The 115,343-nt window shown below is 41.1% G+C and carries 75 protein-coding genes and 1 pseudogene (1 of these 76 running past the window's edge); 28 read left to right on the forward strand and 48 right to left on the reverse strand.

All coding sequences use genetic code 11. The features are described 5' to 3' along the window. The 18 genes from BGP78_RS17250 to BGP78_RS17330 all read right to left on the reverse strand — a co-directional run. The coding region (locus BGP78_RS17250; RefSeq protein ID WP_259386365.1) for a condensation domain-containing protein at positions 1 to 1,149 on the reverse strand (1,149 nt) is incomplete at its 3' end. Continuing rightward, complete coding sequence (locus BGP78_RS22970; protein ID WP_259386366.1) at positions 1,142 to 1,576, reverse strand: condensation domain-containing protein; 435 nt, start codon at positions 1,574 to 1,576, stop codon at positions 1,142 to 1,144. The genes BGP78_RS17250 and BGP78_RS22970, both read right to left, overlap by 8 nt. A 403-nt stretch (positions 1,577 to 1,979) precedes the next feature. Then, positions 1,980 to 2,978 (reverse strand): TauD/TfdA family dioxygenase, encoded by a 999-nt coding sequence (locus BGP78_RS17255; RefSeq protein WP_119862547.1) that lies wholly within the window; start codon positions 2,976 to 2,978, stop codon positions 1,980 to 1,982. 201 nt (positions 2,979 to 3,179) lie between these two features. Then, the gene (locus BGP78_RS17260; RefSeq protein ID WP_119862548.1) at positions 3,180 to 6,683 is read right to left on the reverse strand and encodes a non-ribosomal peptide synthetase; all 3,504 of its coding nucleotides are present in this window, start codon (positions 6,681 to 6,683) and stop codon (positions 3,180 to 3,182) included. Further along, entirely contained in the window at positions 6,680 to 9,712 is a 3,033-nt protein-coding gene (locus tag BGP78_RS17265) for an amino acid adenylation domain-containing protein (protein ID WP_119862549.1), read from the reverse strand. The genes BGP78_RS17260 and BGP78_RS17265 overlap by 4 nt, the downstream gene beginning before the upstream one ends. Positions 9,713 to 9,945: 233 nt before the next feature. Beyond that, complete coding sequence (locus BGP78_RS17270) at positions 9,946 to 10,980, reverse strand: hypothetical protein (RefSeq protein WP_119862550.1); 1,035 nt, start codon at positions 10,978 to 10,980, stop codon at positions 9,946 to 9,948. A gap of 322 nt (positions 10,981 to 11,302) precedes the next feature. Beyond that, a complete protein-coding gene (locus BGP78_RS17275) occupies positions 11,303 to 12,304 on the reverse strand; it encodes a TauD/TfdA family dioxygenase (protein WP_119862551.1) in 1,002 nt (333 codons plus the stop codon). Continuing rightward, positions 12,301 to 15,966 (reverse strand): condensation domain-containing protein, encoded by a 3,666-nt coding sequence (locus BGP78_RS17280; RefSeq protein WP_119862552.1) that lies wholly within the window; start codon positions 15,964 to 15,966, stop codon positions 12,301 to 12,303. Before BGP78_RS17280 ends, BGP78_RS17275 begins: the two co-directional genes overlap by 4 nt. Continuing rightward, entirely contained in the window at positions 15,966 to 24,032 is an 8,067-nt protein-coding gene (locus tag BGP78_RS17285; RefSeq protein WP_119862553.1) for a non-ribosomal peptide synthetase/type I polyketide synthase, read from the reverse strand. Before BGP78_RS17285 ends, BGP78_RS17280 begins: the two co-directional genes overlap by 1 nt. A 1-nt stretch (position 24,033) precedes the next feature. Beyond that, complete coding sequence (locus tag BGP78_RS17290) at positions 24,034 to 30,738, reverse strand: non-ribosomal peptide synthetase (RefSeq protein WP_119862554.1); 6,705 nt, start codon at positions 30,736 to 30,738, stop codon at positions 24,034 to 24,036. Between the two features lie 19 nt (positions 30,739 to 30,757). Next, entirely contained in the window at positions 30,758 to 32,461 is a 1,704-nt protein-coding gene (locus BGP78_RS17295) for a cyclic peptide export ABC transporter (RefSeq protein WP_119862555.1), read from the reverse strand. Positions 32,462 to 32,475: 14 nt separating this feature from the next. Next, a complete protein-coding gene (locus BGP78_RS17300; RefSeq protein WP_119862556.1) occupies positions 32,476 to 35,805 on the reverse strand; it encodes a non-ribosomal peptide synthetase in 3,330 nt (1,109 codons plus the stop codon). After that, a complete protein-coding gene (locus BGP78_RS17305) occupies positions 35,802 to 37,847 on the reverse strand; it encodes an AMP-binding protein (RefSeq protein ID WP_119862557.1) in 2,046 nt (681 codons plus the stop codon). The genes BGP78_RS17300 and BGP78_RS17305 overlap by 4 nt, the downstream gene beginning before the upstream one ends. Positions 37,848 to 37,855: 8 nt before the next feature. Next, entirely contained in the window at positions 37,856 to 38,347 is a 492-nt protein-coding gene (locus BGP78_RS17310; protein WP_119862558.1) for a VOC family protein, read from the reverse strand. A gap of 218 nt (positions 38,348 to 38,565) precedes the next feature. Next, positions 38,566 to 40,224 (reverse strand): hypothetical protein, encoded by a 1,659-nt coding sequence (locus BGP78_RS17315; protein ID WP_119862559.1) that lies wholly within the window; start codon positions 40,222 to 40,224, stop codon positions 38,566 to 38,568. Positions 40,225 to 40,281: 57 nt separating this feature from the next. Next, positions 40,282 to 41,625, reverse strand: coding sequence for a TolC family protein (locus BGP78_RS17320; protein WP_259386367.1), 1,344 nt, complete (start codon positions 41,623 to 41,625; stop codon positions 40,282 to 40,284). Between the two features lie 157 nt (positions 41,626 to 41,782). Beyond that, on the reverse strand, positions 41,783 to 42,562 hold the full coding sequence (locus BGP78_RS17325; protein WP_259386368.1) for a thioesterase II family protein: 780 nt from the start codon (positions 42,560 to 42,562) through the stop codon (positions 41,783 to 41,785). A gap of 14 nt (positions 42,563 to 42,576) precedes the next feature. Beyond that, positions 42,577 to 42,750, reverse strand: a complete 174-nt coding sequence (locus BGP78_RS17330) for a hypothetical protein (RefSeq protein WP_259386369.1) — start codon at positions 42,748 to 42,750, stop codon at positions 42,577 to 42,579. A gap of 921 nt (positions 42,751 to 43,671) precedes the next feature. On the opposite strand from BGP78_RS17330, the gene BGP78_RS17335 reads away from it, so the two are divergent. The 6 genes from BGP78_RS17335 to BGP78_RS17365 all read left to right on the forward strand — a co-directional run bounded on the left by BGP78_RS17335 (position 43,672) and on the right by BGP78_RS17365 (position 52,909). Then, on the forward strand, positions 43,672 to 44,754 hold the full coding sequence (locus BGP78_RS17335) for a ParB N-terminal domain-containing protein (RefSeq protein ID WP_119862561.1): 1,083 nt from the start codon (positions 43,672 to 43,674) through the stop codon (positions 44,752 to 44,754). A gap of 386 nt (positions 44,755 to 45,140) precedes the next feature. Further along, complete coding sequence (locus tag BGP78_RS17340) at positions 45,141 to 45,839, forward strand: LytTR family DNA-binding domain-containing protein (RefSeq protein WP_119862562.1); 699 nt, start codon at positions 45,141 to 45,143, stop codon at positions 45,837 to 45,839. Between the two features lie 170 nt (positions 45,840 to 46,009). Then, entirely contained in the window at positions 46,010 to 48,016 is a 2,007-nt protein-coding gene (locus tag BGP78_RS17345; RefSeq protein ID WP_119862563.1) for a hypothetical protein, read from the forward strand. A 245-nt stretch (positions 48,017 to 48,261) separates the two neighbouring features. Continuing rightward, complete coding sequence (locus BGP78_RS17350; protein WP_119862564.1) at positions 48,262 to 50,625, forward strand: TonB-dependent receptor; 2,364 nt, start codon at positions 48,262 to 48,264, stop codon at positions 50,623 to 50,625. Positions 50,626 to 51,065: 440 nt separating this feature from the next. After that, positions 51,066 to 51,335, forward strand: coding sequence for a hypothetical protein (locus BGP78_RS17360; RefSeq protein ID WP_119862566.1), 270 nt, complete (start codon positions 51,066 to 51,068; stop codon positions 51,333 to 51,335). Then, on the forward strand, positions 51,332 to 52,909 hold the full coding sequence (locus tag BGP78_RS17365; protein ID WP_119862567.1) for a PepSY domain-containing protein: 1,578 nt from the start codon (positions 51,332 to 51,334) through the stop codon (positions 52,907 to 52,909). The genes BGP78_RS17360 and BGP78_RS17365 overlap by 4 nt, the downstream gene beginning before the upstream one ends. A 62-nt stretch (positions 52,910 to 52,971) precedes the next feature. Here the strand turns inward: BGP78_RS17365 and BGP78_RS17370 are convergent, their stop codons facing one another. Next, positions 52,972 to 54,759 carry a choice-of-anchor I family protein gene (locus BGP78_RS17370; RefSeq protein WP_119862568.1) on the reverse strand — a complete coding sequence of 596 codons (1,788 nt, stop codon included), beginning with the start codon at positions 54,757 to 54,759 and terminating at the stop codon, positions 52,972 to 52,974. A 209-nt stretch (positions 54,760 to 54,968) separates the two neighbouring features. On the opposite strand from BGP78_RS17370, the gene BGP78_RS17375 reads away from it, so the two are divergent. From BGP78_RS17375 to BGP78_RS17385, 3 genes are read left to right on the forward strand one after another with little or no spacing between them, the layout of a single operon-like run. Further along, positions 54,969 to 56,252 carry a LysM peptidoglycan-binding domain-containing protein gene (locus BGP78_RS17375; protein WP_119862569.1) on the forward strand — a complete coding sequence of 428 codons (1,284 nt, stop codon included), beginning with the start codon at positions 54,969 to 54,971 and terminating at the stop codon, positions 56,250 to 56,252. 18 nt (positions 56,253 to 56,270) lie between these two features. Then, the gene (locus tag BGP78_RS17380) at positions 56,271 to 57,005 is read left to right on the forward strand and encodes a hypothetical protein (protein ID WP_119862570.1); all 735 of its coding nucleotides are present in this window, start codon (positions 56,271 to 56,273) and stop codon (positions 57,003 to 57,005) included. Further along, entirely contained in the window at positions 56,986 to 57,618 is a 633-nt protein-coding gene (locus BGP78_RS17385) for a hypothetical protein (RefSeq protein ID WP_119862571.1), read from the forward strand. The genes BGP78_RS17380 and BGP78_RS17385 overlap by 20 nt, the downstream gene beginning before the upstream one ends. A 223-nt stretch (positions 57,619 to 57,841) precedes the next feature. On the opposite strand, the gene BGP78_RS17390 is transcribed toward BGP78_RS17385, so the two are convergent. Both BGP78_RS17390 and BGP78_RS17395 read right to left on the reverse strand, forming a co-directional pair. Then, positions 57,842 to 61,033, reverse strand: a complete 3,192-nt coding sequence (locus tag BGP78_RS17390) for a lantibiotic dehydratase (RefSeq protein WP_119862572.1) — start codon at positions 61,031 to 61,033, stop codon at positions 57,842 to 57,844. 9 nt (positions 61,034 to 61,042) lie between these two features. Further along, positions 61,043 to 62,278, reverse strand: coding sequence for a lanthionine synthetase C family protein (locus BGP78_RS17395; protein WP_119862573.1), 1,236 nt, complete (start codon positions 62,276 to 62,278; stop codon positions 61,043 to 61,045). Between the two features lie 177 nt (positions 62,279 to 62,455). Here BGP78_RS17395 and BGP78_RS17400 point away from each other — a divergent pair, with 177 nt between their 5' ends. Next, positions 62,456 to 62,653: a hypothetical protein gene (locus BGP78_RS17400; RefSeq protein ID WP_119862574.1), complete on the forward strand. Its 198-nt coding sequence runs from the start codon at positions 62,456 to 62,458 to the stop codon at positions 62,651 to 62,653. Between the two features lie 123 nt (positions 62,654 to 62,776). Here the strand turns inward: BGP78_RS17400 and BGP78_RS17405 are convergent, their stop codons facing one another. From BGP78_RS17405 to BGP78_RS17420, 4 genes are all read right to left on the reverse strand, one after another. Then, positions 62,777 to 64,900 (reverse strand): peptidase domain-containing ABC transporter, encoded by a 2,124-nt coding sequence (locus tag BGP78_RS17405; RefSeq protein WP_119862575.1) that lies wholly within the window; start codon positions 64,898 to 64,900, stop codon positions 62,777 to 62,779. Positions 64,901 to 64,935: 35 nt separating this feature from the next. Continuing rightward, positions 64,936 to 66,180 (reverse strand): HlyD family efflux transporter periplasmic adaptor subunit, encoded by a 1,245-nt coding sequence (locus BGP78_RS17410; protein WP_119862576.1) that lies wholly within the window; start codon positions 66,178 to 66,180, stop codon positions 64,936 to 64,938. 146 nt (positions 66,181 to 66,326) lie between these two features. Then, the gene (gene glmU, locus BGP78_RS17415; RefSeq protein WP_119862577.1) at positions 66,327 to 67,688 is read right to left on the reverse strand and encodes a bifunctional UDP-N-acetylglucosamine diphosphorylase/glucosamine-1-phosphate N-acetyltransferase GlmU; all 1,362 of its coding nucleotides are present in this window, start codon (positions 67,686 to 67,688) and stop codon (positions 66,327 to 66,329) included. 250 nt (positions 67,689 to 67,938) lie between these two features. Continuing rightward, positions 67,939 to 68,487 (reverse strand): hypothetical protein, encoded by a 549-nt coding sequence (locus BGP78_RS17420; protein WP_147386089.1) that lies wholly within the window; start codon positions 68,485 to 68,487, stop codon positions 67,939 to 67,941. Positions 68,488 to 69,497: 1,010 nt separating this feature from the next. Between BGP78_RS17420 and BGP78_RS17425 the strand changes: the two are divergent. Further along, a pseudogene (locus BGP78_RS17425) lies at positions 69,498 to 70,568 on the forward strand (IS481 family transposase). 77 nt (positions 70,569 to 70,645) lie between these two features. Here BGP78_RS17425 and BGP78_RS17430 read toward each other — a convergent pair. The 16 genes from BGP78_RS17430 to mnmE form a co-directional block, all read right to left on the reverse strand. Continuing rightward, complete coding sequence (locus BGP78_RS17430) at positions 70,646 to 72,769, reverse strand: winged helix-turn-helix domain-containing protein (protein ID WP_119862579.1); 2,124 nt, start codon at positions 72,767 to 72,769, stop codon at positions 70,646 to 70,648. 226 nt (positions 72,770 to 72,995) lie between these two features. Continuing rightward, complete coding sequence (locus BGP78_RS17435) at positions 72,996 to 73,415, reverse strand: F0F1 ATP synthase subunit epsilon (protein ID WP_040698348.1); 420 nt, start codon at positions 73,413 to 73,415, stop codon at positions 72,996 to 72,998. An 11-nt stretch (positions 73,416 to 73,426) separates the two neighbouring features. After that, positions 73,427 to 74,812 carry a F0F1 ATP synthase subunit beta gene (gene atpD / locus BGP78_RS17440; RefSeq protein ID WP_119862580.1) on the reverse strand — a complete coding sequence of 462 codons (1,386 nt, stop codon included), beginning with the start codon at positions 74,810 to 74,812 and terminating at the stop codon, positions 73,427 to 73,429. Positions 74,813 to 74,844: 32 nt separating this feature from the next. Continuing rightward, a complete protein-coding gene (atpG, locus tag BGP78_RS17445; RefSeq protein ID WP_010366183.1) occupies positions 74,845 to 75,705 on the reverse strand; it encodes a F0F1 ATP synthase subunit gamma in 861 nt (286 codons plus the stop codon). A gap of 58 nt (positions 75,706 to 75,763) precedes the next feature. Then, a complete protein-coding gene (gene atpA, locus BGP78_RS17450) occupies positions 75,764 to 77,305 on the reverse strand; it encodes a F0F1 ATP synthase subunit alpha (RefSeq protein ID WP_010366186.1) in 1,542 nt (513 codons plus the stop codon). Positions 77,306 to 77,319: 14 nt separating this feature from the next. After that, positions 77,320 to 77,853, reverse strand: coding sequence for a F0F1 ATP synthase subunit delta (gene atpH, locus BGP78_RS17455; RefSeq protein WP_010366188.1), 534 nt, complete (start codon positions 77,851 to 77,853; stop codon positions 77,320 to 77,322). A 14-nt stretch (positions 77,854 to 77,867) separates the two neighbouring features. After that, positions 77,868 to 78,338 (reverse strand): F0F1 ATP synthase subunit B, encoded by a 471-nt coding sequence (gene atpF / locus BGP78_RS17460; protein WP_010366190.1) that lies wholly within the window; start codon positions 78,336 to 78,338, stop codon positions 77,868 to 77,870. 41 nt (positions 78,339 to 78,379) lie between these two features. Continuing rightward, positions 78,380 to 78,613, reverse strand: coding sequence for a F0F1 ATP synthase subunit C (gene atpE, locus BGP78_RS17465; protein ID WP_004335261.1), 234 nt, complete (start codon positions 78,611 to 78,613; stop codon positions 78,380 to 78,382). A 52-nt stretch (positions 78,614 to 78,665) separates the two neighbouring features. Continuing rightward, positions 78,666 to 79,523, reverse strand: coding sequence for a F0F1 ATP synthase subunit A (gene atpB, locus BGP78_RS17470; RefSeq protein WP_010366212.1), 858 nt, complete (start codon positions 79,521 to 79,523; stop codon positions 78,666 to 78,668). Between the two features lie 15 nt (positions 79,524 to 79,538). Beyond that, a complete protein-coding gene (locus BGP78_RS17475) occupies positions 79,539 to 79,919 on the reverse strand; it encodes an ATP synthase subunit I (RefSeq protein WP_010366214.1) in 381 nt (126 codons plus the stop codon). 135 nt (positions 79,920 to 80,054) lie between these two features. Next, positions 80,055 to 81,005: a ParB/RepB/Spo0J family partition protein gene (locus BGP78_RS17480; protein WP_119862581.1), complete on the reverse strand. Its 951-nt coding sequence runs from the start codon at positions 81,003 to 81,005 to the stop codon at positions 80,055 to 80,057. A gap of 15 nt (positions 81,006 to 81,020) precedes the next feature. Then, positions 81,021 to 81,806: a ParA family protein gene (locus tag BGP78_RS17485; RefSeq protein WP_119862582.1), complete on the reverse strand. Its 786-nt coding sequence runs from the start codon at positions 81,804 to 81,806 to the stop codon at positions 81,021 to 81,023. A 16-nt stretch (positions 81,807 to 81,822) separates the two neighbouring features. Then, positions 81,823 to 82,443, reverse strand: a complete 621-nt coding sequence (gene rsmG / locus BGP78_RS17490; protein ID WP_119862583.1) for a 16S rRNA (guanine(527)-N(7))-methyltransferase RsmG — start codon at positions 82,441 to 82,443, stop codon at positions 81,823 to 81,825. Positions 82,444 to 82,458: 15 nt separating this feature from the next. Further along, on the reverse strand, positions 82,459 to 84,348 hold the full coding sequence (mnmG, locus tag BGP78_RS17495) for a tRNA uridine-5-carboxymethylaminomethyl(34) synthesis enzyme MnmG (RefSeq protein WP_119862584.1): 1,890 nt from the start codon (positions 84,346 to 84,348) through the stop codon (positions 82,459 to 82,461). 432 nt (positions 84,349 to 84,780) lie between these two features. Then, complete coding sequence (gene mioC / locus BGP78_RS17500; RefSeq protein WP_119862585.1) at positions 84,781 to 85,227, reverse strand: FMN-binding protein MioC; 447 nt, start codon at positions 85,225 to 85,227, stop codon at positions 84,781 to 84,783. 789 nt (positions 85,228 to 86,016) lie between these two features. Then, positions 86,017 to 87,381 (reverse strand): tRNA uridine-5-carboxymethylaminomethyl(34) synthesis GTPase MnmE, encoded by a 1,365-nt coding sequence (gene mnmE, locus BGP78_RS17505; protein ID WP_119862586.1) that lies wholly within the window; start codon positions 87,379 to 87,381, stop codon positions 86,017 to 86,019. 583 nt (positions 87,382 to 87,964) lie between these two features. Between mnmE and BGP78_RS17510 the strand changes: the two genes are divergently transcribed. From BGP78_RS17510 to BGP78_RS17565, 12 genes are all read left to right on the forward strand, one after another. Next, positions 87,965 to 90,334, forward strand: coding sequence for a winged helix-turn-helix domain-containing protein (locus BGP78_RS17510; RefSeq protein ID WP_119862587.1), 2,370 nt, complete (start codon positions 87,965 to 87,967; stop codon positions 90,332 to 90,334). A gap of 701 nt (positions 90,335 to 91,035) precedes the next feature. Further along, positions 91,036 to 92,532, forward strand: coding sequence for an AMP-binding protein (locus BGP78_RS17515; protein ID WP_119862588.1), 1,497 nt, complete (start codon positions 91,036 to 91,038; stop codon positions 92,530 to 92,532). Continuing rightward, entirely contained in the window at positions 92,532 to 93,956 is a 1,425-nt protein-coding gene (locus BGP78_RS17520) for an anthranilate synthase component I family protein (protein WP_119862589.1), read from the forward strand. The genes BGP78_RS17515 and BGP78_RS17520 overlap by 1 nt, the downstream gene beginning before the upstream one ends. Further along, positions 93,947 to 94,567 carry an aminodeoxychorismate/anthranilate synthase component II gene (locus BGP78_RS17525; protein WP_119862590.1) on the forward strand — a complete coding sequence of 207 codons (621 nt, stop codon included), beginning with the start codon at positions 93,947 to 93,949 and terminating at the stop codon, positions 94,565 to 94,567. The genes BGP78_RS17520 and BGP78_RS17525 overlap by 10 nt, the downstream gene beginning before the upstream one ends. A 12-nt stretch (positions 94,568 to 94,579) precedes the next feature. Further along, positions 94,580 to 96,181, forward strand: a complete 1,602-nt coding sequence (locus BGP78_RS17530; RefSeq protein WP_119862591.1) for a class I adenylate-forming enzyme family protein — start codon at positions 94,580 to 94,582, stop codon at positions 96,179 to 96,181. Continuing rightward, a complete protein-coding gene (locus tag BGP78_RS17535; RefSeq protein WP_119862592.1) occupies positions 96,178 to 96,894 on the forward strand; it encodes a glutathione S-transferase family protein in 717 nt (238 codons plus the stop codon). Before BGP78_RS17530 ends, BGP78_RS17535 begins: the two co-directional genes overlap by 4 nt. After that, on the forward strand, positions 96,891 to 97,688 hold the full coding sequence (locus BGP78_RS17540) for a hypothetical protein (RefSeq protein WP_119862593.1): 798 nt from the start codon (positions 96,891 to 96,893) through the stop codon (positions 97,686 to 97,688). The genes BGP78_RS17535 and BGP78_RS17540 overlap by 4 nt, the downstream gene beginning before the upstream one ends. Next, positions 97,685 to 98,785, forward strand: coding sequence for a 3-oxoacyl-ACP synthase III family protein (locus BGP78_RS17545; RefSeq protein WP_182912315.1), 1,101 nt, complete (start codon positions 97,685 to 97,687; stop codon positions 98,783 to 98,785). Before BGP78_RS17540 ends, BGP78_RS17545 begins: the two co-directional genes overlap by 4 nt. Further along, on the forward strand, positions 98,782 to 99,786 hold the full coding sequence (locus BGP78_RS17550; RefSeq protein ID WP_119862595.1) for a 3-oxoacyl-ACP synthase III family protein: 1,005 nt from the start codon (positions 98,782 to 98,784) through the stop codon (positions 99,784 to 99,786). The genes BGP78_RS17545 and BGP78_RS17550 overlap by 4 nt, the downstream gene beginning before the upstream one ends. 8 nt (positions 99,787 to 99,794) lie before the next feature. Continuing rightward, positions 99,795 to 100,739: an MBL fold metallo-hydrolase gene (locus BGP78_RS17555; RefSeq protein WP_119862596.1), complete on the forward strand. Its 945-nt coding sequence runs from the start codon at positions 99,795 to 99,797 to the stop codon at positions 100,737 to 100,739. 10 nt (positions 100,740 to 100,749) lie between these two features. Then, the gene (locus BGP78_RS17560) at positions 100,750 to 101,487 is read left to right on the forward strand and encodes an SDR family oxidoreductase (RefSeq protein WP_119862597.1); all 738 of its coding nucleotides are present in this window, start codon (positions 100,750 to 100,752) and stop codon (positions 101,485 to 101,487) included. 30 nt (positions 101,488 to 101,517) lie between these two features. Beyond that, positions 101,518 to 102,693 (forward strand): cupin domain-containing protein, encoded by a 1,176-nt coding sequence (locus BGP78_RS17565; RefSeq protein WP_182912316.1) that lies wholly within the window; start codon positions 101,518 to 101,520, stop codon positions 102,691 to 102,693. Between the two features lie 59 nt (positions 102,694 to 102,752). Here the strand turns inward: BGP78_RS17565 and BGP78_RS17570 are convergent, their stop codons facing one another. From BGP78_RS17570 to rpmH, 7 genes are all read right to left on the reverse strand, one after another. After that, entirely contained in the window at positions 102,753 to 103,544 is a 792-nt protein-coding gene (locus BGP78_RS17570; protein ID WP_119862599.1) for a hypothetical protein, read from the reverse strand. A 10-nt stretch (positions 103,545 to 103,554) separates the two neighbouring features. Beyond that, positions 103,555 to 104,019, reverse strand: a complete 465-nt coding sequence (locus BGP78_RS17575; protein WP_119862600.1) for a TlpA disulfide reductase family protein — start codon at positions 104,017 to 104,019, stop codon at positions 103,555 to 103,557. Between the two features lie 11 nt (positions 104,020 to 104,030). Then, positions 104,031 to 104,765, reverse strand: a complete 735-nt coding sequence (locus tag BGP78_RS17580; protein WP_147386090.1) for a cytochrome c biogenesis protein CcdA — start codon at positions 104,763 to 104,765, stop codon at positions 104,031 to 104,033. A gap of 316 nt (positions 104,766 to 105,081) precedes the next feature. Beyond that, on the reverse strand, positions 105,082 to 106,722 hold the full coding sequence (yidC, locus tag BGP78_RS17585) for a membrane protein insertase YidC (protein ID WP_119862602.1): 1,641 nt from the start codon (positions 106,720 to 106,722) through the stop codon (positions 105,082 to 105,084). Positions 106,723 to 106,730: 8 nt separating this feature from the next. Further along, on the reverse strand, positions 106,731 to 107,018 hold the full coding sequence (gene yidD / locus BGP78_RS17590; protein ID WP_119862633.1) for a membrane protein insertion efficiency factor YidD: 288 nt from the start codon (positions 107,016 to 107,018) through the stop codon (positions 106,731 to 106,733). Positions 107,019 to 107,082: 64 nt separating this feature from the next. Next, the gene (rnpA, locus tag BGP78_RS17595) at positions 107,083 to 107,532 is read right to left on the reverse strand and encodes a ribonuclease P protein component (RefSeq protein ID WP_119862603.1); all 450 of its coding nucleotides are present in this window, start codon (positions 107,530 to 107,532) and stop codon (positions 107,083 to 107,085) included. A 5-nt stretch (positions 107,533 to 107,537) separates the two neighbouring features. Further along, on the reverse strand, positions 107,538 to 107,672 hold the full coding sequence (gene rpmH / locus BGP78_RS17600; RefSeq protein ID WP_004335215.1) for a 50S ribosomal protein L34: 135 nt from the start codon (positions 107,670 to 107,672) through the stop codon (positions 107,538 to 107,540). A 580-nt stretch (positions 107,673 to 108,252) separates the two neighbouring features. Between rpmH and dnaA the strand changes: the two genes are divergently transcribed. From dnaA to glyQ, 5 genes are all read left to right on the forward strand, one after another. Beyond that, the gene (dnaA, locus tag BGP78_RS17605) at positions 108,253 to 109,647 is read left to right on the forward strand and encodes a chromosomal replication initiator protein DnaA (protein WP_119862604.1); all 1,395 of its coding nucleotides are present in this window, start codon (positions 108,253 to 108,255) and stop codon (positions 109,645 to 109,647) included. Positions 109,648 to 109,662: 15 nt separating this feature from the next. After that, positions 109,663 to 110,766 (forward strand): DNA polymerase III subunit beta, encoded by a 1,104-nt coding sequence (gene dnaN / locus BGP78_RS17610; RefSeq protein ID WP_119862605.1) that lies wholly within the window; start codon positions 109,663 to 109,665, stop codon positions 110,764 to 110,766. A 1-nt stretch (position 110,767) separates the two neighbouring features. Then, positions 110,768 to 111,856: a DNA replication/repair protein RecF gene (gene recF / locus BGP78_RS17615; protein WP_119862606.1), complete on the forward strand. Its 1,089-nt coding sequence runs from the start codon at positions 110,768 to 110,770 to the stop codon at positions 111,854 to 111,856. Between the two features lie 12 nt (positions 111,857 to 111,868). Next, positions 111,869 to 114,292 carry a DNA topoisomerase (ATP-hydrolyzing) subunit B gene (gyrB, locus tag BGP78_RS17620; RefSeq protein WP_119862607.1) on the forward strand — a complete coding sequence of 808 codons (2,424 nt, stop codon included), beginning with the start codon at positions 111,869 to 111,871 and terminating at the stop codon, positions 114,290 to 114,292. Positions 114,293 to 114,479: 187 nt separating this feature from the next. Further along, on the forward strand, positions 114,480 to 115,343 hold the 5' portion of the coding sequence (gene glyQ / locus BGP78_RS17625) for a glycine--tRNA ligase subunit alpha (RefSeq protein ID WP_119862608.1). It continues 36 nt past the right edge of the window; the window shows 864 of its 900 coding nt (coding positions 1-864); the start codon lies at positions 114,480 to 114,482; the stop codon falls past the right edge of the window.

Raw genomic sequence — 115,343 nt, forward strand, 5'->3', positions numbered from 1 at the left:
GTGGTGAACTTCCTCTTGCGCCAACATAGGTAAAGAATGAATGGCATACTCAGGCTGTGCTTGCAATGTGCTTAATGCAGATAACAGTGTACATAAATGCTGATTTAGCTGGGTAATATGGGCATGCGTAAACAAACTAGTATCATATTCCCATGTTAAGCCCAGTCCCATATCACTGAGACTCATATCAATGTCTAAATCATATTTAGCGCGAATAAAGTCACTCTGGTAGGTTTGTAACTCGACATGAGGCAATTGAAATGACTGTGTGCTGCTGTCATCGTGAATACCATAATCACTATTGGTGGTCATGACTATCTGGAATAAAGGGCCGTGCAATGAACTACGAGGGATATTTAAACGTTCGACGAGCTTCTCAAAAGGCACATCCTGATTTGATTGCGCATCTAAGTGTACTTGCCTGATATGCGACAAGTATGCGCTCAGTGTATCATGATTGGTATTCGTTCTGAGCACCAATGTATTGGCAAAAAACCCAATCAAAGGGTTTGTCTCTGACTGTAACCGGTTTGCAACTGGGGTACCAATAACAATATCAGCGCTGTTACTGTGCCGAGCCAATAGTAATGAAAGCGCACCATGTAATAACATAAAAGGGGTCAATTGATGCGCTTTTGCTACCGCTTGTAATTGGGTTGCAATATGCGCTGATAATTGCCCGTGCACAATCGCTACTTTACGCTCTTTTTCATTTGAGCGGGCTTTATCTAATGGCAGAGAATGCTCTGCGGGTACATCCGCTAATTGTTGCTCCCAATAATTGAGCTGCTTTTCAAGTACCCCCCCTGCTAAATAGGTTCTTTGCCACTGTGCATAATCACTATATTGAATATCTAACGGAGCCAACCCACTTTCTAGACCTTCGCTATAAGCATGGTAGAGTGTAAAAAACTCTTTCAGGAGTACTTCCATTGACCAACCATCGGAAGCGATGTGGTGCATATTCAGTAGTAGTACACCTGATTCTGAGGTCTGTTTGATATACCCGACACGAAGCATCACGTCTTGTGTTAAGTTAAATACCTGACGGGTCAATCGGGTCGCTTGTTCTGCCACTTCTGACGTTAACGTCTCACCTGTGAGATGGGTTAAATCTATCTGTGTAATATTGAAATCAACATCAGACATCGCACGAAACGACCTGATATGTCTCTCCTTGCACTTCCCGATATACCGTACGCAGTACTTCATGACGCTCAATGATGGTGCTAAATACTCGGGTTAATAAGGGGAGGTCCAACTTTCCCGACACCTCAAAAGCGATGGGCATATTATATTCTGTTGTGCCCTCTTGAAGGTTGTCAATGAACCATAATCGCTGCTGTGAATACGATAACGGGATGTTCACTTTGTGAGTGGGATGCTTAATTATCTTTTTATATCCGTTGGTATTTATATAGTAAACAATGTGTTCTTTGTGCTGCTTTATCCGTTGGATCAGTGCTGGGTCTGGCTGCTCACTGTCAAAGCCTACCTTTAATTGATCATTATCAACTACTTCAAATGAGAATAGCGCCTCTGAACACTCCGCTATCAAGTCTTTAATATTTTCCACTGAAACTCTATCCTTAGTCTCTAAAATAACCTTATTTTTAATGGAGATTACCTGTGTAGTGTAATGTACTGCCATAACAGGTAACCTTTTGTGTAAAGCAAACTATGACATGTATGCCACTGTCATGATTAATTGCTTAAATAGCAGGTAACACAACACTGCGAACAGCCCAGTTCACCGCTCACTTTACTCATACTAAATAACCTCAGCTCTGGATAAGCGAATTTGCCCAATAAAGCTATTTTTCTCACTCTCGGCGTTGCTTTCATTTGTAATAGCCTGCTATTACCGCATAAAAGCGCATTGATATTGAACAAAATATCATCATTGGATTGTACGTAAGTTTGTTTTCAAAACATTTCCTATTCCAAAACCCTTATCCAAACCTGAGGTTAAATAAGACTTAATTTACAAACAATGTTGAGCTTACTTTTTTATTTTTCGCTTTCCACCAGCTCTCAACAATTAAGGTTCGTAAAAGCCATCGATCTTCACCATTAAATTTCGGCTCATAAGCATTACGAGAATGTACAACTCTGCGATTATCAAAAATGAGTAAGTCTCCCTCAGCCAAAGATAACGAGATGCAATTTTTAACAATCGACTCTTTGACAGCAGCCATTGCATCTTTAGACTCATTGCTACATGCCTCCATGTAGGCTGGATCGTAAATTATCTCAGGATCAGAGGTGCCATCCAACACTTGAACTTTACTGCTTTGCAATTCGCCATCATTAATAAACGTCAAATCTTCCCAAATTAAATAGTCAAATTTGCTCAATTGCCGCTCGTCACTATCAGATAAGTTAAGATGACGTGCAGGCATCAAGTACGTCTGTACCTTGTGATCTTCTCTTAAACAAAACAACGACACATAGTCTGCTTTCATCTCATGAAAACCATCTTCTACATGCCATTCTAGAAAAACACTATTCGTCCCAACTTGTTTATTAGAATCTTGTTTTATAGGAAAAACATCATCCACTAAACCACTGGTTATTTTATCTTTAAAGTTATACAAGTAGCCTAGAGAGACCGATATAACCGATTGTAGTAGCGCAGCAAAATCACGTTCTCGGCTAATGACATCATGTTTTTTAGGTGGGGTAGGACACAGACCAGCTTGTAGAGGCAAGTTTTTTAACAGCAAATAACTATTCGTATTCCCTTTGAACTTAAACTCCAGTAATTTCTTTTTAATTCTCTCTGGAAATTTAGTCCATGTCTCTAAATAGCTATACATAATCTCTGCACCATCGTCTGATTCAACAGACTGATGTTCACCAATAATCTTTTCTATTTTCTTTTTTTCAAGCTCTGATAAAACCAAAACGACACTGGTGCTTAACGTGTCACTGTCTCTCATATTAATTATAGAGCTACACTCTTTTCTCAATTCCATATTTCCCTCCTAAGACAAATACATGTCCCGTTAAAAGTTATCTGTGCCTGAAATCAAATAGCGCATGCTACACATCTACCAACAACCTCAAGGCCTCGTTGGTTTTTTCTTTGGTAGCCTAAAACCGTATTGCTCACTCAAAGCAATACGGTTAAAGACAATATTTTTTAACCTGCGATTAGAGGCACCTATACATTATTTTTATATCACTATTGAATTCTTGCTTTCAGACACCGCAGGTACGACTGCGGGTTCAGTTAACGCTTGCAACTCAATAACCTTCTCAGCAATATGCTGAATTGTCGGGTTACCAAATACGTCTTTAATAGACACACTCACACCATATTCACTATCAATAGAGGCGATTAATCGACTAATTAACAAAGAATGGCCGCCCAACTCGAAAAAGTTTGCTGTGATACTGATCGTAGTGGCATCTAGGTTAAGTAATTCCGCCCAAGTATCGGCTAAATTACGTTCCACATCCGTTGTGGGGGCACTATATTCATCCTGCGACAGATCTGGATCTGGGAGTGCTTTCTTATCTATTTTTCCATTTGACGTCAGTGGCCAAGTATCCACCACAATAATCGCACCAGGCACCATGTAATCTGGCAAGTTGGCTTTTAGTGATGCTTTAGTGCGTGTAACAATATCTAACTGCGTACTGTGTTCAAATTCACCATCTAGTTTAATATAGCCTACCAGCTGTTTACCCGTTGATGACTCTTTGGCCATCACCAGTGCAGTATCAATATCAGTCAATCCAATTAACTGTGACTCCACCTCGCCCAACTCTATTCTAAAACCCCGAATTTTAACTTGGTCATCTGCACGGCCAATAAACTCTAAATTACCATCAGGCAAATAACGGACGAGATCTCCCGTGCAATATAAGACATTTCCAGTGAGATCTTGGCTCTGATTGTGTACGAACTTTTCATTCGTCAGTGCCGTGTTATTATAATACCCCATCGCTAACCCATCACCTGCCACATATAGCGTCCCAGATACTCCTTGCGGTGCTAACTGCAAATTATCATCTAATATATAAAGTGACGTATTTGGAAACGGTGTACCCAATGGCATTGAGTGCATGTTAGTTTTTGCCATATCCTGATAATTCGCTTTATAGTAACTCGTATCGATGACAGTTTCCGTTTGTCCATATAAATTGTAAACGTCTGTTTTTTCATCAATAACTTGCGTGAGTAATGCTAAATCCTCTTTTTTCCATGCTTCACACCCAATCGATATATGCTGAAAGCTCGTTAATCGGGCTTTATTCTCCAATAAGTGACTAGTCAGTACTCTAATAACACTCGGTACAAAATCACCGTAGCTCACTTGATGATGCTCTATCAGTCTATGAAGATCACTTGGAGATATCAGCGTTTGGTACGAACAAATAACAAGCTTGCCACCATTACTACAAAGCGCCTTAACAATATCGCCCAACAAAATATCGACCGACAAGCCAGCCATTTGTAACACTGTGAGCGGCTGCTTATCAATTTCGAATATCTCATCCCAACCTACTTTTCGCGCAATTAAGGCTTTATGCTGAACCATAATCCCTTTTGGTTTACCAGTTGTTCCTGACGTATAAATTACATACACCAAGTTTTCAGAAGTTAAGCTTATTGATGCCTTATCAATGTTATCAATTGAATACTCGGTAAAAATTGACTCGCCATCGGCCTCCTGATCCAGTATGAGCAGTTTACCCTCAACGCTAGACAATTTATCCGTCAAATGAGCCTGAGTTAATACAACCTCTGGTGTTGTATCCTCTAGAATATCATTAATTCGCGACTGAGGGTGTGTCGGATCAAGTGGTACATAAGCCCCCCCAGCTTTTAAAATACCCAGTATACTGATCACCATCTCCAATGAGCGCTCCACACATAACCCTACCAATGTATCAGGCTTTACACCATGATTTATCTGTAAGAAGTGAGCAATTTGGTTGGCTTTTTCATTGAGCTGTTTATAAGTGAGTGACTCATTCTCAAAGGTCAGTGCAACACTCTCAGGGGTTTTTGCGACTTGTTCTTCAAATAACTCATGAATACACTGTTCATTAGGGTACTCTAATTGCGTACTATTAAGCGTATGGACAAGGTGGTGAACTTCTTCTTGAGGTAAAATTGGCACAGCATGAGGCGCTTGATCTGCCTGAACGTCCGTGTGGCTGAGGTTACTTAACAATTCACACAAATGCGTGTTCAACTGAGCTATGTGAGACTCTGAGAACAAACTCACATCGTAGATCCAATTTAAGCTCACACCTTGCTCATTAATACTCACGTTCAGCTCTAAATCGAACTTAGATTGAATAAGGTCTGATTGATGCGCCTGTAATTCGACATTTGGTAATTGAAAACACTGGGCATTGCTATCACTATTAACACCAAAATCACTGTTCGTCGTGAGCATAATTTGAAATAACGGACTGTGCTCTGTGCTTCTTGGTACCTTTAAGCGCTCTACCAATTGTTCAAATGGCACATCCTGATTTGACTGAGCATCTAAGTTCACCAATCGAATATGTTCAAAAAAACGAGAGAGTGTCTCATGATGCGTGTTAGTGCGCAGCACAAGTGTATTAACAAATAAGCCAATCATAGGCTCTAGTTCAGCTTGAAGGCGATTTGCTATTGGTGTACCAATCACAATATCATCGCTATTACTGTGTCTGGCTAATAGCAATGACAAGGCGCTATGCACAAGCATGAAAGGTGTTAAATTATGACTTTTAGCCAATTCGAGCAAACCTTGCGCAAGGTTACTTGAAAGCTCATGTGTAACAATGGCACCGATATGTTGCTTTGTTTTAGGTCGCGGATAATCACACGGTAATGAGTGTATCATCGGCGCGTCATGAAGTTGCTTTTCCCAATAATTTAACTGTTTATCTAACACCTCCCCCTCTAAATATTCTTTTTGCCAATAAGTATAATCTGCGTACTGAATATCCAGCGGTGGTAATGGGTTTTCCTGCCCTTCACTATACACATGATATAAGGTAAGAAATTCTTTGATCAATACTTCAGTAGACCATCCATCCGATGCAATATGATGCATATTGAACAATAGTACACCTGAATCAGATGCTTTTTTCACATAGCTGACACGCAACATTAAATCTTCTTTTAGATTAAATGGCTGGTCCATGTCATGACTTATCATGGCGTTCACTGCGACAGTAAGCGCATCACCGCTCAAATGAGTGCAGTCTTCTACTTTTATCTCAAAGTCAATGTCAGATACATCTCGAATATATTGATGTGCACGCCCAGCTTCAGCAACGTATACGGTACGTAGCACTTCATGGCGTTCTAAAATGGTGGTAAATACACGCGACAATATCGATAGATCCAGCTGACCTTTTACTTCAAAAGCGACCGGCATATTGTACTCTGCCGATCCCCCTTGCAAGCTATCTATGAACCAAAGTCTTTGTTGTGCATAGGACGTGATTATTGAATCTCCAACTTGTGCCGGCCTTGCTCTTAACTGTGGTGCGCCCGACGTAGCGTATTCTTCTAACAATTCAACAATGTCACTTTTCATGGCCACTATTTGTGCTTTAATCGTATTATCCATCGCGCCGGGAGGCGCTTTAAAAGCTAACTTACCTTTTTCTAAATAAAGTATAATGCCCTTACCATTGGCCTCTTTCAATAACTCTACAACATTCATAATAATCCTCCCTCCATCTCACTTACTTCGCTATCGTGTGTTGCATTTAGTAAGATCATTGGTTCTAAATACGCTGCCAATTCGGCAATTGTTTTATTTTGAAATAACACTCTGACGCTAATATTGACCTCAAATTGCTCTTGGATACGATTAAGTACCTTCATCGCCAACAGTGAGTGCCCCCCAATATTGAAAAAGTCATGAGATGTACCTATCGTCATCGACGTATCCAGTAGCTCTTGCCAAATAGCAACCAACTTAGTTTCCACATCCGTTGACGGCATCACATAATCCGCACTTGTGTAATTTAAAGCCAATGCCACCAACGCTTTCGAATCCAGCTTACCATTTGATAAATAGCTAAACTCTTCAAGTTCGATCAATTGGGTCGGTACCATATATTCAGGTAGCGCTCCTTTCAATTTCAGGATGATCTCTTGCTCAGACACCTTGGCACCAATGTAAAACAGAGACAAACTATTACCGACCACCTTACATTGTGCTTGTTCCGACAAACCATTATTTATGACAAACATGGATACTTCCTCAGGTTCAATCCTAAATCCATTCAGTTTCACCTGATCATCAAGTCGCTCCAGATACATTAAATTGCCATCGGCTAAAATTTGTACATGGTCACCGGTTTTATAGAACTTGGTAGACGCTAAATCACAGTACTCAAGCGCAGCAGCAGTGAGTTCATCTTGTCCATAATAGCCAGAAAATACCGAGTCTCCACTAATTTGCAGCTCACCCGATTCACCAACCTCTGCAATCCGACCCCCTTCCGTTATTACTCGGCAGCTCAGGTTATTAATTGGATATCCAATTGGCACAAAGTCAGTCTGTAAACGCTCATCAAAACGCCAAAATAGCGCATCAATACAGCACTCTGAAGGCCCATATAAATTTACAACGTCACAATTGAATGCATTCTTTGTATTGAGTGCTGTTATGGTTCTTAACGCTTCCCCTCCGCAGAAGATCGTGTCTAAGTGATATGTCTGTGATTCAGCTCTTGATTCTATTAACAAGTCTAACAATGAAGGGACAATCTGCATGCGCGTAATACGTTGTTCAGTCAAAGTCTGTTTAAATAATGCCTGATCATAATTGATTGCCTGCGGTGCTATTACCATGGTTGCACCAACCATTAACGGACTCCAAAACTCCCAAACAGAGGCATCAAAGCTTGCTGACGTTCTTTGTAAAAAACGGTCTTGAGGGTTAAACTTGAACTCTGTGTTTATCCAAGTCATATGGTTAAGTAGCGCTTTGTGGCTAATGCTAACCCCTTTCGCTTTTCCCGTCGAACCAGATGTAAATAAAATATAGGCTAAGTCATCTGATGCAATCTTAATCGCAGGCGCAGTAGTATCGTATTCATGCAAATCCAACTCAGCATAATTAATCGAATGACACCCCTCAACCATCAACTCCCCTTGACAGATCAGAGAGCTGGCCTGTGCATCTTGTATCATAGCGCTAATACGCTGTGCAGGAAGATCAATATCAATCGGGACATAGGCAGCCCCTGTTTTCATAATGCCCAGCATCGCAATAACAAATTCAATAGATCGAGTAAGGCATAGCGCAATGACATCGCCATGACCAGTACCTGCGGCGATCAAACAGTTCGCCAATCGATTTGCATCGTCATTAATCTCAGCAAACGTATGCTTTTTACCATCAATTTGTATTACAGAACCTCCCGTTGTGTCTGCAATGTTAGTAAACTGATCTAATACTGAATGACAACTCGCTGTGACGATGTCACCACGGCCTTGATAAGCAGGCTGCTTCTGAGTACATGCCTCACCAATGTGCTTTATTAAATCAGCTTTACAGCTTGCTACAAAATAAGCCATTGCCTGTTCATCCATATAACCGGTGTCATATGTAAACTGTAATCGGCTGTTTTTCCCCTGGTTAATAAAGAGAAATTGTATTTTTAACGCTTCCGATAGACTCATAATTTGCTCAACATCACTGTGCGACGCTGACGATCTGTCAATACTATCGAAAATGAAACTAAACCCTGAAATTTCATGGTCATGGCTTTTAATAAAGCATTCACCATAATCAACACCCTGCTCACTTAATGCTTGCTCTTGTTTGATTGCAGTATCAAACACTCCATCCATGTCGGAGAATAAAGGCACTGCTCGACTTAACGGTCCGATAGCATCGGCAAGATCACTGTCTGCACGACTATCAAATACTCTTGATAGCACCGCGTCTGATGAGTACCTTTTTAGCGTGTGTCTCAAACTAGTGCAAATCACTTCTGCAATACTCACTTGATGTGTAAATGCATAACTCGCAATGGGATCATACAGGTCATCTAGCGCCATCGTAGAAAACGCATACACACTTTCTGTCGCCTGAACATAACGTTGTAACGACAGCTTTTGATCTAACGCTCGCTCACTTTTATCTCGAGTCCAAAATTTACGGGCATCTAATAATTCTTCATCTAGTAGGAAATCACCTAACCAAGGTGCCAAATCTTCATATTGAATGATCTCGTCATGTAACCGCCCTTGTGCATCCTGAAGGCGGCCGTTACCTGCATCAACTAAAGATTCAAGCAAATAATTCAGTGAGAAAACATCTGTGTTCAATCCCATAACTTCAAGATGAAGCCAACATGAGTCGACCATTTCTGCCACGACAACTCGTACCCACGGTTCAGTCACACTGCTAATTGACTGTGTTTGTGACTCCTTTTTCTTTTGCTCAGTGACCTCATCTTCATTCAATCCGTGCCAATTCAAAGTAGAAAACTGAATTGGTATATCAGTGGAAACGTGCTGCCATAACGCACCCAATTCATCGGTTTCATAATATGTGCGGAGGATATCGAAACACCCGACCAATTGATGTAAGTACGCTTCAATACCCTGAGCATTGAGCATACCAGGGTAGACAGCACTAATAGCAGCCGTATTTAATTGTTCTTTATTCGTATTATTTAGCTGATTCCAATGCGCTCGTTGGATCGGAGACGCCAGCACTTTATTATTCATTGGTTATTCCTTGTTTTTCCGGTTGATGAACAACCAAAAAATATTCATGTGTGTTTATCTAATTATCAACAAAGAACTCTAGACACTTGTAAAAGCATCAATTTAATTTTAGGAAAAGTGATATTTACTGTAAAAATATGCCTAGCTATATTTAACTTTAATATTATTAAATAATAAATTTATAAGAAGCTAGCTCTCTCTTAGTAACATCTTTGTTGCTCTAATTTATCTTGCTACAAAAAGCCCATTTCCATTTCTTCTTGCTGGGCATTATCTGATTCAGGAGCATAGGCACCTGTATCCGCAAAGTGCTGCATTTCCTGGGCAATTTCACTTAATACAATATTGATATTATCTAACTTTTCTTGGTTCTTTCGTAATTCAACTTGTTCACCTACAATGCTAAAATCAAGATACTTTTTAAAAGAGGTAAAATCCTTGTATTGTGCATAACAACCTGCAAATAAACCTTCCCACCCAGCAAAAGGAGGTGGGTACCTGAATTTATCATGTTCCTTAAAACCAAATTTAGGATTCGTAATAATCACTTTAACCGCAATGCCTATTCGTTCAAATTGAGATGGTCCTGACGAATGAAATTGATTGGCCCTGAAAATATAAGCATCACCCAATGAAGGTTTAACAACACAGCTTGTTTTCATGTCACTTTTAGATAGTGTCGAGATTTTTCCTTTTGCATCATAATATAAAAAGCTCTCTTTTAACGTACGCATGTCCAGCGACGTAAATTCTTGAGCAACACTTAAGTAATCTGGCGATTGTGTTTCGCCATCAATTAAAAAGTTACTTTTCGGAAATGAATCTTCATCGTACAAACTCGGTACATCTTCCGCTGTCATTACTTCAAATAAAGGCTTTTCATCTAACTTCCCTAAGGCTTTTTGACGATACAATGGTATCCATAAGTTATAACAAGGCCCCATCCATTGATCGATTGAATCAATATGCCACTGGTACTTGTTCTCTTTGTTTAACTCTGAAACCGGTCTAACCGCTGAGTTTTCTAAGTTTACTGGTGCAACAAAATCATTTACATAAGCAATATCACTGCGACTTAAACCAGGATGAAGATCCTTTAAACCATCGATCACAATATCCAAAAACTCATCAGAATTCGACTCAATAAACTTCCTATTTACATAGTGGAGTTGATCATAAAAACAGTCTTTTTTTTCAATACCTGTAATTGTAGAGTGTACTAGTCCCAGTAAAAGCCTATTAGGAATAGGTTTATCTAATTTCAACATAAATACTGCACCTTTAAATACCGTAAGTTTAAATCAATAATTACATAATAAAAAATCGAGAAGTGAAAGCCACCCTCAAATAAATCCGTAATAGAAATCAGAAAACAATACAAAAAAACCAAGATAATTTGAATTGTCTTTTCTTAAAGTATATTCATCGAATTTATTTTATATCATCTTACATAATCAATTGTAAAATTGATTTCAATTAAAAACCCAAGTCAATTAATACTTATTAGAATATAAATCAATTAGAAAAACTTAAGTTTCAATAAAAAATGCGTCAACCTCTCATGCGTGAGATATTAACGCATCATCACTGTTACCCCATCGCAACCAACACTTTACGGTCCCCTTTAAACGGTTTCCTGCCGTGTGCGACCAGCCAGTTATCAAGTAGTAGTACGTCTCCCGCAACCCAGTCAAATTTAACTTCCTCTTTGAGATATGCCAGACGGATCGCTTCCACTGTATCATCATCAATTGCACTCCCATCACCATAACTCGTAGAGTATGGAAATTCAGCAAGCGATAAATCTTCTTGCATTCTCGCTTTAACATCTGGGCACAACGTATTTGTATGCCAAAACGAAATATGATTAAACCAAACATTTTCACCGCTTACAGGGTGAGCATGCACGGCCTTTCTCACTTGTTCGGTTACCACTTTATCTGCTGCTAATTGAGTAACTTTAAGATCTACTTTTTCTCCATAGGCCTTAATCTCTTCAATGTCATCCATCCCGAATGCTTTCTCAACGCTTGGGCCATATCCATTGCCATAGTTTCTGCGTAACAACCAGCCATCGCGTTTTTCGAATTTGGATGCAATCTCACTACCAATGCGATTAAGTACTTTACGAACATCAACTAACTGGGTTTGCCCCCCTTCATCAGGGGCATCTAAGCAACAAAATGCTAATTTGTTAGGTGGTTCAGTAACATATGACAACTCATTGTGTAAGGAGATCTCTTGGTCTGCTGGGAATTCTGTTGCAGTATACACACCTTTAGCGAGCTTAGTTCTCGGTGTTGCCCCCTCCACATATTTTGCTGTCTCTTTAATACCTTGGGCAACAAATGCCTGAAAGTCTTCTTCACTATGAATATTAAAACCTCTGAACAGTACAGCACCAAAATCAGCTAAATCCTTTAATACCTGCTGCTCATTCTGATTGTACCATGTTGGTAAATCAACGTTAGGTACATGACATTTATATACGATTGGCAAAGTCGGCGACTCATCTAAAAAGACCCTAGAAACCACCGAACTCTTTGATGTTTTCGTTTCCGAGCTTTTGTTTCGCCACTTGTTAAAACTCATGCTACGTTTCCTTCAATTGGGAATTGTTTTTTATTTTTCACAGGCTTAAATTTACGCTTAGCCGAACGTAACTTACTACGAGCATGTTGATCTAGTTGTGCTTTAACCATAGTTAACGTTAAACTTGACTGCTCACCCAATATCAACAGCTCAATCACTTTTTCTAATTTTGTAAGCTCTGTTTGATTAAATGTACTGCCGTTTAACGACCAAACACCACTCACTAATTGCGAATTTATATTCGTAATTAACAAACTGACTGGACATTTATTTACTGTCAAATCGCCTTGTGACTCTTTTATTAAGTTGTTCAAATTGAAATCTAATCGGTAGTCAAATATGTTTTTCAATGTCACTCGATGGAATTTATTATATTCCTGAGTGATCCATTTTTGATCTACAAAACCATTTTCCAAATCATGATGTAACTTATCCAATGTTTCAATCATATTAGTTTGCACAGTGCCACTGTTATCAAACTGATTAAAAATAAAACCAGACGATGAACCAGCTATTGGCAAGCCGGAAACGGTGTTTAACACACATGTACTTTCTAAATGAATTGCTAAGGCCATATTAAAAATAACTGAAAAAGCTGAGGCCGTAGAAACATTATACTGACATGCTAATGTCTCTAATGCAATAGATACTTGTTTGTCTAATAAAAAATCACGCGTGAGCATTCCCTCTCCAATATGCTGACTTTTGCTCATAATATGTTCGGGAGTTGGAAAACCTTTAATCTCTTTTTGCCAAAAAGCAGATTGCTCACTCAGTCTCTTTTTATCAATTTTTCCATTGCTAAGCAATGGCATACGATCGACAACAACACAATTTTTAGGCCGTAAATAAGTAGGCGAAGCATCTTTAACCAATTTTTCGAGTCGACTAAGTTGCCCTTGCATATCGTCATGATTATTAATGAAACTTGCATACACAGTACCTTCATACACAACAACTTGACGAACCGCTTTGTTTGATGACACTGCCGCTTCTAACTCTAAACTTTCACGAGTCACACTGCGATCTTTATAATCGATAATCGATAATGTGCCATTGTTCAGCTGCCGAACCTGTAATTCACTATCATACAAGCCTTTACCTGATACCCCCGAAGTATAAAGATGCCCAACAGCGCCCTGTGGTACAGGTGCTGCATTTTTGTATAGAACTTTAGTCTGATCATTGTCGCAAATATGGCCTAAATTTATGGGCTCTCCAGTAACGACTTGTCCAGCACTAATGTAAGTCACCATGTCAACATTGAGTACCGTATTAACGGGGTAAAGTGCGCTCCACTGCCACACTAAGTTTTGGCACCCATGCTCAGCTACCACAGATACCTGTTCAAGACTATAATCATTGCGACAGGGCAACTCTGCCAATAGAGAGGGTGTTAACGTCACATGACTGATTTCTTTAGAGATTAATACATCTCTCAATGCATATTGATTATCATGTAGTACTAATTTGGCACCTGCCGTTAGACCACTGAGCCACTCTGTGACACACAGACTTGAGGAAGTGGGTAAAATCAACAAAGAAGACTCATCAGTCAGGGCCATACTTTTTTGTTGTCTCAATATTTGCGCACATACCGAGCCATGACTAACCTGAGTACCATTGCCACAGCCACTTTCAATAGCAGGATCTCCCTCACTCAAAATCACTTCACTAAAGTCTAAATCATCGTCGTCATATTCAACATAAAGAGACTCATCTATAATTAAACTCGTTTTATTGCATGCCTTAGCAAGCTTATTTGCATGAATCAACATATTACCAGAGCGTAAACACTTATGCTGCTCTGACAGTGTTTCATACTGTTTTAGTTCATGATAAGCATATACCCCACCGGCCTTTAACACAGCTAATAATACCACATAGCATTGAATATTCTGCTCTAAACAGACATCAACCGTTTGACCGCTAATTAAGCCTTGGGCGATTAAGTATCTTGCTAATCGATTGGCTTTGCCGTTGAGCTGCTGATAACTGATCAATTCATCGTTATCTTGAATTGCAATTGCTTCCTGCTTCGAGTGCGCCACTTGCTCAAACAGTTCATTCACTGAATCTAAGCCACTATTTAAATTCTGCTTATTTAAAGCTTTAACGTTAGGAGACAGTGCAATATGTTCTATATCCATATCCACGCTTTTTGATAACTGCTTTAAAACCAAATCAAAGCTTTCAGACAACCCTTTGATTGTCTGTATATCAAATAAGTCCGTCGAATAGGTTAAGTTAAGCCACATCCCCGCGTCATCTTCCTCCGCGACCATTTGAAGATCATATTTCGTTAGCGAGTTTTCACCCATGACCGGATAGGTATCCAAGTCAGCAAGCTTAAATTCTGATTGTTCTGTATTTTGCAATGTGAACATTATTTGAAATAACGGACTATGGCTAAGTTCTCTAGGGATTTTTAATTTATCAACTAATGAATCAAACGGAATATCCTGATTATCAAAGGCCGATAAGGTGTTTTGTCGATTTCTCGATAATAAAGAAGAGAAACTCTCACCTTCTTCCCACTGACTACGGTACATCATGCTATTGATAAAATAGCCAATCATTGGCGCAACTTGAGGATGAGCCCGACCTGCAATTGGACTCCCGATGACCACATCTCGAGTCTGACTCCAACGCCCAATCAACACAGAAAAAGCACTATACAACAACATAAACAAAGTTGACTGATTGGCTTTGGCTATCGACTTCAAATCATTCATCGTCTCATTACCAATAAACCATGAGTATGTGTCACCGGCAAATTTTTGATGCTGCTCTCTAGGCCGGTCAAATGGTAGGGAATGACAATACGGCGCACCTGCTAACATCTCCTTCCAAAAAACCAACTGCTCGGAGATCTTTTCATCTGTATAATGGTTCCGTTGCCAATGTGCGTAGTCACAATATTGAATATCAATCGGTGGCAACGTGTTTGGCAGCTTTTTACAATAGCTATCATACAAGGTAATAAATTCACCAATCATAACCGCCTGAGACCATGCATCTGACGCTATATGATGAAGCGTAAACAACAACACATGGTCGTGATCAGAGCGTTTCAGTACTTTTGCCTTCAACATTAAATCAGATTGTAAATTGAAGACTTGGTTCATCTCTTTGGCAGACCACTGCTGTACTTGGGCTCTCTGATCCATTTCTGAGTATTCACTCAAGTCAATAAGTGGCAACTCCATATGCTGCAATGACTGCACCAATTGACGCACTTCACCTTCTTTCTCAATATACACTGTTCGCAGCACTTCATGCCGTTCGATTAATACATTCAATGCCCATTGTACTGCCGCTAAGTTAATGTCGCCTTTTAAGCCAAACGCAGCATGAATATTATATTGGCTACTACCCCCTTCTAGCTGATCTATGAACCAGAGTCCTTGCTGCGCAAAAGACAAAGGCAGTACCGCTTTTTTATCAACCGGCATAATGCGTGTTTTATCGTGTGCTTGCTGCTTCTCCTGCTCTTGTTTTTGTAAATAGGAGCTAATTTCATTTTTATTGTTTCTTATCAATGACTTTAAACTTTCTGGAAACTCGCCTTCCTCGCTAATATAAGCCAGCTGCGAACCTTTGAGATAAAGTACAATATTACAAGCTTCTGCATGTGCGATAATTTGTTGTGGTGAATTCATTAAAATGTTCCTTCTTCTACAGCTTTACCCGCTTCTAATAATTGCGCTTTCTTACTCTCAACTTGAGTATCTTCCAGCTCTATTGCCACTTTTTTAGCTAACTGTTTAATCACTGGTTGTTCAAAAAATTCCGAGATAGATACAACAGACTCTCCGACTGAAAAAGTTTTCCTCACTTCACTAATTACGCGTGTCACAACTAAAGAGTCGCCTCCGAGGTCAAAAAAGTTATCTTCGATGCCTATTTGTTCAATACCCAAAACATCTTGCCAGATAGCGACCAACTTTTGCTCTATCTCATTGCTTGGTTCAACATAATCACTGTCAAGTTCAGGTCGTTCATACAACGTTTGTTGTGACTCGCTAGGTGCTTTGTCAACCCACTGTTTTAAGCGACTATCCAACGCGCCGGTTGAGTGAACTAATTGCGGATAGTACGACATAGAAAGCAACTGGCTAAAAGCTGTCTCACCTTCTTCGGGGGTCATTGAAAAGCCGATATTATGCGCGGCTTCACCTGAAAAGTCCCAGCCATCCCAGTTAACACTAATCCATCGCTCATCTTCTTGAATATGTTTGTTTTGTACAAACGCATCCATATAAATATTTGCTGCTGCATACGCACTGAAACCCAATCCACCGAGCACTGATGACAACGAAGACATCAGTAGGCAAAAGTCGACGCTTCGATTACGCAATAACTTGTCCAGTACCATAACACCCGCGACCTTTGAACTATATTGTTGTTCAAAGTCCTGCACCGTTGTTTCAACTAAAGCAGTCATTGACCCATGTAGCTGACCTGCAGCATGAATAATACCGCTGACCTCGCCAAAATCACGTTCAATCGTATTGAATACGGCTTCCATTTGTGCCAATTCCGCTGAATCCGCAGCCATTACTGAAACTTGAGCCCCTCTCGATTCTATCTGTTGAATCTGATTTATACGCTCACAGACCTTTGACTCTGGTTGACTTTGTATTAAGCCCCTCCACTCACTCCGTTGCGGAAACTCCGAACGACCCACGAGCACTAATTTAGGGTTGCTTACCGTTTTACTAATATACCCCGCGAGCAGTAAACCTATGTTACCCAACCCACCAGTGATCAAATAGACGCCATTATCTTTAAGCGTATGTGCCGCTGGCGCATCAGCTGCAATGTGAGTTTGTTCATATTGCTTCTCCCAATACTGTGAGCCTCTCAATGCAGCCGTTGTACTGCGCTGTATTGACATAAGTTCAGTAGATAGCCTCTTACCTAAACGAGTCAGATACGTATCACCCCGATGTGGTTGCAGTTGAATATCAATATGACGACATGATAGATCAGGGTATTCTTGCGGCGCCACCTTACATAAACTGGTAATGGTTGCTTGCCCCGGGTTTATCAACTCCTCCCCAGTTACACTTTCAATCTCATTGGTAATACAATCCACCGCAATATCAGTACTCAGGTCGGCTTTAACTATTGCCTTCATAAAATACAAAGCACTTAAGGCCCCGTTTTTCTGCGTACTCCAAAAACTATCCATATCATCTGAAGGGTTCTGCGCACCAGACGATATGCTCGTTAGGTGTACTAAACGAGTCAGCGGAGTACGCGTATTCACGGCATCAAGTAATGTGTAATGCTCCGCCTCTTGGCTCATATCAAAAGTGTAATTGTTCTCACCAAGGTAACTGAATTTATCACTCGGATACGCGCATACCACCGTATGACCGAGTGCATGTAAATGTGCCGATAGCTGCTCTGCAACGCCTTCAGCATCCATGATGAGTAGCCAAGATTTTAATGCTGTATCGAGCTGCATTTTCCCCTGTTTAACCGCCGCTTTTTGTTTCCATGTCGGCACTGACCACCACGTATCTGAAGGTAGTTTGGCATTCGGATTGCTAACTCGGGTAGTTGGTAATACGCTTCCCGCCTCTATCCAATAACGTGTTTTTTCAAATGGGTAGGTAGGTAAAGGGACTCGACGTCCGCGCTGACCCAAATTGAATGCATCCCAATTAACATTAATACCATTACTCCACAGTTTGCCTATCGTATCTTGTAGGTTAACGACATCACAAGTCGACTCATTCGGATGTCGTGTCGTGTTTACGATGACATGTTCCCGCGCCTGTGCGCTCTTGCGCGCTAATGTAGATAAACTTCTACCAGGTCCAACTTCAATCATGACCTTCGCAGAACATAAATCTTCATCGTCAGACAAAATCGTCTCAATTCCATCCGCAAATAGTACTGTGCCTCTTAAGTGATTTGCCCAATAATGCGGATCCTGAGCTTGGTCGGCCGTAATAAACTGACCCGTAAGGTTTGACACATAACGCATGACGGGTGCGTGCAACGCTACACCTTTAATCACTTGTAAGAACTCATCTAAAATGACATCCATCATTTTTGAATGAAATGCGTGCGAAGTATGTAATGGGCGATAGCTAATATCGCGCTCATCCAGTAGTTTCTCTAAATGTGTCAAATCTTCTTTGCTACCCGATGCAACACAGTTATTAGCAGAATTTACTCCGGCCATACATGTGCCAGTCATAACCAGCAGCGGACGTAAATGCTCTGCAGCCATCGATATGGATAACATGCTGCCTGGCGCAGCTTGTTGCATGAGCTGCCCTCTTGCACTCACCAACTTCAACGCATCATCAAGTGAAAATACACCCGCCAAGCACGCTGCAACATATTCCCCGATACTATGTCCTATCATCGCATCGGGTTCGATACCCCAAGACTGTAGTAGCTTCGCCAAGCTATACTCGATTGTAAATAACGCGGGTTGAGTGATATGCGTTTGATTTAATAAAGTCTGCGCCATATCCGTGGCCACTGAACCATTCTCACTCGGATAAATAATCGCTTCTAAAGATTCTCCTGATAATAATGCTAAGCGCTGTGCACATTGGTCAAATTGTGCTTTAAACGTTGGCTCATTGATATAAAGTTGCTTCGCCATATCTACATATTGCGACCCTTGTCCAGGAAACATGAATATAATTGAGCGGTTGTCACCTTCATTTCTCACAACCTTTGGATTGTCTTTTAATTGACTAATTGCATCCTCTATCGACTGACAAGACACATGAGTACTGTATTCATACTGTGTTCTGCCAACCTGCAATGTGTATGCAATGTCGTGCATACTCACACTACGCTCTGCTTGCTGCTCTAAATGATGGACTAAATTGTGACATGCCGTTTTGACTGCCGTAGGAGATTTTGCCGAAATAGGTATCAGCCAGGTATCTCGTGGTGAGGTACTCGGTGCAACCTCTGGGGCCTGCTCCATAATCACATGCGCATTTGTGCCTCCAATTCCAAAAGAGCTAATACCAGCGCGTCTTACTGCATTCTCTTCACATTCCCACGTTTTCAAGTCCTTGTTAATATAAAAAGGTGTCTTCTCAAAATTTATCTGAGTATTACTTTGTGTAAAGTTAATGCTAGGTGGGATCAGCTTATTTTTCATTGCTTCAACCACTTTAATCATGCCAGCAGTACCTGCAGCAACATCTAAGTGACCAATATTCGCCTTTACTGACCCCAATGCACAATAACTTTTCTGTTGTGTTTTATAGGCTTTTTGCAAAGCCTTAACTTCAATAGGGTCACCTATTTTAGTCCCTGTTCCATGCGCTTCAAGATACTGAATTGACTCTGCATCAACATTGGCATTGTCCATCGCCTTTTTAATTACCGCCGTTTGTCCCGAAATGCTCGGCGCCATATAGCCAACTTTCTGAGCCGCATCATTATTTACTGCGGTCCCTTTGATCACAGCATGAATCGTATCTTGATCTGCCAGTGCTTTATCTAAGCGTTTCAGTAAAAGTACGCACCCACCACTGCCACCGCGAGTACCCGATGCATTCACATCAAAAGGTCGACAATGCCCATCAGATGAATTTACGCCCCCTTCAACATAAGAGTAACCATCTGGTTTTAATGACGCTAAGCGCGCACCACCAGCCAATGCCATATCACACTCATTAAGCAGTAAGCTATTACATGCTTGATGTACATTAACCAGTGAAGAGGAGCAAGCTGATAATACATTTAAACTCGGCCCCGTTAAGTTCAATTTATATGACAATTTTGTGGCTAAGAAGCCTGCACTCGTGCTAGAAACCAGGCTCTGCGCTGCTCCACCAACTACATCTGGGTTGGAAATTAGATTCTCGATTAAATAGGCACTGTCCGTCACACCAACAAAGACACCCACATCCTTCGGCTGTGACCTGTCTCCATACCCTGAGTGTTCTAACGCATCAGAAGCAACTTCCAGCATAAGTCGGTGCTGCGGATCTAATAACTCAGCCTCTCGTGGTGTAAAGTCAAAATGTTTCGCATCAAAATCGGCAATATTATCTAACACGTCCATCGATTTCACGTAATGTGGATCTTGAAGTACGAGAGGATCAACGCCCGCAGCCTTTAATTCTTCATCACTGAAAAACTGTATTGATTCTTCTCCTGAGCGAATATTTTCCCAAAATTTATCGACATTATCAGCCCCTGGGAATCGCCCTGCCATACCAATGACAGCTATATCGGTATTGCCTAACTCAGCTGTTCTTGCTGATTTAGACAGTAACGCTTCCTCTTCTGCTGCGCCATCATCTGATAAGAATTGCGATAAACTGTGTATCGTTGGATATTCAAATATATCAGTGAGCTCAACTTCTAAGTCCAAACGTTCCTGTATGACTTTTTGCAAAGTAATACTCAATAAAGAGTTGCCACCAATTTCAAAGAAATTACTATTCGTTGACACTTTTTCTAGCTCTAGTAACTCACACCAAATAGCCATTAGTGTTTTTTCTATATCATTTTTAGCGCTAACAAAAACCTCATTACGCACAACATCCCCTGGATATGGCAATGCACTTTTATCCATTTTACCATTGGCAGTTAAAGGCCATTCATCCACCAAGATAAGGAAGCTCGGTACCATATAGTCTGGGAGCTGTTTTCCTAATGCCACTTTAATGTCAGCAACCAATATATCCCGCTGATCTGTTTTTGTATCGTGCTGTGCTTTAACATAGCCCACTAATTGCTGTGAACCTGCCACTTTATGTGTTGTGACAAGTGCTGAATTCACCAGTGCTAACTTTTCTAATTGTGCTTCAACCTCGCCAAGCTCGATTCTAAAGCCCCGGACTTTCACCTGATCGTCAGAACGGCCTATAAATTCAAGGTTGCCGTCTGGCAAATAGCGTACTAAATCCCCCGTTTTATATAAATGAGTTGAGCTATTTGTGGTGTTTTCATCGTAAAACGGGTTAGTAATGAAGCGTTCGGCTGTCAAATCAGGGCGATTTAGATAACCACGTGCTAATCCATTTCCGCCAATATGAAGTTCGCCGATACCACCATATGGCACCAGCATATTATTGTGCATGACAAATAATGATTTACCTGGCAGAGCTTTACCAATACTGACATCATCACGGCAGTTGAGCGATGCAACCGTACTCCACACCGTCGCTTCCGTTGGACCATATTCGTTAAATAACACAACTTGTTGATTAGCAAACTTTTGGTAATGCTTTTCAACCACATTCTTTGAACAACTTTCCCCGGCAACAATTGCCCCTTTCAATGCTGGTAGTGTGGTACTGTCGACTTCATTAAGTATCAAGTCGTAGAAGCTCGGCACCATCAATAGATGACTGATTTCATGTGTTTTTAGTTGGTTTACAATATATGAGGTATCACCCTTGCTATGTGTGCTCAGTAAACATAGCTTTGCACCGCCACATAAAGTGGAAAAAATACCTGCAACTGAACTATCAAATGACATCGAGGAAATCAGCAAAAAGCTCGTGAACTCAGGGTATGTTTCATATCGGCATTCAGTCGAATAGACCAGTGATTCATGTTCAATCATGACCCCTTTAGGCTGACCTGTTGAACCTGACGTGTAAATAACATATGCCAAATTAGATGCGGTTAAATTTATCGTGCTTGGTAACATGTTTTCTTTCGGGTATTGCGTGAATACATGCGTAACATGAGCAGCTTCAACTTCTCCCAAATTATCCAATGATACAATCGTCCCTTGAAAATCGGATAACACATCCTGCACTTGAGATTGACACAATACTAAGTTTAATTGGGCATCTTCCAGCATGTAATTCAAACGTGATTGAGGATAGTCAGGATCTAACGGCACATAAGCACCACCAGCTTTTAAAACTCCCAGAATACCAATGACCATTTCAACCGAGCGTTCAGCACATAAACCAATGAAAGTGTCAGGTGTTATACTATGATTAGCGTGGATATAATGCGCCAATTGATTCGCTTTTTCGTTCAATTGTTTATACGTTAATTGCTGGTCCTCAAACACAACAGCAATATTCTCTGGGTTCTCTTGCGCCTGGTGTTCAAACAATTCATGAATACATTTACCTGTTGAGTAGTTCATTTCATTGTCATTTAAATCATGTATCAAATGGCGCGTTTGCGCTGCTGATAGCATAGGCACTGTCTGTGGTGATTGAGTTGATGGAGTTTGGCTCAACCCTGTTAATAACGTGCACAGATGCTCATTCAACTCTTTAATATGTTGCTCTGTAAATAAGCTAACATCATATGTCCATCGCAGCCCAACGCCCTCATCACTGATATTTAAGTCAATATCGAGGTCAAATTTGACCTGAATAAGATCAGACGCATTGGCGCTTAACTCCACATTAGGCAATTGAAATGAATCAATGCCATTTTCACCATCGATACCATAGCTGGTACTCGTGGTCATCATTATCTGAAACAGCGGATTATATGCTTTACTCCTTGGGACTTTAATATGATCGATCAACTGTTCAAAAGGCACGTCCTGATTTGATTGTGCATCTAGGTGCACCTGCTTAATGTGTGAAAAGAAGTCAGTCAGTGAATTATGTTCAGTACTAGCCCTGAGTACTAACGTATTAACAAAGAAGCCAATCAAAGGCTCCAATTGTGTTTGCAACCTATTGGCGACTGGTGTGCCGATCACAATATCATGGGTATTACTATGGCGAGACAGTAATAAAGAAAGTGCGCCATGCAATAGCATGAATGGCGTCAACTGATAGTCTTGAGCGACAGACATAAGCTGCTTTGCAATATGACTCGGTAATGCGCCTCTTACCACCGATGCCGCTTGCTGTTTATTAACTGGACGAGCGTGATCAAGCGGTAATGAATGAACCGCAGGAACCTCATCTAGCTGCTTTTCCCAATACCCTAACTGCTTTTCTAACACCTCTCCTTCTAGGTATTCACGCTGCCACTGAGCATAATCGGCATATTGAATATCAAGCGCTGGTAATGGGTTATCTTGATTTAAATAGTAAGCATGATACAGAGTCAAAAACTCTTTTGTTAACACCTCTACTGACCAGCCATCTGAAGCAATATGGTGCATATTAAATAGTAATACCCCGGATTGCTCTGTTTTCTTCAAATAACAGACTCGTAGCATTAAGTCACTTTCAAGATTGAATGGTGTCGTAATATCTGCATCAATAAGTGCTTGTATCGCGTGATCTTGAGTCTCACCCGTGAGATGGGTTAAATCTTCTTGCTGAATACTAAAACTCGCCTCAGCCATATTCTGAACTTGCTGTAATATTTGTCCGTCTTCTTTAAGGTAGACAGTACGTAGCACTTCATGTCGTTCGATAATGGTACTGAACACAGCATTTAGCAGCGTGTTATCAAGCGTTCCTTTGACATCGAAAGCCATTGGCATATTATATTCTGGCGATCCACTTTGAAGGTTATCAATAAACCACAAGCGTTGCTGAGCAAATGACACCTTTGCTTTGCCCGTCGGTCGGTCAAACGCCTTGATCTGGTCAACCTCAGTTTGTTCACTGTACATCTCAGCCAATTGTATAAGGTAATCAACCAAAACTGCCTTGTTATTTTTGATTAAATCACGCAGCTCACTGGTGATAGCCCCTTTTGGCGCTTTTGCTTTAAGTTGATTATTATCGTCTAAATAAAGATCAATATCCGACATCGCTAATGTATTAATTATATTTTTTGCATTCATTTTAAAACTCGACCTCTTCCATTTCACTTTCAACACGTTGCGTTAAACGTTCTTTTAATTGTTGTTTTGTTATTATCACATCACACAGCTGTGCCAATTCTTTTATATAAGGCGTGTCATACAGTACTTTTAAATCTAACGACAAGCCGAATTCGCTTTGAATATGACTAAATAGTCGAACCATCAACAATGAATGGCCTCCTAAGTCAAAAAAGCTTGCTGTTGTGCTAATTTTACTCGTCTCTAAGTTAAGTAACTCTGCCCAAATCGCGACAAGCGCTTTCTCAGTGTCTGTTTCTGGTGCCGTATATATACCTTCGTGTGGACTCCCTTGTGGTTCGGGTAGCGCTTTTTTATCTACTTTACCATTGGGTGTTAATGGCCACTCATCCACAATCACAATTGCGTTCGGCACCATATAATCTGGTAAACGTTGCATCAACGCAGACTTAATCTGGGAGGCATAATCATCAGTTAACACATCCCCCTGCATATGGCTATGCAGTTTTACATACCCACTCAATAGCGGTTGCCCATCCACGTATTGCATCATTGCGAAAGCTGAATCAACCCACTCTAATTGCGCAAGCTGTGCTTCAACTTCACCGATTTCAATTCTAAAACCACGTATTTTCACTTGGTCATCTGCTCGACAAATAAATTCTAAATTGCCATCTGATATATACCGAACCATATCCCCACTTCGATAAATACGTTCCGATTTACCAGATTCAGTTGTAAAAGTGGTGAACTTTTCTTCTGTCAAATCTGAGCGATTCAGATAACCTCGTGTCACCCCGTCACCCGCAATGCATAATTCACCTATAACACCGATAGGTGCTTGAATACCGTTATTAAGCACGTAGAGCTGAGTATTTTTTATTGGTCGACCTATTAATACACTCGCACTACACTGTGCCAAATCACGTACATCACTGACGGAATAAGTTGTACAACCAACCACCGTTTCCGTTGGTCCATATTCATTAATATATGTCGTATTTGGTAGGCATTCACCTTGCCATTTGTTTACTATGGCTGTTGTTAGCTGTTCACCACCAATCACAATGCTATGTGCATGCAGACATGGTGTCTCATTGGTGAAAAATGGGAATAAACCATCTAAATGCGTTGGCGTTATTTTAAACATCCAACTATCGCCTTGCTCAAATAGGTACCAAGATAACAACTCGAAGGTGCGCAGCATGTCCTCAGGCAAAACCACCAGCTCTTTACCCGATACTAACGGTGTTAATAAACTTGTCACCGTTGCATCAAAGCTCAGTGGAGAGCTCACTACAGCCCCTTTATGGCCCGGCTGCCAATATTTCTTCGCATGACATAAATAATTAACAACACCTCGATGCTCAACTAATACACCTTTTGGTTTGCCAGTTGATCCTGATGTATAAATAACATATGCCAAGTGGTTTGACGTTAACGCTTGGGCTTTGCGATTCAAATTGTTTACTGGTAAATGGCCAAACATTGAATTTTCGCTAGCCTGTGTAGTACACAAGTCATCAATTTCAATCACTTGTGCGCTAAACTCTCGGTGAAGCGCGCTAAAAGCCGATTGAGTCAATATCAAATGGACATCAGCATCCTCAACCATAAACTTTAAGCGTTCTAACGGGTAACTTGGATCAAGCGGCACATACGCCCCACCCGCTTTTAAAATAGCCAACACCCCAACCACCATTTCCAATGATCGTTCAACACTCAACCCAATTAGAGTGTCGGGTGTAACTTGATGATCAGTGACTAAAGCATGTGCTAATTGATTGGCTTTTTCATTCAACTCATTATAAGTAAATTTAATGCCCTCAAACACCACTGCAATATGGCTAGGGTTGGCTCTCACTTGTTCTTCAAACAATTCATGGATACACATATCTTTTGCGTAATCACTGTGCGTCTCGTTCAGCGTATGCGTTAGGTGTTCCACTTCATTTTTCGGTAAAATCGATATTGCAGTCAGAGGCACATTTTGCTCAGCTTCTAAGCTTAGTAATAGACCGGTCAGTGCATGTATAAAATAGTCATGCAACATTTCAGCACTGGTACCATTGGCTGTTTGAATTGAAATATTAAAGCCACCAGATGCATCATAGTCATCAATATTAATGAATACAGCATAGTTATTTCTTTCTTGTGCCCCTAATATGTTGCATCCACTAATGATCTCATTCTCGCCTTGCATCTCATGAGAATGACGATAGTTTAAGACTGAGTTAAATAACCCTGAACCTAAAGGCGTTAGGTTAAGTACAGACGATAATGGCGTTTGCTCAACTTCAATCAGTTCCTGCAGGTTGACCGAAACTTGTTCTACAACGTCTTTAACATTTTGTCCGGCAACGGATACTCGAAGTGGCAGAGTATTAATGGCCATGCCCATTGTTCTTTGGCTGCTGGCATAATTGTTTAGCCTACCGGACAATACCGTACCAAACGCAATATCAGTGTTATTCGTACATTGCGATGCCACTAAAGACCAAGCCGTATGCAAAATCGATGAAACATTTTGCCCAATACGCTTTGATACATTACGCAGCATGGTTGCTGTAGAAGGTTTTACATTTTTACTAAACGTTTGTTCGTCACCCTCTATTTTTGAACTAAATAACTCTGTCTTATCTTCTAAACCTGCCAGTTTATCTTGGAAATATGTCACCCCTTGGTTTTCACTGTTTTTCATCTTTGCATAGGCAACAACGTTCCGATATGGGGTGGGCGAAAGCAGCAGTTCACTTTGTTGCCCCATAATCGCGGTTAACTCTTCAACTAAAATATCTAAACCGATATGATCAATGATTAAATGATGGTGCTCAACCAATACGATATATTCCGCTTTTTCCTCACATTTACCCACTTTCAGTTTAAGCAGTGATCCTTCTTGCAAGCACATTCTGGATTCGAGGTAACTTTCTAATTGTGCACGACCAGCTTCAATAGAGTCATATTCATCCAGCGTTAAATGTCTGATTTCAAGCTCACATTCTTTCAACACAACTTGAGTTGGTTCTGGTAAGTCTTCCCAGAAAAAAGTAGTTCTCAATGTATCATGTCGGTTTACCAGCGCCCTCATTGCATCAATAAACCGCTCGAGTACCGCTTTATCATGCAATTGTAAGGTAAACGATGAAAGGTATAAGTCTTCTTCTTTATCCATAATATGGTGGAAAAGCATACCCTCTTGTAACGGACTAAGTGAATAAATATCACTAACGTTACCCATCCCCCCAGGTACCTTACTAATCAATTGAGAAAGCTGAGATTCTGAAAGTTCGACCATGTTCAACTGCTCTACCGTTATAGCATTTCCCGATGAATCGATTGTATTTTTTGGTGGAACGAAGCACTCAACTTGATCATCATACCTTCGCATTTTATTCGCTAACGCTTGCAAAGAAATCGGCAACAAAATATCGCTTATATTTAAGAAGTACCCCGCCCGCTTAAGTTTTGATTGAACTTTTAATGCCAATAACGAATGCCCGCCTAATTCATAAAAACCACTTGTCACACTGACATTATTGGCCTCTAATTTTAGCTCATTAGCAATGGTATCCACCAATGCATGCTCAACATCGCTCTCAGGAGCTTGATACGTCGTTAATAAGAAGTGGCTGTCTATTGATGGCAGTGCTTTTTTGTCTATTTTGCCATTGAGTGTCAATGGCCACTCACCAACCACCATGATCACCGTAGGTATCATATAATCCGGTAATTGCGTTAATAGGCTTTGTTTTAACTGTGTGACTAACTCTAAGCGCTCGGTATCATCAAGCTCAGCACTTGACTTAATATACCCAACTAGCTGCTGACTGCCCGCCAACGCCTTCGCCATTACCAACGCTGAATCTACCCCAGAATGCGCCGATAACAGAGTTTCAACTTCTCCCAACTCTACTCTAAAGCCTCGTATCTTCACCTGATCATCAACACGGCCTATAAACTCCAAATTATCGTCAGATAAGTAACGTACTAAATCTCCAGTTCGGTATAATCGTTCCGAGCTATTCGGTTTACCCTGATCGTAATACGGATTGTCGATAAAGCTCTTTGATGTCAACTCTGGACGATTAAGGTACCCTCGGGCTAGCCCATCTCCTCCTATATATAACTCACCCACAATCCCCTTGGGAGTCAACTCTTTCTCATGATCCAGTACAAACAAACTGACATTACGTAAATTATTACCAATGTGAATATGAGATCCCTTTAGCTCCCCTACTGTCGCGCATACTGAGGCTTCAGAGGGGCCATAGGCATTAAATAGCCGATAGCTTTTACCCCAAGTATTAATGATATCATCAGCACATTGCTCTCCGGCGACAATCAGTGCTTTTAATGATAGATCACGTCGAAATTGGCTCGACATCAAAAATGCAGGGGGTAACGTAGCATGCGTAATTTTCTGCTCAAATATAAATTCAAGCAGGAGCTCACTGTTTAGTCGCATCTCTTGATTTGCTATCACGAGCGCCGCACCAAAATTCAGTGCCATCAACCACTCCCAAGTCGCAGCGTCAAAACTAATCGACGCAAAATGCAGCACCCTACTGTTGGAAGATACACCGAACAACATCGCTTGATTCAAGGATAAATTAACCGCACCTTGATGCTGTAGTAACACCCCTTTAGGTCGACCTGTCGAGCCTGAAGTATATATCACATATGCTAAATGAGATGACGTCAGCGCGAGTGATGATTTCGCTATATTTTTGATACTCTGGTCTTTATAAGAAGATTTATCATCAAGATGAATAACTTGAGTTGCGTAACCGCTTAATACTTCACTCACTTGTGCATGACTCACTATTATTGTCAGTCCCGCATCTTCTACCATATAGTCTAACCGCTCTTTCGGATAGCTAGGGTCTAATGGTACATACGCACCACCAGCTTTAAGTATTCCCAGTATCCCTATTATCATCTCTAGTGAACGCTCAACACATAACCCAATCAATGTATCAGGGGTCACTCCCTGCTGCTCAACTAAGTAGTGTGCCAATTGATTTGCCCGTTCATTAAGCTCCCTGTAAGTCAAAGTCTCATTGTCAAATATCGCCGCAATATTATCCGGATTATCCTGTGCATGCTGCTCAAATAATTCATGAATACACTTGTCCTTCGGATAATCCATTTCAGTATCGTTGTGTGCATATATTAGATGATTCATTTCATCATCAGACAGTAATGCTATCTGTGATAACGGCTGTTCGCTCGATTCAATATCTACAATCCCTTGTAACATAGTGACAAAGTGCGCAGACATACCCTGTATGAAACAAGGTTCAAATAGCGTGTTTGCATAATGCCACTGGCAAATAACTTCACCACGATTTTCAATACAATTTAAATGTAGTTCTATATCTGTCTTTTTATAATTCGGCTCTAAAATATCGATGTTCATACGACCTAGAGTCGTTATACTCGACTCAAATGCTGAGTAAGTAAACAAAGTTTGCGACACTAAATCTCCTGATATGGACGCAGTATTTACAATATCATTAAGAGGCAGGTCTTTATGTTCCATAACCTCACTCAGCATATCTTGATAACGCTGCATATTATTTGAAAAAGATACGTGACCATCCACTTGAAACCTAATTGGCAGCGTATTAACAAAGTAACCAACCAATGACTGTAGTTGTGCATCATCACGATTCGCCACTGGCGTCCCAATAACCACATCTTGCTGCTGACTATACCTTGATAGCAACACCGTAAAAGCAAACTGAAACAACGTATACATAGTCATATTGTACTTACTACACATTTTTTTCAATTTGCAAATTAACTGCTCATCTAATGTAGTACTCATTGTCTCGGCAATCAGGGAAGCATTAGCCTCTTTAGTCATACAACTCAAATTTAACGGCCCAGACACATCATTCAAGTAAGTAGACCAAAATGCTCGATCTGCATCAGCAGACGGGTGGTTAAGGTAATAATTTTGCCATTGACTAAAATGCCCATACTCATGCTGTAAGCTTGGTAAACTGTATGTTTTTCCAGACTCCAGCGCACTATAAATAACATTCAGTTCTTGGTTAATAAGTTCTAATGACCACCCATCTGTTGCAATATGATGGCATTTAATGAATAGGTAATGCTCCGTATCGCCTTTACTGGCAACATGCGCTTTAAGCATCACATCTGATGCCAGATCAAATTCATGAGCTTGGAAGTTAGCAATCAGCGTATCTAACGCTGCTTGGCTATTGTTATTTATATGAATCACACTAGATTCAACAGCAAATGAATAATCGTCCAAACATACTGACGCTATCACGCCATCTTTTTCTTGGTAAGTCGTTCGCAATTGTTTATGACGTTGAATAAGCACCGCAAAAGCCTCATTTAATGCTTTAAAATCCAACCGACCGTCCAGGCGCAAAATACGGAAAAAGCAATAAGGTTGACCAGGTGTGACCTGATCTAACAGCCACATCTGACGCTGACCTTTTGAAATAATAGTGCCATCATCAACGGGCTGAGAGAACATTACAGATTTTTCATTTTGTAATTCTAGTCCCGACAATATTTCTATGATCTTTGACTTATTTTCCTTAATGAAATTTACTTGCTCTAGTTGCAAGACATCTTTTGGTGCATTGACTTTCAACTGGTTGTTATCAACGCTCAACATCACTTGATTATTCAGACAATAATCTAAAAAGGTACTAATATTCATAACTAAATTGCTCTTTTTTTTAGGCGGTAGCTAAGCTAGGTAAATGCGTCGGCTCACTTTGGCGTATCGCGAATTGCTCAACTTCTTTCACCGCGCCCGATTCCATTTTTATGACCTTATCGGCACAATCGAAGTACCTATCATCATGTGTGATGGCAACAACCAGCTTTCCTGCTGATCTCAGCTCTGGCAGCACTTCGGTATAAAAGAAATCTTTAAACTCAGGGTCTTGATCCGCAGCCCATTCATCAAAAATATAAATATCTTTGTCTTCCATCAAAGCCACAAGTAAAGCTAAGCGACGTCTTTGACCATCAGACAGTTTAGTGGTTGTGAATATATTACCAATGAGCTCAGTTTTTCCGGTCAGTTTAAACATATCCAAGTAGCGTTTTACTTTATCTTGGTCAATATCATCTGTGGGTATATAGAGCTTCTTAAATAAATGATAATTCGAAAAAATAACCCCAACACGCTCTCTTACTGCCATCAAATTCGTTTCTGTTATCGCGGTGTCATCAAATTGCACACTGCCTTGTGTTGGACGATAATGGAATGAAATAAGCTTACTTAATGTTGATTTCCCAGAACCATTACCACCGACAATAAAGTAAATATGACCTTTTTCGAACTCCAAACTAATGGGTTTAATCGCAAATGTTTCTTCTAATTCATCTGACTTATATTGATATTGCACATTTAAAAGAGATAGCGTTTGCCATTCATCTTTAACCGCATCAGCCTTGTTTAAACTATAAACCTCTGGCTCAAGCGTTTGTAATTGATGAATTCGCTCTAATGACACCTGTGCAATTTTTAGTGTTTGCATCATTGATAATATGCCTGCAATTGGCCCTGTAATATACAGCAATGCCATTACCACTCCGAAAGCGCTTGTACCTGAACTTAATAAATCACTTGGTAAAAGAAATACCACTCCCCCAATGACAAAAAAACAAATCATTTCACTGGCATTGCCTGCTAAATGGATAACCGCATCACCTTTCTTTTCTTTATTAGTCGAACTACTCAATGGTGCTGCAATCTCTTCCGCCAGAAACTTTCTGCCTTTGCTATGACTTAATTTCATTTCATAAGCACCAAAAATAAGTCCTCGGATACCTTCTTGTAAGATGTCTTTATCTTCACGAGAGCGAGTGTAGAGCCCTTTTGCAAATAACACTGGTAATTGAAATAACAACACACCAAATACTATCGCCACGCAAATAAAAGCAAACACCTGCAAATTTAGATAGGCTAAATAAGTGAGCATACCTAACACTGTCACAAAGGAGACGATCATCATAGGTATAGCAACGGCTGCATCTGTAATACGATTGACATCGTCAACTACGATCGTCAGTATTTTTGAAAAACCGATACGCTCAACGGTATCAACACCAAGCGCTTGTATTCGCTCTGCAACTTTTAACTTTAAATCGGCAGACGCAGACTTTGCAATATTATTCACAAATATTACCGATGTCACTTTCGTCAATAATATCGCAGCAACAAATGCAAAAAAGCCAGTGGAACCATCTTCCAAAATAACATATCCAGACACTTCCAGTTGTCCGTTTTCTAGTCCACTCAAAATAAAAGGAATAATCAAACTATAGAGTGCGCCCGATAACATCCCAAGGACCACGGCAAATATCAGTTGTCGCGGAGAAAAGTTATATAGCAACCTACTAAGTGAAGTTAGCTCTTTATTTTTATTCATTGTTTTGTGCCTTATTAAAATATCAGCTCTTCGCTATTTGAATCATTTACAATTGTCGCTTGGAGTAATTGCAGCTTGTTTTTATCGCGCTCAGAATCTATTTTCATCGCACACAATCGAATGGTTGGTGCGGTAAAAAATGCTGAAATTGATAAACTCACTTGAAAAACGTCATTCGCTTTGGCAACTAACTTACTCGCCAACAAAGAGTGCCCGCCTAATTCAAAGAAATTATCTTCCACTGAAATAGAATCAAGCTCAAACAAGTCACACCATAGATTTTGCATCGTTTTCTCTGTCGGCGTTGCCGGTGCAATATAAACACTTTTCAACTGCGGAATAGGTAACGATTTACGATCAATTTTCCCGTTGGCATTAAGCGGTAATGCATCCAGTTGGCTAAACAATGTCGGCCTCATTGAGACTGGTAAATGCTCAGTTAACTGCGCTTTGATTTGTGCCAAAGCGTCTTCACCGTCTACTCCGTGCTTAATACTGTAATACAGTACCAATAAAACATCGGTGTCATTCATCAATTGAGGATGCACAACACAGTGGGTTACTACACTTATGTCATTAACGCAGTTTTCGATTTCACCTAATTCGATTCTCACGCCTCTTAAACTGATCTGATTATCTAACCGGCCTAAGAACTCATAGTGACCATCCAAATGGCATTTTACTCGGTCACCCGTTTTGTATACGCGTTGCGCTGTGCTTTCATCATAAGTGAAGTGTTTATCCGTTTGCTGCTTGTTGCCAACATAGGCGGCTGCTAATGACAGTCCTGCCACATACAACTCACCACTTAACCCTTTAGGTTGTATCGCACCAAACTGGTTCATTACCAAGTAATTCACATTGGGATGAGGCTGACCAATACAGTAATTTAATGCTGGGACCGACGTTGGATCATAGCTACTGCTCACCACCGATGACTCCGTCATACCATATAAAACCCGAACTTCGACACCTTCACGCCAAGCGTGTATTTTTTTCAAAAGAGTGTCTGGTACGGGCTCACCGCCAACCAATAACAACCTCAAATCAGGGTAACAGTTATCACCATAGGCTTTCACTTCATCGATCCAAGGCCCCATTAGGCTCGGCACAGCATGCAATACTGACACCTGCTGTGTTTTTTCAATCAGTTGAGGCAATAAAGATACGTCATCTCGAGTAATAATCTCAATTTTCCCGCCACTTAATAATGGCACCAAAATTTCAAGCAATGACACACCAAAAGCTTGTGAGCCAATCGTTGGCATCGTGTCATTTTGATTAAAGTTAAATACTTGTTTATTTGCATGTAGTGAATAATAGATACTGCTATGCGGTACAGCGACTCCTTTAGGCACTCCAGTTGAGCCTGATGTATATAGCACGTAAGCAATGTCTTCTTCAGTCAATACCGGGTAAGCGACTTTAACTTCACTTTTTTGTAATTGCGCCACCGTCACAACCTCAAAAGGCGACTGCGACTTATTAATTGGAAAATGCCCATCTTGCGTCACTACACATGCCAATTCCGCATTTTGACAGATCTGCGCTACGCGTGCCTGCGGATAACTTGGATCAAGCGGTACATAGGTATAACCAGCACGCATAATAGCCAACATAGCGACCACCATATCGATGGATTTTTCCATGTAAACACCAATTCTGCTTTTGGGGGCATAATGAGTGTCCAGAAAATGGCTTGCAGCTCGAGAAATTCGATCCACCAACTGTCCATAAGTTAACTGCTCCGAATAATGGCTAATCGCTACTCTGTTTGCATAATCGCTTGCTTGTTCTGTGATCAACTCCGGTAAACTCTTAAAAACGGGGAACCGATTCGGTTCAATGATCTCAGCTGTTGCATCATGCTTAAAGTGAATACTTGAGAAAGCCATAGTCGGAGACGCAATGAGCTGCGCAATAAAATGCTCTAGATAACGCGCTAAATGCTGAACCCAATCATCACTAAATAAGTGCGTATTGTATTCCCATACAAACTCCAGCTGTTCGCCTTTTGTATAAATATGAATCGAGAAGTCGAACTTAGACACGTCCTGGTCATTATCCATGAGTTCTACTTGGCAGCCATCAAGACCAAATTGCTCTAATGCATTGTCTTGTGCAACTAACATAATTTGCACCAAAGGCAGATGGTTGGCTTGACGCTCTACATTGGCAAGTTCAACGATTTGCTCAAAAGGAACATATTGATACTGCTTAGCATTTCTCACTAACTTTTGACACTGAGTCACTGCGGTGGATAAGCTATCTTCCGCACTGAATTGGAATCTAAAAGGCAGCGTATTCGCAAACATACCCACCGTATTAGCAACATTCTCGCTACTACGATTCCCATAAACAGAGCCAAATACAATATCTTGGCTATCACTCATTCTTGATAAGTAACACGCAAATACCGATTGTAATAGAGAAAAACTAGACACGCCTTGTTCTTTCGCACATTGCTTCAACTGACTCGATAGGTCTGTATTTATCGTTTGCTTCCATCGCTTCCCTTGCACACTCAGTGTGGTAGGTCTAGGGTACTGTATTGGAAAGTTATGACAGCTTGACACGCCTTCCAATAGCGCCTGCCAATATGTAACACCTTCTTTTGCATGATCAGACGTTAAGTACGCCTGTTGCCAATCGCTGAAATCTGCATACTGCGCAACTCGATTAACCGTGCTACATGTTTGTGCATATTCAGCTGCGAGGGTCTGTAAAATCACCTTTGCAGAGAAGCCATCAGCGGCAATATGGTGAATATTAATGCTCAATACATAATAAGTGTCTAGTTCATAAACATGCACGCGAATCGGCCACTCTTTTGATAAATCAAAGCGATAATTTGCTTCACATTTCAGCGCCTCTACCAAAGATGCTTCATCACACAGTTTGGAGTGGGGTAAAACAAAATCATGCTGCGACTGAATATGCTGCGTCTCTTCTGGCTTGCTATATACCGTTCTTAATACGTCATTGTTCGCAATTAATCGATTAAATGCATGTTGCAGCTTTTCCAATTGCAGTGAGCCCGTAATTTTATACGCCACGGGTAAGTTATAATATGGCTGTTCTGCAAGTGACTCTAATAGATACATACTTTTTTGATGGCTTGTCATTTGTGCACTATAGGCGTGTGCTCGGGTGCATATTGCGACATCAAACACATTGCTTTTTTCACCACTTAAACCGATAATTTCATGCTTATACGTTTTAAGCGCTTGTATCTCTGAACTCGATAAAGCATCAACATGGCCTTCTAACACAAGCTGCCCATCTTGGCATTGCAAAGTAACGCCTTTTAGTGCCAATATTTCCAATAATTCCGCTAGTCTCATAATACTAACTGCCCCGCACTCGCAGTACTTTGTTGCTTACCCGCATGCAAGTTAGCCATACTTTGCTTAAGTGATACATGATCAGCCATAGCGCGAATACTATGATGCTCTAACAAATCTCGTTCAACCAAATCTAGGGCGTCAAAAATGCGACCAACCTCTGCCGCAATCTCTATTGCATTGATTGAGTCGCCACCCAATTGATAAAATGCCGCAGTAACAGAAGCCTGCTCTAATGCTAAGTGTTTACACCATACTTGATGTATGGTTTCCTCAATTACAGTGGCTGGTTGTACTATTTCAGCCATTTCAATGGTCGCATCTACACTAAACAAAGCTGGCATCGTATCATTTTGCCAATTTTCCTTAGCTTGCTTGCGCTGAATTTTCCCACTTGACGTCATTGGAATTGAATACGGTTTCAATAAAACCACTTCAGTTACTTGCACTTCACATTGCTGATAGACATGAGTACGAATACTGTCTGTCACTGCTTTATAATCCGCTTTTCTAAAGGCTTCTCGAGTTAACTCTGTCACTAGCACCAACTCTTCTTCACCCGCTTTCTCGACAGAAAATGCAGCACTATAACCGCTGCGTACAGCGTCATGCGCTTCACTTGCTGCATGTTCAATATCCTGGGGGTAATAGTTTTTCCCTTGGAAAATAACCAAGTCCTTATGGCGACCCGTTATATATAGCTGCTGATCTTGTAGTACTCCCAAATCACCCGTTCTCAGGTAAACAGGCTTACTTTGTTCACCATTGAGTTGGGTATAACTTTGTGCAAATACCTGCGCGGAAATATCCTCCAGTTTCCAATACCCTGACGCAACACTTGGACCTGCGAACCATACCTCACCGACCTCACCTTCTGGCAATTGCATTTTTGTATTGGGGTCAACCACACACACATGATGATCTTGCTCAGCATAACCACAGCTCACTAACTCACTTGTCAACACGGTGTGATTTTCATCAACTAAGTCTAATTTAAACGAACCAAGTGATGCTTTATCGCATACCAACATAGGGGGCTGATGATCTCGTGTCACACCAGTTATGAATACCGTTGCCTCCGCCATCCCATAACCTGGGTAAAAACCTTGGCCATCAAAACCACACTGTTCAAAACGTACTGAAAAGTCTCGTAATGTATCAGCATTCACTGGCTCGGCCGCATTATAAGCCACTTTCCATGATGACAAATCTAAATTATCTAGCGCTGAGTCTGATATTTTTTTAGTACAGAGGTTATAAGCAAAGTTAGGCGCACCACACATGGTGCCTTTGTAATCATGGATGGCTTGTAACCAGTTGATCGGTTCTCTTACAAACGTCGCTGGAGACATTAAAGTTGAGCTTGTTCCCAAGTATACAGGCCACAAAATGGCGGTCACTAAACCTAGATCATGAAACAGCGGTAACCAATTTACAAATATATCTTCATGTGTCGCACTGGCAGTATTCGTTAGGTGCGTCACATTTCCAATAATATTCTTATGGGAAATCATAACCCCTTTTGGTGCTCCTGTAGAACCAGACGTATACTGTAAAAAGGCAACTTGCTCTAACTCAAGTTCACTACTTTTATACCGTTCACCTAATGGTAAGATGTCTACTGCTATTGGCTGTACTTGCGCTTGTAATGCACTATCATGTGCAAAACATTCATTAATTTTATCCATTTCACTTGAGATAGTCAGTGCGACTTTTGCATCACAGCTTTGTGCTACCTTCGTAATTCTATCTACTTTATTGCTCTTGCTGGGCGGGTATAGAGGAACCGCTATAATACCCGCGGCTAAACATGCATAGAAAGTAACGACATAATCTAACCCTGACGGAAACAAAAGTAATACACACTCGCCAGGTTGTGCTCTTAGTCTAATTTGCTCGGCTCTTAACTGCACAGCCTCCCACAACTGGCTATGACTTAAACTGACTGGTGTTAAATCTTTATCACTTAAAAAACGAAAAGCAATGTCATGTGGCTTATCGAGACTGTTTTTTTCAAGAAAATCTATAATCGTGTACTTCATGTTAACCCCTAATATGCGCCAGCTAGTTCTAATTGCTCAAATAAATTTTGGATACTTGTTTTTTCAAATTGTGAAGTACGCTTTTTCTTCTCGATAAATTCAAACATCGTGCCGGAGTTTTTATCTCTGAGTGTGAAAATCTGCTTCAACTGATCGCCATGAATAATATTGGTCGAAAACTGTAAACCAGTCTGCATTAAACGGGATTTTGCCTCTTCAACATCATCAACTTCAATGGCCACATGTTGTACACCAGGACCATACTCTGCAACAAACCTAGAAACTTGAGATTCTTTATTCGTACCTTGCACCAATACGATGGTAAAACCATTACCACATAATTCGGCTGCTAACATACCTGAGAACTGACCTTTTACTTCTCGTTGCTTTAGTAGTTCAAACCCTAAAATACCGCAGTAAAAATCAATGGCTGATTCTAGATCTAAAACCGCAATGGCCAAGTGATCGATACGTGTTGCATGATTTAATATCTGTTTCATTTTATTCTTCCTTACTTGCACATATAACAGCCGACTTATTGATCATGAGTTTTAATTTCTATTTTTATTCATAATCTTGGTTTAAGTGGCAATTAGTTAATTTCAATATTTAAAAATTGCTCTCTCCAGCTGCTGGCTGTTTGGCTATATACAGTCAGCAGGTTTATGACTAATCTAAAAAGACAATTCCTGAACAGTGTTACGACTTGCGTTACTGACTAATCTCCAACGCGTTGCCAACGATAAACCCAATTAAAATGCACTGGTACAGGGCCCGTCGTAAGCGGTTCACCCCAAGCAGTCGCGTTGTATGTTGAAACCAATTTATTACCGTTGCTATGTAAAAACTTAAATTTACGTATATGACCAAACTTTAAAGTACTCTCGTCAGTCCCAATCAGTTGCAGTTGGCTTTTACAAAGTTCTAGCTCTGTTACTAATACACCATCATGTTGCTCACATTCAAAGCTCACAATTTCTCGCTCATCTGTGACAGCCCAAAAACCACTAAAGCTAATTGGTCCAGCTTGAATAAGTATTTCACCATTCTCTTTGAAATCAACATCAACCGTTGATAACCCATCCGTATTCTCAAGCGTAAAGCGACCAGGTACTAATGTGTTAGGATCAACGTATCCTTGCGTTAAGAAGTCATGTCCGTATATATCATTACTTTCATTTTGATAAATCGCACTGTAGCCACCGAGTACAGTTCCTGTAAACCCTAAGTCCCAGCTTATGCCATTAGCTAAAGCAACATGCACTTGTTGATCATTCTTATATTCCCAAGTGAATGTCTGAGTATTCTCTGCATTGTCACTACTTGGATCTATAAACGAAATCACGCCTGTATTTCCTTCATGAAAAACAATCTGGTGACCTGCACCATCCGCCGATGCACTAAAGCCTGCAGGTATTTTAGAATAGTAAGTCTCATTTAAGTTAATGCTAAGATCGCTTAGCAGCGCAACTGACTCTTTTGTCACTATGGTATGGCGCTCTGTAACCTTAAACTGTGACAAATCTAATTGAGATGCGGTTAAATTATCCGGCATAACTATCTTACGTGTGATCAAATAGTCAATAACGACACTATCACCGAGTCCACTTCTCAATACAACATCACTTATTTGACTTTCCACATCTAATAACACATCAGCTTCATTCGCCACTTTAAAGTGCTGTGGTTCACTTAATGTGGTACCTTCATGTTTATCAAATATGATGCTGTGCCCCGATTGCTGAGCAGCCCCAGACAAACGCACATATTTGTGTGTTGATGCAGTACTAATTGGAAGCAATAAATTAACCACATCATCATTTAAGACCACTTCCAAAGGGCGATCAAAATTATCTGATAACTTCAAAAACTGTTTACCCGCATGCAGCTGTGTATCACTAAATTCATTTCTAACAACCTGATCTGAAGTCGTACTTTCGTAAACTCCATCTAAGTCCCCGTCTGTTTTGATTTCCCAAGTTGCAGCAGTGATATCTGAGCCGCTTAATGTAATTTGTTTTTTTGCACTCACACTACAATAATCTAACGGGACGATACCACATGTTCCGTCAACGATATTTAGCGTCACGATCCCTGTAGAATCTAAACTCCAATGAAACTTTTGAACGATGCCATCATGACTATACCGCCCTGTCTGTAATTGAGATTGTTGCACAAACGAGTTAGAGAAAACTTGATTAAAGTGACTCCCATGAAACTCTATCTGTGCCGTATCTCCCTTCCAGCTACCCAATAGCGCATATTCACTTTCAACTTTAAATGCTTTTTTCTCACTTGCGACTTGTGTTTCATAATATTGTTGGCTGCCGCACCCTGCAACTAATGCTAAAGCGCCTAATATAACCATGTATTTCATGTAAACTATCTCCTATTCATATTTATCGGTCAGCGACAGCAAAGTCACTATGTGCACCTATTTATCGACAGTCACTCGCTGTGCTAATACGCCACTAAATAAACGATTTAAAAAACCAACTTCAGTGTTCGATAACTCACCCATTACCTCTTTTAGCGAAATATATAATTTCACATACTGGTATTTCTCTTGGATCAGCTGAATCTTCTCTGACATTAACCGAGCGCGGTTATCTAACACTCGACTAAATGGCCCTAGACCACTGAAGTATTCATCTTCTGAATTTTTCAATGCTAATTCTACCGCCTCAACAGCCAGACCATTCGCAGCTAATGAGTGTGAAATTGCACGCAAAGTTCTATGGTTTTTCAATATTTGCTGCTTAACCTCCAACTGTTTAAGCTTTTTCATGTATTTCGCGCGTTCCATAGAAAGCTTTGCTTCGCTGCTCGCAGAGCTTACACCTCCACCATTATAAATTGGCATTTCCAAATACACGCCAATATTCCAACCATGCCGATTTAATGTATCAGGGTGCTGAAAGTTGTACGTCGAATCGGTATTACTATCGGTGTAACTCAGCCGACTCGTCACAGTAGGCAAGTGCTTCGCCTTTTTTGCTTTCCAATTCTCATTGGCAACCGTCAAATCTAAACTCGCAAGTTTAAACCCCCAGTTATTCTTAAACTTTTTTTGTAAATGTGTGATTGACTCAGTGGGATTATGCAGTACAGGTATTTCACCAGATACAGCATGAATAGCATCTACATCAACTTGCGTAATTAAAGATAACTGCTCAAAAGCCAAAGCGAGATCATTTTTTGCAAGTATTTCATCAGATTCAACTTTGAGCTGCTGTGATTCTGACTCTTTCAATTCACTGATTTTGACTAAGCCCACCGCATAGCGATTAGTAATAATACTATTTTGCTTTTCATACGCATCTAGCGTCTCTTGAATAAAGAGTAACTTCTCTTGCGCTTCTACTACATCTAAGTATGCTGATAAAAAATCACTGGTATAGGAAGACAATGCTTGTTGAAATTTGACTTTGGCCTGAGTCGAGCCGTACTGACTACCTTTATAATCATAGTAGGCTGGCAAATCAAATAATCGCTGACTCAACCCTAATTCATATTCCGCAGCATCCGATGCTGATTTTTGCGCCCCTTTATATTGCAATAGATTATGAGTATCTAACGCTTGTGTTTGAGCATCATAACGCACATGTGCTGATAACTTTAACTGAGGTAATAGCTGCGCAAAAGACTGCTTCTCACCCTCTAACCCCGCCAAATATGCAACACGCTCAGCATTGACAGACAAGTTATTTTTAACCCCGTTACTGTATAGCTCGATAAGCGTACTGCCATGAGCAGCGCTCATGTATGTCAGTGACATGCAAAGACAAATTAGATTAAACTTCAACGAAACCCCCTACCTCTAACGATAAATCGATCTATCTCACGAGTGAGATATTGAAATAATAAAGACACGCCATAATTACTTGAAATTCTAACGCTGTCTGCCAAATAAAAATAAATTAAACCCGCTCTGTTTACGCCGCATTTGTCGCAAGCTGAGTTTCAAAGTAAAGATTTAACTGAGCTATAACTTGATGAGGGTGCGTATCAATAAAAAAGTGCCCGCCTGAACATTCAACCCTAGAAAAATCAGAAAAATACATACCCCACATATCAATTTCTTCATCAGAAATAGCATCATCTTTACCAAATAACACGGTGACCGGCGAAGGTATATTCACGTTTCCTTTATAGCTATATTCCCCTGCGACTTTAAAGTCAGACCTTAGCATTGGTAAATGCAACTCTATTAATTCTTTGTTTTCAAGAATTTCCGCAGGTGTTCCTTTCATGTCTTTTAATTCTTGAATAAAATCAACATCAGGTAGCTCGTAAACCTTCCGATCAAAACATTTTCTTTGAGGACCCGCACTCCCTGATGCAAAGAAATGCAACGGAGGCTTTAAACCAGCTCGAATAGCGCGGATGATTAATTCAAAACCAATCCGGCTTCCTAAACTATGACCAAAAAGAATATAATCAGAGTGTAATATCGGTGCCAGTTCACTAAATAATGATTCAACCAATGATGTCATATCAGCAATCGGCTCTGCGGAAAAATGAGATCCTCTTCCTGGTAGTTGAATAATATTAAGTTCAACATTGTCGGGAAGCAAATCTACCCACGGATAGAAGACAGATACGCCACCGCCAGCATAAGGGAAACAAATTAATTTAACATCTGCATTCGGTCGAGGTTTTGGCGTGACGCACCATTTGCTCATTGTGCTCTGTTTCTTATTGAGAGTATACATGTCAGATTGCTCCATTAGTTTAGCGGTTGGATTAAATTCTCAAGGTCCATTTCCAACTGAGAATTGACTGCTTGTGAATGTAAAAATACACCGTCGGCACCATCCAGCTTTCCGCGAGAGTAACCTTGTTCATATGCCCATTTAACTAACTCAAGCTCTTTTCTAGATAGTGATTTTGCTACTGGCATGCTGCGATCCTTTGTCTTGTTATATAGTTTTACGTATCTTTTTTCATCAGACTCATTGAACATTGCTATTACACCTTTATAAGTAAGCACTATATAAAATGAACATACATGGGCTTTTTAAATACGGCATACACATACTTCATTTTTCATATTTGTTTAAGATTAGAGAGAAGTTATTTACGTATTGTCTTCATCTCGTCAACAGCACCTAGATTACACAGGAAACCTAAAAAGTTGAAATTATGAAATGTTATCTAACCTCTAAAAAAAAATAAAATAAAAGAACGCAAACGATTGTTTTTAATGCTTAAAATAAAAAATATAACGAAACCGAATATATAACAATTACAAAAACAAAAAATATTAGTGCAATCCTTCATACTTTTTGATGCAACTAAAAAACAAATAATACTGCTTGTCAGACGATATGTGGCCGGGCGAAGACTTTAAGTATTAAAAGTCATATTATCAATCATTAAATAAAAAAACAAAAACAATAAAAACAATAGCTAATGACAAAAAAAGCAAAAACCAGATAATAAAAAGCATCAGTCAGGCCTTTGCCATCTGCATTTTAATTTTTTTAAGCATGATTTAAATAAATCCTTAATTGTCAGACCAGCCATCACCTCGTTCAAAATCTCCCTATCTATTAATATCGTAAAATGAACGGCCAACTTTCATCATCTGTACCTATAAGCACTTGGAATAAAAAAGGTAACAGCAATTCCTGAGTGGCCGAACAATCTTGATTCTGATATAATCCAGCTATTCAAAAATAATAATTAACGACATGCATCGTAGACTGATGATACAACAAGTCATGTTATGTCGAACATTTATCATGCAAGTGTTCCGTGTTTCATGACCTAAACATGTCACACACTTGGCAAAACCACAATTTACTTGAGCAACAGAACTATGGTAGAAAAACTAGATCAATTACTATTGGCCAGCGTTAACAATAAAGAACTGTTTCATATTGAATCATTTGAGTATAAATCACTTTTTCTTAGCTCAGTTCAACCAGACGATTCAAATGCTAGGTTTATGCCGTGTATTTTTATTGAAGACGAGCATGCAAAGCAATTTATTACACGCAATATCACCAAAAGACAACTCAGTGAGATTTACCAAGCTGAAAATCATGTAATGATCGGTAAGTCTTGTATTATAAATTGTCTAAAATATGGATCTAATGAATGGAAGAAAGCCAATACAACTATCGAGTCCATCGTTGAGCTTGGCGAAAACATCTCCGTTTCAGAAATGATTCAAGCACCGACCGTCTATCCAACAAATGATGGTCATTATCAAATACTCACTGGGCACCGTCGATTTTTCGCATTAGTGTTTGCATATGGTTTCTCTCATGTTGCACAATTTAAAGTATATGAAAACAAACCACTGCTATCGAAAGTAAAGCAGTTCCAGGAAAATGCGAGTCGCGAAGACCTGCCTCAATACGGTAAATTACAAGCATTCTTGTCTGCCATGAGAGAAATCGATTCTCTAGACCAAGCACGTCTAAAGCTGGGAGATAAAAAGCTAACCGTTAAGGATAAAGCGAAGAATTTAGGGATTTCCATGGGTGCCTTTGATAATTATAATGTTTTGACTCGATACCCAGAAGTCATCGAAGCCTATGAAAAAGGCCTAACAAACTCATTTGTCGGTACAAAAAAAATCGTCTTAAAAATTGAAAACGATTACAAAGTACAACACGATAAAAAGCTACTCAATTTATCTGACAGAAAGTATATTGGCGATCTCATTGAGCAGCAATTAGCAGGGAAGAAAGCCGCCAAAAAAGTCACCACGACTTATAACTTAAAAAATATTCACTCTGTCGATATATTAAAAACATTACTTTTTAGCAATGTTGCAGATCTAAACCTTGAATTAGACTGGGATAATTTAGATTGGAATAATGCTCAAAGTGTTAACAATGCACTGTCTGAACTTATTGCTACACTATCAAATCAAAAAGACATCGACCTCTAACGAGACAATCATTACTATGCGAAAGCTTGACGGTCTTTTCGTCCAGCTTTCGCATAGTTGATGTATCCTTTTATAAAGCCGCCGCAAGCAACCTGTTAGCAGGTCTCCACTCGACACACCTACACCCTCGAGCAAGAAGCTTTAATCAACTTGATTTTATCAAAGTCGTAATGTTAAATTTGCGATGACCTCACAAAAACCGAACCTTTTTCAGGTTCAATTGTTACATTTTATATAGGTTAAAGCATTGAAATACGCTGCTATTGCTATAAAATTGTAAGTGGCTAGGTAAGTAAAAGGACGATATCATTAAATTCAAGCTTCTCTCGACGTCACAGTTCAAGAATGAGTGGATATTGTCAACGCTTGTATGGACGATAATTATTATGTTGTTATCGATACTTACAATCATCCATGATGCGCTCGTGCTCACTCAGCATCAATTTGACAATCACCCTTTATGGGCGCCGCAAGAGTGGGGATTATGGTACTTACTGACCCCCATAACATTTCGTTTACTCAATCATTTATACGATCCAACTCAGGCAACTAAAAAACGACCCTATATTCTCGTTGGCTTAGTGATTTTTTGTTGTTCAATGACCTACCAAGCTATTTTTGATTTTTACTTTTACCATGATGAAATCTCAAGAACTTTGGTCTACTTCGCGCCATCTCACCCTGTTGTGATTGGTATTATTATGGCGATATGGTATCACTTCCTAAAAGAACAGCCAGCAACAGAGCATCATGCTCAAACACTGTTAGTTGATAGCGGTAAAGATAAAGTAGTTTTACCGCTCGAAGACATCATAAATATTAACTCAGCCAGTAACTATGTCGAAATTTTTACCCATGAGAAAATGTATTTAAAGCGCACGACATTAAAGGAAATTGAACAACGCTTGCCAGCCAAGTACTTTATACGAACCCACCGTTGCCACCTTATTAATATAAACTATATGGCGCGCATACAAACTTCCCTAACAGGCAGTCTCAGTATCGTGATGAAAAATGGCCAACCAGTCAACCTGAGCAAAACCTATAAGCATCAAGTCAAACAACTCTGGCATGATGCTGCGTAATTGTCGTTCTCAATAGCACACTTATTCACTCCTCCCAATATGGTAGGGGTGAATAGCCCTATTATATAACTCCCCCCAAAACTCGTCCCAATCATCCCTAAGACTTTGAAGTAGTTAGTTTGTTTATATTTAATAACTAGAGAAATCATACCGAGAGAAAGGAGCCGGTTTTGTATACTCGTTTCAAGCACCTATGTAGCTACTTATTTATAGGTTTGGCTACATGTACCACCCATAACGCCATAGCTAACACCACAAGTATGAGCACACCCAAAGTCCTCAATGCCAACCATTGGGGTCAATTCAGTGCCCAAAACGCGCTAGACATTATTGAAAATGTCCCAGAGTTTACCCTGGTAGAAAAACCCAGTGAACGGGGCTTATCAAACGCCACTGTCAATATTCTTATCAATGGGGTTCCTTCAATCCCAGAACATAACTCTCCTCAAGCGTATCTCAAGCAAATACCCATTGATCAAATTAAGCGTGTTGATTTCTATAACACCAATCATCCTTTCTCTGTTGCAAGCCAATTCTCACAATTGTTCAACATCATTACCCATAAAAATAATAGTCAAACCTCCCTATACACTGAATTTGCGCAACAAGCGGATAGAGTCACGTTAGATAATATCGCACTCAAAATAGCCATGCCTTGGCATGGCTGGAATCATCAGTTTAGTGCCAATAGACAAAACACATTCTATATATCAACAGCTGATATCTATGAACAGACTCCAGATAATATAACCAATCAGATCGGGGATGAATCATATAAAGAAAAAGATAAAAGTCACTCGCTCAGCTTGACTAGCCGCTTAGAAAATCAAAAAAACTTGCTGCAACTTACGGTTAATAATGAAAAAAACAACTATCATGAAAATACGCTCAATCTATTTTCTACAAAATCAACACAGCTACTTCTGGAAAACACTCAAAAGTCGCAGCTAAACGTTGGCGTCGACTGGCACTATAAAGGCCTGAGTACATGGCAATTACACAGTGTGGCTTTGCTTAGAAATATACAGGATACAACCCATACCCACGCTACATTCTTCAACTCAACAGCACACAGTCGTCCGCAGGATTCGAGTGTGTTTATGCAAACTCAAAATTGGCGTGAACTGGCGGCAAAAGTCATACTGTCCCAAGCCAACCATGCCTTATCACCCGAGCTGGGTATTGCCTATAGTCGTAATGAGCTCATAGCGAGTACATTGCCATCCAACGCACAATCGCCACACTATATACCCAGCGATATACAAGAAATTCGCTATGAACCGTATGTCAAATTACAGTATGCATTAAATCAAAATTGGCAAGTGTACGCGCGGATCAATACTGAAAGCGCCAAGTTAACAACCCAAGGGAATGACAGTTTCGAATTTAGCAAAGTGTATATTAAGCCGTTTATAAGAGTCAGTTTTAATAATAAAAGTACCGTATCTATTTCTGCAACAGTGAAACAACAAGTTAAACAACTTGATTTTGAACCATTTATAGCCAGTGAAGAATCAAACTATAGCAGGGCATTCATCGGTAACCTTCGCTTAAAGCCGATGAAATATGATGAGTTTGAAATGCAAGCCAATTACGCACCAAACACACTCGTAAATATTAATCTAAACACCTTTTATCAATGGCAACGTGATATCCACGAGTACACTTTATTGTCTGACACTGAAGTTGGCATTGGTAACGCAGGATCCGCCCAATATTTTGGGACTGATTTACAAATAACACTTCAAACCGATAAAATTGTACCCAATAGTCGTTTAGAAATGACGCATACTTATCGACATGCCATATTTAACGACTTTATTACGGGAGAACGGCCAATCACAGGCCTAACACCTCACCAATTTGAAGTCGACTTTGTACATGAAACCAATCGTCTATCCTGGGGAGTGAACTATCAAACGCGCAACCTTTACACCGAGTTTTATTATGACGAAATTTACACTGAGCAAACAGGGCCTACATTAAACGTATTTACGGAATTTAACCTAAATAAAGATACCCATATCAAGCTTGCCGTAACGGCGCTTAGTGACGAAAAAACAATATTCCAACAACAATGGTTTAATGTTAATCGCGCAGGGACGCTGAGCGATAGCCGTACTTTGTATGATGTCGCCAAGCCAAAAATCACCTTATCGATAACACACTCTATTTAATTGCCCTCAGGCTAAAATATATCATATTCCCTTTGGTTAATAAAAAGGCCAAAGGGAATATTATCCACAATAAATCAACATTCTTAAGTTCAATAATTTAGATAAAAAAGACCAAGTCACAAGATTGCATTACCTAAGCACAAAAAAGTATAAAAATCACGCTAAACAGTAATGATTTGCAATACTATCCGTGTTAGCATAATCCTATAAATGCAAATAAAAATAGTTATTAATTAAAGGAAACCATGAAGCTCTCTACTCTCTCTATTGCACTGCACGCTACTTTTTTATTCCCAGCAATCGCACTATCGAATACCACATTAGCAGTGGAAGCTAAGACACAAAACGATGAAAAAATTGAAAACATCGTCGTTACAGGTCACAAAATAGCTCGTAGTTTACAAGAAACTACCACCAGCGTTGCCGTGTTAACTGCAGAAACGATTGAGCATCAACAAATCAATACCTTTACAGATGCCTTAGTTAATACAGCTAATGCACATGCAACCGATTATGGTTTTAGTATTCGTGGTATTGATGGCTCGAACGTATCAGGTGATGGACACAGCGCTCTTGCCAGCGTCTATATTGACGGCGCCCCCATCCCTCAAGGACTCATTCGAAATGGTACTTTTTCTACATGGGATGCAACGCAAATAGAGATACTTCGAGGCCCACAATCGACCTTGCAAGGGCGTAACTCTTTGGCCGGCGCCGTGATCTTAAATACCCAACAACCAAGCTATGATAAAGAAGGGCATTTTAAACTGACGCTCGGTGAAAATAATAAGCAAGAAGCCGGTATTGCATTTGGTGGTGGCTTAATAGACGATGAGCTTGCTTTTAGGTTTAGTGGCGAAGAGAAACGTTACGATGGTTCTATCACCAACCTATACGATAACAGCCACTCTGATACTGACAACGAACATACATATCGTCTTAAACTCCGTTATGAACCAGCTGGTATGGAAAACCTATCTACTATGCTCAGTGTTATGAACGCTGAACGCAAATATGGAGATGCCAACCTGACGAAAGACGCCGGTGCAGATTCCTTTAGCAATCGTTCAACCTCTTATAACGACACGCGACAAAGGCAAGTCAAAACAGATCTAGTATCTCTCTCTGTCAATTATGATATCAATAGCCTCATCTCACTGGCATCTTACACCACCTATTCAGATGTTGTTGAAATCTACTCATGGGATTCAGATTACCCGCAAGGTTATGGTAACGCACCAGTCGTTGATACAGGTAGTGCGACCTTCTACAACAATGAAGAAAAAACACTAACACAAGAATTCAGAATAAACTTTGACCATGAGAATTTTAGTGGTGTTGCAGGTGCCTATTATTTCAAAAGTGAGCAGGAAGAAGTAAGTACCGGTTTTAACAATTATTCATTGGCTCGATTAGGCCTATCTAGTAGCGCTCTTCAATCACAATATAAGCTCAGCCCACAAATTGCTGATTTAGTCTTAGGGCAATATGCTGACTTTAACCCAGCAAAAACAAAAGTTTACTCATTAGCAACCAGCAATATCACCAGCTATGCTCTTTTCGCTGATGGCGTTTGGCATTTGAACGAGCAATGGGACTTACTTGCAGGTATTCGCTTTGATAGAGAAAAACAAGAAAATACCAGTGAGGCACAATACGATATCCTTAACAAAAACGCCTTACCTAACCCCAGTAGTTATATCGGCACGCCATATGAAGGGGTAGTACCACTGATCAGTGGTATAAACGCGTTGGTTGTTGGCCTTGCAGATAGTGCATCGCAAATCGCGCCATTAAGTGATGCTTCATTCAGTACCGTGTTACCAAAGGTGGGGGTGAGTTATCATGTAAATGATGATATCTCCACCACATTCACTTTTCAAAAAGGCTATCGTTCTGGCGGCGTAGGTGTAAACCAAGCCCGTGCGAATGTATTTGAGTATGAACCTGAATCAACGGATAACTACGAACTCTCAGTGCGCTCTACTTGGTTAGATGGTAAGCTCACAGCCAATGCCAACCTGTTTTACCTAGATTGGAAAGATCAACAAGTATCGGTCCAGCTTTCCCCTAATAACTTTGATACACAAACGGTTAATGCGGGTACTTCTGACGTAAAAGGGTTCGAATTAGAGCTCAATTATACGATCAATGATAATTTAAAAACCTATGCCGCAATTGGTTATGCTGGTACGGAATTTACTGATTTTACCATTAAGATCCCCAACCAAGATGGCAGCAACACCAATTTTGATCTATCGGGTCGTCAGTTTCCTGCTCCACAAAGAACGCAAAATATTGGACTCACTTACCAAGACTCAATTGGATTCTTTGCCAATCTAAATATTAGCTATGCCAGTGAATCTCCAAACAGAGCAAACCCATACCGAGATGGTCTAGAACCAGGTGATCTGTATTTTGATCTCAATAACGATGCAAGAACAATCGTTGATATGCAATTAGGATATGAGTGGAATAACTATGGGATTTATCTTGTAGGCAAAAATATCACTGATGAAGAGTATTACGTCGCACATAGAGCACGGAACCCTCGCATTGGTAAACCAAGCGAATTGTCGCTTACATTCCGCGGTAATTTTGATTGGTAATATAAAACCGCTCGTAAGTAGCGACTTTACAACCGACAAAGAGATGCTCAATTAAGTGACATCTTTTTGTCGTTTTAACTGAGTCATAAATATAATAAAATTTGAGGGAATAACCATGAGCTACTTTTTTTTCTTGCCGGCCTATTGGTTGTGCGGGGTCTTGCTATACAGAGCAAGTCCTAGACAATCGTTTACACAAACAAAGTCAACGGCACGAAAACTCAGTCTAACATGTACTGGAGCCGTCATAGTGCTCACTGTTTTAATGCTACTGAATAGTAAGGCTGGTCTGGCTACAGCTTTACTTACTCCTGTAATTTTATTTATGTTTTTTGTCCCTGCGCCTGTTTTTTTATTATCTCACCGACCAACATGGGCATGGCCAAGCCTGATATTTGTCACCCTACTGAGTTTACTTTTTCAATTACTTGGAGCTGACCATGTGGCATAAAACAATTGCAGGCTTGCTGAGTGGCTTAATCGTGATGATATTAGTCCCGAGCAGCATCAGTTTACTCTTTCCAAATTATATCGGGGTAGTACTGGCATTAGGGCTCATATTTGCGCTCAGTGCCTGGGCGGGTGTTATGACTTGGTGCTATGCAGCAGATAACAGCAAGCAAGCGTGGTTGAGGGCTGCTAAAGCATCAGTACCTACCGTCATTATTTTCATTGGTATCTTTTTCACTGCAGCGGGGCCAACAGTATGAATAAAAGTACATTAAAAAACCTAACGCATGCACATGCTTGGTTAGGACTTATTATCTCTGGCGTATTGATGATCGTGTTCGTCTGCGGTTCATTATCATTTTTCAGATATAATATTGTGCAATGGGATAGCCAATATCATGCCCCCGCCCCACTGGCTGGAGAAGTGGCATCTGTTGCCACCATCCTAGATAATATTAGCGCCAAAAATTACAATATCCCAACGCATCACAATCTACTTATCTCTTTGCCTACGGATGAACAGCCCTATTATTACACTGCCTTTGAAACAGAAACAGACGATGGCCACCATCAAGATCACCAACTTAACTTCGATGCTAATACTGGCGAACAGCTGGCTGTAAATACAGAGCAGTTCTATCTGAGTGATATGCTTTATATGCTGCATATCAGTCTCTTGCTGCCATATGGTACAGAAATTGTCGGGGTGATCACTTTACTGTTTTTTGTCATGGTGCTATCTGGTATTTGTATGGTGTTAAAGAAGCTAGTTAGCCACTTCTACCAATACCGTCTCAAAAGAAATAAAGATACCTACCTTGATGGACATACCTTAATTGGCATTTCTTCTTTACCATTCACATTCATTTTTGCACTCACTGGGGTGATGTTTAATTTGAGTATTTTATTACAAGCAGGATTTGGCTTTGCAGTGTTTAAAGGGGACATTCCAGCCTTAATTAAAACTGCTGGCTTTTTCGATTTACCGCATGTTGAAGCCTCTGGAAATTCCATTAGTCACAACTCGGTGGATATAATCGTGCAAAAGGTTCGCGCCGACTACCCAGAGCATAAAATAGTCGTAGTAAATTTGTATGGCGCGGGGGATGAAAATGGCGTGGCTGAAATTAGATTACAAAAACACCACGATTTAATACCGACGACCCATGTCACCTATGCCTTAAAAGATGCGGCTAAATTGGCAGACTATAACGCGATTGAAGCGCCCACAGCAGCCACATACACAACGCTTAGCAGCTTGCACTTTGGTGAGTTTGGTGGGATCACGTTAAAGTTTGTTTATTTCATCCTAGGGTTAGGTTGTTGTTACCTCATTTTATCGGGTAACTTGATCTGGCTTGAAAAACGGGAAAATAATCGTCAGCAAAGTAAAAGGGGATTGGCCTTTGTGAAAGCCATGACCTTAGCGCTCTCAACTGGCACTTTAATTGCCGTGGCGTGTAGCTTTGTTGGAACTCGGTTTGCGCCATTGAGCTGGCCTCGCACCGAACTGCTACCAACCTTGTTTTTTTGCGCGATCGGGATCAGCCTCATACACGCCCTGTTTAATAGCATTAAGCATCAAGCCATTCGCCGAGCAATGGTACAACAGCTCGTGTGTGCCGCAATTCTATTTGCTATATGCCCACTGTATGATTTCATTCAGATTGTGTCTGGTTATACACCGTATGCCTACCTGCAGCTCGACGTATTTCTCGTTAATGCCGCACTTTTATTAACTGCATTATTTTGTTTTTCTCTTGGAAAATATCAACATGCAACAAGACCTAACGCCACAGAAGAATCGCTAACAATGAGCCGCTCTGTCAGTTAATTTAAGCAAAAAAATAGGGCTGAATACCAGCCCTATTTTTTTTCTTTAAATTGCTAAACTACTTATTGCACTGGTGCAATTTCCCACACCGCAATTGACCCTGATATTTCGTTACCAACAATCAATAATGGATTACCTGTGGCGCTCTGCTCTGCCGGAACAAAAGCCATACCTTCAGGCGCTAAGTCGCCAGTGATATCTTCCCCTTCTAGTGTGCCTCTATTATAAAAATAATCGACAAACTGCACATCATACGGGTTAGTGATGTCATACATCATAATGCCGCCCATACGCTCTAAGCCAACAAACGCCAACTGCCGGTCACCCACTTTACCCAGTGCTAGTGCTTCTGGTTCAGCGCCTTTGGCATCTGAGCGAGTATCGCCTTCATTCTCATCTTCATCATTATTAAATGCTGCACCATGCACCGAGGCAGTAATGCGGGCTATTTGGTCGCCCGAATCAAATACCACCAGCCCATTCTCATCCCAAATCGTAAATGAACGTGCGCCGTAAGTATAAAGTTGTTCATACACACCATCATTATCGGCATCCCCTTTCACCGTGCTCACTTTTAGGCGGCCAATGTCATTATTATCGTTATTTAAATAAGAAAAATTGTTGCCCAGTGTTAAGTCTTTTGCCCTAATTTCATCCGTGTAAGACAAGCAGCCATCACCTTCATCAAACTCTAAGCCACCCTGATTTAAACAGGTCGCTTCATCGCTGGTGTTAAAAAAGTATTCTCGACCATCGCCTTCGTTCGCAGTCACAATGAAGTTTGCACCTTTCCAAGTGAAGGATGATAAGGTATCTGGTTGGTACATCCCCATTAAACCGGGGTATTTATTAAAGTTTACCCCGCCATCTTTGTCCGAAGCATCGAGCATCAACTCTGACCAATCTTTAAAACCGAGTCCCATTAACGTTAGGCTGTTATCAGTCAGATCCACCACCGCGATGGCGTTATTTTCTTGAAGTGATACATATGCATAGCGATTATCTTTAGAAATACTGACATATTCAGGCTCTAAATCCATGGCCACGGATGTCTGTATAAGCTTGCCATTGATAATCCGTCCAGTCGGGTTGGCAAATACCACCCCTTTTGACTCTAATTCAACTTGTTTATCATTGTACGCTGTAAAATTGAGCGACACTGCCGCATCAGCGATAACGCCCTCAGTGACGTCAATAATGCTTATGCTTCCTTCAGGATCAACACTGTAATCTCCGGCAGGCTCTCCCTCATTGGCCACAACAACCTTTTTCCCATCATGGCTGAATGTCACCATATCGGGCAGTGCGCCCACTACCACGTTTTTAATAAAGCTGGGGGCATCTCCTGAAATATCATAAAAAGCAATATGACCTTTATCGCCTGTCCCCTTCGCCGCCATAGCCACAGCGAGTAACTGAGCATTTTCGTCGATCGCGATACTATTCGCATCCCCAGCCGTATGTTCGTTTAGCCTCAGCGTCATAACACTTGCCAAATTCGTGGTCGTCACCACACCTTGCGCATTAGGCGTTAAACCTTCACTTGCAAAGTCTGTCGCTGGCAGAATATCAATCACCGCCTGCTCACCCGAGCTATTAATGGCATATATCCATTGCTTCTGTGCATGATATGCCACTATTTCTGCCGCACCTTCCGGGCTTTGTGCATTAAGTACGCCCCGTCCTATCAAGCTTACTGTAAGCGCCGATTGCGCATTTTGACCCGCTTCTCCTGCACTTCCTTGCTCGCCCGTTTCACCTTGCACGCCTGCTATACCATCATCACCATCGAGCACACAGCCCGATAAGCCAGCTATTAAAGAAATTGTGAGTAGTGAACGTTTGAACATAAAAAAGCCTTCGTGAAAATTAAAATGAGTTAGATGTATAGTTCACCACAATACTATGACTGAACCGTGACGAAGGCATGCTGACTCTCCGTATTTTTATGGTAGCTGATAAATAAAAAGTCGCGATTCTTCGTTGTTTCCTATTTCTAAACACATAAATTTAGATACAATCATCGTTCACCTAATAATTATAAAGGCCCACGCCACTTATGCCGGTTAACTATTTATTCATTCTATTCGTCGCATTAATTTTAACCGGGTGTGCCAAAACGGTGCCTGACGCATCGCACACCGCAGAACCTGAACTCAATCACACCGCTCATGCGAAAGTGAATAAAACTCCGAACGAGGCCATACCGAGCAAAGCAAGTGTTATTGATCCAACTAAAGTGGATGATGTGTGGCAACGCATCGCATTGCAACTGAGCTTTGCTCCGTCACAACACCCCAGTGTTCAAAAACGGGTTGCGTGGTATTTACAACACCCAAATTACATGGATGAAATAAGTAAACGTGCCGGTCCTTTTTTACATTATATCGTTGACGAAGTTGAACGAAGAGGATTACCTATTGAACTCGCCTTGATGCCGCTGATAGAAAGTGACTTTGATACCAGTGCTTACTCGCATAAACATGCGTCAGGTTTGTGGCAACTTACACCGTTAATCGCTAAGCACTATGGTATTAAAATTGGGCCTTGGTATGATGGCCGACAAGACGTGATAGATGCAACAAGCGCGGCTTTGGATTTTCTGAGTTACTTACATAAACGCTTTGATGGCAATTGGTACCATGCAATTGCGGCCTATAACACCGGCGAAGGGCGTGTTGCCAGAGCCATTAACAACAATATCAAACACGGTAAATCCAGTGATTTTTTTCATCTAAAACTGCCCAAACAAACCCGTCATTACGTCCCTAAACTACTTGCTGCGGCGACGCTGTTACGACAGAAAAAAATGAAGTTCCCCCCCATTAAAAATCAGGCCGTTATTGATATTCTACCATTAGAAAATGGTGTGATTTTAAACGATTTACTGACGTGGCAATCACTAGAAAAGCTCAACCCTGGCTATACTCGATTCCCAGCTTTACTCGATGGGCCGACTCATATTGTCATCGAGAAAAAGCATACATCACAGTGGCACAGTTATATTGCGCAACAACCGAAGATGCCATCAAACCAATGGCAACAATACACAATTCAACCTGGCGATAGTCTAAGTGTTATTGCTCAACGTCATTCATTAACTGTGGCGCAGCTGACAACATTTAATCAATTAAAGAGCACACGTATTCGCGCGGGTAAAACGCTGTTGTTACCTATTTTAGCTGACAAGAAAATCGACTATTCGGTTAAATCAGGAGACAGTTTGTGGCGTATTGCTCGCACCTTTAATGTCACCGTCAGTAAATTAAAGCAGTGGAATAATTTGTCTAAAGAAACCTTACAAATCGGCAAGCAACTCACTGTGTTTTTAGCACCATTATAAAGGCAGCAGGCATATAAAATGACAATAAACACCCAGCCACCAGCCACATCAACACCTCATACGAATAAAGCCGTTAAAGTGAAGCATAAACCCTTTTTGACGCGTTCAAAGCTCAATACCATGTTGGCTTTGTGTGCCATTGCCATTTCGGCTGCCTCATTTTATGCCACCTACTTACAGGCCAAAGCATCTCAACAACAAGTCGCCGCTGCAAATCGACAGCTCAAAGCTGAAACATGGCCATGGTTGAAAATGGGGTACTCAAATTTTGATGTAAATGAAGAACAACAAACCATCAATATGAATATTCAGAACTCGGGGACCGGCCCTGCTATGATCCACTATATTGAATATGAATACGACGGCACACCGCACTACGATATATTGGAGTTACTCAACGACTGCTGCAATCTGAACGCCTACCAACAAGCGCTCGCGGATATAGAGCATAAAAACACAGACATTAACTATCGAAATGCGTTTGGTTGGTTAGTATCGAGTACGACAAACAATGTTTTATTAGCCGATGGTGAAATCTATAGTGTCTTTACCATGCAAAAAACGAATTTTAATAGCAGTCTATGGATGCAAATCGACAATAATATCAACAAAGTGAACGCCAAAGCATGTTATTGCTCCGTGCTTAAAGAGTGTTATACCGTAAATCAAACCTCTCATATCGAAGAAGTCCCCCATTGTGACTTGCCCGCTTTATCAACCCAAATGAGTAACTATGGCACCAAAAAACTCTGACTTTATTGCGACTCTAAAACAGTTTGAAGGACAAATTAACCACCTGTATTTAGACAGTCGCGGGAACCCTACCATTGGCATTGGGTTTATGATGGCAAATGTCGATCAGTTTTGTGCGTTACTAATGCATACCAAACAGCATCAGCCAGCAACCAATAAGCAAAAGCGCGATGAATACCTCCGTTTGTCTCAGCTGCCTTCAGGCTACAAGGCTCAATGGTATAAAGCGCATTGCCTGCTCTATTTGCCAGAGCAACAATGCGATATCGTTTTGCATCACCATCTCGGCCAATTTGAGCGAGAGCTTGCTGTCATATTTAATCGTAAAAATGGCTTTAAGCAAGAGTTTCACTCACTACCCAACCCAGTTAAAAGTGCCCTACTCGACATGGTGTTTAATTTAGGTAGCCATCACCTTGCTAACCATTGGCCTAAATTACATCACGCCATTAAACAACAAGATTGGCAACGAGCTGCCAAAGAATGCCATCGAAAACACATACAAACCGAGCGTAACAAACAAACCGCTCAGTGGTTTAAATCTGCTGCCAGTGATACACGCAGTTATTCTTGGGTAAAATGGCTAGTGCGTAAAATATTGAATCGCAAATAATTTAATCACAAGTAATTAAGTTCGCGCTTTTTGGTAAGTAAATAAGGCCTAAAACGGGTTGAGCACGACCTCTGGTCGTACTGCGTATTTATAAGCAATCATGCTGTTTCTGGGCCACGAGCAAAGTACCCATGCTAACGACTGTGCCTGTATAGCAAAAACGCCAAGTAAGCTTATGCTACTTGGCGTTTTTATTTTTTACGCAAGGTTTTAATATATTAAATTAACTGCTTTTTCCATTCTTATCAGCGGAAAAGTACTTCCTGCGCAATAAATCATGAACAACGAGTTCTTGTTCTCGCCCGTACGCTTTAAACATACGGTTATTATGCATGTGTAAAATAGAGCTTAATAGTGAGTCTCGGGTGCAATTAAGCGCATCACTTGCGATCAATTCATTAAGCTTTGCAATTATAGGCGCCGCTTGAGTTTGCCATTGCTCAAGTAAACCCAATAACGACCGCTGTAATTCATCACACTCACCCTCAGATGCAACATGTAACTTCACAAAGTCATCATGGAGCTGTGTTTCATATTCACGATATCGATTACCGAGCTGCTTTCGTAATATACTGCTTTCATTGAACTCACGACCAAAACCATCGCGTAAGCCGCTAATTAAGGTTAATCGTTCCTCAGCTGAGTATTCAAACAAAGTTAACAGCCGATCAGTACAATTGAGTGCAATACGCCAGCGTACACCTTCTCCGTGTTCATCAACCAGTGCACATGTTCTGGCTATTAACGCACTATCTAGCATAAACAATGACTCAACCAACGCCATTGATTCAGGACCACCGTAGCGTTCAACTTCACGCTCATAGGTCATGAGTTCTACTTTATGTAATTCTCCAGACTCAATCATTGGATCTAGTAGGGCGTTTAATTTTGGTAAAAGGTCACCGCACAATTGACTTGGCTCACCATAAAAACGCAAACGTAAATGCCAATCCGGATCACCATAACGAATGAAGAACCATTTATCATATAACTCAGCATTTTCTTCAATTAATGGCAGTAGCTGCTCACTTAATAATTGCTCGACTAATGAGTTACCTGAGTATATTTTTAAGCTGAGCCAATTTGAACCGGCGCTAAAACGGCGTTTAATTGGCGTCGCTATAATATTAGCGAGCGGACTATCCGCATAGTGACTTAATGGCGTCGCTGAGTGATTAAAAAACGGTACAATGATCTCATTGTTGTAATGCTGCCCTTGCGCGTCAACAAAGCGAGACTTAAATTGCTCATGTAATACTTCTTTTAATTCTACACGAGGTTGACCTTTGGTTTCCGCAAGTAAAATTTCAAACATCTCTACACTGCGTAAGTCTAAATTTAAGACGTTGTCCGCCATCGCATAGCTGACTTGTGGGTCAAGCTGATATTTTGCCAGCAGCGCATTGAGCCTCTCGCGATCAAATTGACCTTTTTTGCACACATCTTCTAATTGCTTTCTATCTATGCGCCACACCTTTTCACTCAAAATGAGATTATCTAGCATAATACGCGGTACAAACGCAGCGCGTGCTGTACTACTAGGCATGCTAAAATTAGGAACTTGCCCGTCTTGATGTTGCATCATACATAAGAACTTATAGGCACTTAAACTACGATTTGAATAATTATGTGCACATGATAAGCGCGGAATGACCTGTTTATTTAAACGTTTACTCCACAGTTTTACCCTTTGCCCTTCCACCCAGACATGTAAATCACTTAACGGGATCTGATAGTCAGAGTCTAAACTGCTATCTGCCATAAAAACAATTTCATACTGACGTAAATGTGGTCGTGCAATCACGTTACCCGGTCGCCCTTCTGGCATATGTACAACTTCAGCAAAAATAACCTCAGGTGAATGAGCTTGCTCTTGCTCTAGCTCTTTAATCACGTCAAGCTTGAGTGATTCATCTAAATGACAAAAACGCCCCAGTAAATTGGCAGAGGAAGGACCATAGCAACCATTCCACTGCATAATTGGGTTCTGTCTATCATCTTGATACAGACTCATCATAGCAGCAAAGGAGCTAGGATATTTCTGTGCTGCTTCTTTGTTTGTTATTTTAGCTTTAAGCTCTTTACTCTTTAATGTGATACTCGTTAAGGTGCGGTTTTCTGGTAAACTGATCGCCTCTTCAATGATAGTATCCAGCATACTCACTTCTGGTGCATTGCCATTATTTGCGCCACCACGCACCAAATTGAGACCGGCAACCAAGGGCGCTTCGTACCCTGTTTCATTTGAAATACCAATGCCTGACTCATCATCTAAAATAACGTCCAATGGCACAAACTGGCCTTCAAAACGTGCATTAAACTTAGTGACGAAGTTACTCAACGCGCTTGACTCAGGCGATAAACTCAATCCCGACAGTAATTCAATTTGCTTTTGAAAACGCTTAATTTCCATTTCACTGAGCTGACAGCTATCAAAGCTGCGATAAACATCTGATTGAAAAAGCTTATTCTCTTGCGCTTTCACAGGTAAACTTTCTAAATGCGACAACAGTTGTTTATATGGAGCGATATCTCCCGTTTTTTGCGTATCCAATTTGTCAATTTGCGCAAGCGCAGTCGCTAGGTGATCCGCTGTGTCATGCTCAGCAATACCTTGTAAAGACTTTAATAATGCTAAGTCTGGAGAGTCACCTGTCAGTGGCAAAGGAATGTTTGCGATCAGCATCCCTTCATCAATCAAGTCTTGAATGTACGCTTCAACTTCTTCTTGTTCAGCTTGTGCATATTCACTACAAAAAGCAGATACTAAGCCATTAAAGCTCATACCCTGGCCCGCTTTTTCTAGCGCAAAGCGGAAATATTCATCACTTTCCACCGCACTCAAGCGGTATTGCATACTGTCATCAGATAAATATGTTTCGATGTAACGACACTGGTCAGCAACAAAATAGTGAGAAGAGTTTGGCTTATATGTCATTGTGTCGGAACGAGAAGCGTGCTTGATAAAATGCTCTTTTAACGCAGACAAATAGAACATATCAAGCCGAGTTTTACGCGCATCTTTAGTGTGTTCACTCGCAATGAGCTGTGTACTATCCCCTATTTCACCTTGATGAATGCCAGAAAACAAACCGAACGGCGTTGGCCTTGAGCACATTCTGATCATGTACTTGAGTAATGCTCTCGCTACCTTTTTACCTTGTTTTGACTCGGGCTTAGAGCGCCACTGCTCAACTCGCTCAAGCAATGAGGGGCTCGCTAGATAAACCGCTTCTTCTACGCCCGGTGTGTCTAACCATTCCTGTAATAGAGCATTAATATCTGCATCTTCCTTAGCAAATGCAGTTAAACTCTCAACGGGTAATCTTGGTATACGTGCTACAAAGAAAGCGCTGTTTTCTACTGATTTGGTTACTAACGGAGTGTTTTTTGTATTATTATTTTTATTCTGCATATTCATCCCTTAAGACAATAATAGGCAATCAGTCCAACTTACATCGTCGTCCAAAAACCCTATATAGGCTAAGCCAATCCCCGCATACCCCATTAAAAAGCTAAAGTCTTCATTGTGAGACTTTGATAAGCCATTGTAAGAATAAAAAGACTCCATGCCCTTCTCATCATACTTGGCAAGGCTGTAATCTAACCAAGTATGTGTGGCCTTTTCCAGTGCGGGATGCGGCATTATGTTGTTCAACATTTGATAAATAGTGACCAGTCCAACAGAACCATGGCATAAGCCTGCATCTATAATATGGCCTGACTTATCGTCTCGTGTCGTGGTATGGACTGCAATTTCCAACGCTTTATCAACATAACTCGGTCTATCTATGGCTTTACCAACGCGTGCTAACGTTAACGCAATGGTCAAATCACCGTAGCACCAACCTAATCGAGACTCAGGTGCACCATCCGCAGAGCAGCCAAAGCAAGCTGAATGCGGCTCAATACTTTTATTTTGCTGCTCTAGTAACCAATCACAGCCACCAAGCAGCAATTTAGTAACGCGCTCGCGTAATGAAGGAATGTTTACTGCGTGGAGTAACGCAGCAAGGATACCAGGTACACCATGTGCAAGACCTAAATTATATTCTGCACCCGTAGACTCCTTTGGATTATCCCTATCATCTCCTTTATCGAAACGATAAACAGAGTCTAATGGTTGAGACCAGGTTATTTGTTCATTGTCTAATTCAGTCGCGTTGCGCTCAAAGCCATCAACGATGACCTCATATAACTTCTCTTGATCGCTGAACTTAGCACGGCGAGATGCGTAAGGCGTATACCCAGCCAAACCAAGTACCATTTCGATTTCACCATTCCAAGGTAAGCTGCCCAGCGCCTGAACGAACAAACCATCAATATCATCTAATAAATCGTGTTCGTAATTTTCTGCATTCGCTTGATTAAAATACTCAAGTACCCAAGCTTGACCTGCTAACCCATTACTTAATTCAAATGACTGATCTGGTAACCCTTGTTGGAGGCGGTCTAAGTACTCAGAAAACATATCCTCATTAACAAGCTTAGGATCAAAACGGTGGGCGTTATATAAGAAGAGTAATTGACCTGCTAGCCCACTTAATAATCCATTGCTTTGTTCTTTCTCACAGTTAGCGGCTATTTTATTAGTTAATTCTTTAATAACCTCTGTTATTTTATTGATTTTAGCTTCACTAACATTTGATATATCAACCATTTTCATCCTTAGATTAAGTTAATTTTGCCTTACAAATAACTACAAGGTACTTAATAGCATGTAAAATTTCAACCTTAAGTAAATAAATTTAAAGTCAAAAAACACTTGAAAAAATAACATTTCAAGTACCAAGTCATTAAAATCCATTTTGAGTACAAATAAAAAGGATAATTTATAATGAAATTAAAACTAAATAAAAAAAGTGTTAAAACACTTTCTAGCGATATTGCTGCAATGCCAGCGGGGATGACTCCTCAAGTAGCTGGTGGTCAAGCGCAACCTGATAGTAGTTACATTACTTACAGAAATTGCCCATCAAGGATTGAATGTAGTGGTCGTGACAACACTTGTCCTCCTCGTTGTATGATCCCATAAAAACATAAAAGAGGCGGCTTATAAGCCGCCTTTACATTAACCTGAAAGCCAATATAAAACCAAAAAAAACACAATATAGAATAAACCAATTAAAACTCAATTTATAATAAGTAAACCTTCAAATTAAACTTCCTCTGATTGTTCAACTTTATATTTTTGTAGCTTTACCTCTCTATCAGCCGAAGCGATAGTTTCTTTTCTATGCGCAATGATGACACGTGTTATTTTCAAACGTGATACAGCTTCATTAATGTCTGACTCAAGAGTGGTATCTAAATGGCTGGTTGCTTCATCCATAAATAAGATTTTAGGATCTTTATATAAAGCCCTGGCTAAAATTATACGTTGCTTTTGACCTCCAGATAAACTGGAGCCCATATCCCCAATTAAACTATCATACCCCATTGGCATAGCACTAATATCATCGTGTATTGCCGCCAGATCAGCACAATAAACCACACGTTCCATATCTATTGGCGTATCAAAGAAGGCGATATTATCTGCCACAGAACCAGACAACAGTTCATCATCTTGCATAACGGCGGCAATTTGTTGTCGATATTGGCGCGCACCAATTTGATCCAGTGCAACCCCATCAATTAACACCTCACCACTTTTAGCATGGTTCAAGCCAAGCATAATTTTTAACAATGTAGACTTACCACACCCTGACGGGCCTGTAATAGCTACGGACTCGCCTGCTTTAATCGTTAAATTAAGATTATTTAGCACATTAGGCGTTGCATCAGAATACGCAAAGCTAATACCTTTTAACTCAATACACCCTTCAATCTTATGACTTTTGGTGTTATCCGGTTGTAGCTCTTCTTTGTCAGTCAAGGCAATATCAGCAATACGATCAAAGTGTAAACCCAACATTTTAAATTCTATTAGCTTTTCTATCAGGTTTGCCGTTTTATCCATAAACTGACGCTTATAAGCCATAAATGCAAAGAGCATTCCGGTACTGAAACCCCCTTGGATCACCAAATGTGCCGCTAAGTACACAACAACGATATTTTCGATACCAAATAAAGCACGGTTAATCGCATCGTAACCAATTTGAAAGTTACCCAAACGAATATTTTGATTAATGGCGTTGGCATAACGATTCTGCCACTGACCTTCCCGTTTTACTTCAGAGCCAAACAGTTTAATGGTTTGAATGCCTCGAACGGTCTCCATAAAGTTTGAGTTCTCTTCCGCACGGGCCATAATTTCTTGCTCACTGATGGTACGAAATGGCTTATACATCGCGATCCGAACTAGCGCATAAGCAATCACAGCGACAAGCACAACAACCGAGAGCGTTGGACTATAAAAGAAGATCATGGCCAGTGTGATGATTGCCATTAAGCCATCAATAATCGCTTCAATAACCCCTGTAGTCAGTAATTGCTTAACTTGTTGCAATGACCCAAATCGAGAAACCACATCTCCCATATGACGCGTTTCAAAATACGACAATGGCAAACGAACTAAATGATGAAAGAGATTGGCACCTAACTGAATATTCATCTGATTACCAAAATGCAGCAGAGTAAAACCTCGCAGCACATTAGTACCAATTTCAAAGACCATGACTAAAAAGAACCCGACTGCCAGCACCGTGAGTAAAGAGGTATCACCTGTTAGTACCACATCATCGATCACCAACTGGATATAATAAGGCGCTGCAAGGGTAAAGACTTGTAACAACATGGATAGTGCAAAAATTAAAAATAGCGAACGTTTTAACCCAGTGATCCGACTCCAAAAATCAGAGAATTTAAGCGTTGGTGAGGCTTCTTTTTTCTCAAAACTCTTAGTCGGGGTGAGTTCTAATGCAATACCAGTAAAATGGTTTGATGCTTCTTTTAAGGTAAATGTTTTCTCGCCTGCGGCGGGATCATGAATAACAATTCGTTTTTCATTCGCCTTTTTGAGTACCACAAAGTGGTTCATATCCCAATGTAAAATACACGGGGTTTGCAGTGCATCGAGATCTTCAAGTTCAATACGTAATGGCCTTGAGGTTAACTCCAACTTCTCTGCAAATTGCATAATATCGAGAAGTGTTGCCCCTTCCATTGAGATACTAAATTTTTGTCTTAGCGAAATAAGGTCGCTATCATAACCATGATATGCTGCCACCATAGCCAAACTTGCCAAGCCGCACTCCGCAGCCTCAGATTGCAGGATGATGGGGAGTGATTTCCTTGACCAAAACTGTAGCTTTGCTACTGGTGCTTCGTCTTCAACTTGCATAATAAGCCGCCTTTATTCTAATTATTGTCTACAGCTTACAGCTGACCTTGAATACTAAATACCGGATCGAAAAGCCAGCGCAATAAAGAGCGCTCTTCAATAATTACATCCGCATCTAGCATCATCCCTGGGCGCAATGCAGAGGCTTTTCCATATGCGCTAACATGTTGATCGTCTAGCGTCACCACGACGCGATAAGCGGGCTCTGTAATAATACCAGGAGTGTTTGTCTCTTCGGGTAAAATAACACTGTTGCTCACTTCCATGATTTTCCCATCGTATACGCCAAACTTTTCATAAGGAAAAGCATGGTAACGCAAGCGTGTTTGCTGACCTTCATTGACAAAACCAAACGCTGAAGTTGGCACAAAAATAACCGCTTGCATTTCACTATTTTCAGGCAAAACAGACAATAAGTTCTGTCCTTCACTCACATTTTTACCAACTTTAGCTAAAAGCCCACTGACAACACCCGATTTTGGAGAACGTAACTCACCTAAACGCTGTTGCTCGATAGAAGAAAGCTGAATTTGTAAGTCCGCCTGTTGTGACAATAGCTGTGATAAACGACTACTTTGTTCTAACGGGAGTTTGATAAGCTGATTTTCTAACTGTTCTATCTGACTTTGCAGTGACAGTCGCTCTGATTTAATACTTGAAGATTGCTGTTGTAATGAGAGTAACGTATCTTTTTGCCGCTGTAGCTCTAGCTCAGAAATATAACCAGTACCTTTTAATGTACTGATTTGAGTCACCATTTGCTCATTGAGTTTTAACCTTTGTGCAAACGTGCTGGCTTGAGAGTCTAATTCATCTAATCGCGCTAACGCCGATTTTTTTTGTTGTGTAAGTTCTGCAGCATCTAATATATCTTGTCGTTTTTGCTGCTCAAGCTGCTGCTCTAAACTAGTTAGCTGAAAGCTGTATTGATTAAGTAAGGCCTGATTTAATTCCACTGCGTGCTTACTGTGTTTTGCAGACGCAATACGTAAAATAGGGTCTCCTTTGGCTACATAATCCCCCTCTTTAACCAATATCTCCGAAATCACCCCGGTTTGAGACGCCTTTAATTTTAATAAACCTGTATTAGGCTCTATCACCCCAGAGACACGTTCTTTACGTGTATATTTGCCCAATGATAAAAAGCATAAACTCACCACAACAACGACGATTATTAATAGGGTGAGCGTCTTAAATACGGGAGGTTGTACCAATGACACAGCACCTTCAAGCCGGTGCCGTTTATTTTCCATGACTTCTTTACGAAACAGATTATCCATAAATCTACTGCAGGCCTTTTAATTATTGTTATTGTTAATTTTTTGATTAACTCACATTAATGTACCACTTTGCATATAAGAAAGGAACAAGCTTGATTATTATACGATGAAGAGGAGGCTTCCCCTTCATCAAAGCAGTATAATTACTACGCCTTTTTTACAGGTCGTTGCCAACCTGTTAGGTTTCTTTGCTTGGCGCGCGCCACAGCCAATTGCTCGTCATCAACATGCGCAGTGATCACAGATCCCGCCCCTACTGTCGCACTTTTTCCTATCGTTACAGGCGCGACAAGAGAAGAGTTAGAGCCAATAAATGCATTATCGCCAATCACGGTCTGTGACTTATTGACGCCATCATAGTTGCACGTGATAGTCCCCGCGCCTATGTTCACCTTTTCCCCAACCTCAGTATCTCCAAGATACGTCAGGTGATTCGCTTTGGAGCCTTTGCCTAAGCGCGTTTTTTTCATTTCAACGAAGTTACCTACATGAGAATCTTCTTCCATAACCGCACCAGGGCGTAAACGTGCAAACGGCCCCAATGTACAGTGAGCCGCAACCTGCGCATCTTCAATCAATGTATTCGCTTTAATCACAACATTGTCACCAATACTGCAATCTTTTAAAACACAATTAGGGCCAATAACAACGTTGTTACCTAATATGACATTGCCTTCGAAAATAACATTGATATCGATATGTACATCTTGACCTGTGGTAACGCTTCCACGTACATCAACTCGTACAGGGTCAGCAAGTGTCGCCCCATTTAGCATTAACGTTTCAGCTTGCCATGCTTGAAATGCACGCTCCAATGCTGCAAGTTGCACACGATTATTTGCCCCTTCTACTTCCATGGGGTCATCAGGTTGAGCTGAAGATATCTCAACGCCTTCATTATGTGCCATAGCTACAATATCAGTGAGGTAATACTCGCCTTGTGCGTTGTTATTCGATAAATTTGACAGCCACTTTTTCAACAGTCGACCATTAGCCGCCATTATTCCGGTGTTAATCTCTGTAATTTTCAACTGTTCAGCGGTGGCATCTTTTTGCTCTACAATACCCACCAATTTTCCGTTGTCTCGTAACATCCTGCCATAGCCATTTGGGTTATCTAAATTGACTGTTAATACCGCTAACCCTTCTGAAGGTGTAGCCGCGAGCAGACGTTCTAATGTAGAACGCTTTGTTAAAGGCACATCACCATACAAAACCAATACAATATCATCATCATTAATGTGTGGTGTCGCAACAGCAACGGCATGGCCTGTTCCCAGCTGCTCTTCTTGAAGGACCCAGTTTACATCATTACTTGCTAACGCTAATTGTAATTGTTCACCACCATGACCGAACACTAAATTTGTCGCACGAGCTCCCATTGCAACAGCATTATCAATAACATGCTGTACCATTGGTTTTCCCGCTATTGAGTGTAAAACTTTTGGGAGTTTAGAGCGCATGCGAGTGCCTTTACCCGCCGCCAAGATAATTGAAGTTAGTGCCATGAATACTTGATCCTTTTAGAATAAAATATGAGCCAATGAAACTGGCAGCCGTAGTTTGCTTTTTTACGATAGCAACCAACATTTCTTATTAATCGTATTGTAACGCTCTTCATTCTAATTGGTAAGTGCTGCTGCAAATTGGATGTATTTTGCTACATAAAGTGTAGATAGGTGGCCCTAAAATACATATATCACGTTACAGTGACTCTATGTATATAGCGAGTACCAGCCCCCGCTGCATCTCATTGTGCTATAAATCACAGTGTTCTTTTTCGAAAAAAGAGACAAGTGCACCCTGCTTACTTAATTTATCTAGCAAATTGAAACTTCTCTGATCTAAATTACTCGAAATTAATAGCTTACTTCCTTTTATTTCATCGACGTGAAATTGCCATTGTTCTGAACTGTCGCAAAACCATAAACTGGAACCTGGTGTAATCATCGGATCATCGGACTCAATCGAGGTTTGATATTTTCCTAATACTGTGTACGAAGTCACAATAAATAACAACTGACCTTCAGAGAATGAATGCCCAGTATTAAGTTCTTTATTTATGAACTCAACATATCCATCCGTTTTAGCATGAAGGCGCTTCGCACGTTGTTCCGATTTCACAGTATATTCTAATAAACTTTGCCCTTTATTAACTCCATTCCCTACATATAGAACTTCTTTGTTTACAAGCTCTCCCGTCTCCCTTGCATAATAGAAATCACTTGCGGGTACCTGCAGTTCTAGCTTTCCATAGAGTGAACCTGCCATAACAGATAAGAAAAGAGGCATACTTATAATATTCAATCGTTAATTTCCTTCTACTTTTGTAACTACTTCATCGTTTAATAACGACGTTATATTCCTCCAAACACGCATTAGCTAGGAGTCTCTTTGGGAAAACCTATCCTTTTCAGTATCGATTCTCTTAACTTTAGTTATTTATGGTCCCTTTATTCACATCATCCACAATAAACAATATTTACTTTGCATCGAAGGTCGGTTTAATAAGTCACTTCTTTATCTTTTTCGTTCTCAATTTCATCACGCTATGGCTTGTTATTATTGTTGTTCGGGTGCCACATCCAGTAACTTCTTTATTTTTTTCGTTTTCAATGTCAGTTTCATCATGTTCTTGGTCTCGTAATTTATATACTGCTGCTTTGTGAGTAACTACAGATTAAACAATTCCACTGTTTTTAGGTAATTATAAAACCTTATATATCATCCATAACATTTAATACAAACCATTGATTTATAAACTTAAATAACAAAGTTAGCATTTGGTAATATTGAAAAGTCATTTCACACCTAAAATTATTTCCATCAACTTTAAAAGTTTCCTTTTTTATATGTCTTACCACAACTGCAAAGCGCTTAATAAATTACGGCTGAATATCGACCAGTAGAAAGACTCAACAAGCTTGCACAAAAAAAGTAATGTAAAGCATGAAATTAACGAGTACGTATAGAGGAAAAGTGCAAGCTGATGGCCGTATAAGTGGAAACCCATTATCATAAATTGCTTTTAAGCTGCATAAAGACTTTCATGCCACTCAAAAAGACAGTGACAAGCCCAACTGTAACTCCCCCTAAAAATGAAACAGTTCATAAGTAGAGTTTTCCATTAACAAAAATAGGAAAATTTACGATGAGAAAAAGTAAGTTCACCGAAACTAAAATTGTCAGCTGAGTCTGGCATTCCCGTCCCTGTATTAGCTCAGACTAGATCTTACATCTCACCTTGAAAAGTTGAGAGTTACCCGTTTTGATTAAAGGTGTCGAATCTTCAAATCAAAACAAAAGAGGTAACTCTCATGTTACATACTAACAACCCAATTATTAAACACAAAGCTGGCTTACTTAATCTTGCCGAAGAATTAGGTAACGTATCGAAGGCATGTAAAGTAATGGGCGTATCGCGAGATACGTTTTATCGATATCAAGAACTTGTGACCGATGGCGGTATTGATGCGCTTATCTATAAAAACCGCAGAGCACCTAACATTAAAAATCGAGTAGATGAAGCAACAGAAAAAGCAGTAATGGAGTATGCCGTCGCTCAACCGGCTCATGGTCAATACAGAACAAGTAACGAATTGCGTAAACAAGGTATCTTTGTTTCTGGTAGCGGCGTGCGCTCGATTTGGTTACGCCATAACTTAGAAAATTTCAAAAAACGGCTAAAGGCACTCAAAGCTAAGGTAGCAAAGGACGGCATTATCTTAACCGATGCTCAAGTCGCTGCACTTGAGAAAAAGAAACATGATGATGAAGCATGCGGTGAAATTGAAACAGCGCACCCCGGCTACCTTGGTTCACAAGATACGTTCTATGTAGGTAATCTGAAAGGTGTAGGTCGCATTTATCAGCAAACCTTCGTTGATACTTATAGTAAAATTGCCTTTGCCAAGCTTTATGCAACCAAAACGCCAATCACAGCTGCCGATATGTTAAATGATAAAGTTCTCCCGTAATTCGATGAATATGAACTTCCAATGTTACGGATATTAACTGACCGTGGCACTGAATATTGTGGTCGAGTCGATCATCATGGTTATCAGCTATATCTAGCGATCAATGATATAGAGCATACAAAGACGAAAGCTATGTCACCGCAAACAAATGGTATCTGCGAGCGGTTCCACAAAACTATTTTAAATGAGTTCTACCAAATTACATTTAGGAAAAAGTTGTATGCTGACATAGAAAAGCTTCAAAAAGATCTGGACGAATGGATGGATTACTACAACATTGAACGAACTCATCAAGGAAAAATGTGCTGTGGACGAACTCCGCTGGTAACATTAATTGATGGTAAATCGATTTGGGCTGAAAAGAATTTAGCTCAACTCAAAGCTGACAAAGCACCGTTAAAAAACGGGTAACTGTCAGATCAGGTCTGAGCTACTACACATTAAGTCATATCGGTAATTTTTAAGTCATCTAGATACGAAAGGTTATTTCACTTAAGCGCTATTTTTAGTAACTGGTTCTCTGATACCGTAATAATATCCAATAGGATATTGCCATTTACTTCAGAGTATTGCACACCACCGATGACTGAACCGGGACTATATAACTCCTCTATACCCTCAGAGTCATCACGGTTGATTTTATATACCTTGTCTCCATCAGAATAATAAATATTGCCGTGACCTACAGTAATTGAATGCTTGTATTTTGCCTGAGGTAGTTCATATTGCTCGATTTGCTCTCCAGAGAATATATCATAGAGCACAATTTTATCATTCGATGAGAGTGAAACCAAAGTAGACTCATTTAAATAGCCAATCCATAAAGAGGTTAAGGCTGGAACCTCTACTTTCTTTTTATCAATAATTGAATATCTAAATATTTTGCTTTTTACCTTTTTGTCACTAACAACAACAAAGCCTATTTGTTCTTTACCAAGAAACTCGGCAGAAATAACGGTGCCTTCAGTACGAATAGTATCGACTAACTGTAATGTTTTGTAATCATACAGCTCTATTTTGTCAGCGTGTTGCAACAAAAGTTGTTCCGTATCGTAATTATAACGAATTGCGCTAAGGCGGCCTTTAGGGATTTGAAGTGGTTGTCGTTCATTGGTGCTTTTTTGTGTAAAGCTAATGAAGCTCTCACTGCCTCGCCGTGTTAAAAATAAGTACCCATCATCAACTTCTATTCCTGAGCGATCTTCGTAATTACTTTCATCCACAATACTAACGTCATTAGTTTGCAAATTAAATTGATGGATATCTCTCAAAAAAGGATAACTGACTAGTAATAACGAATCTTTATCGAACGCTTGAAAGCTGGCATAGGCTTTATCTGTTTCTAATTCAACAATACTATGTATCTTGCGATTAAATAAATCGTATTCATAAACAATATTTTCAGTATTATCTAGCCAAACCAACATTCCTGATGGCTCATCATAAGTAACAGCCCATATTCGATGTGATGTCTCAAATAGTTTCTCTTGATTTCCACCGTCAGGGTCTGTCACATATAACTCATTAATATCATATTGGCGTCGCTCAAATAAAATGAGCTCTTTATCTGGAATATACGATAAGAAACGGTCACCATACGAGTTTAGATTTGGTGATGTAATTTGAAATTCATCGCCAGTCGCTAAGCTCCGATTGACCAATGCGGCTAATTCATCTCTATTTCTGTACCCTGTTTTGGAATAAATAAATCGATTATTGCCGGCACCGCCCCCCGTCATACTGTCATTTAAGTTACAATCAAATAAAAACTTATTATCTGAATTAAAGTCAGCATTCAAGCGCCAGACTTGGCACTTATCTTTTGTTGTTGCGCGATAAAAAATAGCATTGGAGTCTACCGACCACCCTAGCGGAAGGTAATTAACCCCCTCCTCTCCTAGCCGCTTTTCTTGGCCCCCATTGAGTCCTTTAACCACCAATGAATAATGTTGACTATCGTTTGAAATGAATGAAAAAGCCACCTGCTTTTTATCTGGGGATAATTTGAGTAAGGTATATCGCCCTGGTAACCAAGACAGTACACTTTCTTCTATACTTTTTTGTTGTACTTTAACATCAGTTTTAAAGCGATATCCTTGATATGCAGCTGCCGAAAGTACGACGGTAAAAAAAGTCATAATTACCGCTTTCTTTACATTGGAAGAACCACGTTTTGATGTTGATTTTTCAAGCTCTATCGCGTTATTTTGCTCTCTACTCACATTTTCTTTTTTGTCTGTTTCTTGATTTTTATCCGTGCTGGGTTGATGATAAATAATAATTGGCTCAAGGAAAAAGCTATACCCTTTTCGATAGTGAGTTTTTACGATAATACCTTTTTGCCGCTCAGACTTAAGCACCTTTCTAAGTTCAGACATCGCTCTATTAATGGCATTATCATCTACATAATTTTGCTTCCAAACATCATCAACAAGATCTTGTCTGGTAATTATCTGCTCACAATTGATCGCCAGATAACATAGTATGTTAAACAATAAAGGTTCAAGCTCTCGTTCTACTTCTCCGTCATGAATAGTTTGACGTTTTGGATCTAAACTCCACTCGCCAAATTTAACCTCTTTGACCTTCCTGGAAAAGCTAACTTCATTCATTGTTTAAAGCAATATAATTATGAGTAATCTGTTTATTCTATCGAATGGTACAGTGAACACAACTTTTTATTACAAAGTAGTTAGTGTATTCGTAACAATAATAATTTTTTAAACCAGTTAAAATTTAAGGGAATAAAATATATTTATCTATATATGTATGTATAATAATTGTAAAAAAAAGCCCACACCAAAAGGTGTGGGCTTTTTAAACCAGATAGGTTTGTATTTATTTGCGCAATTGACGGATAACGCGTAGCTGAGCAATCGCTTCAGCCAGTTGTGCCGCGGCAGCTTGGTGGTCAAGCTCTGAAGCTGCCCCTGATGCCATTTGAGTTTGCGCTTCACGCTTAGCTTCTTCAGCGGCTTGCTCATCTAGGTCTTCACCACGAATAGCAACGTCAGCAAGGACGGTTACTGTCTGTGGTTGAACTTCTAATGTGCCGCCAGCAACGTAGATGATCTCTTCGCTGCTGTCTGCTTTAACTAAACGTACCATACCAGGTTTTAGGCCAGTCAGGAGTGGGGCGTGACCTGGGTGAATACCCAACTCACCTTCACTACCTGTCACTTGAATTGTAGCGACGCTACCAGAGAATACACTCTGCTCTGCACTTACTACGTCAAGTTGTACTGTCATTGCCATAATAACCCCCTAAATTACATGTTTTTTGCTTTATCAACTGCTTCGTCGATAGAACCAACCATGTAGAAAGCTTGCTCTGGCAGATCATCATACTCACCGTTTAAGATGCCGTTGAAGCCTGCGATAGTGTCTTTCAGTGAAACGTATTTACCTGACGCGCCTGTGAATACTTCAGCAACGAAGAACGGCTGAGATAGGAAACGTTGGATTTTACGTGCACGAGATACAACTTGCTTATCTTCATCAGAAAGCTCGTCCATACCTAGAATTGCAATGATGTCTTTAAGTTCTTTATAACGCTGAAGAACTGTCTGAACGCCACGTGCAGTATCATAGTGCTCTTGACCAATTACTTGTGGGTCAAGCTGACGAGATGATGAATCTAGTGGATCTACCGCTGGGTAAATACCAAGAGACGCGATATCACGTGAAAGTACAACTGTTGCATCTAAGTGAGCAAAGGTTGTAGCTGGAGATGGATCCGTCAAGTCATCCGCAGGTACGTATACCGCTTGGATTGATGTGATTGAACCAGCTTTAGTCGACGCGATACGCTCCTGAAGTACACCCATTTCTTCAGCAAGTGTAGGCTGGTAACCTACCGCTGATGGCATACGACCTAGAAGTGCTGATACTTCAGTACCTGCTAGTGTATAACGGTAGATGTTATCTACGAAGAAAAGTACATCACGACCTTCGTCACGGAACTTCTCTGCCATAGTAAGACCTGTCAGCGCAACACGTAAACGGTTACCTGGAGGCTCGTTCATCTGACCGTATACAAGCGATACTTTATCAAGTACGTTTGAATCGTTCATTTCATGATAGAAATCGTTACCCTCACGAGTACGCTCACCAACACCTGCGAATACAGAGTAACCACTGTGCTCGATTGCGATGTTACGGATAAGTTCCATCATGTTTACGGTTTTACCTACACCGGCACCACCGAATAGTCCAACCTTACCACCTTTAGCGAACGGACATACAAGGTCGATTACCTTGATACCTGTTTCTAGTAGTTCGATTGAACTTGATTGCTCTTCATATGAAGGGGCTGCACGGTGAATTGACATACGCTCGTCTTCACCAATTGGACCTGCTTCATCGATTGGCTGACCCAATACGTCCATGATACGACCAAGGGTCTTTGTACCTACTGGAACTTTAATTGGCTCGCCTGTGCCTTCTACTGAAGTGCTACGACGTAAACCGTCAGTAGTACCTAGTGCGATTGCACGAACTACGCCGCCACCTAGTTGTTGTTGAACTTCTAGAGTCAAACCAACTAAGTCGCCTTCTGTAATTTTTACTGCTTCATATACAGCTGGCACGCTATCTTGTGGGAACTCGATGTCCACAACGGCGCCGATAATTTGGACGACCTTACCTAAACTCATGTCTATTCCTCTCGTTAAACTTTGCCGAAGCGTTATACCGCAGCCGAACCACTAACAATCTCACTGATCTCTTGTGTGATTGCAGCTTGACGTGCTTTGTTATAAATCAGTTGCAGCTCATCAATTAGGTCACCAGCATTATCAGTTGCGGCTTTCATCGCAACCATACGGGCAGCCTGTTCAGAGGCAGCATTCTCAACTACACCTTGGTACACTTGTGATTCAATGAAGCGTACTAACAGAGTCTCTAAAATAGCCTCTGGGTTTGGCTCGTACAAGTAGTCCCAAGCGTGAGCTGATACTTCTTCTTCAGCTTTTGGCAAAGGTAATAACTGATCGATTACTGGCTCTTGCTTCATGGTATTTACAAAGTTGTTGTATACCACGAATAAACGGTCAATTTTTCCTTCAGCGAATGCATCAAGCATTACTTTAACAGGACCAATTACGTCCTGAATTGAAGGTGCATCTCCAAGACCCGCTTTTTTAGCGAGTAGTTGACCACCGAAGCGTTGGAAGAAACCAGCAGCTTTGCCGCCTAGCGTTGCATATTCTGCGTCTACGCCTTTTTCTTTCCAAGCTTGTACGTCTTGTGTCACTTTTTTGAACTCATTCGTGTTCAAACCGCCACACAGACCACGGTCAGTAGAGATAACAATATAACCAACTCGCTTCACATCACGTTCTTCTAAGAACGGATGATGGAAGTCAAGATTAGCTTGAGCAACACGACCGATCACTTTGCGTAAGTTCTCAGCATATGGACGGCTTGACGCCACACGGTCTTGCGCACGCTTCATTTTAGAAGCGGCAACCATTTCCATTGCGCTGGTGATCTTCTGAGTATTTTTAATACTCCCGATCTTGCTTTTAATCTCTTTTCCGCTGGCCATGACTCTCTCTCCGAATCAAGGTGAGTGTTAGCGATAACACCCACCATGCATAACTAAATTACCAAGTTTGCGTTGACTTGAACTTCTCAAGAAGTTCTTTCAACTGCGCTTCGATCTCGGCGTTGTAGTTACCTGTTTCATTGATTTGAGCCATTAGCTCTGCGTATGTGCTGTTTGCAAAACCAATTAGGCCTTCTTCGAAGTCACCGATTTTCGCGATTTCGATGTCTTGTAGGAAGCCTTTCTCAGCTGCAAATAGAGACAGAGACATTTCAGCAACAGACATTGGTGCGTATTGTTTCTGCTTCATTAGCTCAGTTACGCGCTCACCATGCTCAAGTTGAGCACGAGTTGCATCGTCAAGGTCAGAAGCGAACTGAGAGAACGCTGCTAGTTCACGGTATTGAGCTAGCGCTAGACGGATACCACCACCTAGTTTCTTAACGATTTTCGTTTGCGCAGCACCACCAACACGAGATACCGAGATACCAGCATTTACTGCCGGACGGATACCTGCGTTGAATAAGTCAGTTTCTAGGAAGATCTGACCATCGGTGATTGAGATAACGTTAGTAGGTACGAATGCAGAAACATCACCACCTTGAGTTTCAATGATAGGCAATGCTGTCAATGAACCTGTTTTACCTTTCACTTCACCGTTAGTGAACTTCTCTACGTAATCAGCGTTTACACGCGATGCACGCTCTAGAAGACGCGAGTGAAGGTAGAATACGTCACCTGGGTATGCTTCACGACCTGGTGGACGCTTCAATAGCAATGAGATCTGACGGTAAGCAACAGCTTGCTTAGACAGGTCATCATATACGATTAGTGCATCTTCACCGCGGTCACGGAAGTATTCACCCATAGTACAACCAGCAAATGGCGCTAGGAATTGTAGCGCTGCTGATTCTGAAGCTGATGCAACAACAACGATTGTGTTTTCAAGTGCACCATGTTCTTCAAGTTTACGTACTACGTTTGCAATCGTAGATGCTTTTTGACCAACCGCTACGTACACACACTTAACGCCTGTGCCTTTTTGGTTGATGATTGCATCGATTGCTAGTGCAGTTTTACCAGTCTGACGGTCACCGATAACCAGCTCACGCTGACCACGACCAACTGGGATCATTGCATCGATAGACTTATAACCAGTTTGTACTGGCTCGTCTACTGATTGACGCTCGATTACGCCTGGTGCAATTTTCTCAACTGGTTCAAAACCGTCGTTATCTAGTGCGCCTTTACCATCGATAGGCTGACCAAGTGTGTTTACAACACGACCAAGTAGACCACGACCAACAGGTACTTCTAGGATACGACCAGTAGATTGTACTTTTACGCCTTCTTTAAGGTCGGCGTAAGGACCCATTACTACTGCACCTACTGAGTCACGCTCAAGGTTTAGTGCGATAGCATAACGGTTGCCAGGAAGCTCGATCATCTCACCTTGCATACAGTCAGCTAGACCGTGGATGCGGATGATACCATCTGTAACAGATACAATTGTACCTTCGTTACGTGCTTCACTTACAACTTCAAACTGCTCAATACGTTGTTTGATCAGCGCAGAAATTTCTGTGGAATTAAGTTGCATGCTCATTTTCCCAATTACGATTGTAGCGAGGCCGCTAGGCGGTCAAGTTTGCCACGGACAGTTCCGTCAATAACGGTGTCACCAGCTTTGATCACAAGGCCGCTAACTACGGCTTCGTCGATGCTACAATTCAGCTTAACTTTGCGTGCGAAACGTTTTTCAAGTGCCGCGACCAATTTGTCTTGCTGTTCACCAGCAAGTTCAGTTGCAGAAATCACGTCAACGTCGATTTCTTTGTCATATTCTGCTTTAAATTCAGCAAAAATATCAGCAACTGCTGGAATGGCGGCTAAACGCTCATTTTCGGCCATCAGCTTGATAAGATTCTGACCCTGTTCGTTGAGTTGCTCAGAACATACTTTCAGTAATACATCAGTTTGTTCTGCAGCAGTTGGCATGCTTGCAAGCAAAGAAGCCACTTGCTCATCGCTGGCCACTTGGCCAGCGAAGAACAACATGTCATTCCAAGCGTCAACATTGCCTTTTTCAACAGCAAGTTCAAAAGCCGCTTTAGCGTATGGGCGAGCGATAGTAGTCAATTCAGACATGCTCATACCCTCCGTTACAGCTCAGCGACAAGTTTTTCAACGATGTCACTGTGTGCGGCTTGATTGATTTCACGCTCTAAAATCTTCTCAGCGCCAACCACTGCCAGAGTAGCAACTTGCTTACGCAGGTCCTCTGTCACACGGCTACGCTCTGATTCAACTTCAGAGTGTCCTTGAGCAATAATTTTCTCACGCTCTTGCTGACCACGAGTTGTCTCTTCGTCAACAATTAACGCTGCACGCTTTTTAGCTTGATCAATGATATCAGCCGCTTGAGTTTTTGCTTCTGTCAACTGCTCTGCAGCTTCTAGACGCACACGTTCAAGTTCTTTTTCGGCTTTATCAGAGGCAGCTAAACCATCTTCGATTTTTTTCTGGCGAGCTTCAATTGCACCATTTAGTGGTGGCCATACGAACTTCATACAAAATAATACGAAGACCGTAAACGCAATTAATTCACCGATAAGAGTGGCGTTTAAGTTCACAACCGCTCCTCCTTAAATAGTAAGCTGTTCAAAAAGTTAAATTAAAGTACGAACAACAATACCATCGCGATACCAACACCGATCATTGCTACGGCATCGATTAGACCAGCTAGGATGAACATCTTAACCTGTAGTGAAGGCGCAAGTTCAGGCTGACGAGCACATGCTTCTAGGAATTTACCACCCATGTTACCGAAGCCGATCGCTGTACCGATAGCACCGAAGCCGATAAGTAGAGCAACTGCGATGTACTTAAGACCTAATACTAGTTCCATTTTTTTCTCCAAAGTTTCAATTGTAAATTAAAGTTAAAATATAAAATAAAAATTAATGATTATCTGAGCTCGCCATGCTTAGGTATACGATTGTAAGCATCATAAATACGAATGCTTGCAGAACGATTACTAAGATGTGGAATACAGCCCAAATAAAGTGCAACGGTAGTTGCATTAAACCAACTGCGCCGATCAAGATGAAAATCAACTCACCAGCGTATAAGTTACCGAACAAACGAAGTGCTAACGAGAACGGCTTAGCAACCAGTGCAATCGTCTCAAGTAGCAAGTTAAACGGGATCAAAAGAACTTGAACCAGTTTGTTATTTGAACTGAACGGGTGCAACGTAAGCTCTTTAATAAAGCCAATGATGCCTTTGATTTTAATTGAGTACCCGATCATCAATAAGAACACACCAATCGCAAGCGCAGCGGTCAAGTTGATATCAGTAGTTGGTACAATTTTCATGTACACATCGTGTGAGTCCATACCGAATGCAGTTTCGCCAACTAAGCCGGCAAATGCAGGTAGGAAATCGACAGGTATTAAGTCCATTAGGTTCATTAAGAACACCCAAACAAAGATTGTTAGAGCTAATGGAGCTATAAGTTTGCTACTACCATGATAAGTGTCACGTACGTTGTCACCAACGAACTCCACGATCATTTCAATGAAACACTGAAATTTACCCGGTACACCTGTGGTAGATTTAGTAGCGGCACTACGGAAGATCCATAAAAATATCAGACCTAAACCGATTGACCATGCGAGGGTATCTATATGCCATGTCCAGAAACCACTATCCGCACATGCTTTATTGAAGGCAAGACCGGCGTCGGTCGAACACATCTTGGCATTGGTCAAGTGATGCTGAATATGGCTTGATAGAGTAACTTCTTCTGCAGCCATGTTTTATCCCAAAAGTTAATGATTAAAAAAAATCGGTGCCAACCATTGTGTGAACATCACCAGTATGTAACAGCAAAAAAATGGCAATGCCATGACTGAAAAATACTTAAATACCAGTGCGAACAAACACACAGTCAGCAAAAACTTTAATCCATTGCCTCGTTTTATCGAGTCAAATACTTGCTCTGCTTTACTCGCGCCCATATATCTAAAGGCGTATAAAGCGAACACTAAGCTAGGCAGTACTGAGACTAGGCCACCGGCTATTGCAGATGCCCCCGCATGCACTCCCCAAGCTATTAAAACTATTACTGCAGCGACGATTGCTACGATACCCTGAAGTAATACGCCTTTTAATGCGGCACGTCTATACGGGCCAGCTAACGAATGAGTCACTTTTTATTAACCTTTATGACCTTAAACTTAATCAGGGTATGAAAACTGGCGAAATTATACTTATTTTTGGTGATTTTGCAACTTGAAGAGACGAATAGTGGCGCTTTTTCAGCACCACCATTGTTTGTTTATTGGTCATTCTGGCGGTTGTTGCATGTCTGGGTGAATGCGGCCCAAGATGCCATCGAGTTCATTCAAGCTAGTGTAAGAAATCACCAGCTTGCCTTTGCCACGATTATTATAGTTAATTTCCACTTTAGCGCCTAAATTTTCGCCTAATTGCTGCTCTAACAATCTGACATCTGGGTCTTTTTCCTTTGTTTCTTTTTTGTCCGCCGGCTCTAAAATACTGCGCACTAACTTCTCTGTTTCACGTACCGTTAAGGCTTTTGCGACGGCTGTTCGCGCCACCTCAGATTGCGCTTCGCCTGAGAGTGCTAATAGGCAGCGTGCATGGCCCATTTCTATATCGCCATGCTCCAACAATATTTTAACATCATCATTGAGATTATTAAGACGTAACAGGTTTGTCACTGTTGTACGCGACTTACCCACCGCCTCAGCAACCTGCTGATGTGTTAATTCAAATTCGGTGAGTAAACGATGTAGTGCAACCGCTTCTTCCATGGCATTTAAGTCTTCACGCTGAATATTTTCAATCAACGCTATCGCCACAGCCGCTTCGTCAGCAACTTGCTTTAAAATACACGGCACCATACTTAGCTGAGCTAATTGCGCGGCACGCCAACGTCGTTCACCCGCAATGATCTCATAATCCGTATCACTGATATGGCGCACCACAATCGGTTGTAAAATACCTTGAGAGCGAATTGACCCTGCCAACTCTTCTAACGCTTGTTCTGACATGTCTTTACGGGGCTGGTATTTACCTGGTCGTAAATATTCGATAGGTAACCGCTGCAACTCACCATCAACCGGCATGGTTGTTTTTGGTGTTTGGGGCTCACTTGTTTTACTGTCAGCTTCAGTTACTTCACTTACCACCGGCTCAGATGAAGGAGCTGGTTTTGCTGAGCTTAATAAGGCATCCAAACCTCGCCCTAAACCACGTTTTTTAACCGACATGTTATTATTATCCTCTTAGGCAACCGCAGCAGATTGCTTTTCTTTTCGGCGTAGCATCTCTCCAGCTAACGCCAAATATGCTTTTGCACCACTGGATGCCCTATCGTAATACATCGCAGGTGCGCCAAAACTTGGCGCCTCAGCTAACCTCACATTACGTGGGATCACAGTGCGGTACACTTTTTCGCCAAAGTGTTGTTTCAGCTGTTCAGAAACATCATTGGCTAAACGATTGCGAGGATCATACATGGTGCGCAAAATCCCCTCAATCTGTAAATTCGGATTTACCAACTTTGCCAGCTGAGTGATCGTGTCCATCAACGCCGTTAACCCCTCTAGCGCATAATATTCGCACTGCATAGGCACTAAAATAGAATCAGCCGCAGCCATCGCATTGACTGTCAGCATATTCAGTGAGGGTGGACAATCAATAAAAATAAATTCATATTGATCTTGAATGGACTCTAGTGCATTTCTTAAGCGCACTTCACGCGCAAAGAGCTCCATCAATTTAACTTCCGCCGCAGTAACATCTCCGTTAGCAGCAATTAAATGATATTCACCCGACGTGTCTTTACTGATCACATCCGCTATCGCTGACTCTTCTATCAGCAAATCATAAATGGTGGGCACATCACCATACTTATCAATACCACTGCCCATGGTTGCATTACCTTGTGGGTCTAGGTCAATAAGTAACACTTTACGTTTGGTCGCAGCCATCGATGCGGCTAAATTTACAGCCGTGGTGGTTTTGCCAACGCCACCTTTTTGGTTTGCAATTGCAATAACTTTTGCCACAGTGTCCTCGGAAAGCTTAGTCTTTAGAAAGAATAATTAAATGTCGCTCAGCATCCAGTTCTGGAACTTCTAAGCTAATCTTTTGCTCAAAGTGCACACCTGTTGGCAAGTTCTCTAATTCTTGCTCAGGAAATTGACCTTTTAGCGCAATAAAGCGACCAGAATTATCAATTAGATGCTCACACCACTGCACCATATCTTGTAATGATGCAAATGCGCGGCTAAGCACACCATCTAATTTAACACTTGGCTGATAATCTTCAACACGAGACTGAACAGGAGTGACATTATCTAAACCAAGCGCATGTTTTACCTGCATTAAAAAACGAACTCGTTTACCAAGGCTATCAAGTAATACAAATTGCGTATCAGGCAAAGCAATGGCCAATACGATGCCCGGTAATCCTGGACCCGTACCAACATCAATATACTGTTTGCCAGCTAAGTGAGGGGCAACCATGAGTGAATCCATAATGTGTTTAACTACCATTTCACTCGGATTGCGTACAGAGGTTAAATTGTAAGCTTTATTCCATTTGTCTAATAATTCAACATACTGCACAAGCTGCTGCTGTTGAAGTTCAGTAAGCGCAATATCCGTCTGCGCTAATAAAGAAGATAGTTGTTGATGTAACACGAGATCCCATTGCCGTTACGCTGACTTGCGCAACAGCCCTTGCTTTTTCAGATACACTAATAATAGCGAAATAGCTGCTGGGGTGATACCAGAAATACGAGAAGCTTGGCCAATGGTGTCTGGTCGAGCATCGGTTAGCTTCGCAACGACCTCATTTGATAGGCCACTTACTTGGCTGTAATCAAACTCTTTTGGTAGCAATGACTCTTCATGACGCAATTGTTTGTTGATCTCATCTTGTTGACGCGCAATGTAACCTGCATACTTGGTTTGGATCTCTACTTGCTCAAGTGCTTGAATATTCGTCGCATCAGATCCTAACCCTTCAATCCCCGTTAGATCATGATAATTGATCTCCGGGCGACGGATCAGATCTTCCAAACTGGCTTCTCGTGTTAATGGCGTTTTAAGTAACGCGTTTACTTGATCAATGGCTGGATGATCTTTGTGGATCCATGTTGCTTTTAAACGCTGTGCTTCTTGTTCCATTACTTCAAGTTTGTCGTTAAATGCAGCCCATCTTTCATCATCAACCAAACCAAGCTCTCGGCCTTTTTCAGTCAAGCGTAAATCAGCGTTATCTTCACGTAATAATAATCGGTATTCAGCACGACTAGTAAACATACGGTACGGTTCTTTGGTACCAAGCGTTGCTAAGTCGTCAATTAATACACCGGCGTATGCTTGATCGCGGCGTGGTGTCCAGGCATCTTTACCTTGTACTTGTAATGCCGCATTCATGCCAGCTATCAAGCCTTGTGCACCAGCTTCTTCATAACCGGTAGTGCCGTTTATTTGACCTGCAAAGAATAAACCAGTGATAAATTTAGTCTCTAAAGATTGTTTTAAATCTCTAGGATCAAAGAAGTCGTACTCAATTGCATAACCTGGGCGACAGATATGGGCATTTTCAAAACCTTTAATTGATTGCACAATTTGTAATTGCACATCAAAGGGTAAGCTGGTGGATATACCATTTGGATACAGCTCATAGGACGTTAACCCTTCAGGCTCTACAAATATTTGGTGCTTATCTTTGTCAGCAAATCGAACTATTTTATCTTCGATTGATGGACAGTACCTTGGGCCTATGCCTTCAATAACGCCTGCATACATCGGAGAACGGTGTAAATTTTCACGGATCACATCATGCGTTTTTTCATTTGTGTAAGTGATATAACATGGGATCTGTTGTGGATGATCTGATTGCTTACCCATAAATGAAAATGTAGGGGTTGGTGTATCACCTGGTTGCGCTTGCATAACCGAGAAATCAACCGTTCGGGCATCAATACGTGGTGGTGTACCCGTTTTTAATCTATCAACACGAAATGGTAATTCACGTAACCTATCAGCAAGGGCTATCGATGGTGGATCGCCAGCTCTTCCCCCTTTAAAATTTTCCATGCCAATATGGATTTGGCCACCCAAGAATGTTCCCACTGTCAGTACTACAGAATGTGCACTGAAACGCAGTCCCATTTGGGTTACAACGCCTTTCACTTGGTCTTGTTCAACGATTAAGTCATCACAAGATTGTTGGAAAATCTTTAGGTTATCTTGGTTTTGCAAAATGGTTTGAATTTCAGCTTTGTACAAGACACGGTCAGCTTGAGCACGTGTTGCTCTTACCGCAGGTCCTTTAGACGAATTCAGAGTTCTAAATTGAATACCCCCTTTGTCTATCGCTTTCGCCATAGCTCCGCCTAGTGCATCAATTTCTTTTACTAAATGGCCTTTGCCAATACCACCTATTGCGGGGTTACATGACATTTGACCCAGAGTATCCATATTGTGTGTTAACAATAAGGTGTTCATACCCATTCTAGCAGCAGCAAGGGCAGCTTCTGTACCTGCGTGTCCGCCACCAACTACAATAACGTCAAAATGTTCATGATAAATCATTTACGGGATCCTACTTAAAAATTACCGGTTCGATTTTGAAAGGATGCGTATTCTACCTAGAAATACTCAGAAGTGAAATGACTAAATAGTAACCAATGAGTAAAAAAGCTCAAAAGAGATCTTTTAATATAAATAAGATCTTTTTAAAGATCTTTATTAGATCTTACTACTAGTGATCCGCTTTTCTGTGAGTAAGGTGAAATACCTATTTAACAGCAAAGACTTAGATCAGATCAATTAGTGTGAATAGGATCGGATCAAGTATCTGATAAGCTCTGATCAAAATGGCTATTTATACACAGGGCTAGATCATCTCATAATTATCCCAAGGATAACTATGGTTAGATCTGCAGGTAGATCAAAGGTTATCCACAATCCGATCTTAAAATCTCTAAAAATGTGTATAACTTATGTGTAAAAGATCAATGAGGACTACTGAGATACAGTGAGTGCATTACTAAACTGCGGTAACCAACTCAATGCAGTGTCTTCTGGAAGTGCTTCATCTAATACATTGATCTCTAAAACCGGCAGCATATTTGTTGCACCTTTATCTACCAATAACTGTGCAATATTTTTAGCTGCATGGTTATACGTGTCATAGCTGGTATCACCCAACCCGACGACAGCAAACTGTTTAGCGCTCAAATTACCTTGCTGATTTACTTGATCAATAAATGGCAATAAGTTCTCTGGATAATCACCTGCACCATAGGTTGAGGTTACGATTAACCAGTGATCATGTTCACAATATGCTAAGTCAGGTTGCTCGTGCAAATTAGCAACAAACCCTTGGTTTTCTAAGGCTTCTTTTAGCTGATCAGCAACATATTCAGCTGATCCCATTTGACTTCCAACGATGATCTCTAATTGTGTCATTATAATTGATCAAGTAATTTTAATGGCGTCATCATATAGTGCCTGTGGAAGAAGTAAAGAGGTGCGCAAATTGATTGGATAAAAAATAGCGTGCGTTTTTCACTCAAAACAATGGTTTTTAGTTTAACTTACTGTATTTAAATGAATTAATAAAATATTCCAAGCCGGTTTTTAGTGAGCTTTATGTGGATAAACTGAGTAAATCTTTGCGATAAGTTTATTGCTCAAGCACCTACTAGACACTATTTTAGCGTGTTTTGGCTGTTTTTAGCTTGGTTATTGGCTATGTGGACAACTTCGTTGTGCATAACGATCAAGTGCTTGATTTCGATCTGCTTTTTTAGATCTATAAAGTTAGATCCATATATTAAAATAATCTAAAAATGGCAGGATCTGATCTGTATTAACGATGCCGAGTACTCGGCTATGGAAAATTAGCCTGTTATTTGCGCATGAAATGTTGGTTTTTTTACGTTCCGGGGTTAGGTTTTTCACGTGTAGATCTGAAAGCGGTGTTAATTTGAGCTGATATACATTTAGGTTATGGGATAAACCGGCCGCGTAAAAGTAAAATACGGGCAGCATAGATTGTGTGGGACACGAATGTCCGATAAATATAGCTTACTTAGTAAACTATATTTGAATATAAATACAGAGGGTTACGGTTACTTTAATGCGGTAAAAGTACTTAGTTGATCATGTATCTGATGTTACGTGTGAGTGGTCGAGAGAGTATTCGCTGAGGTGTAAAAAAAGGGGAGTGCTCCCCTTAATTTTGTTCAAAAGTGGTTATTTACCGATACAAAATGAGCTGAAGATCTTACCCAGTAAATCGTCGGAGGTGAATTCACCCGTAATTTCGTTTAAGTATTGCTGAGTTAAACGCAGTTCTTCAGCAAGGATCTCGCCTGCGATATGCATCTCTAGCTGCGTTTTACCTATATCTAAATGTTCAGCTGAACGCTCTAATGCATCTAAATGACGGCGACGTGCCATAAAGCCACCTTCAGTAGCGCCCTGAAAACCAATGCATGCTTTGAGATGATCCCGTAGTAAATCGATGCCATCGGTGTTTTTTGCACTTAAGCGTAAGACAGGGTAGTTGTCTTGTTGACACATACCGACCGCTTCTTGTGATAAATCGATTTTATTACGCACTACGGTAACGGCCATACCTTGCGGTAAACGTGCCATAAACTCAGGCCAAATTTGCATCGGATCAGTGTGTTCGGTGTCAGTACCATCGACCATAAAGAGTACGTGATCGGCTTGGCTTATTTCATCCCAGGCACGCTCAATACCAATTTGCTCTACTTTGTCGGGGCTATCACGCAGTCCAGCGGTATCAATTATGTGCAGTGGCATCCCATCTATATGAATATGTTCACGCAGTACGTCACGGGTTGTACCTGCAATGTCTGTCACGATGGCGGCTTCGCGGCCAGCTAATGCATTAAGTAAACTGGATTTACCAGCATTTGGACGGCCTGCGATCACCACTCGCATACCTTCGCGCATGATACTGCCTTGTTTAGCTTGTTTACGGACTTCATTAAGTTGTGCGATGATCGCGTTCAAATCACCACTCACTTTTCCGTCAGATAAAAAGTCTATTTCTTCATCTGGAAAGTCGATAGCGGCTTCTACATACATACGTAAATGAATAACCTTTTCCACCAGCGTATTAATATGATTAGAAAAATCACCTTGTAAAGAATGAAGAGCACTTTTAGCTGCTTGTTCACTGGTCGCATTAATGAGATCGGCGATGGCTTCTGCTTGGGTGAGATCCATTTTGTCGTTTAAAAAAGCACGCTCTGAAAATTCTCCTGGCTGCGCTAAGCGCACCCCCGCAATTTGGCAAATTTCTTTGAGGAGCATATCAATAACAACAGGACCACCATGGCCTTGTAACTCTAAAACATCTTCGCCAGTGAAGGAGTTAGGGCCAGCGAAATACAGTGCAATGCCTTGATCTAATTGCTCACCTTGTAAGGTGTTGAATGGTAAGTATTCTGCATAACGTGTTTTTGGGCATTTACCTACGATTTGTTCGGCGACTTGAGTTGCTAATGTACCCGATACGCGAATAATTCCTACACCGCCGCGTCCCGGTGCGGTGGCTTGAGCTACGATGGTGTCTTGTGTGTTCATAAGGCCATTTATTTAGCGTTTATATTGTCGCTAATTGTACAGCAAAGGGGCAAACTGAGCTATTAACAACCATAAGATATTGCCATTACAACCGCATATTACGAGCTAGGTGTTTAATGGTTTAACTCCTAGCTCGCCTGTGTTGGTTAAATAAAGTAGGGAGAGCTTTTATTCTCAGCTTCGTTTTTACACTGATGGCTATATATTATTGAATCTATAATTAACAGTATATGCGCATTACTTTTACAAAAAGAACAATACCTTGATCTGAATCCTGTGCTAAATACGAGTTAAATGATACTTATTCTACATGAGGCCATATCAATGATGATGCATTGCGTTAGCCATCGTTATATTGAAGTAGGTAGTGGGAGCTGTACGCAGTGTATTGATGTGCTGTTTGGTAAATTGTCTATAGGCGGTTATATCCACTAAAACCAGACCATTGTGGCTATTAAAACGATAGTGTAAACCTTTTGTCTCATTTATGTAATTTTTAGCACGTGTTACTACTACAATATGGTCGGATTATTTTATCTATTAATAATATTTGATTATTTTTAACGTAAGCTGTGAAGGAATTATGTCGTACACGTTTAATAGTTATTCATTTGACCCTGTATTGGGCGTTTTGTATTTTCAAGAAAATGCCGTACAACTGCGACCTAAACTCGCCCAATTATTGGAATATTTTTTACTTAATGCTGGGAGGATCATTACTCGTGAAGAGTTGCTATCTGCTTTGTGGGTGAATGGCGAGTATAGAGAAAGCTCCCTGACCCAAAGTATCCGGGAGCTACGTAAGCAATTAAGCGACAGTGTGCAAAATCCATTGTTTATTAAAACGTACCCACAGAGAGGGTACATTTGGATCTGTGAGGTCGATATGCCTTGTAATGTGCTCTCGGCTGATGAACCAGCACCTGAGCCGACGCGCACGATGGCATTTTTTACGGATAGTCCGCAAAGACTGCCAGCCTTGGTGCTAACTTTATGCATTTTTATTGCCGGACTGTTTTTGATGATCGGCTTTACAATGGTTGATCCGTCGTCGAAGACTGTGAGTGAAGCACATCACAACGAACGATTGTTGGTCGCCCCATTTAAAAATTTAACGGGAGAGACTGAATTCGACTGGCTGAATTACGGGTTACGACATTTGTTAATACAAAACTTGAAGGAGTCAGGGGTAGTAACGGTCATTCCTAATCAGCCTGCTTTTCATTTACTATCTCAAGAGCACGAAGCACACGATAATGTTGGTTCTACATTACAGTCTTTGGTCGAACAAGGGCATGCGGAGCGCTGGCTAGAGGCGACAGTTTCACAAGAAAGTGGTCGTTTCGTGTTCCATTATACCTTATCAGATATTCAAGGAAAAATTAAAAAAGGGGTGATTTATAGTGATGATCTGAATCATCCTTTACCTAACTTAGCGACTACTTTTGCACAGCAAGTCATTGGTAAAACAGGCATGGTGAGTACCTATCATGTGTCTGAAAGTGACTTTTCTACCAAGGACTATTTGGAAGGGCTGTATGCACTAGAGACGCGCGGTGTTGGCCTTGCTATGCGCTACTTTGAAGCCTCGGTACTACACGACCCTAACAATATTCATGCTCTGGTCGAACTGGCTCGAACTTATTGGCATACAGGTCGACTTCAACAGGCAACAGAAATATTTGAGCAACTGTCACAGAGTGCTGGTCTATTAGCGAAACCTTCTTTGAATGCCCGCATGCTGGAATACTGGGGTGAAATGAAAATTGCCAAAGGAGAATATACGCAAGCGAACACCTTGTTAGAACATGCGTTGGTGATGACAGATGAAATAGATAATGATGTTTTACGCTCGAAAATCTATCGAAAGTTGGCGACGATTGCGTGGCAACAACAGCAGTGGAGTAAATATCAACACTTTGTTTCTCAAGCTAAAAACTTATTTGAGATCCATGATATGACGGAGTCTGAGGCGAGGCGTTTATATTATATAGGCAACCCTCCACCAGCGGGGCCTGAAACGGATCAAACTGTAGATCTCGAAGATAGCTTACAAAGCTTATATAAATCAGTGCGTTATTATCGTAAAAATGGCAACTTAAGCTCATTGATGAAAACGTATTTTGCGCTAGGTCAGAATTACTTGGCACCGTTAGAAGAGCGCAACCAAGCTTTATTGAATGCGTTAAAATTGGCGACCGATCAGCAAGAATTGGTGTACCAAATTAAAATAGCGAATTATCTCGGTTTTTACTTCATTCAATTACATGAAGGAGAAAAAGCCATTGAATATATTGAACTGGCTGAGCAAGTATTAAATGATGAGTTAGATATTGCCCCTTTACGCTATCGAAATCAGTTATTACTGAGTATGGCTAAAATGGATCATGGTATTGCGAATAATGATAAGTCTGCGTTACATCAAGCGAAGGGGAGTTTTGCGCAATTGCTGGGGAGTCTTGAGTCTCTAAACAGTCATGACAATATTAAAGCGGATGCGTATTTGTTATTAAGTTGGACTGAGCTTGCCTTGCAGCAAAGCCAGTCTGCATTGCTTAACCAGCAAGCGGCGTATAATTTATATACGCGTTTAAATATGCACGATTCATTAAGCTATGCGGTCTATTCTCTTATGTATACCCACCTTACACTTGGTGATGATGACCGTGCGATAGAATTAGCAAATTCAGGTCAGTTTAATAAGAAGCTGATCTATGATTATACAGCATTGGCGTTCTACCGACTTGGCGATGTTGATAATGCCATTGGACAACTTGATAAAATGAAAAAACAGTTCGCGCATTACTGGCAAATAAGTGATGAGCGAAGGTATAAACAATTGGCGGACCCAGCACTTCAGCAAAACGAACTCATGACGTGGTTCTCCTCATTACAAAAACCTTACTCAGTATATTGTGAATCGGAGTGGAACTTTCAAATAGATGTGAACTAAGACAACTAAAGGAGAGAACTACCTCTGATGTTATCCTCAAATGTGCGCATTATTTGGCATCGTATGTCGTGATGCGCATTCATATAAGAACTCTATAAGCTGCGCAGGTATTGCCACTTCACCTCCATATTGTTGGCCCCACGCTCACTAAAGCTTGGTCAAACATGCGCTGATGAAAGATAAATAACATTCAAAATCAAGTCATTGTCGCTTTCTTATTAATATCCTAGTAATACATATAATGTGCTGTTTTGTGAGCACATAGCAATGCTTATCCAATCTTTAAAAGACGTATACCTTGTATACAGTCCGCCGTACTGTGGCTTACTTTTTTTATCCGCTTGCAACCATTTTTTTCTATCGTGTTATTTGCGTTAGCCTTTCGAAATAAATATAAATTTATTCATACTATTCAATTGTTTGATTAATTTTTATGTGTGAATTTCTTATCTAAATTTATGTTTTATTTATCTTTTATGTCTTTTTTGTCGCTATAAAATTCATTTTAGATATAGGGTACACCCAGCTAAAGCAGCCTAGGAATGAGGGACCTTTTACTGACTGATTAAGTAAAAGTAGAGGCTGTATATATTTGGCTTTTTGCAGTAATTACTCATGAAAAGGGAGGGTGAAGGAATGATTGATATAGGTAACAGCTGTACCCAATGTGTTTACGCACGCACAGTGCTAAGGAGTAGGCGATGGGGTTCATAAACTTAGCGGCGCGTTGGCTTGTTGAGCCAAAATCGCCAGATAAAGTCGTGATTTATTCGCAACAAGGGAATGTCACTTATCGGGCATTACAGCAACAAGTATGTCAGCTCGCATCTGCGTTTGAGGGGTTTGCTGTAAAACCAAATGATCGAATTGTCATTGCGATGAACGACAGTGTGCCTCTCTATGTTTGCTTTCTCGCAAGTTTAGCATGTGGCGCTATTCCCATTGTGATCAACCCTAAGTTATCACTGAGCAATCAGCAGTTTATTCTCGATGACAGCGATGCGCGTGTGTTGATACAGCACACCATAAAAGGGACATCTTGCCACTTTTATGATGAGGGAACGGCGCGTGATACATTTGACTATCAAGCCCTGTTAAACACAGGCTCTGATAGCTGGTCAGATTTTCATTTTAAGCAAGGTGATGATATTGCCTTTATGCAATATACGTCTGGCACCACAGGTAACCCTAAAGGGGTAATGCACTCTTCTAATAATGCATTACAGAGCTTCAAAGCATTCGCCGACAAGACGTTACACGTAACAAGTAATGATAGATTCTACTCGCTGGCAAAATCATTTTTTGGTTATGGATTGGGCAACAGTGTTTTCTTTCCGCTTGAGTGCGGTGGCAGCGTGGTTTTAGATGCTAACTGGCCTACTCCAGAAGCGGTGGTGGCTAACGTATCTTGTTATAAACCAACCATATTTTTTGGTGTTCCTGCAATATATCAAGCACTCCTATCTCAGCCACATGTAACTAGGGCATTTAATTCGGTTCGTCTGGCTATTTCTGCAGGGGCTGCGCTACCTGAGCAACTTTTTCAACATTGGCAGACAACATTCGGCACCACAATTTTAGACGGCTTAGGGTCTACTGAGTTGTGTCATATATTCTGCAGTCATACGAGTGACACTGCGATGGCTGGTACGCTTGGTAAGCCACTAGAAGGTTACGATATTGATATTCGTGATGCCGCTGGACACAGTGTGGCAGAGAATATATGTGGAAACATGTGGGTTCGGGGGCCGAGCGTTGCACAAGGCTATTGGCGAAACCCTGAAGCGACGGACGCTAAATTTCAATTGGGGTGGTATGACTCTGGAGATTTAGCGCTACGCGACGCGCAAGGGCATATTCATTTTAAAGGCCGAGCTGATGATTTGTTTAAAGTGAATGGTCGCTGGGTGATCCCTTCTGAGATTGAAGTACGAGTCATGACCGAATTCTCAAATATTACAGAAGTAGCATTAGTGCCGACTGAGGACGAATATGGTCTAACACGCGCAGCGCTCTATTTGGTAACACATGATGGTAAAGCCGATGACTTAGTGGCTGACGTTGAGGGGTGGTGCACCGCACAATTATCTAACTTTCAACGACCTCTTTATATTGAAGTGCTTAATGCATTACCAAGAAATGATAATGGCAAAGTGATTCGTCGGCAATTGTCGCGCGTCAGTGAAGGAGTGGCGTAATGCACTCACCCTTAACTTATAAAGTACAGGCGTTACCGTATAAAAATAATGATGTGATTGAACTCTACACACGGTATGCAGACCGACATGACTCATTTATTTTTGAATATAACAATGCCGGTAATAAATCGATGCCGCCGCGATTTAGTGTGATCGGGTTATCTATTCTGGCGCGCATTACCGTTAAGAAAAATAGACTGTGTTTGAGTATGCAAGATACAGAGCAAACACAACAATTTGATGACCCTAAAGTGGTATGGGCGGCATTAGAAAGCATGTTATCTGATTTTTCGGTGCCTGATATTGCACAGATCCCGTGTTTTAGTGGCGGTTGGTTTGGGTGTTTTGGCTATGAGAGTGTGCGTTACTTTGAACCAAATAAATTGCCGGATCCACAACTACAGGATTTAACCGGCTCCCAAGATATAATCATGCTACTGCCAAAGCAGTTATTGGTTTTAGATCATCACACACAGCGCATGTGGTCCGTTGCCTATGCATTTGACGATGAAGTTCCTTCGCTGACTTTGATTGAAAGTGATCATACTTGGGCTAAAGATACGGTCTTAGGCCCTGTGAAGTATCAATTTAAAAAACCGGAGTTCATCGATGCGGTTGGTAAATTAAAGCAACACATTAAAGATGGCGAAATAATGCAAGCGGTGTTGTCACAGCGCATGTGTGTAGAGGTTTCAGGCAGTGGTATAGAGTTTTTTACACGCCTTCGTAATATGAGCCCATCACCTTATCAGTTTTATGTACGTACTGATGCAAGCTGTTTATTTGGGGCCTCTCCAGAAACGCTAATACGCAGTGAAAAGGGGGCGTTAATTTCTTTTCCAATGGCGGGAACACGGCATCGCAGTGCATGTGAAAAAGAAAATCAACAGCGCGAAGTTGAATTGCTTAATGACACAAAAGAGTGTGCTGAGCATTTAATGTTGATTGATTTAGCACGGAATGATTTGGGGAAAGTGGCAAAGTTATCTTCTGTCTCTGTGCCAAAAATGATGTCGGTTGAGCATTTCTCCCATGTTATGCATATCACTTCAGAAGTGAGAGCTGAACAATTACAGCATATTAGCCCCTTAGGCTTGATCCGCGCCACGTTACCCGCTGGCACACTCAGTGGTGCGCCAAAAATACGAGCAATGCAATTAATAGATCAATATGAGCCGGTTAGAAGAGGTTTGTATGGTGGCGGTGTTGGCGTGATATCAGGGGGAGATGTCGATTTGGCAATCGTGATCCGAACCGCACTGATCAAAGACGGCTGTTTACACCTTCAAGCTGGTGCGGGTGTGGTATCTGACTCTATTGCACAGAGCGAATGGCAAGAAACCTTGAATAAGAGTAAAGCTTTGCTACTGGCACTTGGCATTACTGACTCGTCACACAATATGGAGATGACAGCATGCTGTTAATGATCGATAACTACGACTCGTTTACCTATAACTTAGTACATTATGTGGCTGCCTTAGGTCACACCATCCAAGTCGTTCGCAATGATGAACTGAGCTTGGCTGACATTGTTGCGCTAGCTCCAGATGGGCTCATTATTTCGCCGGGGCCTTTTGGGCCTGAACAAGCGGGTGTATCGTGCGACGCCATTGGTTATTTTGCTGGAAAGATCCCAATTTTAGGCGTGTGTTTGGGCCATCAGTCTATTGGTCATGTATTTGGTGCCAAAGTGCAGCATGCGGGTGAACCCATTCATGGTAAATGTTCACATATTTCTCATCATGGAACGGGGTTATTTGACGGCCTGGTATCTCCTTTACGTGTTGTGCGTTATCACAGTTTAAGCCTTGCTCTCCCGTTACCCTCTTGCCTTGAAGTCACCGCTATGACGGTCAGTGAAGGGGAGGGACATGCCGAAATAATGGCGATAAAACATAAGGAATTTCCAATTTATGGTGTGCAATTTCACCCAGAGTCTATCGCGTCAGAAGGGGGGATGAGTATGCTCAAAAATTGGTTACTTGAAACTGGCTTGGCATGTATGAGTACGCCCGCCAAACCCGAAGCTGCCTAATATAAGGAATATATGATGTTTTCGAAAAGTTTGATCGCGCAAATTCAGGCCGATGACTCTATCGGTGCAGGTAATTTTTATGAAGCAATAATGGCATTACCTGTGGAACTGCATAAAACAGTGCTCAGTATTGATAAAACCATCCCGCTTTATGCGGGACAGCAAACACATTTTAGCTTTAATGATATTCAACAAATCGTCTATCAAGTAGCCAGTAAGTATTGTGCTTTGGGTGTGTCTGAGGGGAGTTTGGTTGGGTTATATTTGGATGATGGTTTAAGTTATTTTTTGCATTATTTAGCGCTCAATCGTTTAGGCGCGATCCCAGTATGTATTAACGATAAACTGCCTGCTGATACGGTGTTGGCATTTTGTAAAAGTACCAATGTCGGCGTGTTAATTCATGATGACGACAAAGAAGCGGCACTTAAAGCCAGTGCTGAAGTCGATAGTCCGTTGGTGAATATAAATAAGCTGATGGTGCTATGCTCACAATCAATTCCACCAGCAAAGTCGTTTACTGCTGATGACGTAGTATTGCTTGCCCACACATCTGGCACAACGGGCATACCAAAAGCGGTTACATTTACCCAGCATAGTTTCTTCTTTGGTGTGAAATCCCAGTTGCACAAGCAACAAGGAAGCAAGGTGCTCAGCGCTCTTCCTCATTCACATAGTTCTGCTATATCAGTATTGATGTCGAGCTTGTTACGGGGCGCTGAGATTTATTTACTCAGCGATAAACGTCCTGATCACCTAATACATAGCATTAAAAAGTATCAGCATGATCTGATCATTGCTTTTCCTAAGACTTATGTCGATTTATGTAAGCAGCCGCTGGTGGCGGAAGATTTTACATCGGTGAACTATTGGATTGCGACAGGTGATGCCAACCATGAATCGCATATTCGCAAACTGATCTCATTGGGCCAACATTACATTAATAACCAGCCACAACCCGGTTCTGTTTTTATTGATAATTTAGGGTCGTCTGAATTTGGTTTTGCGATGTTTCGTAATATTCATAGCTTAAAGACAAACCGATTCAATCGGTGTATTGGCAAACCTTTTTCTTGGGTTGAAGCGGCTATATTAAGCGAGAGTGGGCAAATCCTACCCGCAGGTAAAATTGGTAAGCTAGGGGTTAAGTCCGGCACGGTCACTGCTGGCTATTGGAATAATAAGCAGCTCACAGAAGAAGCGCAGTTGGCAGGTTACTGGTTAACGGGTGACTTAGCTTATTTCGATAGCTCTGGGCTATTTTACCATGTTGATAGGACATCAGATCCTATTGATACCTGTGATGGGACGATTTATAGCTGTCAAACCGAGGAGCTGATATTAAGCCACTTTAAAGATGTGTTTGAATGCAGCATTTACTCAGGGCCTAGTATCGACAATGATGCATATAGCGTAGCGCATATTTGTGTGGAATTAATTGCTGACGCGGAATTGATCCTCGATTTTGAGTTGTTAAATCAAATAAATCATTTATTGCGCTCACATCATATTCCAGCGCTCACAAGTTTAGAATTTCAAGCATCGAATGCGCATACCGGTGTCACCGGGAAAAAACTAAAACGCCGCCTTCGTCAATTGCGGGAGGTCGCATGAACAAATCACATTTATTACCCCCTAATTTAACGCTTTTTGGCTATCAAATTTGCCCATATGTATTGCGTGTTCGCTATGTTTTATCGCTACTAGAGTTAGATCATCATTATATTGAGCTAGACGTTTACGCGAATAAACCTGCGCAATTATTACGATATTCACCCATGGGACGTGTACCAACGCTCATCATTGATAATGACGCATTGTGTGATTCAACGGTGATCTCGCAGTGGCTAGCTCAGGTATATGCTGAGCATCAATTATTACCCGCTAATGCATGGGCAAAAGCGAAAATGATGAATGATATGGCTGCTATCGATAGTGTGCACGACACTATCAGCCAACTCATATCCGCGGTGGATAAATCGGCGTTTAACGCTGCTTTAACGCGCTTTTCAAGCATGTTACCCCCAGTACTTACGTTACTGCGTGCATCATGCTCATCTCCAAACTCATTGGTGGATGTATGGGCCATGGTGCTGGCACATTTGATCCGTAGCGTAGATGCCATTTTACAAGGGATGCTCAGTCAACACGTTCCGCAGATCAGAAGTTTGCCTGATATTTATCGCAGCCGCGCGCGTGCATCGCTGCGTTATCAAGCGTTACTCCCTAAAGACTATGTAACATGCCTGCATAACATGATGGCACATCGCAATGCGTATTGTGCACAGCTCAATAATATTGCATTCGCAGAGGAGGAATTCGCATGATTCAGTATGTTCAAAATAATGCGCAGGTTATGGCGTTATCGGCACAATTACTCCCACCAGAGGGGAGCCGTTTAACATGCATTGACTATTTGTCAGATGTGCTGCCTGGATTACTTGCAGATTGCCGTATTGATCCGAATAAGATTGATTTGATCTTAACGCTATCAACAAGTACCGATCATTTGGTTGAGAAAACACAGATCCACACTCCGCGATTAGGCTATCCAGTGCAACACTACATTATGGCCAGTAATGCGTTTGTGTTGGACTTGCAAGATACTGCTTGGTCACAGGCATTGGAAGTGGCGAATGGGTATTTGGCGGGCACCGATATGGAGTATGTATTGGTGTTAGAAGCGAACTCCTTTCCCGTCGAGCAAGCAAATAGCCGTTTTCATGGTGCGCGTGCACTCATGGTGGCTAAATCAGCAGAGGTGAGTCAAGCCTCACTTGGTATATATGAGTTGGTGGATTGCTCACCGATGACATTGGCTTATGAAAGAAAACAAATCACATTGTCTGCCTGCAACCCTCAGTTATTCAGTAAGTTAATAGCGGGATTCGAGCCATTAATCGACGGTTTTACGAATATAAATAAGCCGGTGTTGCTTGATTTACCCCCTGATCTGCAGTCACAAGTCAGCGCTGAATTGACGGCGCAGTATCCACATATTCGTTGGTGGGATTGGAATACTGCTAGTCGCGGTGCGGAAGATGTCATTTGGGTGAGCTATGAGCCGTTCCGCCACCGTTTGGTGGCACGCGAAACATGTATACAAGGAGATATGCTATGACATGCGGTGTAACTATTCGTGCCATTGCGACACGAGTGCCTACGATATCGGTGAGTAACTTTGATGAAACATGGTTTCCTGACATCGATAAACAGAGCAAATTAGCTTGGCAAGAAAAGTGGGGCATTGAGCAACGTTTTTATACTGATCATTTAAGACATAGCCCTATGTCATTGGCGTGTGATGCCGCGCGCGAAGCGATGAACCTGGCTGAGGTACCTAGTCATGACATTGACTTGCTGATAACCAGTTCAACTAATGCAATGCAACTGGCTGAAAATACGCAGTGTGGTTTACCAGAAAATGTCTTTTATCCGCGGAACAGTTATGCCACTAAGCGTTTATTAGGCCTTGATAACGCAATGGAATTTGACATTCAAAATGAGTGCTCAAGCATGATGGATGCAATGCAAATAGGCCATAACGCGATTAAAACGGGTCAAGCTAAACAGGTATTGCTGATTGTCCAAGAGTCTACTTATGAAGTGATGGATAGAACGAATGTGAATGGTATGAACTTTGGTGACGGTTACGCCGCTATTGTTCTTAGTCATGATGATGATCCGACGCTGGGTATTCAATCACAAGCTTATCAAAGCTTTTCAAAAAATTACGATCTCGCGACGGTCAGTTGGGATAAGCATGTGAATACGCCGTCTCATATGAGTTTTCAAATGGCTGAGACTGGCGCCAGTGAAATGGGTAAATTTGTTCCAAAATATCTTCCTAAATTGGTGAAGCGTGCTTTGGCAAAAGCACAGTTGAGCAATGCTGATATTGATTTTTATGTATTCCACCAGCCTGCACGTAAGCTCATTGATGCGTGGTGTGCATTGTTGGATGTCCCTCATGAAAAGACGCTGAAAATTATGCAGCAGTATGGGTGTGCGGTTTCGGCGGCGATGCCAATTGCATTCAATTTGGCACTACAGCAGCAGCTAATCCCTGAAAACGGCAAAATTATCATCGCTAGCCCATCTGTTGGTTGGGGGTTTGGTGCCCAAGTGTGGCAGTTAGGTGAACTGCCAAAGTGCGCGCCAGAGATCCATCAAACGGTATTAGAAACGTGTAATCACACTAAAAAGGATGTGTTATGAGCCAAAGTTATATTGTTGGAACTGGTTATTATTTGCCAGAGAATAAAGTGGATAATCATGATATTGCAAAGCGGATCAATACGTCTGATGACTTTATTCGTACTCGTATTGGTGTGAAAACCCGTTTTCATGCTCAGCCCACTCAATCGTGTAGTGATTTGATGTTAGCTGCGGCAAAAATGGCGATTTCTCAGGCCAATGTACAGCTTGAAGACATCGATATGTTAATTGTAAATACGTTGAGTCCTGATATCCACGACCCATCTCAGGCCTGTGTATTGGCCGATAAGCTCGGTTTGTCAGAAGTCGCGGCCTTTGATATTCGCGCACAATGCAGTGGCTTGTTGTACGGCATCAATATCGCCAAAAATTTTATTGTGGCAAAAGAAAGGCGCTGCGTGTTAGTTGTTGCGGGAGAGCTCTTGTCCAAACGCATAGATACCAGCGATGCGGGTCGCAATCTGGCGGTTATGCTCGGTGATGGCAGTGGCGCTGTTGTTGTTAGTGATACCGCAGATAGTGAAAGACAATGTGGTGAGCTGGTGGATATGGTGATCAATGCTGACGGTCGACAGTGGCAAAGTTTAGTAACGCGGGTTCCAGGTACTGCAAACCGGCAATTTCATCAAGCTGATGACGGGGATGTCGGCCATAGTTTTATGCGTATGAATGGGCCCAATGTCTTTGAGCATGGGGTCACAAAGTTTTGTGAAATTGCCCATACCATATTGACGCGGAACCAGTTGAAAGTTGCTGATATAGATAAGTTTATAGTCCACCAGCCGAACTTAAGAATGTTGGAAGAAATTCAGCATAAATTAGACATAGACCCACAAAAAATGCCAATCAATGTCACTGATTATGGAAACATGGCGTCGGCATCTACAGCAGTTACGCTGGCACAAAGTTGCCAGTCTGGTGTTATTCAAAAAGGGGATTGGGTACTGATCTTGTCTTATGGTGCTGGCGCTACTTGGGCTGGCGCATTGGTAAAGTTTTAGGTGTCGTGATGAGCAAAAGTAATTTATGGCAGCAGCATATGGGTGAGCACGACAATAACTTGTTCTTATTAGGCACCATTGATGTACCTATGTATCTTATTAAAGTGTCTGGTGGGTGGGCTTTATTGGAAGGATCTGTTGAGCCATTGGCTCCGCGCATTTTGCAGCAATTAAAACACATCGTTGGTGATTTGGCACAGATAAAGTACTGGTTTATAACTCACTCGCACTATGATCACATTGGTACATTGGCCCTACTGTATCCGTTATTACCCTGTGTGCGGGTGTTTGCTTCAAAGCTAACCAAGCGGGCATTAAGTCATGAAAAAGCCAATGAAGTAACCCGTAAGCTCACCAACAGTTTATACAAGATCATGCCGCAAGCACAGTATGCAGATCACACATTGCAAGCAACAAAAGTCGCGTTTGCGGATATTCCGGTAGAAGTCTTAGAAGATGGACAGCAGGTTGATTTTGATGAGTCACACTGTATGGTCGCGATTGCTACGCCAGGACATGCAAAATGCTTATTGAGCTTTTATGAGCCCAAGTTTAAGCGTTTGTATGTGTCCGATGCCTTGGGAGAAATGGTATCACCTAATCAATGGGAACCACTTATTTTTCAAGATTATCAGGCATATATCACATCATTGAAACGGTTACAGCAGTTGGATATTACACAGCTCGTATTAGGTCATCATGGTATTTTGTATGGTGACTTAGCGCAGCAAGCCCCGGCGCTTGCAGAGCAAGGGGTCTATCAATTTATACGTAATGCGACACAAGTATTTAAGCATTGCTCACAAGACATCGCACACACTGCGCAGCAAATTTCTGAGTCAAGCCGAGCGTCTACGGCAACATTTGTATCTAAAAAGCTTCACTACAATGGCACGCTATTTATGCTCAAGTTGACGGGCGTTGTGCCAGAGAGTGAGCAGGTTCTGTCATAAAGGAGTGAATATGAAATACCAAGAAACACAATTAATTGCTGTGATCACGGGGGGCAATAAAGGCTTGGGGTTTGCAGCTGCACAGCAGTTAGCTCAATTGGGTTATCGCGTGGTGTTGACGGCGAGAAACGAGCATTCAGGCCAAGCTGCAGTGAAGGCACTTGCCGAAAAAGGGCTAGAAGTAGACTTTTTACCTTTGGATATTAGCGAGACTGCCAGTATTAGTGCTTTTACGTCGGCCATGGCTACGCGATATCAAAGGTGTGATGTGCTCATTAATAATGCCGGGGTATTTTTTGACTGGGAAGTCTCAGCGTCAAAAGTGCAGCTTGAGGAGCTACAAACAACGTTTCAAACCAATGTGTGGGGCACTATCAATGTGACTCAACATCTGATGCCATTACTGCATAAATCTCAGCAAGGTAAAGTAATAAATGTGAGCAGTGATCTGGGATCTTTGAGTTTCGCCAGTAATAAGGAGAACGAATATTACTCGGTGTCTGGTGTGGCATATCGAATGTCTAAAGCTGCGCTGAATATGTATAGCATTGCTTTATCTAAAGAATGCGAGGCAAGCAATATTGTAGTGAGTGTTGTGTCTCCAGGGTGGTGTCAAACCGATATGGGGACCGATGCTGCCCCTCGTTCACCTGAACAGGGGGCAAAAAGTATTGTGGAAGTGGTACAAGCGCCGTCGACTCAGTTTCACGGAAAGTTTGTGTTAGATGGCCAAATATTGGCTTGGTAATAGTGGGTAACTAAGGAAAAGATGATGAGCATGAATAAGCAAAACACTCAGCATAGTCAGCAGCGTATTGGAACGCGATTTGCGTCATTTGTTGAGAAACACCCTATTTGGCAGAATCCTTTATTGCAGGGCTGCGCTAATAATGAACTAGAAATTGACGATTATGGATTTGTGATCAGTCAACATTTTTATTATTCACGTGGTTTTACGCGCTTACTGAGTGCGTTAATGATGCAATGTGATAATGACTTCTACCGTGTAGAGTTGTCTCATAATTTATGGGAAGAAGCGGGAGAAGAAGAGCAAGAGAATTGTCACTCTAACTTGCTACGACGCATGATCACAGAGACTTTTGGCTTAGAAAATCCTGATCAAACTCAGTTTAGAGATTATACCGTTCAATACTTCAACGAGTGCTTAAATTATTTAAAAAATTGCGATTTAGTTAGAGCTGCGGCATTTCTTGGATGGGGAACGGAAGGGGTTGTTCCGAGGATCTATAGCTACTTATTTAATGGCTTAGTGGCTAAAGGGGTACCTGAAGACGAGCTGCTTTACCTGAGCTTGCATATGGAATGTGACGATGAGCATTCAGAAGTGATTGAGGCTATTGCCTTAGATGCGTGTGGCGGTGATACAGAGTCGCATTGGTTGGCCATTGAAGAAGCGATAGATCACTCGCTTACACTGCGAGATAGGTATTTTAAAAAGCTGTATGAAGAGCTACAAAGTCAACCGCTTAATACGCTTGTTGGTCAAGTGATGAAAGCACAGCCTTATGCGGATCTCACACAATTAAGTGGGTTGTATACACATGTAGATAGCCAGTCAGGTGTGCCACTGTATAAAAATAGTAATGATCAACGGGTCAGCTTTGAAGTGACACGCTTCAATGTGGCCAGTGAGGTGATTGATCCACGTTTATTGGAGATCCCCGTGGGCAAGCGCAATGAAAAGCACCGACATGCCCATGAGTCGATCTTTTATGTGCTCTCAGGGGAAGGTGTTGTGCATGTTGGTGATAAGGAAATTACCGTAAAACCCGGAGATTTAGCCTATGTACCACGATGGTATGATCATTATACCGCGAATACAGGTAACGCATTGCTGAAAATATTGGCATTAACCGATTATGGCTTAACACGGTGTTTTGCCAATAATACCGAGCGCAGCTACCGACAGCAGCCCAGTAACGTCGCAGTGTAACCCTGAGCGTTACCAAGATTATAAATTAATAAAAGCCTCGCATGACGAGGCTTTTTAATTTACAAACGTTTAGGTGGCTTTGCGCCTCGAAAGGCTACTTCATCTTGGTCATTTAATACTATCCAATAAGGTAAACTCGTTACCTGATATTTCTGAAATAGTTGGTTTTTTTGATCAAGTACCACAGGGTGAGTGAGCGAGAATCGCGTTTTATAGGCTCGCACGTCATCCATAGAAATATAGAATGGCTTGATAATCGTTGTTACGGGCAATGTGGTGATATTGGCTAATTGATTGTTTGCGGCTATTTTTTGCTCACATAATGGCAGGTGTTGGAAAGGGCACAAAGCGTCACTAAAAAACAGCACTTGGGCGGGACTATTTTGACCAAACACGTGACTGTTTCCATCACTGTCGGTGAGCGTAACCGGTTTGCTTACAGGTAATGAATCAATAATACCGTCATGGCTAATGGTGGTGTCTGATGTGTCGGTACCAAGGTAGCTAATTTTTTTGGCTTTGCCATCAAATATAAACACCTGTGAGGGAGTTTTCCATACCCCCAGAGATAGGGCGAGACGTTGGTTTCTATCAATTTTTAGACCCTTAAATTGGGGGTTATTTTTGACAAATTGTGACACGACATGCGCATCAATATTGATGTCGGGTTGCACGTAAATTCGCGTAACGTCTGCTTTGACGGCGGGTAAAGTGGTGGGGGCATAGTATTCATCCCACAAATTAATGAATATTACTTCAACGGGACCTCGTTCGGGCAGTGTCAGTGCATATGTGGGTAAATGGGTTACAAATAAGAAAAAACAGAGAGATAAATAGTGAAAGTAAGTCATCGTAGGATCCTTATTTAAGCGCTTCAAGTCTTTGTTTGAGTTCATCGGTCAGCAGGGCGCTGCGATACACTTCGTTCCCATCGCTATCCAGCAGTATGTGTGTCGGTGTGCCCGTGACTTTAAATTGTTGAACGAGGTGACCTTGTGCATCGAAAATAGTCGGGATCGTATAATGATGTTTATTCATGTAGCGTCTGATAAGACCGATGTTTTGATTAAATCCCACATTAACGGCAATGACTTGTAGTTTGTTGTGTGTCTCTTGATAGGTTTCTTGCAAGTGTGGCATTTCTTCTAAGCAGTAGCTGCACCATGTTGCCCAAAACTTTAAATAAATAGGCGTATCTCCTTTGGGTAATTGTTGCCCGGTTATCGACGTGGCCGAAAATGTCGTTGTGTTGGATGGGGTTGCATATGCCACAGTGTTGAGACTGCTGAGCACCAAAATGGCAGCGGAAAGTTTTGTGTATGTCATGATATTTCCTTTTAGATATAAAGAAGTTGTCCAGCCCGTAATAAGTAGTACTGACTCATTATGAGTAGCAGCACAAACATGAACCATTGAATGATATGTAGCCAGCGGCCAGATTTTGGTATTTTTGCAATGAACCCACTAAAAATACCGGCAATAAATAGAAGTAAGCACATACCAACTGCAAATGAGAAGAGTATTGCAATACCCCACGTTATGTTTTGTTGCTCAGCGACGAAGAGTAAAATTGCGGCCAATATTGGCGAGCTACATGGGGCCGCAACAAAGCCGCTGGCAACCCCCATCAGTAACGCGGAATGTGAGTGTTGCTTTTGCGAAAATGCATACAAAAAAGTAGGCAGTGGGATCCAGCCCTTTAGTACAAAAGCAAACAGCAATAGCAAATTGGCGAATATGATTTGCGTGAATGGGTGACTGGCGATGGAGCCAAAGAATTGGCCGCTCAGTGCCGCTGTGGCTCCAAGTATTGCGTAAACAGACGATAAGCCGAGACAGTATAGTAATGCGCGTAGAGTAACGCTCGAAGCGCTATTCTGACTTAAGGTCGCGATGGTAATGGGTAGCAATGGATAGATACAGGTAGAGAGACTGGTTAATAGTCCCATAAAGAACGCCAGCAATATCCAATAGAAGCTTGGTGGGCTTTGTTGTAATAACTCAATGAACACGGATTCGGTCATGATGTTCTCGATGAATGTCAGTATTAGCAAAATTAATTGAATTGACACAGAACACCATCAAGAATGGCTGAAATAGATATAAAAAAATAAAAACATTACAAATCATATTGTTAATTGATTTTTTGTGGTGTTTTTCGCGCGATATAAAATAGAAAAATGTGGATAGATAATGATGCGGTGTGAGGGAGAAACTCGTGTGGTGTGAAAAGGCGATTTGACACGGGTTATTAGGTTTAATATTTATCCATTGTAAGTGGGTTAAAGCGCTTATCAGAGCCGATTACGCTGGGAGGTGAGGATGACTTGGAGAAGCGCAAACAAAAACGCCCGCGATAAAGCGGGCGTTTGTTTGATCACTGAGTAATTATCTTACTTTCAGACCTTTCTTTTCCATTCCGCGGTAGATGATCAGCATCTGTGCGATGGTGATCAGGTTTGATACTAACCAGTATAAAACGAGACCTGATGGGAAAGGGAAGATTAAGAAGAATATGGTAAATACCACAGGCATATACGTCATCATCTTTTGCTGCATTGGATCTGTGACTGTCATCGGTTGCAGCTTTTGCGTTAGAAACATACTCGCACCAAATAAGATTGGTAGAACGTAGTAAGGGTCTGCTGCTGATAAGTCAGTAAGCCAGAACATGAATTCAGCGTGACGTAGTTCAGTTGACTCTAAGAATACATAGAACAATGCTAAGAAAATTGGCATTTGTAGTAATAGAGGTAAACAGCCACCCATTGGGTTCACTTTCTCTTTACGGTATAGCTCCATCGTCGCTTGACCAAACTTCTGGCGGTCATCACCGTAACGCTCTTTTAATGCCTGCATTTTTGGCTGTAGCATGCGCATTTTAGCCATCGACGTGTATTGTGCTTTAGTCAGCGGGTAAAGTGCAGATTTCACCAAAATAGTGATGGCGATAATAGCGAGACCCCAGTTACCGATCAGGCCGTATAAGAATTTAAGTAACACGAATAGTGGCTGAGAGATAAAAAATAACCAACCATAGTCTACAGTTAAATCTAAGTTATGATGAATAGCTTCTAAGGCATCACCGTCTTTAGGACCCATATAATAGGTTGCAGAAATATTGGCTGCACTATTGGCTTGTACGTTAACGGGTTCGCCTTTTAACCCCATAATACCTTGGCCATTGCGAACTGCCGTGTAGATGGTGTTATTTGAATCTTGCGCTGGTACCCAGGCACTTACAAAGTAGTGCTGAATAAAGGCAACATAGCCACCAAGTGTATTTTTATTGAGGTTTGCTTCCGCCATGTCATCAAAGCTATATTTTTCATAAGGCTCTTCTGCGGTACCGTATGCAGTACCTAGGTAGGTTTGATCAACCATGCTGCCTTTAGCCTGAATGGTACGCTTAACCTGAGTGTATAGCTGTACTTGCACTGGATCTGCGGTTGCGTTGTTAACGCTATATTCAAGGTTTACATCGTATTTTCCAGCTTTGAAGACATATGTTTTGGTAAATTCAACGCCTTTCGCATCAACAAACGTTAAAGGCACACGCAATTCATCACCATTTAATTGGTATTGCGTATTTGAGCTTGTATATACAGGGCGACCATCTTGTGAGGCATCTGGGCCGTTTAAGCCAATTAAGCCACTTTGCGAGATATATTGCTTACCTTCAAACTCACCCAGAAGTAAGTATGGGTCTTCACTACCATGCGTTTCAGCATGCTTTAGAAGTTTGGCTTCAACAATATCACCACCTTTGGTATCAATTTGTACAGCTAAAACGTCAGTCGTTACTGTGATCACCGAACGGATCGCTTTAGTTGCAGCCATTGGCACATCGCCTTGACTTGATACGGGCACATCATTTTGTGACGTAGCCGATGGTGTATTTTGGGTAGTTACTTGTGTTGTGGCACTGGTATCGATTTTTGGTTGGTTATAGTCATTATTCCACTCTTGGAACAATAAATACGACACAAGCAATAAACCGATAAATAAAAACGTGCGTTGTGATTCCATAACAGCTCTTATTTCTCGTGTTGATGTTTAACTTGGGTTGATTTCTCAGGTACGGGGTCATCCCCGCCTGCACTTAAAGGGTGACATTTTAATATGCGTTTGACCGCGAACCAACTCCCTTTTAGCAAACCATGGCAATTAATTGCTTGTATGGCATAACTTGAGCAAGTTGGATTAAAACGACAATGTGGACCTAGCAGAGGACTAATAAAGTGTTGGTAACCTTTAATCAAAAATATAAAGGTGTGCTTTGGAGCACTGAGCAATACGGTGAACCAAGGCTTGAGCACTTTAATTATCATTGCCACACTATTAATGTTCAAAAGGTGAGCTAAAGATACCCTAAATCAAGGGTTAAAGCTATGAACGGGGTGTATTATCGCGCTTTTGCTGCGTGTTTGCTTTTTTTACATTCTTTGCTGGGCGCTTTTTAAACGGTTTAGGCTTGGGCGCACCAGGTTTACAACGTTCATTGAGTTTTCGCCACATCTTATTAAGCTGTTGCGTTAACTCTGCATTACTTTGTTCATCAACACCGCTTTTAACCATTAATACAATATCAATGTTATCGAGTTTGTGTTGATTTAAACGAAAACTTTCGCGAGCAAGTCGTTTAATGCGATTACGTTGGCAAGCCAGTTTACAGCGCTTTTTAGCAACAGTCAGACCGAGACGAGGACGTCCAATATCATTTGGCTTAGCTAGAAGAGTAAAATAAGGGGTTGCTGCGCGAGCAGGTTCTTGGAATATTCGAGAGTAATGCGAGGGAGTTAACAGACGTAACTCCCTGCCAAAGCTAAAGCTTTCCACTTATATTAAGCAGAAAGTACTTTACGGCCTTTAGCACGACGACGTGCTAGTACTTTACGGCCATTTACAGTTGCCATGCGAGCACGGAAGCCGTGAGCACGTTTGCGTTTAAGAACGCTAGGTTGAAAAGTTCTTTTCATAACATTTCCGTCCGATCGGTTAAGTTTAAAACATCCTATGCAGGTCGCGATCCTGGCACAGGTGCCATTGCGAGCGCGAGATAGTAATGCCCATAGCCGAGAAAGTCAATAACAATCTCAGGCGCTGGTGGTTTTTTAGCTAATACCTAGTAGCGTGCTACATAGCTATTAGTAATAGTCGCTATTATATAAAGCTGCGGCATTATAAAGGTGATCTTTCGATCACACCAGCAGATCTCGATCGATCTGATCTAATTGAAGTTTTCCACAGGCTATGGGGGAAATATGGCAAAAACCTTGGGAAAACTAAAAATGATCGTAAATTAGCAGTGAGATCTTGTCTGTTTTTTGCTATGATCTAACTCTTGGATCTAAAATAAAAACTTAATTAAAACAGTTGTTTAATATTTTTTATCAACAGGATCCTCATTTTTTGAAAAGTCAATATTGAAGTTGTGGATAAGATCCATTCATAATACTCGGCTTCCATTATTAATTTAATGATAATAAACGAAAATTTCTGGGTGAATTTAGACCTTTATTGGTGCTCGGGAATATTAACTGTGTATTGGAGTTCAGCGTGTATCTGTCGGTTTGGCAAAGTTGTTTATATGTGTTGCAAGATGAACTGCCATCTCAGCAATTTAGTATGTGGGTTAGACCACTACAAGCAGAAAGTACCGATGATACCTTAACGATTTATGCGCCTAACCGGTTTGTGTTGGATTGGGTGAGAGAAAAGTATTTAAATCGTATTAATGAATTACTGATTGAGATTTGTGGTGATGAAGCACCCAAGTTGCATTTTGATGTGGGTAGCAAACCTATTTTGGGTCAACAGCCAAGTGCTGATAGCCAACAAGCACCGGTCGTCAGTGCACAGCCTGCAGCCAGTACGCAGAATGTTGCCGCACCGGTAATTGAAAAGGTTGAGCCTGCACCAAAGTCAGCTTATCGCCCTAATATCAAAGAGAATTATACTTTTGATAATTTTGTTGAAGGTAAGTCAAACCAATTAGCGAAAGCCGCTGCGACTCAGGTGTCTGATAACCCTGGTTCAGCATTTAATCCTGTGTTTATTTATGGCGGGACGGGCTTAGGTAAAACACATTTATTGCATGCTGTTGGTAATGGCATTTTAGCAAAAAAGCCAGACGCGAAAATTGTCTATATGCACTCAGAACGTTTTGTGCAAGACATGGTAAAGGCATTACAAAATAATGCGATAGAAGAATTTAAACGTTATTACCGTAGTGTTGACGCGTTAATGATCGATGATATTCAATTTTTTGCTAATAAAGAACGGTCACAAGAAGAGTTCTTTCATACCTTTAATGCATTGCTTGAAGGTAATCAGCAGATTATTTTGACATCAGATCGTTACCCTAAAGAAATCGAAGGGGTAGAAGACCGTCTTAAATCTCGCTTTGGTTGGGGCTTAACGATTGCAATTGAGCCGCCTGAATTGGAAACGCGCGTAGCGATTTTAATGAAGAAGGCACAGCAAAGTAATATAAACTTGCCCCATGAAGTGGCATTTTTTATTGCGAAAAAATTACGCTCGAATGTACGTGAATTAGAAGGGGCGTTAAACCGAGTTATTGCCAATGCCAATTTTACCGGTCGACCTATCTCTATCGACTTCGTAAAAGAAGCGCTGCGTGATTTATTGGCGTTACAAGACAAGCTGGTAACGATTGATAATATTCAGCGTACTGTTGCAGAATATTATCGTATACGTGTGTCTGACTTATTATCAAAGCGCCGTAGTCGGTCAGTGGCACGCCCGCGTCAAGTCGCGATGGCATTATCAAAAGAATTAACAAATCATAGTTTGCCAGAAATTGGCGATGCGTTTGGTGGTCGAGATCATACAACTGTGTTGCATGCATGTCGTAAAGTGAAGGCACTTCGTGATGAATCACACGAAGTAAAAGAAGATTATCAAAATTTGATCAGAACATTGTCGTCTTAAGGGCTCGTTTTTATTATGCAAATAACCATTTCAAGAGAGCAGTTTTTAAAACCGTTAACACAGGTTTCCGGTGCGATAGAACGCAAACATACTCTGCCTATTTTATCTAATGTATTACTCGAAATTAAAGACGGTACGTTAGCGATGACAGGAACCGATTTGGAAATTGAGTTGGTGGCGGCTGTAAAATTGGAAGGGGCAGTGAGTGACGCTAAAATTACACTGCCCGCGAAAAAGCTATTAGATATTTGTAAGAGTTTGCCAGATAGCTCTGAAATTAAACTGGCAAGCCAAGAGCATCAATTGTTGCTCACAAGCGGCAAAAGTCGCTTCTCGTTGACGACATTGGCTGCGGAAGATTTTCCTAATCTAGAGCAGTGGGAGGGTGAAGTTGAATTTCAACTAACTCGTTTAGAGTTACGCAAGCTGCTAGAAAGTACGCATTTCTCAATGGCGAATCAAGATGTACGCTATTACTTAAACGGCATGTCGTTCGAAGTGGATAACAGTGAAATTAAAACTGTGGCCACAGATGGACACAGGTTGGCGATTGCGCAGAAGAAATTATCAGAATCTGTTGATATGCAGCGTCAGCTGATTATTCCACGCAAGGGCGTACAGGAAATAATGCGGTTATTGCCTGCAGATGACGAGCTGTTAAGTATTCAGTTTGGCGCAAACCATGTTCGTGTCATCGATACCGAGTTTACTTTTACCAGTAAACTGGTTGACGGTCGTTTTCCCGATTATAGACGTGTATTACCACGAGGTGGTGATAAATTAGTGACGGCCAATCGAGAGTGGTTACGCAGTGCTTTTCAGCGTGTGTCTATTTTATCTAATGAGAAATTTCGTGGTGTACGGTTAAATCTATCTAGTGGATTATTAAAGATCAGTGCCAATAACCCAGAGCAAGAACAAGCCGAAGAAGTGGTTGAAGTGGGTTATGAAGGAGATGATTTAGAAATTGGGTTTAATGTGTCATATGTACTGGATGTGTTAAATACACTCAAAACGGAAGACGTGCAGTTTACTTTAGCTGACTCTAATAGCAGTGCGTTAATTGAAGGTGCTGGTGATGATGAAGCGATGTATGTTGTGATGCCAATGCGTTTATAAAATGAGTCTTACCCACTTAAGCCTCGGTGACTTTCGAAACATCGAGGCGATTTCTTTAGAACCCAGCCCCGACATAAATGTCATCATTGGCGCTAATGGCAGTGGTAAAACAAGTCTGTTAGAAGCCATATATTTTCTTTCCCACGGCAAGTCCTTTCGTACTAATAAGCATAAATTATTGATCCGTCATGAACAGACCCGGTGTGCTGTGCATGCTAAAAAACAGCATCTTAGCTTGTCTATACCAGTTGGAATCGGTAAAGACACGTCAGGCGAAACCTCTTTACGGATCCAAGGGCAGTCTAGTCGAAAGGTCTCTGAACTCGCTCAGTTGATCCCAGTTCAAGTGATAACACCAGAAAGTTATGATTTGTTTTTTGGCGGTCCCAAGGAGCGCAGAAAGTTTATGGATTTAGGCGTGTTCCACGTGGAACATGAATTTTTTCAAGAGTGGAAAGATTTCAATAAAGTACTCAAACAGCGTAATGCGCTGTTAAAGTTAAGGCCTAATAACTATGCTGAGCAAATTCAATATTGGGACAAAGAGTTTGTTCGATTAGCAGAGAAAATAAATAAACACCGAGAAGAGTATATAAGTAGGTTTAACGCCCATTTTTTTGATAAAATAGTTAGTCAAATACCCATATTCTCAGGGCTTGAATTGCGCTATGATGAAGGGTGGAAAGATAGCTTAGCTGATACGCTGAAACAACAGTTTCAGCGTGATACAAAGCTTGGCTATACAAGTAAAGGGCCGCATAAAGCTGACTTCAGTTTTTATATTCATGGCCATAGTGTTGAAAGTATTCTATCTCGGGGTCAATTGAAACTCCTTCTGTATGCATTGAAAATTGCGCAGAATAGTTTGATTGAATCTGAAACCGATAAGCAGTCGATATTGCTTATCGACGACTTACCTTCAGAGTTAGGTGAAGAAACAATGCAGCATGTGTCTGCATTATTGTCGCAGTGTCAGTCTCAACTGTTTATTACTGCAATTACCGCTGAAAGTATTTCTGCTGTCGTGGAACCGATGAAACGTGAACTACGAATGTTCCACGTGAAACATGGCAGCTTAATAACAAAATAATTGGAAGAAACCATGTCTGAAAATTACGATTCATCCAGTATTAAAGTACTGAAAGGATTGGACGCAGTACGAAAGCGTCCTGGAATGTATATAGGGGATACAGATGATGGCACCGGTCTGCATCATATGGTATTCGAAGTTGTTGATAACTCAATTGATGAAGCGTTAGCTGGTCATTGTGATGATATCTTTGTAACTATTCACCTTGATGGCTCTGTATCAGTACGCGATAACGGTCGTGGTATTCCAACCTCAATTCATGAAGAAGAAGGCGTATCTGCAGCCGAAGTTATCATGACGGTATTACATGCCGGTGGTAAGTTTGATGATAACTCATATAAAGTATCAGGTGGCTTGCACGGTGTAGGTGTTTCTGTTGTAAACGCACTTTCTGAAAAACTACAATTAACAATACGCCGTGAAGGCAAAGTGCATCAGCAAACCTATTCAATGGGTGTACCAGATGCACCACTGGCTGCAATTGGTGAGTCTGAAACAACGGGAACTGAATTACGTTTTTGGCCGAGTTCAGAAACCTTCACTGATATTAATTTTCACTTTGATATTCTTGCTAAACGCTTACGTGAGCTTTCATTCCTAAACTCAGGGGTTAGCATCATTTTAAGTGATGAGCGTGAAGATAATAAACGTGACCACTTTAAATATGACGGTGGTATTCAAGCGTTCGTTGAATACTTAAACCGTAAAAAAACACCGGTTCATCAGAGTGTTTTTCACTTCACAAGTGAACGTGAAGATGGCACAAGTGTTGAAGTGTCAATGCAATGGAATGATGGTTTTCAAGAGAATATCTATTGTTTCACCAACAATATTCCACAGCGTGATGGCGGTACTCACTTAGCCGGTTTCCGTTCTGCATTAACGCGTACGTTAAACACATATATGGAAAAAGAAGGCTTTAACAAAAAAGCCAAAACCAATAGCAATGCGACCGGCGATGATGCGCGTGAAGGTCTTACTGCCGTTGTCAGTGTTAAAGTACCAGATCCAAAGTTCTCTTCTCAAACTAAAGATAAGTTGGTTTCAAGTGAAGTGAAGACGGCAGTTGAGCAAGCCATGGGTGAAAAGCTAAGTGAATTCTTACTTGAAAACCCAGGTGATGCCAAAATTGTTGTGAGTAAAATTATTGATGCCGCGCGTGCTCGAGAAGCTGCACGTAAAGCCCGTGAAATGACACGTCGTAAAGGGGTGATGGATTTAGCTGGTTTACCAGGTAAATTAGCGGATTGCCAAGAACGTGACCCCGCACTATCTGAACTATATATAGTGGAGGGTGACTCAGCAGGCGGATCGGCAAAGCAAGGCCGTAACCGTAAAAACCAAGCAATCTTGCCACTTAAAGGTAAGATCTTGAATGTTGAAAAAGCGCGCTTTGACAAAATGTTGTCTTCACAAGAAGTCGCAACACTGATCACTGCACTGGGCTGTGGTATTGGCCGTGATGAATATAACCCTGAAAAACTACGCTATCACCGTATCATCATCATGACCGATGCGGACGTGGATGGGTCTCACATTCGTACTTTATTACTGACATTCTTCTATCGCCAAATGCCAGAGATCATTGAACGTGGTTATGTGTATATCGCACAGCCACCTTTATATAAAGTGAAAAAAGGTAAGCAAGAGCAGTACATTAAAGATGATGCCGCACTCACAGTTTACCTCACTGCATTAGCCTTAAACGGTGCCGCGCTTTACCCAACTACCGGTGCAACCGCAATTGAAGGCGAAGCATTAGCAGATATGGTAAGTGACTATCAAAGTACGGTTAAAATTATTGAACGCTTGAATCGTAAGTTCCCAGCGTCTGTAACGAATCGCTTGATTTATCAGCCTGAGATCACGGAAGCAGAGTTAGCTGATCAAACTAAAGTGACTCAGTGGACAGAGGCGTTCATTGCTGACTTAATTGCACGTGATGAAGATGCGACTATATTTGAAGCCGACGTTAAATTTGATGAAGAGCGCAGCTTATATTACCCAGTTATCAAGATCCGTCAGCATGGGGTAGACAAAGCCTATACACTCGATCATAGCTTTATTACTTCTAAAGATTATGTACGCATTGCCAAGACAGGTAAGGGCATTGCAAACTTAATGGGTGACGGTGGTTATATTCAACGCGGTGAAAAAACCTTTGAAGTTGGTAGTTTTGTCGAGGGTCTAGATTGGTTGATCAATGAATCTAAACGTGGCTTGTATACACAACGTTATAAAGGATTGGGTGAGATGAACCCTAACCAGTTGTGGGAAACAACCATGGATCCAGGTGCTCGCCGTATGCTAAGAGTAACTGTAGAAGATGCGATTGCTGCCGATCAGTTATTCGCAACACTGATGGGTGACCAAGTTGAACCACGTCGTGAGTTTATTGAGACAAACGCACTGCGTGTAGTTAACTTAGACGTATAATTCTAAGTCATAATTAATTTAAAAAAAGGAGGGTTTTCCCTCCTTTTTTTGTGTCTAACGCTTAAAACCACGCTGCGCTCGCGGTATACTGAGCATAATTTTCACACATTTGAAACCCTTCACTGATGTAAGCTAAAACAGTGCAATACGGGTTTAGTCATGAACTAAATATATAATTAAGCCAACTATGCAAAAATACGACGTTAAAACCTTTCAAGGTTTGATCCTGGCTTTACAGGATTACTGGGCACAGCAAGGCTGTATCATTGCTCAGCCTTTGGATATGGAAGTAGGTGCGGGAACGTTTCATCCGCTTACATTTTTAAAATCGATTGGCCCTGAGCCAATGTCGAGTGCGTACGTACAGCCATGTCGTCGCCCAACCGATGGCCGTTATGGTGAAAATCCGAATCGACTACAGCACTATTACCAATTCCAAGTTGTGTTAAAGCCGTCACCTGAAAATATCCAAGAGATCTATTTAGGGTCATTAGAAGCAGTGGGTATTGATACACTAACCCATGAAGTACGCTTTGTTGAAGATAACTGGGAATCTCCCACGCTTGGTGCATGGGGACTAGGTTGGGAAATTTGGCTTAATGGTATGGAAGTGACACAGTTCACTTATTTCCAGCAAGTTGGCGGTATTGAATGTGCGCCTGTAACAGGTGAAATTACGTATGGTCTAGAACGTTTAGCCATGTATATACAAGGTGTAGACAGTATTTATGACCTCGTATGGACAGATGGCCCTATGGGTAAAGTCACCTATGGTGACGTATTCCATCAAAACGAAGTAGAGCAATCTAAGTATAACTTTGAACATGCCGATGTGGATGCGTTGTTTGCACAATTCGACCATTGTGAAAAAGAAAGTCAGAAGCTGATTGAAGCAAGTTTGCCATTACCTGCATATGAGCAGGTAATGAAGGCATCACATGCTTTTAATTTATTGGATGCGCGTCATGCAATTTCTGTGACTGAACGTCAACGTTATATTTTACGAGTACGTGCTTTGTCTAAAGCCTGTGCACAAGCATATTATGATGCA

This window comes from Pseudoalteromonas sp. MSK9-3, assembly GCF_003590335.1.
Taxonomy (GTDB): Bacteria; Pseudomonadota; Gammaproteobacteria; order Enterobacterales; family Alteromonadaceae; genus Pseudoalteromonas.

What these genes read in the sequence shown, in the direction of transcription:
- BGP78_RS17255 (WP_119862547.1), bottom strand. Translation starts at nt 2,978, where the DNA reads ATGGAATTGAGAAAAGAGTGTAGCTCTATAATTAATATGAGAGACAGT.
- BGP78_RS17260 (WP_119862548.1), bottom strand. Translation starts at nt 6,683, where the DNA reads ATGAATGTTGTAGAGTTATTGAAAGAGGCCAATGGTAAGGGCATTATA.
- BGP78_RS17265 (WP_119862549.1), bottom strand. Translation starts at nt 9,712, where the DNA reads ATGAATAATAAAGTGCTGGCGTCTCCGATCCAACGAGCGCATTGGAAT.
- BGP78_RS17270 (WP_119862550.1), bottom strand. Translation starts at nt 10,980, where the DNA reads ATGTTGAAATTAGATAAACCTATTCCTAATAGGCTTTTACTGGGACTA.
- BGP78_RS17275 (WP_119862551.1), bottom strand. Translation starts at nt 12,304, where the DNA reads ATGAGTTTTAACAAGTGGCGAAACAAAAGCTCGGAAACGAAAACATCA.
- BGP78_RS17280 (WP_119862552.1), bottom strand. Translation starts at nt 15,966, where the DNA reads ATGAATTCACCACAACAAATTATCGCACATGCAGAAGCTTGTAATATT.
- BGP78_RS17285 (WP_119862553.1), bottom strand. Translation starts at nt 24,032, where the DNA reads ATGAATGCAAAAAATATAATTAATACATTAGCGATGTCGGATATTGAT.
- BGP78_RS17290 (WP_119862554.1), bottom strand. Translation starts at nt 30,738, where the DNA reads ATGAATATTAGTACCTTTTTAGATTATTGTCTGAATAATCAAGTGATG.
- BGP78_RS17295 (WP_119862555.1), bottom strand. Translation starts at nt 32,461, where the DNA reads ATGAATAAAAATAAAGAGCTAACTTCACTTAGTAGGTTGCTATATAAC.
- BGP78_RS17300 (WP_119862556.1), bottom strand. Translation starts at nt 35,805, where the DNA reads ATGAGACTAGCGGAATTATTGGAAATATTGGCACTAAAAGGCGTTACT.
- BGP78_RS17305 (WP_119862557.1), bottom strand. Translation starts at nt 37,847, where the DNA reads ATGAAGTACACGATTATAGATTTTCTTGAAAAAAACAGTCTCGATAAG.
- BGP78_RS17310 (WP_119862558.1), bottom strand. Translation starts at nt 38,347, where the DNA reads ATGAAACAGATATTAAATCATGCAACACGTATCGATCACTTGGCCATT.
- BGP78_RS17315 (WP_119862559.1), bottom strand. Translation starts at nt 40,224, where the DNA reads ATGAAATACATGGTTATATTAGGCGCTTTAGCATTAGTTGCAGGGTGC.
- BGP78_RS17320 (WP_259386367.1), bottom strand. Translation starts at nt 41,625, where the DNA reads ATGTCACTGACATACATGAGCGCTGCTCATGGCAGTACGCTTATCGAG.
- BGP78_RS17325 (WP_259386368.1), bottom strand. Translation starts at nt 42,562, where the DNA reads ATGTATACTCTCAATAAGAAACAGAGCACAATGAGCAAATGGTGCGTC.
- BGP78_RS17330 (WP_259386369.1), bottom strand. Translation starts at nt 42,750, where the DNA reads ATGCCAGTAGCAAAATCACTATCTAGAAAAGAGCTTGAGTTAGTTAAA.
- BGP78_RS17335 (WP_119862561.1), top strand. Translation starts at nt 43,672, where the DNA reads ATGGTAGAAAAACTAGATCAATTACTATTGGCCAGCGTTAACAATAAA.
- BGP78_RS17340 (WP_119862562.1), top strand. Translation starts at nt 45,141, where the DNA reads ATGTTGTTATCGATACTTACAATCATCCATGATGCGCTCGTGCTCACT.
- BGP78_RS17350 (WP_119862564.1), top strand. Translation starts at nt 48,262, where the DNA reads ATGAAGCTCTCTACTCTCTCTATTGCACTGCACGCTACTTTTTTATTC.
- BGP78_RS17360 (WP_119862566.1), top strand. Translation starts at nt 51,066, where the DNA reads ATGTGGCATAAAACAATTGCAGGCTTGCTGAGTGGCTTAATCGTGATG.
- BGP78_RS17365 (WP_119862567.1), top strand. Translation starts at nt 51,332, where the DNA reads ATGAATAAAAGTACATTAAAAAACCTAACGCATGCACATGCTTGGTTA.
- BGP78_RS17370 (WP_119862568.1), bottom strand. Translation starts at nt 54,759, where the DNA reads ATGTTCAAACGTTCACTACTCACAATTTCTTTAATAGCTGGCTTATCG.
- BGP78_RS17375 (WP_119862569.1), top strand. Translation starts at nt 54,969, where the DNA reads ATGCCGGTTAACTATTTATTCATTCTATTCGTCGCATTAATTTTAACC.
- BGP78_RS17380 (WP_119862570.1), top strand. Translation starts at nt 56,271, where the DNA reads ATGACAATAAACACCCAGCCACCAGCCACATCAACACCTCATACGAAT.
- BGP78_RS17385 (WP_119862571.1), top strand. Translation starts at nt 56,986, where the DNA reads ATGGCACCAAAAAACTCTGACTTTATTGCGACTCTAAAACAGTTTGAA.
- BGP78_RS17390 (WP_119862572.1), bottom strand. Translation starts at nt 61,033, where the DNA reads ATGCAGAATAAAAATAATAATACAAAAAACACTCCGTTAGTAACCAAA.
- BGP78_RS17395 (WP_119862573.1), bottom strand. Translation starts at nt 62,278, where the DNA reads ATGGTTGATATATCAAATGTTAGTGAAGCTAAAATCAATAAAATAACA.
- BGP78_RS17400 (WP_119862574.1), top strand. Translation starts at nt 62,456, where the DNA reads ATGAAATTAAAACTAAATAAAAAAAGTGTTAAAACACTTTCTAGCGAT.
- BGP78_RS17405 (WP_119862575.1), bottom strand. Translation starts at nt 64,900, where the DNA reads ATGCAAGTTGAAGACGAAGCACCAGTAGCAAAGCTACAGTTTTGGTCA.
- BGP78_RS17410 (WP_119862576.1), bottom strand. Translation starts at nt 66,180, where the DNA reads ATGGATAATCTGTTTCGTAAAGAAGTCATGGAAAATAAACGGCACCGG.
- glmU (WP_119862577.1), bottom strand. Translation starts at nt 67,688, where the DNA reads ATGGCACTAACTTCAATTATCTTGGCGGCGGGTAAAGGCACTCGCATG.
- BGP78_RS17430 (WP_119862579.1), bottom strand. Translation starts at nt 72,769, where the DNA reads ATGAATGAAGTTAGCTTTTCCAGGAAGGTCAAAGAGGTTAAATTTGGC.
- atpD (WP_119862580.1), bottom strand. Translation starts at nt 74,812, where the DNA reads ATGAGTTTAGGTAAGGTCGTCCAAATTATCGGCGCCGTTGTGGACATC.
- atpG (WP_010366183.1), bottom strand. Translation starts at nt 75,705, where the DNA reads ATGGCCAGCGGAAAAGAGATTAAAAGCAAGATCGGGAGTATTAAAAAT.
- atpA (WP_010366186.1), bottom strand. Translation starts at nt 77,305, where the DNA reads ATGCAACTTAATTCCACAGAAATTTCTGCGCTGATCAAACAACGTATT.
- atpH (WP_010366188.1), bottom strand. Translation starts at nt 77,853, where the DNA reads ATGTCTGAATTGACTACTATCGCTCGCCCATACGCTAAAGCGGCTTTT.
- atpE (WP_004335261.1), bottom strand. Translation starts at nt 78,613, where the DNA reads ATGGAACTAGTATTAGGTCTTAAGTACATCGCAGTTGCTCTACTTATC.
- atpB (WP_010366212.1), bottom strand. Translation starts at nt 79,523, where the DNA reads ATGGCTGCAGAAGAAGTTACTCTATCAAGCCATATTCAGCATCACTTG.
- BGP78_RS17480 (WP_119862581.1), bottom strand. Translation starts at nt 81,005, where the DNA reads ATGTCGGTTAAAAAACGTGGTTTAGGGCGAGGTTTGGATGCCTTATTA.
- mnmG (WP_119862584.1), bottom strand. Translation starts at nt 84,348, where the DNA reads ATGATTTATCATGAACATTTTGACGTTATTGTAGTTGGTGGCGGACAC.
- mioC (WP_119862585.1), bottom strand. Translation starts at nt 85,227, where the DNA reads ATGACACAATTAGAGATCATCGTTGGAAGTCAAATGGGATCAGCTGAA.
- mnmE (WP_119862586.1), bottom strand. Translation starts at nt 87,381, where the DNA reads ATGAACACACAAGACACCATCGTAGCTCAAGCCACCGCACCGGGACGC.
- BGP78_RS17510 (WP_119862587.1), top strand. Translation starts at nt 87,965, where the DNA reads ATGTCGTACACGTTTAATAGTTATTCATTTGACCCTGTATTGGGCGTT.
- BGP78_RS17515 (WP_119862588.1), top strand. Translation starts at nt 91,036, where the DNA reads ATGGGGTTCATAAACTTAGCGGCGCGTTGGCTTGTTGAGCCAAAATCG.
- BGP78_RS17520 (WP_119862589.1), top strand. Translation starts at nt 92,532, where the DNA reads ATGCACTCACCCTTAACTTATAAAGTACAGGCGTTACCGTATAAAAAT.
- BGP78_RS17525 (WP_119862590.1), top strand. Translation starts at nt 93,947, where the DNA reads ATGCTGTTAATGATCGATAACTACGACTCGTTTACCTATAACTTAGTA.
- BGP78_RS17530 (WP_119862591.1), top strand. Translation starts at nt 94,580, where the DNA reads ATGATGTTTTCGAAAAGTTTGATCGCGCAAATTCAGGCCGATGACTCT.
- BGP78_RS17535 (WP_119862592.1), top strand. Translation starts at nt 96,178, where the DNA reads ATGAACAAATCACATTTATTACCCCCTAATTTAACGCTTTTTGGCTAT.
- BGP78_RS17540 (WP_119862593.1), top strand. Translation starts at nt 96,891, where the DNA reads ATGATTCAGTATGTTCAAAATAATGCGCAGGTTATGGCGTTATCGGCA.
- BGP78_RS17545 (WP_182912315.1), top strand. Translation starts at nt 97,685, where the DNA reads ATGACATGCGGTGTAACTATTCGTGCCATTGCGACACGAGTGCCTACG.
- BGP78_RS17550 (WP_119862595.1), top strand. Translation starts at nt 98,782, where the DNA reads ATGAGCCAAAGTTATATTGTTGGAACTGGTTATTATTTGCCAGAGAAT.
- BGP78_RS17555 (WP_119862596.1), top strand. Translation starts at nt 99,795, where the DNA reads ATGAGCAAAAGTAATTTATGGCAGCAGCATATGGGTGAGCACGACAAT.
- BGP78_RS17560 (WP_119862597.1), top strand. Translation starts at nt 100,750, where the DNA reads ATGAAATACCAAGAAACACAATTAATTGCTGTGATCACGGGGGGCAAT.
- BGP78_RS17565 (WP_182912316.1), top strand. Translation starts at nt 101,518, where the DNA reads ATGAATAAGCAAAACACTCAGCATAGTCAGCAGCGTATTGGAACGCGA.
- BGP78_RS17570 (WP_119862599.1), bottom strand. Translation starts at nt 103,544, where the DNA reads ATGACTTACTTTCACTATTTATCTCTCTGTTTTTTCTTATTTGTAACC.
- BGP78_RS17575 (WP_119862600.1), bottom strand. Translation starts at nt 104,019, where the DNA reads ATGACATACACAAAACTTTCCGCTGCCATTTTGGTGCTCAGCAGTCTC.
- yidC (WP_119862602.1), bottom strand. Translation starts at nt 106,722, where the DNA reads ATGGAATCACAACGCACGTTTTTATTTATCGGTTTATTGCTTGTGTCG.
- rpmH (WP_004335215.1), bottom strand. Translation starts at nt 107,672, where the DNA reads ATGAAAAGAACTTTTCAACCTAGCGTTCTTAAACGCAAACGTGCTCAC.
- dnaN (WP_119862605.1), top strand. Translation starts at nt 109,663, where the DNA reads ATGCAAATAACCATTTCAAGAGAGCAGTTTTTAAAACCGTTAACACAG.
- recF (WP_119862606.1), top strand. Translation starts at nt 110,768, where the DNA reads ATGAGTCTTACCCACTTAAGCCTCGGTGACTTTCGAAACATCGAGGCG.
- gyrB (WP_119862607.1), top strand. Translation starts at nt 111,869, where the DNA reads ATGTCTGAAAATTACGATTCATCCAGTATTAAAGTACTGAAAGGATTG.